We start from the raw sequence: 115,343 nt of genomic DNA on the forward strand, positions 1-115,343 counted from the left end.
AAAAAAGTATAGAAAAGGAGAAGGAAAATGAAAATTTTAATTGTAGGTGCTGGTGCAATCGGTGGATACTTCGGTGGTCGTTTGTTGGAAAAAGGAGAAGACGTTACTTTTCTGGTAAGAGAAAAAAGAAGAGAAAAACTAGAACAAACAGGTTTGAACATTAGCAGTAAAAATGGTGATCTTCAATTGACACCTAAACTCATTACAAAAGAAGACCCCAATCAAGTCTTTGATGTCGTATTGATTTCGACAAAATCATATCAGCTTGAACATGCGATAAAAGACGTAGAACCATTTGTTGGACCAGAGACGATGGTGTTACCGCTATTAAATGGCATCGCTCATATGCAAACTTTAATCGAAGCCTTTGGTGAAGAACGCGTGATTGGTGGTTTATGCTTTATCGAAACCACTTTAGGGGAAGACGGAACTATTGTTCAGACGAGTCCTGTCAACCAACTGATATACGGGGAACGAACGGGTGAGCAAACTGAGCGGATTCAGAAATTGGAGAAAAGCTTTACAGGTACAAAAGCAGACTTTGTCAAAAGCGACAACATCAATCAAGAGATGTGGCATAAGTATTTGTTCATAACCACAATGTCTGGAATTACTTCTATGATGGAAATGCCCATTGGACCTATAAAAGAGCTTGAATCAGGACAACAAACAATAAAGACATTTTTAGTAGAACTTGTAGCAATTATGGAGAAGATAGATGCACCAATTCAAAAAGGAATTGCTGAAGTGCAATTAAAAAGAATCAATAGTATGTCAGCGGAGATGAAATCGTCTATGCAACGAGATATCGAAAAGTTCCAACCTACAGAATTTGAACATTTACAAGGTTACTTGCTTTTAAGAGCTAAAGAAAAAGCTGTGCAAACACCAATTCTTGAACTGATTTATACGAAGTTAAAATTGTATGAACAGAATCTATATGCAGATAAATAAAGACTAAAGAAATATCCTTTAGAACATATAATTTTTTTGCAGTTAGCTACGACGAGCATACAAACGGACTTTGGTGTCTTCAAAAGTAAAGAGAAGGAGTTGGGAAAATGAATGCAATTGCATTAGCCGTTATTGGGATTTTTATATTTATATTGGGTTACCGCTTTTATTCCAAATTTATAGCAGAGAAGATTTTTAAACTTGATCCAAATTATGTTACGCCTGCACATCGTTTTAAAGACGGTGTCGATTTTGTGCCAACTAATAAATTTGTTTTGTGGGGACATCATTTTACTTCAGTAGCCGGTGCTGCACCGATTTTAGGGCCAGCCATTGCAGTGTATTGGGGGTGGTTGCCAGCAGTTCTCTGGGTAGTGCTAGGAACCGTATTTGCCGCTGGGGTTCATGATTTTGGTACATTGGTGCTATCGGTGCGAAACAAAGGTCAGTCAGTTGGAACGCTTGCTCACCGGTTGATCGGTCAGCGAGGAAAAGTTTTGTTCTTGTTCATCATTTTAATCTTAGTGCTAATGGTCAATGCAGTGTTCGCTTGGGTTATTGCCAAACTGTTCATTTCTTATCCAGCAAGTGTTATTCCGGTATTTATTCAAATTCCTTTAGCGATTTGGATTGGTCATGCTGTTTATAAGAAAAACAAGAAAATGTTGATTCCTTCTGTATTTGCTTTGGTGGTCATGTATATAACAGCTATTATTGCTAGCCAAGTTAGTTTTCTTCAAATTGATCTTGTTCAATATATGGGAGGAGAAAATGGAACTGGCATATTCGGACTTGATCCAATTTCAACAGCGTTCTTTATTTGGATTATTGTTTTGATGGTCTATGTCTATATTGCTTCTACATTACCAGTTTGGAAATTACTTCAGCCGCGTGACTTTATCAACTCTCATCAATTGATTGTTGGTCTGGGTATTCTTTATTTAGGGTTGTTGTTTACTAATCCTGAAATCACAGCCCCCATGACTAATCCAGACGCTGATATTTCCTGGTTCCCGTTATTGTTCATTACCATTGCTTGTGGTGCGATTTCTGGATTCCACGGACTTGTTTCATCGGGGACGTCTTCAAAGCAATTAGATAAAGAAACAGATGCTCGTTTTGTCGGTTATTTAGGAGCGATTGGAGAAGGGATTTTAGCATTGATTTCGATAATTGCTGTTATCACCTTGTTCCCTGATCGCGAGTCGTTTTTCGCGACATATAGTAGTTTTCAAGCTTCGAATGGAGCGGGTTTAGGCGCATTTATTGAAGGGGCTACTAACTTAGCGCAAGGCTTACTAATTCCAGCGGAAGTTGCTTCAACGATTGTTTCGATTATTGTTGTATCATTTGCTGCGACAACTTTGGATACGTCAGTTCGATTGATGCGTTACATCATTTCTGAGTTAGGTGTCGAATACAAAATTCCGTCTCTTGAGAAAAAGCATGTAGCGACCACACTTGCGGTTGGTGCAAGTGCTGCATTAGTTTTGCTGCCTGAAGGACCAAACGGATTTGGGTCAGGTGGCTACTTGTTATGGCCGCTTTTTGGAACAGCCAATCAACTGCTTGCTGGCATCAGCTTATTGCTCATATCCATATGGCTTAAGAAGCTTGGGCGAAACTACATGATTACCATTATCCCAATGGTTTTCCTCATGTTTATGACGCTTTGGGCAATGTTCCAACAAGTGTTCTTGCAATGGGCATGGTATGCAGAACAACCAAGTATGTTATTGTTCATATTTGGAGCCATCATCTTTGTCTTTACGCTATGGATTATTTTGACGGCGGTTCAGGCATTGTTAAATAAAACAGATCCAGGTTTCTCAGAAGACGAGTAAAACAAAAAAACAGCAAAGGCTCATGGGTTATGTGGTCCTTTCCATTTATAGTAGAAAGAGGTGCTGATATGCTGGTGTTCGATAAATTAAAACAATTGATTGCTTTTTATGAAGCTGTCCTTGAATTGCCACATCGCACTGAAATTGCACGTGAACTACGAGATGAAGACGATTTATTCTTGTTAATGCTGTATTCAGAGATGTTAGGAATCCCTAATCCTGTGTATTATTACACGTTAGAATTGTATCCATATATGATTGAAGAGTTTCATGATTGGCATCTACGTATGGGGATGGATAAATCTCCATTAACTGGTATTCGTTGCTGTTAGTTGTTTCAGAAATGAGGTAAAAAAATGGATGTGTTATCTAAAAAGATCATTTTTGTAGGCGGAAAAGGGGGTGTTGGCAAATCAACATCAGCAGCAGCAATTGCTTGGAAGTCAGCTGAAGCAGGCAATAAAACCTTGTTGATTTCAACAGATCCAGCTCACAATGTAGGAGACATTTTTAACCAAGAAATTGGAGGTAAAATAAAAGCGATTGCCGATAATTTGTATGCTCTTGAAATTGATCCTGAAATTGAAACAGATGCCTATATTAAAACGGTAAAAGCCAACATTAAAGGAACGGTTCATTCTAGTATGATGGAAGAAGTGAACCGACAATTAGATACCGCAAAAGCTTCTCCAGGTGCTGATGAAGCGGCACTGTTCGATAAACTGATTCATATCATTTTAGAAGAACGAAAAAATTTCGATAAGTTAATATTTGATACGGCTCCTACAGGTCATACGATTCGATTGTTAACATTACCCGAACTAATGGGAGTTTGGATTGAAGGGTTGCTTGAAAAACGTCGTAAAACCAATGAAAACTACTCACAGTTATTGAATGATGGTGAACCGAGAGAAGATCCCATTTATGATGTGTTGAGAGAACGGCAAAAACGTTTTTCAAAAGCGCGTGATTTATTGTTGGATGAAAAAGAAACAGGATTTATTTTTGTCTTAAATCCAGAACGACTACCTATTTTGGAAACCCAAAAAGCAATAGAGTTACTTCACAATTACGATCTCCACGTTAAGACACTTATTATTAACAAAGTGTTACCAGAAGAAGCAGATGGTGAATTTTTAATGGAAAGAAAAAAACATGAAAAGAAATATATGCACCAAATTGAAGAAACGTTCTCAAAACAGAAACTTGTCTATGTTCCCTTTTTTTCACAAGACATTATTAGCAAAAAACAACTAGAATTGTTCAGTAGTTTTTTCAAGGAAGGATGAATTAAATGAAAGCATTTGTAATGGCATCAAGTCAGTGGAAACTAACAGATATGGCAGAACCAAAGGCAAAGTCAGATGAAGTGGTTGTAGCGTTAAAAGCATCAGGAATCAATCGCAGAGATTTAGGTCTGATCAAACGTTACGGAGATAATTCAGCTCCTTTAATTGTTGGTTCTGATGGAGCTGGAATAGTAGAATCGGTTGGCGAAGACGTGACTGATTTTGCTTATGGAGATGAAGTCATTATTAATCCAGCACTGCGCTGGTATACCAATAGTGAAGCACCTCCTGCTGAATTTGATATTCTGGGCATGCCAGATCACGGAACTTTTGCTGAGAAAATTGCTATATCTGCTGAACAATTAGAGAAAAAGCCTGCTCATTTAAGTTGGGAAGAAGCCGGAAGTTTAGCATTGCCAGCATTGACTGGGTACCGTGCATTGTTTACAAAAGGACAATTAAAAAAAGGCGATACGTTATTTATCCCAGGAGCAGGGAGCGGCGTTGCAACTTTCTTAATTCAATTTGCTAAAAACAGTGGAGCTCGAGTAATTGTAACTTCGCGCAGTGAAGAAAAAAGACAGTATGCAAAAGAAATTGGAGCAGATTTAGCTATTGCGACAGACAGTGATTGGGAAAAAGAACTAGAAGGTGAAACCATTGACCTTGTAATTGACAGTGTCGGAGCAGCAACTTTTAATCGCTCGCTTGATGTGTTGAAAAAAGGTGGTCGTATTGTTGTTTTTGGAGCTACAACAGAAGATACAGTTGAGTTGAATTTGCGTACATTCTTTTATGGGCAATATCAATTAATTGGTTCAACGATGGGGAGTCGGGAAGAGTTGCGCGAAATGTTAGCTCATATGGAATCTCACAACATGAACCCAATTATTGATAAAATCTATCCGCTCGGTCAAGCACAAGAAGCATTTGATTATTTAGCATCTGGCAATCAGTTTGGTAAAGTCGTTTTAAGTATTAATCAATAAAAAAAGCCCCTCGGGGCTTTTTTTATTGATACCAACTTCCGACGATGGGATAGTCGAAAGTTTCGTTTTTGAGTGCTCTAAGAATTCCCATGATGGGAACGATTATGCCCATCAATCCGAAAACAATTAGCATTGGAATGCCAATCAAGAAAATGACTAACCAACTAGAAAGAAACAGCAATGCGCCTATCGCTAATTGGAAGAGTAAAGCTTGAATTGATAATCTTTTTACTTCTTTGTCATCAGAAATTAAGAACACGATCACTGGAACAAGAAATGGTGCAAAAAATGCACTGGCATGGACAAGTACTTTTAATCCGGTATTTTCCATTTTTTAACCTCCAGTCAAATAGTTACTATTCTTTATATACGGATAAGTAGCTCAAAAGTTTCATTTACTTATTATTATTCGAGAATATACGTTAAAGCTTTGATAGCTTGGTCACACGTTTCGACAGTAGCACTTGCTTTTCTCGACAATTCTTTTAATGGATGATGCAATTTCTCTGGACGAATGAGTATGACAGGTTTACCCGAAGCAAGTGCTGCACTAGCGTCCATTGCAGTGTTCCATTGTTTGTACTGTTCGCCAAAGAGCGCAATAACTAAATCAGCTTTGTGCATCAACACACTTGTACGCAAATTATTAAAGCTAGAAGCCGCATGATCTTTTGCGATGGCGGTAGATTGCTCACCGAGAATATCGTCGCCGATATTATCTGAACGTTCGTGAATTTCCATTGGACCTACAAAATCGATTGGCAAATCTAACGCAGCAGATTTCTTTTTAATTTCTTCGCGCCAATCGCTATGAATTTCTCCAGCAAGATAAACAGTCAATTTCATCATATCACCCTCCAAAAGGTATTTCTTCAAGTGTATCATAATGGACATAGCAGCTTATATGATTTGACGTTCTTTAACTATAACGGGCATCAGTGAAAGGACATTATCTATTTTAAAGGTTCTTTTCTTGTGGCGAAGAAAGCAATAAGCTTGGAATGAATCTCCACGAATCGATAAAATTTTAACGCGTCGTTTGCTGATCGTGCCATCGTTTGCAATATACATCATATCAACTAATTGTTGATACGAAAAAGCTTTTTGAATTTGTGTTTTCATGAATAACCCTCCTCTATAAATAGAACGTTTGTTCTTATTATAAAACAAGAGCTAGATTAAAACAAGCAAGTAATATCGTGTATAATGGAACGAACGTATATTCTTTTGCAACAAACGAAAGGGGTAATTTGATGAAGTTTTTTCATACTGCCGACTGGCATTTAGGAAAATTAGTACAAGGCGTTTATATGACAGAAGATCAACAATTCGTACTTAAACAATTTATAGATGCAATCGAAGAAGAAAAGCCGGATGCTATTATTATTGCTGGAGATTTGTATGACCGAGCTGTACCGCCAACAGATGCAGTTAATTTACTTGACGAGGTGCTCGCACAAATCGTATTAAAGTTGGAAATACCAGTCTTAGCAGTAGCAGGCAATCACGACAGCCCAGGAAGATTAAATTTTGGTAGTCGATTAATGAAAGGAAACGAAATTTATATAGCAGGACATGTACATAAAAATCATCAAGCGGTAGTGTTAGAAGATCGCTTTGGAAAAGTCTATTTTCATTTGATTCCTTATGCAGATCCTTCGGTGATTCGCTATGAGTTTAAAGATGAATCTATTCGTACACATGATGATGCCATGAAGGCAATTACAGACAATATTAAATCGGTGTATGATTCACAAGCTCGCCATGTTTTTGTTGGTCACGCTTTTGTAACAAGTCATGGTGAACAAGAAGAGAATACGAGCGACTCGGAACGCCCTCTTGCTATTGGCGGTGCAGAGCATGTAGATGTGCGTCATTTTGATGGGTTTCACTATACAGCGCTAGGACATTTACATAAAGCACATTATGTGCTGAATGAAACCATCCGCTATTCAGGATCGCCTTTAAAATATTCAATCTCAGAAGAACATCATAAAAAAGGATTTCATATCGTGGAACTAGATGCACAAGGTGGAGTAACTGTAGAAAAGCGCTTGTTTGCGCCAACACGTGACATGCGAACGGTAGAAGGTACGATGGACGATATTTTAAGTCACGAAATAAGTGAAGACTTTGTCTTCGTCACATTACTAGATGATGCTCCGGTGCTTTTTCCAATGGAAAAAGTGCGTTCTGTTTATCCAAATGCGATGCATATAGAACGGAAAAATTTTTCTGGAACTATGGTTGAAAGTCATACAGGTTCGCGCCGAAAAATGGATTCCTTGTCGTTATTCCATGCTTTTTATGAAGAAGTAAAAAGTGAAAAAGCGACAGATGCGACAGTTGAAATTTTTAAAGAAGTTTTACAAGAATTCCTTTACGAAGAACCTGTCAAAAAAGAAGAGGTGAAGTCATGAGACCCTTAAAACTAAAAATGACTGCATTTGGTCCTTATAAAAATACGGAAGAAATTGATTTTGCCGATTTACAAGGAAACCAGTTGTTCGTTATTTCTGGAAGTACGGGCTCTGGAAAGACGACCATTTTTGATGGTATTTGTTTTGCTTTGTATGGTGCTGCTAGTGGTTCTGATCGCAGCGAGTCACGAATTTTGAGAAGTGATTTTGCAGATGACAAAACCCATACTGCTGTTGAAATGGAGTTTGAAATTCACGGAAAAAAATACCGTGTACTACGCCAAATGAGTCATGTGAAAAAAGGCAATAAAAGTCCGACTGGAGAGCGTTATGAATTTTTCGAGTTAACAGCAGAAGGTGAAAAGCCGGCTGTTGAACGTCAAATTGTTTCGGAAATCAATCGACGTATCGAAGAAATTGTCGGATTGACGCAAAATCAATTTAGTCAGATTGTCATGCTACCACAAGGTGAATTTCGAAAACTGCTGACATCGGAAACAGACAATAAAGAAGAAATTCTTCGGAAAATATTCAAAACAGAGCCTTACAAATTGATTAGCGAACGACTTAAACAAAAAAAAGATGAAGCTGAAAAAAGTGTAGTGCGAGAGCAGCAAAATCTCTCTATTTACATTCAGCGCATAAGTGATTCCTTGCCAAGTCGAGACTCCGAACTTTTTGAAGTGCTAAGTCGAGAGCACAGGAACATCAACCAAGTTCTGAAAGGATTAGAAACAGAAATTTTCTATTATAAAGAAAAAATTAATGAAGATGATGAAAAATATGAAAAAGCATATCAACTTCATAAAGATAAGTTGAATGCTTATCACGAAGCGAAAAAATGGAATGATCGGTTTAGCGAACTTCATACAAAACAAAAGCAATTGCAACAGTTAGAACAACGTCAGTCTGAATACGCAGAAAAAGAAAAGGCTTTGCAAGCAGCAGAACGCGCTAGCTATATTGCTAGTATCGAAACCACGTTTGACGAATTGCGCAAAGATGAAATTGAGAAAAGTAACGAGCTAGAACGAGCAATACTTCAGCAAGAAAAAGCAGAACAAGCGAAAATTTCTGCTGAAAAAATGTTTCAAGCGCAAGAACAACTTCAAGATGATCGCGAGCAACTGAGTGAGAAGCTCGTTTATTTAAAAAAATTATTGCCGGTTATTCAAGAACTCAGTGACAAAGAAAACAATGTCATAAACTTGAAAAAAACTGTAAATTATTCAGAAACGCAATTTAAAAAAACAGAAAAAGCACTTGGCATACAGAAAAACGAAAAACAGCAATTAGATGAAAACATAGCCGTATTACAAGATGTTTTAGACTCGTCTGAAGAAACGCAACAAAAACTGTCAATTGCTACTGAAAAACATCGAGTACTTTGTGACTATGTTTTAGTAGAACAGCAAGTACAACAGCAACGAGCAATAGAAAAAGAAAACAAAGTAAAATTTGAAGAAATGGCCACATCCTATCATCAACTAGAAGCGCAATGGTTTGCTAACCAAGCGTATGTTCTTGCCGGGCAATTGCATGACGGAAAAGCATGTCCTGTTTGTGGAAGTATTGAACATCCTGGAGCAGATTTGACGAATATAGAAAATGTAGTAACGAAAGAACAAGTAGAATCGACGAAATTTAGTTTTGATCGAGTGGATGGAGAATTTCGCAATGCATCAGCTAAATTACGTACGTTGCAAGAACAATTGGAAAACAAAACCAGTGAATTAGCAAAGCATGAACTACAAGTCAATCGAGCAGAAGAAGATGTGACTTTGTTTGAGCAAACAAAAAAACAATTAATTGAAAAAGTAAGACAACAGCAAGCACATAAACTCGAATTGCGGAAATGGCAAGAGCAATTGACTAGCTGTGTAAAAAAAGTGGAGGAAGTAGAAAAAAGTAAAGAAGAGGCTTCAAAACAACTACAACAGCATAGTTCCGCTTTCCAAACTGCAAAGGCAGTTTTTGAAAACGAATTAGCTGCTGTTCCAGAAGAGCTTCGAGAGTTAGCCGTTTTACAAGAGCAGTTGCAACAAGCATCTGCTCAAAAGAAAAAACTTGAGCAAAACTGGAAAAATGCGCAAGAACAATTCCAACAGTCCAAAGAACAATCAATCCGTGCAGGAGTTTCTGTTCAACATGCTCAAGATACTGCCAAAGAAATAGAGCAAAAGAGAAAAAAAGCGCAACTGCAATTTACTGCAGCTTTAGCTCAATCATCATTTGACTCAGAACAAGCGTATCAACAAGCGAAAATGACAGAAGCGGTATTTGTGTCGTTGAAAAAAGAAATGATAGAATTCAACCAAATGCGTCATACCTTAACGCAACAAGTCTATGAATTAGAAGAGATACTTAGAGAGCAATCCGTAAAAGATTTAAGCCAATCAGAAGAAGAACTTGCTAAATTGAAAGCAATTTACGAAACAGCTTTTTCAGAACGAACTCGTTCACATGATTACGAAAAAATAGGGAATAAATTGAGTCAAAGTATTCAAGGAGTAGTTGAAAGCGCACTGGAAGCTGAAGAAAAATTCAACCAAATTGCTGATTTGCATAATATGATTCGAGGACAAAATGAGTTAAAAATTTCATTTGAACGCTATTTACAAATCGAGTATCTTGAACAAATCATTTTATCTGCCAATGAACGACTGAAAAATTTATCGAACGGACAATTTTATTTGATTCGCAGTGATCGACAAGAATCACGAGGCAAACAAAGTGGATTGGGTCTAGACGTTTACGATGCTTACACGGGACAGACGCGTGATGTGAAAACCATGTCGGGTGGGGAAAAATTCAACGCCTCATTATGTTTAGCACTTGGAATGGCGGACGTCATTCAAAGTTTCCAAGGCAATGTCTCAATTGATACAATGTTTATTGACGAAGGATTTGGTTCGCTCGATGAAGAGTCGCTCAATAAATCAATTGAAACTTTGATTGATCTGCAAAAATCAGGGCGAATGATTGGCGTCATCTCACATGTACAAGAACTAAAAGCTGCGATTCCTGCCATATTACAAGTTGAAAAATCCAAAGAAGGATATAGCCGTACAAAGTTTTTGATCAAATAAAGAATAAAATCAAGGTTGGTCGTGTTTAACGTATTCGTGAAAAGTGAATGGTAAAGTAACAAAGTGACTTTCAGCAGGTTCGAGACAATCGCCTCATTCTCGTGGATATTAACGAAAAGCAAAGGAGTTTAGCGCATGAAAAATTTTAGTTTTAAAGGACGAATTATCTATTTTAGTGCCATTGCGCTAGTCAGCCTGGCTTTCTTTGTGTTGCAACTGACAGCTGTGATGCAAGGATCTGACGGCCTAGGCTCAATCATTCTCGTGATTTTATGGGCGCTAATGGCATTGTTTGGTATAACGGGTATTTTATTTGCTGTGAAAAACCGAAACCGTCTTCCAAAATGACGGTTTCGGTTTTATATTTTAGAAGTAAAAGAGCTTACAAGAGATATGATAAAATCAGAAGATAATACAAAGAAGCAGGAGGGCGCAAAATGAGTAAGAAATTAACGCCACAAGAAGTTATTGATTTAATCGATATAAAAGCAGATATTATTATTCCAATTGCCAATGGCGAACCTATCAAACTACTGGATATATTAGAAGAGCATGCAGCGCAATTAGATGGAGTGAGAATTCATCAAATGCTTGCATTGCACTCACGTTCATATATTCAAGGCGAAATTGCTCAATTAAAACACGTCTCGTATTTTTTAAGTGGTGCGACACGCAAAGTATATCAACAAGCAAAGATGGAGCTCATTCCGAACAATTTCCACGAAGTGCCACGCTTGCTTCAAAAAACGACGAAGATGTCGATGATTTTGACAGTGGCATCATCGATGGATGAACATGGGTATTTCACTTTAGGAACACAAGCTGACTATATTGCTGAATTTATAGGGAAAGTTCCGTTTATTCTAGAAGTAAATGAAAACATGCCACGGACATTTGGCCAGAATCAAATTCATGTTAGCCAAATTTCAGGGTACGTAGAACATCATGCTGCTCTTACAGAAGAAAAAGTCCCAGGAGTTAACGATAAAGATTTATTGATCGCCTCTAACATTATTCAAGATATTCAAGATGGTGATACATTGCAAATTGGAATTGGCTCAGTACCAAATGCCGTAATAAGCATGCTAAAAGATCACCGTCATTTAGGGATTCACACAGAAATGTTGCCAGATGGAGTAGCGGATCTAGTAGCTGCAGGTGCCGTAGATGGCACGCGAAAATTCACAAACCCAGGAAAAATCGTTGCAACTTTCGCTTTTGGCTCTAAAAATCTATACAATTTTATTAACAACAATCCAGCAGTTGAATTTTTACCGGTTAGCGTTGTGAACGATCCGCGAGAAATTGCAAAAGAAAAAAACATTGTATCCATCAACTCCACGACAGAAGTAGATGTATTTGGTCAATGTGCATCGGAAACTGTAGGAGGCAAATATTATTCATCTAGCGGTGGACAAGTTGATTTTGCACGAGGTGTACGATTTGCCGAAAATGGCAAAGGCTATATTTGCATGCCGTCTACTGCCAAAGACGACACATTATCACGTATCAAACTACAGCTTGCTCCAGGTTCGATTGTAACAACTGGTAAAAATGACGTAGACAATATTGTTACAGAATACGGAGTAGCTCGTTTACACGGCGTTTCTATTTCAGAAAGAGCAAAGCGCTTAGCTGCAATTGCACATCCAAAATTCCGTGACGAATTATTGTTTGATGCTAAAAAACAAGGCTTGTTAATTTAATAAAACCAAAAGTTGTTTTCTTTTGAAAACGACTTTTTTTATTTTGAATACGAAACACTTGTCTTTACAAGTCTATCGTTCAAGAATATACTTACTTAGGTAAATACTTTAGAGGGTGAAGCGCATGAAAAAATTATTGTTCCACGAAGTCCATCAAAAATCTCGTTTATCTATTAAAGAAGTAAACGAAGCGTTAAAAGCCTTTGGGTTATATAGTTCGCAATGGTCGATACTTTTTTGTTTAAAGCAGTTTGGTTCAATGACACAAAAAGAGATTTGGCAATATTTGAGTGTTGAAGCACCAACTATTACAAGAACAATTGCTCGTCTAGAAGACAGTGGATGGATTTGTCGGCAAGAAGGCAAAGACAAACGACAACGAATAGTGTATCTGTCGCATTTTGCAGAACAAAAGATGCCTGAAATCGAATACAAAATTCAACAAGTAGAAAGAGCCTTAGTTTCAGGTCTGACAGATACAGAACAAGAGCAGTTGCTCGTTTTGTTGAAAAAAATAACAGCAACAAAATTTACAGTAGAGGATGGAATGAATGGCTGAAAAAAGACCCATTTGGACAAGAAGCTTTATTACTATATCAATAAGTACATTTTTTATATTTGTTGTTTTTTATGCGTTGCTCACGTATACACCGCTGTATGTAATAAACGATTTAGGTGGCACAGCAACAGATGGAGGACTAGCGGTAACTGTATTCTTGCTGTCTGCGATCGTTATGCGTTTTTTTGCAGGAATGATTTTAGAGAAATTCGGAAAGAAAAGAATTTTAATGATTTCTCTTTTCTGGTTTGCGGTTAGTACCATACTGTATATATTTGTTGGCAGTTTTGCTGTGCTGCTAATGCTGCGTTTTTTCCACGGCATTTGGTTTAGCTTGTTGACCACAGTAGCAGGAGCCATTGCTGCAGATATTATTCCGCCAGAACGGCGTGGTGAAGGCTTAGGGTATTATGGCATCGCGATGAATCTTGCCGTTGTGGTCGGCCCTTTTATTGCGTTGAGTTTGCAGCAGTATGTATCAGCGCAAACAATTTTTATCATTTTAGCAATAATTATGGTGATCGGATTCTTTTGTGCGTTAGTCGTTAAAGTGGATGAAACGCAATTTACGAAACAAGAAAAGCATAAATTGTCGATAAGTGATTTTTTAGAGAAAAAAACGGTACCTATTGCAACAGTTGGGTTTTTAATTTCGTTTGCATATGCAAGCATCATCACGTTCATTTCAATTTATGCCGAATCACTGGGATTGATCAAAGCTGCTAGTTTCTTCTTTGTCGTGTACGCTATTGCGATGTTAGTCGTTCGTCCAATATCTGGCAGGTTGTTTGATACCATTGGTCCAAAAGTTGTCATTATTCCTTCGATCATTATCTTTGGAATAGGACTGATTTCATTAAGCTTTACAGAATCTTCTTGGATGTTGTTACTGTCAGGAGCGCTCGTTGGTCTTGGATATGGGACGTTGCTTCCAAGTTTCCAAAGTTTAGCTATACAAGCTGCAGATAAACACCGTAGCGGATACGCCACAGGAACTTTTTTCGCTTTTTATGATAGCGGAATCGCAGTTGGATCTGTATTGCTCGGGTTAATCGCAGGGATCGCGGGGTATTCAAATCTCTACCTAATGCTTGGTATATTCGTTATCCTCACGGTTTTTTATTATATGTGGATTGCATCCAAACAACAAAAGCAGGCAAATTAAAAAGGAATGCACAGTAAATTTGTGCATTCCTTTTTAATGGACTGTTAAAGTAACAGAGCCGATCTCGCCATAGCTCGCTTCATAAATGCCTTTTTCTAAAGTTTTCGGCAAAATAAATGTACCTGAAGAAATGGCCATGCCTTTTTCGATCGATAGTCCGTGGCTAGCTAGCTCTTCGACTATCCATTTAACGGCGTTGACCGGATGATCTAACACTTCGGAAGAATCGTTGGCAGCAATTTCTGTACCGTCTAATGTTAATTTCCCAGGCAACTTTTCCAATTGTTCGTAACGAATATGATCTTTCGGTACGCCTATCACAATTTTTCCAGCGACAGCACTATCAGCAATCACTTGCTCTAAAGTGATTTTCGGGAACCAATCTTCAAAACGCGAATCTGGTACTTCGATGCCTGGAGCTACCAGCGTTTTTTCCAGAAGTTGATGAACATCATCGTTAATGGACAACTCTTCTTTCGCAATAAAAATCAATTCCATTTCAATTAATGGAGAAGACATAGAGTCTAATTGAATCTGCCCATCTGATAAAGCTGGAGTAGTAAGAGCGCCATATAAAGGAGTTTTTGATTTGAAAAGATCTTGTGTTTCTTTACTCGTTAAGCTAATTTTATAGCCTTCCAATTGTTCTCCATCCTGTATTTTCTTTGCAGTAACAGCGTGTTGAATTGAGTAAGCTTGAGATTTTTCTAAAGAAACAGGTATTTCTTCTTTCGAAATAGGCTGTCTTTTTTTATAAGCCTCGTATAAAATCGTCATCATTTTTATTTGAGATGTATCTAATTGTTTCATTGGTAAGCTCCTTTCCTGCACTGTCATCTCTAGCATATCATTTTAACGATATATTTTGAATGTTTTGTGGATTTACAATACATAAAAATAAACAGATAAGAAGTGACAAAGACTTCCGAAAAGAATGAAAAGGTGAAAAATTTCATGAAAGCCTAAGTATTTAGACGACAGAAAATTGGGTTTTATTCCGTAAATGACACCACCAACGGTATAAGAAACGCCACCTGCAACAAGTAAAAGCAGACCTGTTAAAGAAAGGCTATCTGCTAAAGGCACGACTGCGAAAATGATAATCCAGCCCATTGTGATGTAAATGGCTGTAGATAACCATCTCGGAGAATGAAACCAGACCATTTTAAAGAAGATGCCACTTAGTCCGAGAACTGCTACGAGAGAAAACAAGGTCCAACCAAGCGTTCCACCGAGTGCAATCAAACAAAATGGTGCGTAAGAGCCTGCGATTAACCCGAAAATCATCGAGTGATCGAGTTTTCGCAAAAAGGCAATAATAGGCGGCTGAGAAATAGCTGAATGGTAAATGGTAGAGGCGGTATACAACAAGATCAAGCTAATACCAAAAATAGAAACGGCGGCTACATGCAAAGCAGGTTCATTAGCGTATGCTGTTTTAATGACCATAGCTAACAAGGCTAGTAGAGATAAAATAGCACCTGCTAAATGGGATAAAGCATTAAATGGTTCACGAATGTATGTTGTCATATAAAAAAGCTCCTCGCTTTATGTAGTTATTGAAACTACCTATAAAGATACTTGTATTATTAAACAGAGTCAAGTTTGGAGAAAAACGAATGATGATGTAAAATAACTAGTATGAAATACCACAAGGAGCGTTGTGAATACATGGAAAAAGCAAATGAGCTTATTGGAGAAATGGCTTTTCATAATCAAGTTTTACCAGAAGACATTCCGAAAATCGACTTATATATCGACCAAGTAATTCAATTGTTTGAAACTAGTTTCGCTGATTCAAAACGACATCCAGATGAAAAAATTCTGACTAAAACCATGATCAATAATTATGCGAAAGGAAAATTGTTTTATCCAATTCAAAACAAGAAGTACAGTCGTAATCACATTATGTTGATCAGTTTGATTTATCAGATGAAAAGCGCGTTATCGATTAATGATGTAAAGCGAGTATTAGACGGCATTAACGAAAAAGCAGAGCAAAAAGAAATCGACTTAGAGCAGTTTTACGAAAGTTACTTAGTTCTTCAACAAACCAATGCCGGAAGCTTTACAACCGAACTAAAACGTCAAACACAACAAGCAGCAGACCAAGTAGAACAAGTTGAAGATTCCACGGAATTAGCACGTGTACTGCTAATTGCCTCACTCGTTCATACGAGCAATTTATACCGAAGAGTTGCTGAAAAATTAGTAGATGAGATGATGAAGAAAGGCGAGGAGGCATAATGGTCACAATTTTAATTGATGCAGATGGCTGTCCAGTTGTAGCGCAAACGATTGAATTAGCGAAAGCCTATCAACTGCAAGTCGTTTTGATTTGTGATACGTCTCATGAAATGCACAGAGAAGGCGCAGAAACCATCACTGTTTCTAAAGGCGCGGATGCTGTCGATTTTGTGCTAGTTAATCGAGTGAAAAAAGACGATATTGTTGTTACGCAAGATTATGGACTTGCCGCCATGGTCCTTGCCAAAAGAGGAATTCCTCTTGATCAAAACGGGCGCGTTTATTCAGATGAAAACATAGAGCAATTGCTTCATGGTCGTCATGTAGCCAAAAAAATAAGACAAAGTGGAGGACGCATGAAAGGTCCTAAAAAACGACGAGCTGAAGACAATGAAAGTTTCCAAGCCGCTTTAACTGAATTGTTAAAACAGGTGAGTGAAAAAAAAGAAATGCCTGATACATAAAGCATCAGGCATTTCCTTCGTATTTGAGGTGTTAAATGGTCCAACGATCATTAATAATCGCGATTAACACCCAGTTCCCGCTACTGTTTTTCTCGAATACCATGTTAAGACTTTGCCAATCCATCTGGCTGTATTGTTCGGTGCCTGGATAATAGTATTCGACGATCATAGCATCCGGATATAGCTGATGAATAAACTCTTGTGTCATCGGCTGACTTGTCCGTCCGTAGCGTTCTTTTTTAGTGTACGTTGCATTCATCAAGTAGTCATCATAATACTCGGCTGGTGTCAAATTGATTTCAAAGCCACTACCGTCTTGATAGCCCCACATATAACTATCTGGGCTGCTCATAAAGCTGGTAAGTTGTGCTTTGCTGAATGTGACACCTTCACACCCCCCGCTGTATGGACAGAAAGTCAATCCATCTGACGAGCCAACATAAGTTGCGACGTCAGCAAAATCTTCGGCTTGTAGTTCTGCCAAAATTTTATTAGCGGTTGAAAGTAATTTCTGCTTTTCAGGAATAAAAGCAGGCTCGAGAGCGCGTGCTAAAAATGCAGCAAATTGAGCACGTGTTACCGGAATATCAGGACGGAATGTATTTCCTGGATAACCGCGTACAACGCCAAATTCCGCAAGTCTAGATACGGCATCAAAAGCAAAGTGTTTTTTTCTCATATCTTTAAATGTATTGTCTTTTGCTTCAGGAAAATAGAAAGCTCTATCAAGCATGGTAACCGTTTGAGCGCGAGTGACAGTCCATTCTGGACGGAAATAATTGTTGGGGAAACCGATAATGATTTCCTTTTCGACAGCTGAAGCAATATAACCTGAAAACGGATACTTCGCGGGAACATCTCTAAAGCCTGTAGAGCGAGCGGTATCGTCTAAATTCAACGCTCTTCCAATCATGGCTACAGCATGGGCACGCGTAACAGGATTATCTGGTCGGAAGGTGCCATCGGGATAGCCGTTGATGATTCCTTCTTCATACAAGTAAGCAATTTCAAAAGCAAACGGGTGATCTGCATACACGTCGTCAAACAAAACAATCGCTTTGGCGGGAGTTAAAAACGCACTGAACATCAGGATGGCAGCTGCAATTAAAGACACAATAGTCTTCATATCAATCCCTCCCTTTTGATCTTATTCTACCATAAAATTTATAAAAAGTTAACAAAAATCTTTGCATAAAGTAATAAAATGAGTTTGCTTTATATTAAATGCTAAAAATCAAGAGAATGGGTAGTTGTTGCTGAAAATTTCAGTGTTTTTAGTTTAATTAGAGTTAATCGGGTATATAAAAAAGATGAAAGAATAATTATTTTTTGGAGGAATGGTTATGAAAAAATCAATAATGAATACAGTGATTGGTAGTGCACTTGCAGCAGCTTCGGGTGTGTTTGTTTATCGAGCATACCAAGAAAGAAATACTGTGCGTGTAGAACCAGATATGGATATGCGCAATAGCAGAGAAATAGATGAGCGTGAAAGTGTAGATGCACTAGATGATTCTGCTGAGAAAGGCTTATCTCAATTAGATTCTATTTACCGAGATGATTGGCAGGCTAATGGATTTCCGCAAACGCATAAAGAAATGCGAGAGCTTGAAGAAGACAAATAAAAAGCAACTAAAAGCGAAAGCAACGTAAAGTTGTTTTCGCTTTTTTATGTCGAAATTAAAACAAAAGAAAAGTAGAAGTGAAAAAGTTGTGGATTAAAAAGATTTTTTTTAAATACATATCAGCTATGTTACTTCCTGTAATTATTATATTTTTCTTTAAAAATGGATTGCGTTTTTTAACCTTTGTAGATGGTGTTAACCAATTGATAACGTAAAAAAAGAGAAGTGGCTAGTGCGAAAGACCTTTTAAAGAAATTTTTTTACTTGGTTTTCTAGTTATTTTTATTCAAAGGTTCTGAAAAAGAGAGAAATATGGTATATTAATATTCAGAATGATCTGTAAAATAAAAGAGGAGGAATTAGGATGAAGAAGTGGAGTCTTTTAGCATTACTTATAGCACTACTACTTGTAATTGCTGCTTGCGGATCTGATGAAAGTGAAGAAGATCCGACAAATGAAGATGGCGGGAGTGATACAAAAACATACAAAGTAGGAATTGATACGACATATCCACCTTTTGAGTTTGAAGTAGATGGCGAATACACCGGAATCGACATTGACTTGATTAAAGCAATTGCAAAAAGCCAAGACTTTGAAATCGAATTCAGTCCAATGGATTTTGGTGGGATTATTCCGGCATTACAAGCAGATCAACTGGATATTGCCATTGCTGGTATGAGTATTACAGATGACCGTAAAAAAGTAGTGGATTTTTCTGATCCATATTTTGAAGCAGGATTGTCACTCGTTGTTGCAGCAGATAACAGTGAAATCACTTCTTTAGAAGATCTTGAAGGAAAAACGGTAGCTGTGAAGAGTGGAACGACAGGTGCACAGTTTGCGCGTGATAACGAAGCAGAATATGGTTACACGGTGGCGCAATTTGAAGATAGCCCATCCATGTTCCAAGAAGTATCGAACGGAAATGCAGCGGTGTTGCTAGAAGATTATCCGGTTATTGCGTATGCAATTGCTGAAAGTGGACTGGATTTGAAAACTGCAGGAGAACGTTTAACTGGAGATGAATATGGAATTGCTGTACTAAAAGGTGAAAACGACGAAGTGTTAAAGCAAATCAATGCGGGTTTACAAGAATTACGTGATAGTGGAGAATACGATGAAATTTTAGCGAAGTATATCGCAGAATAACAAAAAATGTAGCGCGCATATGCGCGCTGCATTTTTTTATGCGAAGGAGATGTACACATGGATACAATTATCAATGCCTTTCCTTACTTAATGGAAGGCCTGAAAGTAACCTTATATATTTTCGCGATTGCCATTGTGATCGGCTTTCTAATTGGGTTAGTTATTGCTTTGTTCAGACTGGCACCTTTGAAAATTTTAAACTGGATTGCGAAAATTTTTGTTGATGCGATTCGTGGAACTCCGTTTATCGTTCAATTATTCTTTATCTATTTTGGCTTAAATTCTTTAGCTTTTATCTCTCTGGATAATACAACAGCGGGAATTGTGACAGTAGCAATTAACGCAGGTGCTTATTTTTCAGAAATCATTCGCGCCGGTATTCAATCAATTGATAAAGGACAGACCGAAGCGGCTCGGTCACTAGGGTTGACTTCAACGCAAAATATGCGTTATATTGTTTTGCCTCAAGCTTTTAGACGCATGTTGCCGACAATTACGAACCAAGCAATCATTTCACTGAAAGATACTTCCTTGCTGTCAGTCATTGGTGTTGCAGATTTAACGCAAGAAGGTCGGATTCAAGCCAGTGCTACATTTGATGCGTTTAATGTTTACTTAATCCTGGGAATTATTTACTTTGTCATCATTTACTTGCTCTCCATGCTGGCGAGCTATGTAGAAAGGAAGTTTGTTTTACGATGACTATGATCAGAGTGGAAAACTTGAAAAAATCATTCGGTAAGTTGGAAGTCATAAAAGATATGAGTACAGTTGTAGAAGAAAAAGAAGTTATTTGTGTTATCGGTCCTTCCGGTTCAGGGAAAAGCACATTTCTTCGCTGCTTAAACCGACTAGAGGAAATTACAGGCGGTCATGTTTATATTGAAGATACGGATATTACAGATCCAAAAGTAGACATCAATAAAATTCGTCAAGATGTTGGAATGGTGTTTCAGCAATTTAATTTGTTTCCGCACAAATCAGTTTTGGAAAACGTCATTCTAGCTCCGATGAAAGTAAAAAAAGGGGATAGAAAATCCGCTGAGAAAAAAGCCTATGAATTGTTAGAGAAAGTTGGACTTAGTGAAAAAGCGAAAGCTTATCCGGGAGAACTTTCAGGTGGTCAGAAACAACGTGTAGCGATTGCCCGGGCACTGGCAATGGATCCAAAAATTATGCTTTTTGATGAACCAACTTCTGCGCTTGACCCGGAGATGGTAGGAGACGTGCTAGATGTTATGAAGCAATTAGCGCGCGAAGGGATGACGATGGTCGTTGTGACACACGAAATGGGATTTGCTGCTGAAATGGGTGACCGCGTGTTGTTTATTGATGGAGGTTATATTGTAGAAGAAAATGTGCCGAAAGAATTGTTCGGTAATCCACAGCATGAACGAACAAAAGCATTTTTGAGTAAAATATTGTAGAGAAATGCGCCTCAGGGCGTATTTTTTTATGGATTTTAGCGTTTGGACAGTATTTGATGTGATTTGGACAGTATTTGCTCAAATCGGACAGTATTCTAGTCGAATCAGACAGTATTCAAGCTAGACTCGACAGTATTTGAAAAAAGTGGAACAAGACAACGCGAAATACACAAATAAAAACCGGTCTAGATGGGAATCCAGACCGGTAAAGCTCAATTGTTTTTATTCTTCGTCAAAAACGTGAACTTTTGTCATTTTATCGCCATTGCTCATTGCTTTAGCGATTTCTATTCCTGAAGTTACTTGTCCGAAAACCGTATGAACGCCATCAAGATGTGGTTGTGGTGCGTGAACGATAAAAAATTGGCTTGAGCCAGTATCTTTACCGGCATGCGCCATTGAAAGACTTCCTTCTTGATGCTTACGAGGGTTGCCTTCAGTTTCGCATTTGATCGTTTTGCCGCTACCGCCAGCGCCAGTGCCTGTTGGGTCGCCGCCTTGGCTTACGAAGCCTGGAATTACGCGGTGGAATGTTACATCATTGTAGAAACCTGAATTTGCAAGATCCTCAAAGTTTTTAACTGTGTTGGGTGCTTCGTTCGGGAAAAGTTCGAATTCGATGATTTCGCCGTTTTCCATGTGGATGTGTCCTTTTTTCGCCATGTTAAACATCTCCTTTATAATTGGTTCATTTTTCATTATATCGATTTTTGGTGTGGCTGTATAATCATTTGCCACATTACAAAGCTTTTAATGAACCACCTTCTACAACTAGCGATTGTCCTGTCAAGAATGAGTTGGCCGATGATGCAAGAAAAACGATAATTTTTGCGAATTCTTCAGGTTCACCGTAACGTCCAGCTGGAATGGCTGCCTTGCTTTTTTCAATAATTTTCTCTATCGAGATGCCTTGTTTATCTGCTGCTAATTGGTCGAGTTCAGTAACGCGGTCAGTCGCAAAACGTCCAGGTCCTACTGTGTTGACCAAAATATTATCTCCTGCGACTTCGCGTGCTAAAGTCTTCGCAAAACCTACCATCCCTGCCCGGAAAGTATTCGACAAAATCAATCCATCAATCACTTCTTTCACGGAAGAAGAAGAAACGTTAATGATGCGCCCGAATTGTTGTTTTTTCATATAAGGAAGCACGGCTCGAGATGTGCGAATGTAACTCAATAAATTTTGTTCAAACGCTTGGTACCAGTCACCATCTTCTATGGCATCAAATCCGCCGGCTTTTGGACCACCTGTGTTGTTGACTAAAACATCAATCCGTCCGAAGTGATCTCCAACATATTGAAAAAATTGGTGGATGTCTTGTTCTTTTGTGCTGTCGCAAACCCGTGCAAATACTTGTTGATTTTTTGACATATTTTTAATTTCCGTAAGCGTGACGTTAAGCTTTTCTTGATTGCGACTAGAGATAATGACTGTGGCGCCTTCTTTAGCAAATTCGAGTGCGGTCGCTTTGCCTAACCCTTGACTAGAAGCCATTACGACAACAACTTTTTCCTTGATTCCTAAATTCACTACACTCATCCTTTCTTAACTTCCTTTCTTTAGTTTAAAGATAAAAGAAAGAGTATTCAAACTTTTATTTTTTAAATTTCCGTCATAAGTCCAATGGCGTGAAACTAGGGTAAATATGATAGAATATAGTTACTGATTAGATTAGGAGTGTTATAAATGGAAGAACGCGAAGTTTTTGATATTACGATTATCGGCGGCGGGCCAACGGGCTTGTTTGCTTCCTTTTACGGTGGTATGCGCAAAATGAAAGTAAAAATTATAGACAGTTTGCCACAGCTTGGCGGCCAATTGACTGAGCTATATCCAGATAAGTTTATTTACGATGTAGGTGGATTTCCCAAAATATTAGCAAAAGATTTAGTAGACAGTTTAGTACAACAAGCAAAATACGGGGACCCTGAAATTTGCTTAGAAGAAACCGTAACAGCTGCTGAACGTCACGGAGACCATTTTGTCATTCAAACAGATAAAGGTCTCCATTACACAAAGGCAATTTTGCTAACGGCTGGCGTCGGCGCATTCCAACCCCGTAAATTAACGGTAGAAGAATGTGAAGCTTTTGAAGGGAAAACTCTTCATTATGGTGTTCGAGATTTGACTGTTTTTAGTGATAAAAAAGTAGTTGTTCTAGGTGGAGGCGACTCAGCAGTTGATTGGTCGATGATGCTTGAAAATGTGGCATCGCATGTAACGTTGAGCCATCGCAGAGAAAAGATGACTGCACATGAAGCAAACATTGACATATTGATGGATTCAAAAGTAGCAGTGAAAAAACCATTTGGTGTTAAGGAACTAGTCGGCGAAAATGGCCAAGTCAACGAGCTTGTACTGATCGACAAGGAAGGCAACGAAGAACGTCTTGAAGTAGACCATGTCATTGTCAACTACGGCAATATCACATCTTTAGGCGCGATTAAAGAATGGGGACTTGAGATGGATAAGAACTCAGTAGTCGTCAATTCCAAAATGGAAACGAATATTCCAGGTATTTACGCAGCAGGCGATATCGCTACGTATGAAGGAAAAGTAAAATTGATAGCAGTAGGCTTTGGCGAAGCACCAACAGCTATCAACAATGCGAAATCTTATTTGGATCCAAAATCAAAAGTTCAACCGTTGCACAGTACGAGTGTATTCAAATAAAAGTTAAAAAATCCCGTTGCCTCATAAAGGCAACGGGATTTTTTATGGGTTTCGCGAACCTTTAACGAGCGGATCATGAGAAGCGGCCTTGAGGAAAGATAGACCCATTAACAGAATGACCACAGAAAAAGGCAAAGCTGCAATAATCAACGCATTTTGAAGTCCTTGTGTCCCACCCGTGTAAATTACAATGGCAGCAACAGCAGATTGAATCAATCCCCATGTAATTTTAACAAGGTTGGGGGGATTCAACATTCCACCTGTTGTTTGCATGCCGAGTACAAAAGTAGCCGAATCGGCAGAAGTGATGAAAAAAATTGCGATGACAATCAAGGTGATAAATGACAATAAGGTGCCAAGCGGGTAGTACTGCAACACGCCAAACGTGGCTGTCTCGAGACTATACTCTGAGATTCTCGCAATCCCATTTTGCTCAAGGTGTAAAGCAGACACGCCAAACACAGCAAAAAAGATAAAGCATACTAACGAAGGAACCAATAAAACCCCTAGCATAAACTCTTTAATGGTACGTCCGCGCGAAATGCGTGCAATAAAGATGCCGACAAAAGGTGCCCACGAAATCCACCAAGCCCAGTAAAAGACAGTCCAGCCATCTACCCACGCACGACGTTCTTCGTTGTTTGGTTCTACATTAAAGCTCATCGAAAAGAAGTTGGACAAGTATCCACCGATCGATTCGGCAAATGAATTAAAAATATAAAGTGTAGGTCCAACAATTAATAAAAGCAAAAGCAATACAAAGGCGAGAATCATATTAATATTGCTCAAATACTTAATGCCTCGACCGATGCCCGACCAAGCTGACCCAATAAATAACACAGTGGTGACAGCAAGAATTACTACTTGAAATGAAAATGTGTTAGGCGTACCGAAAAGAAAAGACATGCCTTCGTTTATTTGTGCTGACCCAAACCCAAGAGTAGACGCAACACCGATAACTGTGGCGAAAACGGCTAGTGTATCAATCAGCTTTCCTAAGAGCCCAGCCATCAGCTTCTCCCCAAACAACGGAATGAGTGTCGCACTGATCAGTCCTGGGGCATCATTATGAAATTTAAAATAAGCCAAGACGAGTGCGACAATGCCGTAAATGGCCCATGCGTGTAATCCCCAATGGAAAAATGAAAATTGCAACGCTTCTTGTATAGCTTGATTAGAGCCAAGTTCAGATTTAGGCGATTGAATAAAGGCATGTGAAATGGGTTCGGCGGTTGTCCAAAAAACCAAACCCATTCCCATACCTGCACTAAAGAGCATGGAAAACCATGAAATGAGTGAAAACTCAGGTTTTTCATCCGCTTTTCCTAGTTTTAAATTTGAAAACCTGGAAAAAATCAAATAAATACAAAAAACCAAAATCAGAAACACGCTTAACAGATAATACCAACCAAAGGCGCTCGAAATAGTAGAAGTCCATTCGCTTGTTTGTGTCTTAAAGCCCTTAGGTGCGATTAATCCCCAAGCAACCAGTCCTATACAAATTGATAATGAAGTCCAAAAAACCATCGTAATATTTTTCAAATGTCCTGCTCCTTTCTGTTTTGTTAAATAACTTTTTAGCGTTCCCTGATTTCCAATACCTAAACAACAATAATCAATTTTCAATTGAGCAAATTGAAATAGATCCTCTTTCTAGTTTTATTACAGATTGTAATAAAGCTAGAATTCTTGTCATTAAATTGTGATGTTCTATCTGTCGTTTTGTCATGCTCTTGACATGTGAAGGTGTTATGCTCAGTTTTGTTAGTGAAAAGGAGGAAATTAAATTTATGAAAAAGCACATCATTACATTAACTGCAATTGCGGCATTAAGTGTAGGAGCAGCTACTTCAGCTAGCGCTTCGTCATCATATACAGTTCAATCAGGGGATACTCTTTGGGAAATTTCACAAGATAAGAACGTATCAGTAGAAAATTTAAAAGGATGGAACGATTTATCGTCAGATTTAATCTTGCCAAGTCAAGAACTTACAGTGGACGGTAAAACAACATCAAAAGCAAAAACAGACAGCTCGACGTATACAGTTCAATCAGGTGATACATTATTTGAAATCGCAAGTGCACATGGAATCTCATTGGATAGCTTGATGAGCTGGAACGGTATTTCGAGTTCTATGATTTATCCTGGCCAAACATTTACGGTTAAAGGTGGAACAGCAGTAGCAGAAAAAGCTACAACGCCAGCACCTGCAAAATCAGCAGCACCAGCTTCAGCGCCCGTAACATCAGCACCTGTTGAGAAAGCACCAACACCAGCTTCAACACAATCTGGTAAAACCATGACTGTTTCTGCGACAGCTTACACAGCTTATTGCGCAGGGTGCTCAGGTACAACCGCAACAGGAATCGATCTTCGTGCAAATCCAAACCAAAAAGTAATCGCAGTAGATCCTTCAGTTATTCCACTAGGCTCTAAAGTATGGGTTGAAGGATACGGGGAAGCAATCGCAGGCGATACAGGCGGTGCAATTAAAGGCAATAAAATTGATGTCTTTATTCCAACGCAAGGAGAAGCTTTAAACTGGGGACGCAAAAACATTACAATCAAAGTACTAAACTAAAATTACATGCTACAAGGCCGAGGTGTTCATTCCTTCGGCTTTTTTTGCGTTTGAAATTAAAAAATAGCGATTTTATTACCACTGAAGTCATTTGTTTGTCAGACAATTTGCATAATCTCAATAAATGGGGGTATAGTAATAAATATTCTAACTATTTTATAAACATTGAAGGGGGTTTGCGAAATGGCGGAGAAAGACAAAAACTTTTCTCGAAGAGACTTTTTGAAGACTTCGGGTATTGCTACTGGTGCTTTAATTGGTGGAGGTATTATTGGAGGCTTAATAGGAGCTAATACAAACAAACAAGATACTGCAAAAGATACTTCAGATAGTTCTGGAGGATCGAAAGAAGTTTCATCCACTAGTTTAAGAGGGTTAACATTTTTTAAAACGATGGCCGATTTTGAAATCCTATCACAAGCTACTGAGCGGATTTTTCCCGAAGATGATTTAGGACCAGGTGCAATTGGATTAGGGGTGCCTTACTTTATTGATGGTCAGCTTGCAGGTAGTTACGGCGAAAACTCGAAAGAATACATGCAAGCACCATTTGCAGAAGGAGAACCTACTCAAGGTTATCAAAGTCGATTAAAACGAAATGAAATTTTCATGCAAGGAATTCGAGCCATGCAAAAAGAAGCTGATAGTCGATTTAAAGCTAGCTTTGTTGACTTAGAAGGCGAACAAATGGATGAAATTTTAACTGCTTTTCAAGAAAATGAAATTAAATTGAGAGGCGTTGAATCTCAGTTGTTTTTCAGATTATTGAGACTAGCGACATTAGAAGGTGCATATGCTGATCCAATATACGGTGGGAACGAAAACATGGATGCTTGGCGCATGAAAGGCTTCCCTGGGCACCAAATGGCTTATATTAAAGACATCGAAAGCGAAGACTTTGTAGAAATTGAACCAAAGTCTCTAGGCATGAAGCATTAAAAGATGAGGGGGAATCAATATGGCGACAACTTTAGAAAGCGTTGATGTAGTAACAGTAGGTGTTGGATGGACAGGTGGAATCATCGCTGCTGAATGTGCAAAAGAGGGTCTTAAAGTAGTGGGACTAGAACGCGGTCGTGAACGTGGAACAGAAGACTTTAGCATGGTACACGATGAATACCGTTATGCGGTTCGCTATGAGCTAATGCAGGATTTATCTAAAGAAACACTTACGTTCCGAAATAACCGTAAGCAGCGAGCATTACCAATGCGTCAATTAGGTTCCTTTTTACTCGGCGAAGGACTAGGTGGGTCAGGAACACATTGGAATGGTCAAACATGGCGTTTTCTTCCTTATGATTTTGAAATAAAGACCATGACGGATAAAAAATACGGTGCCAATAAACTATCAGCAGATTACCTTATTCAAGACTGGGGAATCACATACGATGAATTAGAACCTTATTTTGATCGTTTTGAAAAAACAGTTGGTATTTCAGGAGAAGATAAAAATCCGTTTTGGGGCAAGCGATCAAGTGATTTTCCAACGCCACCAATGAAAAAAACGCCTATTCTTCAGCGTTTTGAAAAAGCGGCAACTGATTTAGGGTATTCACCATTTATGATGCCTTCTGCTAACTTATCTGAAGCTTATGAAAATCCGGATGGTCAAAAAATCAATGCATGTCAATATTGCGGTTTTTGTGAGCGTTTTGGCTGTGAATACGGAGCTAAAACTTCCCCGGAAATTACGGTAGTGCCGACAGCTAAAGAAACGGGTAATTATGAAGTTAGATTTAATTCAAACGTGGTTGAAGTCATGAAAGAAGGCGACAAAGTAACCGGTGTTAAGTATTTTGACACAGTTACTTTTGAAGAATTTATTCAACCGGCAAATGTTGTTGTACTAACAAGTTATGTAATGAACAATGCTAAATTACTGATGATTTCGGGCATCGGTCAGCAATACGACCCCGAAACAGGAAAAGGAACATTGGGCAAAAACTATGCATACCAAATTCTTCCTGGTGCTACAGGGTTTTTTGACGAACAAATGAATACCTTTATGGGAGCTGGCGCACTTGGTATGACGATAGATGATTTTAATGGCGATACGTTTGACCATGGAGATTTAGATTTTATTCATGGTGCAAGCTTGTCTTCAACTCAAACAGGATCCCGTCCAATTTTATCTAATCCGACACCACCAGGTACTCCGTCATGGGGCGCAGAATTTAAAAAAGCTTCAATTGAGAACTTTACGAGAACATTAAGTGTAGGTGGTCAAGGAGCTTCCATGCCTCACAAAGAAAACTACTTATCGCTTGATGGTACGTATAAAGACGTTTACGGTGTTCCATTACTGCAATTAACGTATAACTTTACTGACCAAGATCGCGCGCTTCAAAGCTATATCACGGAAAAAGCAGCTGGCATTGTGAAAGAAATGGGTGCCAAAACAGTTGCCGCAAGTGGTGGAATTACAGATTACGATATTGTCCCTTACCAGACGACACACAATACAGGCGGAACAATAATGGGTGCAGATCCTGCTAATAGTGTAGTGAATAACTTCTTGCAGCATTGGGATGCAGAAAACCTATTTGTTATTGGAGCAGGTAACTTTGCTCATAACGGAGGCTACAACCCGACAGGCACTGTTGGTGCATTAGCTTATCGTTGTGCAGAAGGTATTATTCGCTATAGTCGTGAAGGCGGCTCACTTGTTTAACTAAGGAGGAGAAAATATGGGTGGATTAGCTTCAATTGGCGTACCAGGCCTCATCATCATTTTGGTGATTGTGTTAATTATATTCGGACCTAAAAAACTGCCGGAAATTGGTGGAGCGGTCGGAAAAACATTTTCTGAATTCAAGCGTTCAACAAAAGGGTTGATGGACGATGATGACGAAGAAGAAACTGTAAAAAAACAAAAGGTCGAGGATAAAGACTTAAAAAAATCTGAGAAGCTATGAAGGTGGTTAAATGGATCCGTATGGAGACAGCAAGTTAACAAGTCCGTTGCATAAAAAAGCGGTACAACCAGAAGAGCCTGCGGAAAAGGCTTCGGGAAAAAAACCGGAACCTCCTATCATTGAACCCGAACCACCAAAAGAAGAAGCGACGATTCATGTAGAAACCTTGGTTGATCATTTAGGAGATTTACGAAAACAATTGATTAAAAGTGCATTAGTTTTCGTGTTTTTCTTGATTGTTGTTTTCTCAACGTTGAATTTTTGGTTTCCTTATATCGTTAAAGGAAATGATTTGGTTATTTTAGGGCCTTTGGAAGTTATTAAATTCTATACTTCCATTTCTGCAACATTGGCTTTGGGATTGTCTTTGCCGTTTCTCATTCATTTTATTTGGAAGTTCGTAAAACCGGGGCTTGAAGAAAAAGAAGCTCGTTTTCTTGGTCTCTATTCCCCTGTTATGTTTATACTGTTTGTTCTCGGACTTGCTTTTGGATACTTTATCGTCAATCCACTAAGCTATCAATTTTTGATTGGTTTAGGAATGGCCAATTTTGATGTCATGATCTCTGCAAATGAATACATTCATTTTCTAATCATGACAACCGTTCCATTAGGCTTGCTTTTTGAAATGCCAATTATTGCTTTGTTTTTAGCATCTATTGGTGTATTAACTTCTGTTTCGATGAAAAAAGTTAGAAAATGGTCTTATCTGGTGCTGGCTATTGTCTCTGCGTTAATTACGCCGCCTGATTTCTTAAGTCAGTTGTTGGTATTAATTCCAATGGCTGGTCTTTACGAAATTAGCATTTTTATCATCAAGAAAACAGAACAAAGAAAATCAACAGTTGAAGATGCGATATAACAGACAAGGAAGGTTGCAGTAAACTGTAGCCTTTCTTTTTTTGTTGAAAGAAGATTCTGATATTTAATAGCGTTTCTCTCAAAACTGATATACACTAAAAGAGCAGGCAACGTTCTACAATCCTAAGTATAAGATGGTATTTATAATGAGGAGGATGAGACATGACGGTTGAAATTAAAGAAATTCAAGACTTAAAGAACATGAACGTGTCTAAGCTTGTAGAAGAAAGTGAAGCAGAAGGCTATCGTTTTTTAAGAAGACTTGTCGATCAGTATGAAGATGGCAGCAATACATTTGATCAAGTAGATGAGGTGCTATATGGTGTCTGGGATCATCAAGATCATTTGTTGGCAATCGGTGGATTAAATCGTGATCCATATTCTACAAAAGATGGCGTTGGCAGGCTTCGCCGATTTTACATTTCTGCTAATGCTCGTAGACAAGGCGTAGGAACAAAGTTATTGCAAAAAATTCTTGAAGACGCCAAAGGTCATTTCAATGAACTTGTAGTGAGAACAGACTCTTCGGCAGCCGATGCTTTTTATAGAGCAAATGGGTTTTCAGGAGACCTAGGTTTACCCGAAGCTACTCATATCTTAGTGTTAGCACAGGAACATCGAAAAAAGGCATAGAACCACCCACAAGAAACGGCTTGCTGAGGCAAGCCGTTTTGTCTTGTGTGGAATTATTTGTGGAAGCTTACCCAGCGCATAGAAATATGTGGTAACGTAAAATGAGTGAATGAAATTGAAATGAGTAGGGGCGGTTAAATGGAAATGTCGAATTGGAAAGGCGCTGCAGGCGTCTGCATTAATGAAAAAAACGAAGTCTTGTTAGTATTGCAAGGCGTTCCAGGTGAAGAAAAAAAATGGACGGTTCCAGCAGGCGGGCAAGAGCAAGGAGAAACGCTTGAACAAAGTTGCATCCGTGAATTTTATGAAGAAACCGGGTTAACTATTCAAATCGAGAAACAACTGAGCATGCGTACTGGCGAATACGAAGATTCAAAAGTATCTTTTGAAGTTGTATATTTTCAAGTAACCGTAATCGGCGGCAATATCGTGGTGCAAGAAGACGATGACTGGATCCAAGATGTGGCCTGGAAGCCTATTTCAGAACTGGATCAACTAGCGTTAGTATATCCAGACGATGTGGCATTAATCGAATCCTTAACTATTCAATAAACGAAAATAGAGGGATTATAAAAGAATGGAACGGGTATTTACGGTAATAATAGAAATCCAAGGAGGTGTGTTGGATGAAAAAAGACAGTGAACATAAAGAAGGCGAACAATTGATTCCAGAAGTTGAACCCCGTCGCGATATGCCAACTAAAAAAGACATGGATCCCATGCCAGATCGGGATTTAGAATACGAAGAAAATTCAAATGAAAAATACAAAGACAATACACAAGAATAGAAAAAGCAAGCCATGTATTGGCTTGCTTTTTCTATCTGATTGCTTAGCGAAAGGAGATCGTGCAATGCCACAATATGATTTTAAATATGCCGTTTGGCATGAAGAAGACAGTGTGGACAATGAAAAGTTTCGGGAATTTTTGCCGAAAACAGATAAAATGTATAGATGGATTGATCAGTCAAAAGATCCAGCAGTTAATATTTTGCATACACATACGATTGATCGTGGAAAAGAATCTTTGTGGGGTCACTCATTTACAGGCAAAGTGCAAAGTCGAAATCTGCGCGTGAAGTGTTTCATTTTTATTTATCCAAAGATCTATTTATTACGAGCAAAATTGATTTTGAAAAAGATGCAGACTTGGATAAAGATGAGATTTTGCACCAAATGGACAGTGCTGCTTCTTCTATAGAAGTTATGATGGTGATCCTTGGAGAAATCATCGCATCTACTTTACATAAAATTGATCGTTTTGAAGAACGTTTGCATGATTTGTTATGGGCCATTAAAGAAAAAAATAACAAAAAAACCTTGGGGGAAATTGAAACCATCCGCCATGAAATTTTATTATGGAAGCATTTGATCATGGGCTTTCAAGAAATTAAAATGGCCATTGAAGAAACCTTTGGTGAAAGTGTTACAAAAGAAGTCGAATACCGACGCACGGCTACCCGTATTGCACGTTGTGTCATGCTTGTGAATTCATATGAAGACGAAGTCAACAATATGGTGGATATTGAAAATGTCGTGGCAAACTATCGAGGCAACGAAATTATGAAAACTTTAACCGTGTTGACGACGTTGTTTACGCCAGTAATGGCGTGGGGAGCTCTTTGGGGAATGAATTTCAAAAATATGCCTGAGTTAAAATGGCAATTTGGCTATGTCGGATCGATTGTTGTGATTTTGGGATCTACGTTTGCGTTGTATTTGTATTTAAGACGCAAAGGATGGATGGGCGATATTCTACAATCAATTGGAAGAAATTCTTCTAAGTAATCAAAAAGCACAACGAGAAAGTTGTTTCTCCTTGTGCTTTCTTTTCATTTATTTTGCTTTGTCATTTTCAAGTTCCTGTACTAATTCAATGTAGGACAGAGAAGCTTGATCGCCATGCTTTTTTAAGTAATCGGTGACCTGTTCCAATAGATCTTTTCGCAGACGTTCGACCGTTACGAGTTTTTCTTTCATCGATTGTCGTTTCCGCAGTTCGGCATCTTCCACGTCTTCTATTTTTTCAAGCATATCTATTTCCGCCAACAATACTAACGCCTCATTCTTCTTTTCTTCGTATTTTTTTAACGCTTTTTCCACTTTGCGGGTATCGGTATCAAAAGTCATTTTTGAGTACAACGACATGTTCTGATCTCCCTTTCTATTAAAGTGCTGTTATTTAACAATACCCCGAATTCAACTAAATTATCCGCAAATCTTTGAAAGACGTTCCGTAATAAGAATGTTCTGATAATAAATTGACGGAATTTAAATAGAAATGTATGATAGAAGGAAGATGAAAAGGAGGTGGGTAAGATGAATCAAACTGGTAAGCGCATGACAGAATGTCAAGAATATCTCTACATTCTTCATGGCGTTACTTTCACTGGAGTAGCTAGACGGGAGAAGTCTGTCTTTTTTCAGCTAACAAAATCGGGTGAATACTACCAGTAAGAGACATCTGCCTACGATCGGATTTTGACAAAGGCATGCCTCTTGGCGTGTCTTTTTTTGTATGCATGTTTCTTCATTAGGAAGGAAGAGAACAATGATTATTAGTCAGTTTCAACAAGTAATGTGTCATTTTGCAACGAAAAAAATATTTAATCATATAAAAGGTGAAATTATGGAAGGCCAACGCATCGGGTTAGTCGGGAGAAATGGAGAAGGGAAAACGACTCTTTTGAATGTTTTAGCCGGAACTTTACAACCGACCGAAGGAATTGTGACGTGGAAAAAAGAGTGTAGCATCGGTTTGTTAGAGCAGTTGCCTGATGAACAGGAACAACAAACTGTTGAGCAACTGATGATTGCGGTGTTTTCAGAATTAACGATTCTTCAGCAGCAGTTGACACTGATGGAACAAAAAATGGAAACTACTTCTCCACAAGAAATGGATCGCCTGTTGTTACAGTATGGAGTGCTACAAGATCGTTTTATTCAGCGCGGTGGCTACGATATTGAAATGAAGATTGATCAAGTGCTTAATGGATTGAAAATTAAACACTTGAAATTAAAGCAATGGAAACAGTTAAGTGGAGGGGAAAAAACAAAGGTAGGACTGGCAAAACTACTTTTGCAAAAACCAGATTTGTTATTGTTAGATGAACCGACAAATCATCTAGATCTGGAAGCTATTGAGTGGTTAGGTTCATTTATCAGCCATTATAAAGGAACAATCGTATTGGTTTCACACGATCGTTATTTTCTGGATGAAACGGTTACTCATATTTGGGAACTGGATCAAGGAGACTTGATTCAGTACGCGGGTAATTATTCAAGGTATGTGAAAGAACGAGAAGCGCGTTTGTTGGTTGAATTTCAGCAATATCAAGACCAACAAAAGAAAATCCAAAAGATGAAAGAAACCATTAAGCGATTGAAAGAATGGGCCAATCGCGCTAATCCACCAAATGCAGGAATGCATCGACAGGCGAAAAGTATAGAAAAAGCGTTACATCGTATCGAAGTAATCGATCGTCCAACGTTCACCAAAAAGCAGATGGCACTGGATTTTAAAATAGACGGACGCAGCGGAAAAGATGTTGTCTTCCTAGATGGAGTTTGGAAGGAGTTTGGTGATCGGATTTTGTTCCATGATGTCTCGATGCATATTCGTTACGGGGAACGCGCCGCGATTGTAGGGTCTAATGGAACAGGGAAAACAACGCTGCTTAATATGATAATGGGAAAAAGACAAGCCGATGCAGGTGAAGTAAAATTAGGTAGTGGGTTATCGATCGGCTATCTGTCCCAGCACATGCTAGAAATGCACAGTAACAGAACTATTATTGAAGAATTCCGAGATGTTGTTGCCGTCTCCGAATATGATGCACGTCCGATGCTAGCCAAATTCCTTTTTTGGGGCAACATGGTTTTTCAACCGGTTCAGCAGCTTAGTGGAGGAGAGCGGATGAGACTTCGTCTAGCCCAATTGATGCATCAAAATCATAATTTACTGATTTTGGATGAGCCAACCAACCATCTTGACCTAGAAGCGAAAGAAGTGATGGAAGAAGCTTTAAGCGAATTTCCAGGTACTATCATTGTCGTTTCCCATGACCGTTATTTTCTGGATAAACTGTTTCCAGTAACGTATTGGTTAAGAAGTGAAACAATCGAGCGGTTTAATGGAAACTATTCAGCTGCGCGAGAAAAGATCATAGTGCCTGCAACTTAAAATTTTCGGAAGTACAGTTAATTTTAGCTTGCTATGGCATAATGGATAAACATGAGTAAGTAGAAATTAGAAGACAAGGTGGTCGCACATGTCAGCCATAGGAAAAATACCAGAAAATATACTGTTACTGAATGCATTAGATGTTATTGGAGAAACCATCATTATTGCGGATAGTTCGTATATCATCAGATGGATGAATTCTGAAGCCTGTCGATTACTAAATGAAGTTGCTCCTTTATACGGGATGACGGACTGCGAAGCCATGATTGGAAAAAGTATGGACGCATTCCATGAAAACCCTCAGTATCAAAACCAGCTTATGAAAAAATTGACCGACACTCACCGGACGCGAATAACCATTCGCAACAAAGTAATGGCAGATATCGTAATTACGCCAATTATGAGCAATAGCAGTGAACCAGAAGGTTACATTGTCATGCTTATGGATGTCACGATGCAAGCGGAAGAACAGGAACGAAGCGCAAAATTGATCGAAAAATTATCAATCCCTATTTTGAACATATGGGATAAGACAATTGCTTTGCCTTTAATTGGAAATTTCGACAGAAATCGAACAAATCAATTGATTGCGACGGTTTTAATGGAATGCTCTGAGAAGCAAATCGAGTATGTCCTAATCGACTTAAGTGGTATCACAGAGTTTGAAAACCAGGTTCGGTACCAGATTCAAATGATGAATGATACATTGAATTTAATAGGAACTAGCTGCATTCTTGTAGGTATCAGTCCCAAGCTGGCGCTGTCAATTGTCCAGATAGATAGTAAGACTCCGATATTCAGTACAGCCCATGAAGGGTTGAAGCACATCATACAATTACAAAAAAAATAAAACAAGCGCTTATCCAGTAAGTTGGGTAAGCGCTTGTTGATTTAATAGGAGAGAAAAAGCTGATATGAATCAGTAGATTTTTATTCTTCTGATGAAACGCTGAAACAGCTACTTTCTATCGCTTGGTAGGCTGTTGTAGTAAAGGCAGCTTGTTCAGGAATTTTTGTAGTTACTTGATTTTTTTCGGGAATTTCTAAAGTATTATTCTCTCGTGTTTCAATGTATGCGTACATGCTTTCTCGATTGATTGCTTTTTCTAAGGGATTTCCGTAAAAAGTGAGGAGGATTAATCCGCAAGCGCTAGCAATTAAAATAATGCTCAAAAGTGAAAGAAACCCTTTCATAAGTAAATCCCGCCTTTTTGTCTATTCATAATAGAAGGAACGATGTTTCTTGCAGTAAAGTTCCCTGTTGCTGTCTGCTGCGGTTTACGGGATACTGGAAATAATAATATGAAAGAGGGGGTAACGAATCATGATGTCATTGGAAACGGAGATTTGTCATTTGTTTAAAATTGCTACTCCACTTATTCAAGCTGGTATGGCAGGAGGGACAACTACGGTTGAACTTGTGTCTGAGGTAAGCAATGCAGGGGGTCTAGGAACTTTGGGAGCTGCATACATGACGCCAGATGCAGTAAGGCAAGCGATACGAGAAATTCAGTCGAAAACTGATAAGCCTTTTGCTGTGAATATTTTTGCAAACGGCACAGAAGATGATTTTAATCGTTTAGCAGAAGTGCAAAAAGTAGTTGAGCCCTTTAGAACAGAGCTGGGGATCGGCAACATCTCATCTTCTTATGCGTCTTCTAATTGGAGTGAAGAACAATTTGCGATTTGCATTGAAGAAGGTGTTCGGATTATTAGTACTGCTTTTGGCTGTTTGTCTGAAGAACAAATGATAGTAGCAAAAAAGCATCAAGTGAATATTGTGACGATGGTTACGACAGTAGAAGAAGCAAAACAGGCAGAAAACTCTGGAGCTGCTGCCGTAGTTGCTCAAGGCAGTGAAGCAGGTGGACATCGCAGCAGCTTTTCATTGGATCGCCACCCGTCAGGTGCGCAGATTGGTGTGCTTTCTTTGGTGCCTCAAGTAGTCGACGCCATCAATATTCCTGTTATTGCAGCAGGTGGCATTGTCGATGGACGAGGGTTGGTTGCTTCATTAGCACTTGGCGCACAAGCAGTGCAAATCGGTACTCGCTTTGTTAGCGCTAAAGAATCTGGTGCGCATGCAGCTTATAAGCAAGCAATATTTGAAAGTGATGAAGAAAGCACAGTCGTCACAAAAAGCTTTTCTGGAAGACCGGCACGAGGCATTAAAAATCGCTTTATTCGTGAATTTGAACAAAGTGGCATTGATCCTTTGCCTTTTCCTTCTCAAAATACAATTACGAAAGAAATACGTACAGCTGCTACGAAATTAGGGAATCCTGAATTCATGTCACTGTGGGCAGGGCAGTCCACACGAAGCTTAACAAAAGAAATGGCTGCCGGTGATATCGTTCGAGAGATTATAAAACAAGCGAAATCTATACTAGTTTAAGCTGATTTAGAGCAGGAAATGCTTGAAGAGATGCTCGAATTGCCGATTCGTACATGCTATACTAACAAGTGATTTTTAAAACGAGGAGATTAGACGAATGGAATGGAAGAATGTATACCGCGGAATTTTAATGGGCATTAGTGATTTAATCCCAGGTGTGAGCGGTGGAACAATTGCGTTTATTTTAGGGATTTACGATCGGTTGCTTGAGTCTATTAGTGGTTTTTTTAGTCGTGACTGGAAAAAGTATTTAGGCTTTCTAGTGCCATTGGGTATTGGAATCGTCATTACCTTACTACTGTTCAGTCGCGTGATTGAATATTTGTTAGAGCATCACTATGAAGCCACTCAGTTTTTCTTCATGGGACTGATCATTGGAGTCATTCCGTATATCATGAAACAAGCAGAAGTGAAAAAGCATTTTACTGCACGACATATGGTCATTTTACTAGTGATTGGAGCAGCGTTGGCGGCTACTGCCTTTGTTCCAACAGAAGAAGATTTAGCGCCAATTACGTCACTGACAGTTCCCGTGTTTTTCCTGCTATTTTTCTCGGGTTGGCTTGCCAGTATGGCGATGCTATTACCAGGAATTAGCGGTTCGTTTATTTTATTATTGCTAGGCGTGTACTCGACGGCCATCAATGCTTTGTCCACGTTAAACATCCCTGTGGCTATGGCTATTGGTTCAGGCGTGATTGTAGGGTTTATCGTCAGCAGCAAAGCAATTCAGTATTTGCTGGAGCATTTTACGTATGTTACGTATGCAGCAATTATTGGACTAATTATTGGGTCTTTATTTGTTGTGTTTCCTGGATTTTCGACCGATACGGCTACATTGATCACGAGTGTGATTACATTTGCGTTAGGTCTTGGATTCACCTTGCTTTTTAGTTCACCGAAAAAAACAGCTATAACAGAAGAAGTCTAATTTTACAAAAGAGGCATCGTCACTTGTGACGGCGCTTTTTTTCGCGACAACGAACGTCGCTTCGTCAGTGCATCTTATGCCCGTCGAATCTACACGGGCGCTTATGCTTTTCTGATTGTCTAGCGCAAGCGCCCAGATTCTAGGGTCATAATTCACCCCGACTGTGCGACAACGAACGTCGCTTCGTCAGTGCGTCTTATGCCCGTCGAATCTATACGGGCACTTACGCTTTTCTGATTGTCTAGCGCAAGCGCCCAGATTCTAGGGTCATAATTCACCCCGACTGTGCGACAACGAACGTCGCTTCGTCAGTGCGTCTTATGCCCGTCGAATCTATACAGGCGCTTACGCTTTTCTGAATCAAAGGCTTTTTGCTTTGTGGATGTTCTGTTTGGCATTAAACTGTAGGAAAAGAGGTGATGTGTGTGCGAAAACTTTTTTGGTTGATGGTTCTGCTGCTCGTCGCTTTTTTTGCGCGGCCGATTTGGGAAGAGCCAGTTGGAGAATATGTCGATTTAAGTTTTCTAGATTCTGTTGATCGCACAATTGAAAACATTGCTGAAAATGAAGAGATTGCTTTAGTTCTTGATGAGGCTCAAGACTTTACTGCACGTGTTAGTGGGCAATTGCAGGCATTGGTGTTTTCGAGTGCGGTAGAATTGCCAGAAGCCGTCGCAAAACCAGAACTCGCTGAAACAGATTCCTTGATCGCTGTTCACAATGTGACACTCGGCATGAGCAAAGAAAAAGCTCAAGAAAAAACAGGGTTGCCTCTGCGGTTGATGCGTAATGAGTATGGTACTGATTGGCACAGCTATCACCAGGATTATCAAAATTATGTTTTACTGTCTTTCGATACAGAGGGCAAAGTAAATGGAATGTTTACGAATCAAGATTTGATTTCTTCAAATGAAGGCATTACCATGAAGTCTACGAAAATAGAAGTTCGTTCTTTGCTGGGTGCTCCATTAAAAAGTCTCCAAAAAGGGAATGTTCAATATATACTAGATACAAGGGAAGAGTACGACGTTTTTAAAACGAATGACGCTTATACAACGGTTTTCTACGATATTCACGAAGGAGATACCGTAACTGCCGTACAAGTAATCGATGAAACATTAGAGAAAGCGCGTCCAGAAATATACGCGGAATCGGATGAAGCATTAAAAGAAGGCTATGAATTTCTTCTTTTTGAACTAACCAATTCAGCACGAATCCAGCGTGATTTACCTCTCTTAAAATGGGATGAACAGTCAAAACTAACTGCTCGAAAACACAGTGAAGATATGGCTGAAAATGAGTATTTTAGTCATACAAATCTCGCAGGACAATCACCTTTTGATCGAATGAAAGAAGACGGTATTGGGTTTTATGTAGCGGGTGAAAATTTAGCTTATGGTCAATACAGCAGCATTTATGCTCACGAAGGATTGATGAATTCCTTAGGACATCGTGAAAATATTGTCAAACCTGAGTTTGGATTTTTAGGAATAGGGACTGCATTTAATACGCAAAACCAGCCGTATTATACAGAGACTTTTTTTAATCGATAATCAAAAAACAGACTGTCAGTAAAACGACAGTCTGTTTTTTTGAAGTTAATTTAATACGAGCCATGCTAATACAACAATTGGGCCCACGATAAAACAGTAAATAGCAAAATACTTTAATTGGCCTTTTGCCATAATATTCATAAACCATTTTAATGAGAAATAAGAAGCGACAAGAGATCCGATAAACGCCATCAAATAAGGAATCGCCATGGAAGCTAAGTTGTCATCGTTAAGAATGTCCGTAATGCTGAGAATCGCACCACCTAGACTGACAGGGATAAATAATAGAAAAGAAAAGCGCAAAGCTGTTTCTTGGTTGATGCCTCGAGCTATTGCAGCGACAATCGTGGCGCCACTTCGACTAATGCCTGGCACAAGTGCTATAGCTTGAGCTCCTCCGATAATCACTGCGTCTGTCATTGTTAGACTGCCATCTTTTCGCTGTCCGTGCATATTGCGAATCCACCAAAGGCCAAAGCCTGTAACAATTAAGGTTAAGCCGACTGTCACGATCGTTGAGAGGTTGTTATCAATCGCATCTTGGAACAGCAGTCCGATAATTGCGGCGGGAATTGTTGCAACTACAAGATAGACAATAAACATAAAGTCTCGTTTGGTTTCTGCATTTTTAACTGTAACGTATTTCAAGCCGTTAACAACTAGACGCTTTATGTCTTCGCGGTAAATAATGAGTACGGCAATGAGTGATGCGCTATTAACTAGTAAAGCAAAAGTCGAAACGCTTCCTTCAATGTGCACATCTAAGAAGTACTGCGCAATTAGCAAGTGTCCACTTGAAGAGATAGGAATAGGTTCGGTTAGGCCTTGAAATAGGCCAAGAAGTAGAAACTTAAGTGTTAACCACAATTGTTCCATTGAAAAAATCCTCCAATGCTCATTCAGTCGTTATAAAAATGACTGTTATTAATCAATCGTTTTAAAACTGCATAAAAAATATAATACCATATTTTCATGGTAAACTGGGTATACTAGTAAAAAGAAAGGAAGTGACACGTTTGACGAACAAGCTCTGGTTTCAAGTAGGGATAGGGACTATTCTGGCTTTAGTCATTATTCGATTATTTATTGAAGTACAAGGGATTTTTGATCCTTTATTTATTATTGCGGGTACAATTTTTGTTCCGTTATTATTGGGAGGTGTCTTGTTTTACTTAACAAGACCAGTCTTACACTTTTTAATAAAGAGGAAATTTCCGAAATGGGCTGCGGTTCTTACCGTTCTTTTCTCGCTTATTTTAGTGCTCTACTTGTTTTACATTATGATTGGACCAATTGTAACTGATCAAATCAATGCATTAGTAGATAATGCACCCGAGATCATAGAAAGTATTGAAGAATCTGCTCAATACATATTTGATCAGCGAGATCGTCTTCCGGATTCAATTGAAGAGCAATTGAGTGGGATGGCGAGCCAAATTGGAGACAGAATCGGTGATATTGGAGGATGGGTTATTTCCTTTATCGGTAGCTTTGTTTCAGGTGTTGTAACATTGGTGCTCGTACCATTTTTCTTGATTTATTTACTAATTGACCATAAAAAATTTGTTCCGTTTGTTACGGGTTTCTTTTCAGGAGAACGCAAAGGATGGCTTCGCAAAACTTTGCACGACATCGATGATACCTTACAGTCATACATCCAAGGTCAGCTACTTGTCAGTTTCCTTGTTGGTGTTATGTTGCTAATTGGGTATTTGATCATCGACTTAGACTATGCTTTATTATTAGCATTGATTGGTATGGCTACAAACGTTATCCCGTTTTTAGGACCTTACATTGCGGTCTTCCCAGCAATTATCATTGCTCTCGTGCAAGATCCAATTATGGCAGTTTATGTAGCTATCATCATGCTTGTTGCACAACAAATCGAAAGTAATTTTATCACGCCGAATGTTATGGGCAAATCGCTTGATGTTCACCCATTGACAGTAATTACGTTAATTTTGGCAGCCGGAAATATTGCGGGATTATGGGGAATCATTTTAGCGATTCCAGTATATGCTGTTATTAAAACCATTGCCAAAAACGTTTATGCACGACGCCTTGAAATTCGCAAAACAGCTACACGCGATATCGAATAAACCAACCTGTGAACTTTGTTCACAGGTTTTTTTTGTAGATTAGTTTGTTTGGCTTGACCTTGAAAGGTTTACACCCTAAACTATTACTATTGGTAGAGGGGGTAAACTATTTTGGACACACGAATAAATGAGGCGGTGGATCTTTTTCAAGAGGTGCTGATTTATGGAACTGAGCGGGTTATTAAATCAGTTGATCATCCTTTATGGAGAGAATATTCACCTGAGCAAATTCAGATGCTAAAGCTCATTGACAAGGAAACACAAGTTACTTCAACAAGGTTGGCAGTGCTACAAGCTGTACATAAAAGTGCGATTTCCAGTCGCATTAAAAAATTGCTGCAAAAAGAAGTGATTCAAGTTGTCCAGACTACAGATAGACGTGAGAAATTGTTGGAACTGACGACTAAAGGACAAGCGCTTATTTTAGAGCTAGATCAAGTATTAACCGATTATATCGGAAAGCTAATGTCCGAAAATATTGCCGATGAAGAGATAGACCAATTTTTAACGATTTTTAGGAAACTGAAAAAAATTATAAAAATGGACGGGGTGTAATACGTGCACAATGTATTAAAATTTAAATGGCCGATTGCGATTGGTTTAATTGTATTAACGGTTGTCTTATTCTTATTGGCGCCGAACTTAACAAAACAAGCAGAAGATGCAGGTTCGTTTCAGTTATCTGATGAAGCCTCTTCTCAAATTGCTTCACGAATTTTAGTGGATGCAGATGCAGCAGAACAAACGATTTCTTTAGTTATTCCGTTAGAAAGTAAAATAGCGGATTCAACGCGACAAACACTCGAACAAATGGTAACCGATATCGAAGCACTCGGTGATCCAATTACGAGTGTATTAAATCCAGTGGAAAGTAAAGAATTAGAAGAACAACTTATTTCAGAAGACCAGCAAACAATTTTGATGCCCATTACAGTGGATGGCACAGATGAAGAAGTAAATGCTGTTGCGGATGAAATTAGAGAGAAAATTATTCCTAAAGACTTGACGGCTTATGTAACAGGAGAAGCCATCATTAATAATGATGTGAATATTAGTGCGCAAGAAGGCTTGCAACGCACAGAAATCATTACCGTGATTTTGATCTTTGGTTTATTGCTGGCAGTGTTCCGGTCAATTGTGACTCCTTTTGTTCCACTTGTGGCAGTCGGAATTTCGTATTTATTAAGCCAGTCGATTGTGGCCTTTTTCATTGATTGGTTTGGATTTCCAGTTTCAAACTACACACAAATATTCTTAGTAGCTATTTTATTTGGGATTGGAACAGATTATTGTATCTTGTTACTAAGTCGTTACAAAGAAGAATTAGCAGCTGGGCATGATGTAGAAAAATCAATTATCAATACCTATAAAACAGCTGGAAGAACATTGCTGATTAGCGGTATTGCTGTGTTTATTGGGTTCTTTGCTATCGGCTTTGCTGAATTCCCAATTTTTAAATCAGCAGTAGCAGTAGCAGTTGGTATATTTGTGTTGCTATTGGTATTGTATACTATCGTGCCATTCTTCATGTCTTTACTAAAGGAAAAACTATTCTGGCCAGCAAAAAAATCAGCATCGCATAAAGATAGTAAATTATGGGTTACGATGAGTAAGCTATCAATCAACCGACCTTTACTGTCGATGTTAGTAGTGGCTGTAATTACAGTACCTTTACTGTTTACGTACGATAATTCTTTATCGTTTAACACAGTAGATGAGATCGGTTCAGAATATGAATCGGTAAAAGGATTACGTGCTATTGAAGAAGGCTTTGGAAAAGGTGATTCGTTGCCTGTTCAAGTAATTGTGAAATCAGATGATTCCTTGATAGAGCGTTCGACTGTTCCGTATTTCGAATCTTTAAGTGAAGAAATTGAAAAAATTGATGGTGTCGAAACTGTTCGGTCAATCACACGTCCAACAGGAGATATAATTGAAGAGCTTTATGTAGACGAACAACTTGGCTTGTTAGCTGATGGATTAGGTGAAGCACGTGATGGGATGGGTGAGGTACAAAAAGGCCTTACAGAAGTTCAATCCAACTTAACGGCTATTAGTGAACAAGCGGGTAATTCAGCTGGCTTGACTGAAGCAGCTGAAGGATTGGGTCAAATCAATACACAATTAGGTCAGGTTTCTCAAGGACTTCAGCAAACGGGGAACATTCCACAAACTGTGGGAGCTTTGACGCAAATTAGTGGAGGTTTGTCAGAAATTCAACAAGGGTTAGCTGGAGCAGCTGGACAGACAGCAGAACTTAGTGCTGGCTTGACTCAATTAGCAGAAGGTATCGGTGCTTCAAATGACGGTCTTGCCGAAATTCAGACCGGGTTGACTGAAGCAGTTGATATGATGCAAGAAATGAGCGATGACAGCGCAGTACGTGATACAGGATTATTTATTCCAGAAGGAACATTGGAAAGTACAGATTTTGAGCAAGTACTAGATCGTTATTCTTTTGCAGATGGCACAGGAGTCATGATGGAAGTCGTCTTATCAGAAGATCCGTACTCTCATGAAGCGATCAATGTTACTGCCGAAATCAAAGAAACAGTAGAACGTACTGTAATAGGAACGCCACTTGAGGAAGCAGAAATCGCGTTTAGCGGAATTTCTAGCATCAACAGCGATTTAGAAGAAGTATCTTCTAGTGACTTTACGAATACAGTAATCATCATGTTGGTTAGTTTATTCGTTGTTCTGGCAATTTTATTCCGTTCGTTGATCATGCCTTTATATATGATCGGTTCACTTTTACTGACGTATTACACATCGATTTCCATTGCAGAGCTGATCTTTGTGAATGGTCTTGGGTTTGATGGGATTAGTTGGGCAGTGCCGTTCTTTGGATTTGTCATGCTAGTGGCGCTGGGAGTCGATTATTCGATCTTCTTGCTCGACCGTTTCCGTGAAGAATCTTCTAACGGTATTACGGTTCGTGATGCAATGCGAACATCGATGGCGAAGATGGGGACAGTTATCATTACAGCTGCAATCATTTTAGCAGGTACATTTGGTGCTATGATGCCTTCAGGTGTCTTGAGTCTCGTACAAATTGCGACAATCGTTATTACTGGATTACTTTTGTACGGACTGATTGTCTTACCGTTATTAATTCCAGCAATATCAGTATCTTTTGATCGCGGTGTTTGGTGGCCGTTTGGTAAGAAAAAGTAATTAGGTAAGTCGTGGATTGCTAAACTGCATCATTTTCTCGGATCACTTTGCCTAACGCGTGGAAGCACTGATGTTGTTGTAGAACTTACCACTTTTAGGTTGAAGTAATAGAAAGAAAAAAAGCTGCGTTCGCGCAGCTTTTTTCTATGGATGTTGGATTGGGCTAAGCGTGGTATACTAAATGGTAATTAAAAATGTGAACTGGGTATACTTATATATTTCTGTGAGTGGCAGTTAGGCTAAGCAGGATTATGTCTTGGAATTTCCTTAAATTTTTGATGAAATAAATAAAACTGAGAAACGAGGGAATGAAATTGTTAACATTTGAACAAAAATTAGAAATTATTGAGTCTTTTCCAGGATTAACGAGAAAAGACGTGTCGATGAAACGTGTGAACTTTCATTTTGAAGAAAGTTTATATGACAAAAAAATTGCGGTCTATCATTTACACCCGACAGGTAACGGATTTGTGTACGTAGGCAACTTACCGCATTATGAAGTAGACAAAAAAGGATTTGTGAACATTCGAGATTTTTCTGAAAAAGAGTTGCGTAGTGTACTTGCAGATTCGTTGGATTATTTGTCTTTAGAACCAGAGCCACCGTACGATAAAACATGGACAAATCGCGATAATGAGAAATTGGACTTGGTTTACGAAGAGCCGTTTTGGAATGTCTACACAGGCAAAAACTTGGAAGAAAGTTTTGGTACTTTTGATAATGCTGAAGACTATTTAATTGAGCAAGGGTTTAAAGAAAAGAACTAAAAACTGTTTATATGTTAAAAGACAAGAAGCCGCGAGCTTCTTTTTTTGTTGCTAAAAGAGGTAAACACGTCAGTTTTTAGGTATGCTTAAGGCAAGGAGTGAGGACATGTTTAAAAAGGTGACCTTATACACAAATCAATTAGAAGACATGAAAGGGTTTTATGAATACCAGTTAGGTTTTCGGATTATTGAAGAAGATGAAACCAGCTTTACTTTAGCAATTGGCAAATCTCAATTAGTTTTTAAGGAGTCACAGAGTTCTGCTGTGTATCATTTTGCATTTAATATACCTGGCAATCAGTTTACGCTTGCCAAGTTTTGGGCTAGTGAACGTGTGACGTTAAATCGTCAAGAAGGCATGGATGAAATCTACTATGCTAATTTTGATGCAGATGCGTTTTATTTTCAAGATCCGTCTGGCAACGTCGTTGAATTTATCGCAAGACGCAATGTGGACCGTATGGGTAATTTCACTGTAGACTCATTACTCGATATAAGTGAAGTAAGCATTACTACGCTCTATGTCGAAAAAGTAGGTGAACTAATCGAGAAAATGGACATTCCAGTGCGCGGCAGCAAAGGTGTTGATTCAAAGACATTAAACTTTCTAGGGAGTGGAGATGCTTATATAATTTTAGTGGCACCAAAGCGTACTTGGTATTTTTCTAAGCAGAAAAGCGAAACGCATCCATTATCAATCGAATTACATGACGGGCGTCAAATCAACATAACTGAAGAAGGACAATTTCAACAGCAAAAGCCAGCCAATCCCATAATGGATAAAATGGAAACAGACGATTTTTCGGGAGTGGCGTACTTACTAAACAATAAAACGTGGACAGTAGCAAGAGGGCTAGCGGATCGTGCGAATGGTCGTCCAAATGCGATCGATACAAAATTCAACATGGGTTCTGCTAGTATGCTGTTTACTGCAGTTGTTGTTTGCCAATTAGTGGAAAGTGGCAAACTTGATTTTACTGATACCTTATCTGAATTGCTTCCACAACATTTTCCGAACTTCCCTGTTACGATCCATCAATTGCTCACGCATACTTCTGGTATACCAGACTATAGCGATAAACAACAAAACAAGGGTGTAGAAAATGTATGGAAAGATACACCAATGTATTTGATGCAAACGGCTTCAGATTTTATCACCTTGTTTAACGAACGACCGATGATGTTTGAGCCAGGTAAAAAATTCGATTATAATCATGCTGGATTTATTGCACTTGGTTTGATTGTTGAAAAAGTAACAGAACAAGCATTCACCACTGTGATAGAAAAACAAATTTTTGAGTCAGCAAGTATGAAAAATTCAGGTTACTTCGATTTAAATCGTCTACCGAGTCAAACTGCTTTTGGTTATATAGAGGATGTGGAATGGCATACAAATCAATATGCCATTCCGATTCGTGGAGGTGCTGACGGAGGGGCTTACGTTACGGCAAGCGACATGGCGAATTTCTGGGAGTGTTTAATGAATGGCACGTTGATGTCTAAAGACATGTTAAAGACTTTGCTTCACATCCATGTCTCTGCAGCGGATCGTCATTACGGATACGGAATAGACATAAACGATGGAGCTAATGGCGCTTTAAACTATTCTATTTTAGGTAATGGACCAGGGATCAGTTTTTATTCAGCATTTTATCCAAAAGAATCTATTATTTTGACAGTTTTATCGAATAAAACAGATGGTGCAAGTGAAATTAGTGAAACAATTAAAACATTAAAAATTAAAAAGGAGTGAAGGTATGAGTGGCAAAAAACTAGCGATGGCAATTGTTATTGGTACAATTGGCTTTAGCGCACTGATTTTTGCAGTTTTTCAGTTGTATTTTTCAATGAATTAATCAAAATACCCCAATTAGGACATGTCCTAATTGGGGTATTTAAAAACAAAAAAATAAGCTCTTCCGAAGAAGAGCTCATTGATAAGTTAGCTTTAGATTAAGCTTTTTGTACGTTAGTAGCTTGAAGACCGCGTTGGCCTTGTTCGATATCAAACGTTACTTCTTGACCTTCGTCAAGTGATTTAAAGCCTTCGCTTTGGATTGCAGAGAAATGTACGAATACATCGTCGCCGCCTTCGCGTTCGATGAAGCCAAATCCTTTTTCTGAGTTAAACCATTTTACTTTACCTTGTTCCATGTGTATTTCCTCCTCGTATGCGTGAGCATACATTGTATTACTATCCTTGCTCAAATCTTGCAGATGAACATCTGACACTTCGTAAAAAGTTATCCGAACAAAAATAATTCTTCCTTAGAATAACACGGGGTTACATATATTGCAAGTGATATTCCAATATTCTTTTTGATATGACGTTAACTCATCGTAGTTAGCGATGAAAAAATAAATAAAGTAATCCTTTAATAAGATGATTTTAAAAATTTAAAGACGTGTAGAAGTGGAAGTGTTATTCTAGAGCTACATAAAACAATGGAGGAGAATGGCCGATGAAGTTGCTGTATGAAGGCACAATTACGAACCAAGTGCTTCACAAAAAACTTCCTTTTTATATGAAGCGCTTGTACTTAGAAGATTTACCTGTAATAGAACAAGTTCAAGCAAAAGTGATCGATTCAATCTCTGAGAAAAATTCGCTTCAAGCTTTAACAACGGAAGAATTTTTATTTATTTTAAATGAACGTGGACTACTAATAGGTGCTTTTGTCGAGGCTGAATTGATTGGGTTTAGAGCCTTATTAATTCCTGAAATTGACGATGAGCATTTGGGGTGGGATATCGGACTTTCACCAGAAGAGTTGCAAAAAGTAATTTATCAGGAAATTTCGGTAGTTCTTCCTGAATATCGCGGAAATCGTCTTCAACAAAAGTTGGCTGAAGTTATTATGAAAGAGCTATCAACTCTTAAAGAAGAATTTCGCTATATTTGTTGTACAGTTGCTCCAATGAATATCCCCAGTCTTAAAGACAAATTTACGCAGTCTATGTACATTGCTTCTTTAAAAGAAAAGTATGCCGGCTTAAATCGATACATTTTAGTAAAAGACATAGAAAAGCCAGAAGTTCATTATACGAGCCACATTACAGTAAAGTTGGATGATTTAGAAAAGCAACGTCAATTGTTAGATGACGGATATGTTGGCATTGGCTTTCAACTAGTGCATGGTTTTCATGAACTTCAGTTTGCAAAACCCTTTCTGTAAAAAGAAAGGGTTTTTTTATTTCCATTATTCCGAAACTTATTCTTGTGTTATTCGTATTAGTTAAGTAAGGAGTAACTATTTAACTAGAATGGGAAGTGTTGGGATGGGTGTTTTTGGGTTTTCAATGGAACAGCTCTATATGTACACCCTTCTCTTAGCTGGAGCACTCACGGTTCTATGTGTCTTTTTTGGAGAAGATCCAGACTCTGAAAAAGTCGTACGCGTTTTTCAACCCGTACTTATTTTTTCCTTTTTTACATGTAGTTCAGCAATCGGCTTTTTGCTAGAAACTGCGACAGAATTTAATGAATGGTCTGTATTAGGCATTTCAGTATTAGCAGCTCTTTTATTGAATTTCTTATTGAGTTTTTTTGTTTTATTTCCTTGTTCTTACGAACGGAACTCCCAAATAGAAGAATCGCTTTCTGGACAAGTGGGAAATGTTACTACGCACATACCAGTTGATGGCTATGGAGAAGTCGTTTTTGAAACGTATGCAGGAAAATTTTCAAAACGTGCGACTGGTTATAGCAACGAATCATTTGATCAGAATGAGAAAGTAGTAGTACTTGAAGTAAGTGAAGATACGCTATACGTCCGAGCTTATCAAACGATAGACCTTGAGAGACAAACCAAACGAAGTATAAGGTAACTTAAAAAAATATAAATTATTAGTTAGTACAAAACGATCAAACAGTTCTAAAAGTCTTTACTCAAGTTTCAAGAGTAAAGACTTTTTTTGTTCTACAATAAAAAATGCAATACTTTTTGGAAGTTTCAATCATAACTGTTTCAGCAAGGATGCGAAAATGATAGAATAGTGATACATGTTCCTGTGAAACCATAGGTATTTAACATATTATTCCATGAGGAGTCTGTAAATGGAGACACAATTTAGTACCATTCCTTTTCTTTCTATCAATATGCAGTATGGACCAGAAAAGTCGAAATTCAATTCAATCGAATACAACTCAACACATGCTACACAAAACTGTGCTTTTTTTTGTGTGCCTGGTGAAACTACCGATGGACATTTGTATATTGGTGAAGCAATAGAAAAAGGTGCAACGACCATTGTTGGATCGATCGAACCTTTAATTAAAAAGTATGCTGAAAAACATCCTGAACTTTCTTTTATAGTAGTAGAAAATGTTCGGACAGCTCTTGCTTATGTCGCAGACTTTTTTCATGGGTTTTCTCAACAGAACTTGCGTAAAATTGCTGTTACAGGAACTAATGGAAAAACGACTACAGCTACATATGTTTACGATCTATTTAATCTTCTTGGTATTAGTTGTGGGTTTATCGGTACAACAGGGATTTCAAGAGTAGGTGGCAAGCTTCCTTTTTACAAGAGTACCCCCACGACTCCTGTTTCATCTGACATTCATAAGATCTTTGAAGAGTTTTTAAATGAAGGCGATCAAGCGGTAGCGATGGAAGTTTCTTCGATTGCATTAGATCAAAAACGAGTAGAAGGTATACACTTTGATGTGGCGATTCATACAAATATTTCAGAAGAGCATCTGGAGTATCATAAAACGTTCGAACATTATCTTCAGTCAAAATTAATGCTGTTTAAACAGTCTAAGGCAGCAGTCGTGAATATTGATGATGAAGGTATGGCTAAAGAAATTATAGCTGTTCTTTCTTATCCTTATTTGACTTACAGCAATAAGTCAAAATCGGGTGCAGATTTGATTTGGACAGCATGTGAATCGTCTGATACCGGTTTGAAATTTGATTTGTACTATGAAAAGCGATGTTGGCCAATTCATGTATCTCTTTATGGTGAATACAATGCAGCTAATTTGACCGCAGCAATCGGTTCTGCTTTGCTGTCAGGTATCTCTATAGAAGATATTTTGACCGTATTGCCAAATATGTCTCAAGTCGAAGGACGTTTTCAAGTAATTAAAGGTCCCGAAAACCGAAAAATTATTTTAGACTATGCGCATACGCCAGTTGCCTTGTCGGCTGTGTTGCGAGAAGTGAAAAAATTATCACACAATCGATTGATCGCGCTCATTGCCGGAATCGGCATACGAGATTTTTCGAAGATGCCAAAAATGGCTAAAGCAGCAGAAGGAAAAGCAGATATACTCGTTGTAACCGTAGATCATCCTGGTGACAATGACCCGAATGTTGTTATTGATGCGGTGTTAGAGGGCTTTACAGTGCCTTATATGCAACCGGTACTGACAGCTGCATCTCGTCGTGAGGCCGTTCTCACAGCATTACGAGAAAGTGGTCCAAATGATCTTGTGCTCTTATCGAGTGGATCGATTAACAATGCGCAAATTGTTCGCGGAGAGTACATTCCACATTCTGACGAAGCGATTATTGAAGAATTTTTCAGTGGCAAAGTAAGCGACTTTTAACTATAAAAGTCGCTTTTTGAGTGATGAATATGGTTATAATAGAAGAGAGAGTTTCATACATATCAGAATTGGAGTGAATGGAATGCAGTATCGTACAGAAAAGGATACCATCGGTGAAATTCAAGTGGAAGCGGATAAAATGTGGGGTGCTCAAACACAGCGCAGCTTGCAGAACTTTGAAATCGGCACAGAACGTATGCCGCATGAAGTCGTTATGGCTTTTGCCCAATTGAAAAAAGCGACAGCTAAAGCAAATCATAAGCTTGGAAAACTAGCTGAAGCGAAAATGAAAGCTATTGAACTTGCTGCAAACGAAGTAATCGAAGGCAAATGGAACGATCATTTCCCATTGGTCGTTTGGCAAACGGGAAGTGGTACGCAATCGAATATGAACATGAACGAAGTCCTCGCACGCCGAGGCAATGAGATTTTAACAGAACAAAATTCGGATGAAAAACTTCACCCGAATGATGACGTAAACATGTCTCAAAGCTCTAACGATACGTACCCAACAGCCATGCATGTTGCAGGCGTTTTAGCGGTAACTGAAAATTTGATACCAGCTGTTCAAAAGTTAAAAGCAACTTTAAATGAAAAAGCACAAAAATTTGACGAAGTCATCAAAATTGGACGTACTCATTTGCAGGATGCAACTCCACTAACATTGGGCCAAGAAATTAGCGGCTGGAGACATATGTTGGAGAAAAGTGAGCGCATGATCTGTGAAAGCGTTGAGTACATGCGCGAATTGGCAATCGGGGGAACTGCAGTAGGAACTGGCATTAACGCTGATCCAACTTTTGGACCTTCAGTTGCAGAATTTATTGGTGAAGCTGTTGGTAGTTCATTTACTTCTGCAGAAAACAAATTCCATGCACTAACCAGCCACGATGAAATGGTCTATACACATGGTGCGATCAAAGCATTGGCTGCAGACGCAATGAAAATTGCAAACGACGTTCGCTGGTTAGCGAGTGGTCCACGCAGTGGCATTGGTGAAATCACCATTCCTGCAAATGAGCCTGGGAGTTCAATCATGCCAGGTAAAGTAAACCCAACACAAAGTGAAGCGTTGACGATGGTTGCAGCTCAAGTAATGGGTAACGATGCAACAATTGGCTTTTCTGCAAGCCAAGGAAACTTTGAATTAAACGTATTCAAACCAGTTATTGCGTACAACTTCCTTCAGTCTGTTCGTTTGTTGGCAGACAGCTTGAACAGTTTTAATGATCATTGTGCAATTGGCATTGAAGCCAATCTTGATGTGATTCAAAACCACGTTAGCAATTCATTGATGTTGGTAACAGCGTTGAATACGCATATTGGTTATGAAAAAGCAGCAGCGATTGCAAAACAAGCTCACAAAGATGGATTGACGTTAAAAGAATCGGCTGTAAACAGCGGACATTTAACGGCAGACCAGTTTGACGAGTGGGTTAAACCAGAGAATATGGTAGGAAAATAAAAAAAGACCGGAATTTTCCGGTCTTTTTTTTCTGTTCGTTTACTTTCCGCTCTTGTATTGCATATAAACTACTTGTGTAACTAAAAAATCTTCCATGCCGTGTTTGCCATCTGCGCCTCCGAGTCCGGATTTGCGCATGCCGGCGTGGTAGCCTTGAACCGCTTCAAAGTTTTCACGGTTTACATAAGTTTCACCAAACTTCATTTCGTTAACAACTTGCATGGCTTCATTCAAATCGTCTGTATAAACCGATGAAGAAAGACCGAATTCGGTATCATTGGCCTTTTCAATTGCTTCTGCTTATTATACGTTGCAATTGGTAGGACAGGTCCGAAAATTTCATCGCGGATAATCATCGAGTCATGTTCACATTTGTTAATAGCGTTGGCTTGTAGAAAAAGCCAGGCAGGTTCGTATCGCGTTCGCCACCAATTGCGACAGTTGAACCTTCTTTTACCGCTTGTTTAACCATTTCATGTACCTTATCAAGGCGGTCTTGACTGACTAGAGGACCGACATCTGCATCTTTATTTTGACGTGGATTGTCTAGAACTTTCGATTCGAATATGGCAGTCAGTTTTTTGACGAATTCATCAGCAACATGTCCATGTACATAAACGCGTTCAGCATTCTTAGTGGGTACAAAAGGGTTTTAATCCAGCTGTGGCGAATTAATAAAACAAAGACGAATTTTAAAAAAGAGGTGCATTATGCAAAAGTCATTTGTTATGTCATGGAGTGGTGGGAAAGATTCGGCTCTTGCTTATTACAGAGCAGTATTAGAAGGACATGTGCCGCTGGCATTGCTTACAATGTTTGAAGAAGACGGCACAAAGTCAAGATCACATGGGTTGCCGATTGATGTGATGGAAGCACAAGCTGAACGTATGGGTCTTCCTTTACTCATTGGTAAAGCAAGTTGGTCTGGGTATGAACAAGAATTTATTGAACAGCTCAAAAAATGCAAAGCACAAGGCATCGATATGGGTGTTTATGGCGATATTGATTTAGAGGATCATGTAGCATGGGTTAAGAAAGTTAGTGCTGAAGCTGAAATGGATGTTCACCATCCGCTTTGGCAAGAGCCGCGTAAAGATTTATTAAAAGAATTAATCAAAGAAGGCTTTAAGGCTGTCATTACTGTAGTTGATACAAAGAGACTAGATGAGCGCTTTTTAGGGCGAGAATTTACACTTGAGCTAATTGACGAGTTGGAGGCTGCTGGTGTCGATGCTTGTGGAGAAGAAGGAGAATTTCACACCATTATCGTGGATGGACCAATTTTTGTCGAGCCGATACCTGTTGAATTTGGTGAAAAAATCAACTTTGACCATTACGGTATATTAGAAGTGAAACTTCAGTCAGGGGAGTGATTGTTGATGATTCAAATTATAGGGATGGAAGAAAAACATATTCGACAAATGTCTGCGTTGTTAGCAAAGCGGCAACAACGAGAACGAAAAGTCTTTAACTTTCTACCTGAACGGTTTGAAGAAATTGATGATACAGAAGAAGTTTTAAGAAAGTTACTTGTACGTCCTTTTATTAATGGCATTGTAGCAGTAAGAGGCATTGATGTCATTGGCTATTTACTGTATGAATTCAAAGAAGACGCTAAGAATGGACGTTATGTTTGGATGGATTACGAATCGATTGCGATTAGTGAGCGTGAGCATCCTCGGCTATTGAGGTTATTGTATGCGAATGCTGGAGCCGAGTGGATCAAGCATGGTTACTTTAACCATATACTTCTAGCGCCTCTCAGCGACGAAACTGTCATTGATCAATGGCTGGACCAGTCGTTTAGTTTTGACCAAAAATATGGAATTCTATCATTATATGACTACGAGCCTAAAGAAGAACCAATTCCAAAGCTAAAGTTTCGCGAAGGAAGTAAAGAAGATTCACCGCTATTGAAGAAAGTAGCCATGTGGAACAGTATTTATCAAGCAACAGCTCCTTCTTGGCAACCGATTACAAAAGAAACCTTAGAAGATGTTAAAGAAAGCTATGAAGCTCTTAGTGAAAATCAAGATGCTTATTTATGGATGGCAGAACAAGGAGATCGAGTTGCCGGATTCCATGTTTACTTTCGTAAAGAAAATCCGGTAAGTTTGGTCATTCCTGAAAACTGCGTAGAATTACCTGCTGCTTCAACAAATCCTGCCCTTCGTGGGAGAGGCATTGGACGCGCATTAGCCAATCACTGCTTTAGCGAGATGAAAAAGCAAGGTTTTGACTATATTATTGCAGACTGGCGTACATCAAACCAGTTAGCTTCATACTTCTGGCCAAAAATGGGTTTTCAGCCTGTAATGGTTCGGATGACAAGGCAAATCGATCCCCGCATCGCTTGGGCGCGTGGAGAATAGTTAACGTGTTACTAGCTTAGTTCAACACTCCAAGAAGCTGTAAAAAAGGAGGCCGTTTGGTTATGCATACCAAACGACTTTCTTTTTTTAATCTATCTTATCTTCAGGACGCCATCCACGCTGTAAGTCACGAATTGACAAACCAAAAGTCATCTCTAGATGAGGATAATCTTTAAATCGTTGCCAGTCTCCTCCCCAGTCAAAGCCTAAGTTTTTGCCAATCATGGCCACTTCAAACCAATCGCTTTCTCCGTTGCCATTGTCGTCTCGTTCAATATCCCAAACGACTGAGTCGTCATCTAAACGCAACGCAAAATCAATGGCTAAACCGTAATTGTGATAGGATTCACCAGCTTCTGCATAAGTAACAATAGATCCGGACATCGTGCGTCCTTGACCATGCAAGCTATCTTGTTCTTCTGGAGAACGATAACCGTCTGTAATCAAAATTTCAATGCCGATTTCAGAAGCTTGATCGATTAATAAATCTTGTTTTTCTTCTACTATTGAATAAAGTCCGGAAGGCAAAGAACGAGTGAGTAATTCTTCACGAAACGTTACTTCGTTGCCGACCCATACAAACAAAAAACCGCCAAGAATTAGTAAGAAAAAAACAGAAAAAGCGGTTCTTATATTTTTCAACATGGTTCACCTCTATTCTTTTTATTGTAGCAAAAATCATTAAAAGAGTATCGTTGCAAAGAATTTGGTAGGATAGAAGAAAGAGTAGAAAGGGGATACAATTAATGGTAATTGAATTAATGAAAGCACATGCTTCTGTCCGAGATTATACAGAAAAGCAATTATCACGTGAGGAAGTTAGCGAACTAATTAGTGCTGCGCAACACGCAGCTACGTCTCACTTTGTTCAAGCATATTCGATTGTTTGGGTAACAGATCCAGAAAAGCGCAAATTATTAGGGGAATTATCTAAAAATGCTAAACAAATGGAAGGCGCAGGAGCGGTGTTTTTGCTATGTGCCGACTATAACCGATTGCAACATGCTGGAAAATTACAAGGACAAGAAATTGTTTTTGACCGTGCAGAAAATATGATAGTAGCAGTAACAGATGTTGGTTTATTAGCACAAAACTTGGTGCTTGCAGCCGAATCAAAAGGCTATGGCATTTGTTATATTGGAGGCGTTCGTAACGACATGGAATCAATTAGTGAGCTAGTAGGATTGCCAGAAGGCGTCTTTCCAGTTTACGGCTTGACTATAGGTCTACCAAATGAAGCGAATGGTGTGAAACCTCGGTTACCAGTAGAAGCTATTTTACATGAAAATAAATACGACGAAGCGAAATATGAAAAAATTCTACCAGAATACGATCAGACAATCCAAGCCTATTATGAGAGTCGCGGTTCAAATCAAAAAAACGCAACATGGACACAGCAAATGGCTCATTTTCTTAGCAAACCGCACCGTGAAGACATAAAAGACGTTTTAGCGAAAAAGGGTTACCACTTTAAATGATTTCAACTCAACAAAAAAATAGATGAAGAACGTGGAGGCGAAAGTAATGAAACTCGCATTATTTGGAGCAACGGGCCGTGTAGGCGGAGAGCTTCTTAAGTGGGCACTAGCAGATGGTCATCACGTAAAAGCATTGGTTCGATCAGAAAAATTAGCAACGCATCCAAATTTAGAAATAATTGTTGGAGATGTACGAAATCCAGAAGATATTGAAAAAACAATCGCTGGAACAGCTGCCGTGTTTAGCGCAATCGGAACCGATCGAACAACCACTTTGTCAGATGCAACACCCTCTATGATTAAGGCGATGGACAATCACCAAATTAAACGCATTATCACGATTGGAACAGCTGGAATTTTAAACAGCCGATTGAGTCCTGGACTGCTTCGCTATGAAGGTGGAGATTCTAGACGCAAGATGACGTTCGCAGCCGAAGAGCACGAAGCGGTTTATCATTTGCTCGAAAAGACAGATCTTCACTGGACAATTGTTTGTCCTACTTATCTGCCAGATGGTGAAGTCCGTGGTAATTATCGGACTGAGAAAGACTTGTTGCCAGAAGAAGGAAAAGAAATTACAGTGGGCGACACAGCAGAATTTGCCTATCATCAATTAGACTCTGAAGAGTTTAGCCAAAGTCGTGTCGGATTGGCTTATTAATAGACTCAAACAAGGAGTGGCCTGATGAAAAAATGGCTCTTTCGTATAATCTTAAGTATCCTTGCCGTCGTCTTAATTGCATTCTTTGGTTTTTTTACTTATGCTCAATTTGATTATGAACCAAGTGTTTTACTAATGGAGAATGTGGATGTCCAAAAGATTGAAAGCGATGGGGAGGGATTAATATTTCAACCCGAAGCGCCAAATGGTAAAGGAATCATTTTATATCAAGGAGCTAAAGTTGAAGAAGAAGCCTATGCTTATTTAGGACAAACTCTAAGTGAGCAAGGTTTTTTGGTGTCGATTCCTCGTATGCCTTTAAACTTTGGGATTCTGGGTTCTAGGACGGCCGAGGCCGTGATTACGGAACACGCTGAAGTAGAAGAATGGTTTCTTGGAGGGCATTCTTTAGGTGGCGTTGCTGCTTCTTTTTATGCAGAAGACCCATCACCAAAGCTTAAGGGATTGTATTTTCTAGGATCTTATCCTGCAAGCGATTTTTCGGAAAGCGACTTAGCAATGCTCTCCATATATGGAGAATTCGATGGCTTATCAACAGTTGAAAAGATTAAAGAAAGCCGACAACTATTTGTAGAAGAAGCTACTTTTATGGAAATAAAAGGAGGCAATCATGCGCAGTTTGGTTTATACGGTGAGCAAAAAGGTGACAACCTAGCTGAAATCACGCCTATCGATCAGCAAGATCAAACAATCGCTACTTTAATAAAATGGATAAACGAAAACTGACACGGATTTACCGAGTCAGTTTTCGTTTTTTATAATTTGAATACAAAAAATGCTAAAAAGATGGCAATAATAACGAACGTGTTTACCACAAAAGAAGCGCGCTTACTGACAGGCTCATCAAGTGAAGGGAAACGATCGACCACTCGCATAGCACTATAAATAAGAGCGACTAGAATAAGTAATGTCACAATCAAGTTCATATCATAAATACGTACATCGATAAAGCGGATCAGTACGACTGAAAAAGCTAAGATGATGCCATTTACTAAGTTTTTTCGTTTCATAAATACTCCTCTAATTCATGTTCAAGAAACGGTTTAGCTGACAATAATGATGTAAATTGCTGATAGCGTTGGAATTGGCCAACGGCTGGTTTTTTACCTGTTTTATAAGCACGGATTAAAATATTTTTAGGCGTATGTTCCATATCGATAAACTCCATCAACTGTGTTTCATAACCGACAAGCGACAAGAGTTCGGCACGGATTGAATCGGTTGCAAGTGCACTAAAACGCTCTTTGATTAGGCCGTGCTGAAGCATGATGCCGAGTTCCGGTGCGTCAATTTGACTGTTTAGTTCATGCTGGCAGCAAGGAACACTTAAAATCACTTGGGCATTCCATTTGACAGCACGTGATAACGCCATATCTGTTGCAACGTCACAAGCATGTAAGGTAACAACCATATCGACAGCTGACTCATTATTGTAGTCATTAATGTCACCGACCAAAAATTCAAGTTGCTCATACTCAAGGTCTTCAGCAATTTGCTGGCATTCTTCGATGACTTCTTTTTTCAAATCGAGACCAGTAACGCGAAGATCTAATCCTTTTTCAATACGCAAATAATGGTACAATGCGAAAGTTAAATATGATTTTCCAGAACCAAAATCGAGTATGCGGACGGTACGATCTTGTGGTAAATAAGCGAGCGTATCATCAATATATTCGATAAAACGATTGATCTGACGGAATTTATCGTATTTTTGCTTTTTCACTTTGCCATCAGTACTTTGGACACCAAGACGTATAAGAAAAGGGTAAGGCACACCATCTTCCAATAAATAGTGCTTTTTGCGATTATGCGATAATTCGACTTGTTGAGTTCCAGTTGGTTCTGCTTTCCAATTAACTTTCAACTTTTTAGAAAGCTGAATTTGAACTTTTTCGTCTATGAATTGAAAAAGGCCTTGTCGGAAATCAGCAAATAACGAAACTAGTTTTTCTGCAGCTTCATCAAGTAAAAGATTTTCGTGTTTCAAAATGCGTTCATATTGGTATTCGAATTGAATCCAGTATTCTTTTTTTATTTCAACAGGCTTTAACTTAATCCGTTTTATGTCATTTGATTTTAATCGAGGTTGGCTAATAGTTGCAGAAACAAGTTGCTGTTGAAAAAGTCGATCTGCTAGTTGGTCATGCATTGTTTGTAAGTCCATGGTCGATTCCTTCCGTTTTGTGTAATGATTTTAGTGTAGCATGTAGTGTCTATAAAGAGCGAGTTGTCTTGTTTTTAAATCGGATAGGTTCTGTTGATTCGGAATTTTGTGCTAATATAAAAGAAAATAAAAACGTTTTCAACTAGGAGGATGTACAATGGATATTCTACATAAGACGGTTGGACAAATCGTAAAAGAACAAGCGGAACAAAATCCGGAAACAGAAGCATATGTTTATCCAGAGCATGGAATTCGGAAAACATATAAACAATTTGATGAAGAAACGGATCGTCTAGCTAAAGCATTTATTGGTAGTGGCGTTGAAAAAGGCGAACATATCGCTATTTGGTCCGACAATAAACGTGAATGGCTATTGAGTCAGTTTGCCACAGGAAAAATGGGTGGGGTATTGGTAACTGTGAATACGAGTTATCAATCAACCGAACTAGAGTATTTGTTGAACCAGTCAGACGCAACGACGTTGATTTTAGGAGAAGAATTTAAAGGGACGAATTATATAGATATTTTGAACACAGTTTGCCCAGAATTGAGGACAGCTGAAAAAGGACACGTTAAAAGTGCCAAATTGCCACATTTTAAACGAGTAATTGTTATGAGTGGAAATAGTTATCCAGGAATTTATACGTGGCAAGAGTTTGAGGCTTTTGCTGAAAATGTCAGCGACGCTGAATTTCAAAAACGCTTTGATTTAATGGATCCTGATGATGTTATCAATATTCAATACACATCAGGAACAACGGGATTTCCAAAAGGAGTCATGCTGACTCATTTGAATGTCGTCAATAATGGGAAATTAGTTGGCGACACAATGAGTTTAACGGAAAAAGATCGGTTGTGTATCCCTGTACCATTTTTTCATTGTTTTGGCTGTGTTCTTGGAACAATGGCGGCAGTGACACACTCGACAACGATGGTGATCGCAGAGCAGTTTGATCCAAAACGTGTACTGCGAATGATAGAAGATGAGAGATGTACCGGACTTCATGGAGTGCCAACAATGTTCATTGCAGAATTAAATGATCCAGCGTTTTCATCATTCGATACATCGACTTTGCGGACTGGGATTATGGCCGGATCGTCTTGCCCAATTGAAGTAATGAAAAAAGTCATCACTGATATGGGAGTGTCGGAAATCACGATCGCCTATGGGCAAACAGAATCGTCACCAGTAATTACACAAACACGTGCAGATGACGATATTGAAAAACGTGTCTCAACAGTTGGAAAGCCACACACTGGAGTAGAAGTGAAGATTATCGATTCGGCAACAGGCGATAAAGTAGAAGTAGGAATGCCTGGCGAACTTTGTACGAGAGGCTACCACGTTATGAAAGGTTATTATAAAAACGAAGAAGCAACAAGAGCTGCTATAGATTCGGAAGGATGGCTTCATACAGGAGATATAGCGGTTGAAGATGAAGCGGGATATATTGCGATTACAGGACGTATTAAAGATATGGTGATTCGTGGAGGAGAAAATATTTACCCGCGTGAAATTGAGGAATTTCTTTACCAGCATCCATCTGTTCAAGATGTTCAAGTTGTTGGAGTACCAGATCCGAAATACGGCGAAGAATTGATGGCGTGGATCATTTTAAAAGAGCATGAGCAACTAAGTGTCGAAGAGTTAAAAGCTTATTGTAAAGGCAAGATTTCTCATCATAAAATCCCACGTTACATCGAATTTACGAAAGAATACCCAATGACTGCTTCCGGTAAAATTCAAAAATTTAAGTTGCGTGAATTGTCCATTGCGAATAGTCAAAAAGAAGAAGTCTAAACGTACAGAGTAGTTTGAGAAAAAAGCGTCTTTCGAGGCGCTTTTTTTAGTTAGGTATAGAAGAAGTGCTTCTTAATGAGCCTGTTAGTTTACACTTTTATAACAAAGGGGACATAAGTAAAAGAATAGCTTTGTTTATTGTTATATTCGTAAAAAATATTTTAATGGTAAATTAATAATTTTCTCGATATAATATACATACTATTATAGGTAATAAAGCATGGTATTTAAAAATTGTGGCTTGAGAGGATGTTAGTAATGATTGAAGATGGAGAGCTAGCTATTTTCGAGTCCGAACTCATTAAACTAATGAACGAATACCGGAAATGCGTAGATCATTCATTAAAAGTGAAAATTCACGAAGATATTGCTTGGTTAAAGACAGTTATTATTTCAGCAGGCACTTATGAACACCAATTGAAAATGAACGATTTGGAATCTGTATAGCATTTTGCTTACAGATTTTTTTATGTGTTCAACTAATAATGATTTGTGAACAATACTGTAACAAAGCTTGTCAAAAATTCGCTTTGCGTGGGCAATCGACGAGGGTTTCAGTAAGGGGTGTTCTATAATGAAAGGAGATAAAGCGAGGGAGCGAATGGTATGAACGATTTAAAGCAATTGGCATTTCAACGAAAAAGCACAATGACATTTCTAGCTATGATGTCGATTTTAAAAGGACTTGCCACAATCGGACAAGCCTTGTTTTTCGTGATAATTGCAGATCGTGTTTTTCTTCAACATGCGACTTTTGAGAGCTTAATGCCGTTTTTTGGTGGACTGATGATGTCGATTTTACTACGGGCAGGATCAGGATATGCTATAGGAAAAGCAGGAGTCGATTTGGCTGCTGATGTAAAAAGTGAATTTCAAAACAACTTAATTCAAACATTCGCTAGCAATCCATTGCTTACTGCAGCGCAAGGTCAGTCGGGTCAGAAGGTAAGTTTGTTACTGGACTCCGTAGATGAAGTAGATGGTTTTTTTAGTAAATACATTCCCCAAATGATTCAAACGTATATCATCCCTGTCATTTTACTAGGCGTTATTTTTTCGCAAAATTGGACAAGTGGCGTCATCATTGTAATTACAGCACCATTTATTCCGCTTTTTATGGCGTTGGTTGGAAAAGGAACAAAAAAGAAAGCCGATGAAAAAATGGAACAACTCAGTCGCTTTTCAGGAACATTTTTGGATGTTTTACAAGGACTATCAACGCTCAAATTATTTGGACAAGCTGAAAAACAACAGCAAGCCATTCAAAAAAGTAGCTTAAATTTTCGTGACTCTACAATGGATGTATTAAAATCAGCTTTTCTTTCTTCTCTAATGTTGGAGTATATTTCCATGCTGAGTATTGGGATCGTCGCATTAGAAATAGGGCTGCGACTTGTCGTGTTTGATAGTATCAGCTTTTTTACAGCGTTTTTCATTTTAATTTTAGTACCTGATTTTTTTAACTTGCTAAAAGATTTTGGCAGTGCTTTTCACACAGCGAGAGGTAGTTTATCAGCAGCAAAGCAATTGTCTACCGAACTGGAAAAACCTAAAGTCGATTTACTGTGGGGCAACGAATCGATGGCACAAGAGCCACCACATTTGTCACTAGAACAATTATCTTTTCAATACGCAGAAGGATTCACTCTGGCTTCGCTCAATGTGGAGATTCCACCTTATAGTCAAGTGGCGATTGTTGGAAAAAGCGGTTCAGGCAAAACGACATTGATGCATCTGCTAGCAGGTCTTCTTCCTCAAACAGAAGGACGCTTTGTTGTGAATGGGATTGCTCGAGAAGACATCAATGAAAAATCTTGGTTTGCTCAATTAAGTTACATTTCTCAACATCCTTATCTTTTTGCAGGTACCATCCGGGAAAATATAAAAATGGGAGTAACGGATAAAGTAAGCGATGAGGAAGTTTTAGCTGCAGCTAAAAAAGCGGGCATTGCAGAAATGGTATCGACGCTTGAAAAAGGGTTTGAAACACCAATTGGTGAAGCCGGTCGCGGATTGTCTGGTGGAGAAAAGCAGCGAATCGCACTTGCGCGGGCTTTTCTAAAAAAACCAGCGCTTATTTTATTTGATGAGCCAACAACAGGCTTGGATTTACAAACAGAGAAAATTTTGCAAGATTCACTTCGTGAATTGCAACGGACATCGACGGTTATTACAGTTGCGCATCGACTTCACACCATCAAAGATGCTGATTTAATCCTATTTTTAGATGATGGCAAACTAGATGCTAGCGGAAGTCACGAGGAGCTCTTAAAAACTTATATTCCGTACGAAGAAATGCTTGCAGCACAGCAAGGAGGTGGTTTGCAATGAGCGAATTAAAGCATATTTTAAAATTGACATTGCTCGAAAAAAAGGATGTGCTAATTGCTATCTTTTTTGGGTTTTTAGCAGGCATTGCTAGCGTAGCGTTAATGGGGTCAAGTGGTTATTTGATTTCAAAAGCTGCTTTAACTTCTCAGATGACTACACTTGTTGTCATGGCTGCATGTCTAAAGCTATTTGGGTTCGCATCAGCACTTAGCCGTTATGGAGAGCGTTTGTATTCTCATCGCGCAACATTTACCATGTTAAGTCATTTAAGAGTGTCATTTTTTGAACGTCTGTCACCACTCGCTCCAGGAATATTCAGCAAGTACAGAAGTGGCGATTTACTATCACGAATTGTTGGTGACGTTGAAAGCTTGCAGAATTTTTTGCTGCGTGTTTTTTATCCACCTGTAGTGCTCGGTATCGTCTTTTTAAGTGTAGTTTTCTTCACTTCGTTTTTTTCACTAGGTATTGCGATTGTGATCTTTATTGGAATGTTGCTGACAGTTGTGGTTGTACCAGCTCTTTTTTCCAGTAGAAAACGTCATGCGAATGGACAAGTTAGAGCGCAAAGAGGGAATTTTGCGATTGAAGCAACTGAATTTCTTTATGGGTTTCGCGATTTGCAAATACATCAGCAACTTGGAGGAAAAAAGCAACAATTGAAAGATGACGCAGCTCAATATAACGAAGGCCAACGAAAAGAAGGATTAGAGGAAAATTTGGCTCAATCCATCAATGCCTTTGTTGCTTTACTTGTTTCCTTTTTTGTTTTGGCTGTGGGCGCATACTTTGTTGCAGCAGGCGAGTTGAACGGTTTGTATTTAGCCCTGCTTGTGATGATTTCAATTGCAGCTTTTGAAAATGTGGCCCCAATGGCAGCTTTCCCGACTTATTTTGAAGAAAGTCGAAAAGCGGCTGTTCGTTTAGAAGAAATTGTAGATGAACCTATTTTACAGCGAGGAACAGAAGCTGTACCGAACGGACCGCTTGATATCAAGCTAACAAACGCGTCATTTCGTTATCCAGGTGAGCAGGATTTGGCAGTCGATCGAGTTTCACTTCACTTGAAACCGGGAACGAAAACAGCGATTGTAGGACCAAGTGGCTCGGGTAAATCAACTTTAATGCAAGTATTGCTAACTGTTTTCCCGCTTAGTCAAGGGCAATTATCAATTGGGGGAAAATCTGCTGAGACGCTCATGCAAGAAGGCGTTTGGCAAGAAATGAATATCGTTTTGCAGGAAAATCATTTTTTTTATGGAACGATTCGTAGCAATTTATTGATTGCTAATTCTGCCGCAACAGATGAGCAGCTAAATCTCGCATTGATGAAAGTTCAATTAGATAATTTTTCATTAGACATAAAAGTAGAAGAAAAAGGTCAAAATTTGTCTGGAGGACAAAAACAAAGACTGGCCATTGCGCGCGCACTCGTAAAAGGGAAATCACTTTGGCTTCTTGATGAGCCAGTTTCATCGGTAGATAGTGTGACAGCTCTAGCCATCTATCAGCAACTGTTTCAGCAACACAAAGATGATTTATTTGTCATCATCAGTCACGATTTGGCAGGTCTTGAAAAAATGGATCAAATTGTTGTGATGGAAAAAGGCCGTATCGTAGAAAGCGGATCTTACGACATGCTAATGGCTAAAAAAGGGTATTTCTACCAGTTAAAACAAATAGAAAACAGCGTATTCGTATAGAAAAGCGTAAGCGCCCGTGTAGATTCGACGGGCATAAGACGAGCCAACAGTGTGGCGCACTTTGCCACGCAGTTGGAATGGCTTATGACCCTAGAATCTGGGTGCTGAAGCCTGGACATAGAAAAGCGTGAGCGCCCGTGTAGATTCGACGGGCATAAGACGAGCACTAAAATTTAAAAGAAACTACTCCATAAGTCACTAAAAAACCCCATCGAAGAAACGATTGATGTCTTCGATGGGGTTTAATTTGTATATCCGTCTCCTAGCGATGAGATCGATTGTAATGAGAATTAGACAATTGTTCCATGCATAAAAAGCCCTATCAACAAAAGCTCATAAAAATGACTTTCTGGACAGTGCTTTTACTATTCACCGAACATCTCCTTAACTTTATTTCAATAGTCGGTTATTATCTTTTTTTGCATCTTCTAATTTAAGTTGTTCAAGCTCTAAGCGCATTTTCTGTGTTTCAATCACAAAATTATCATGTTTTAATTTTTCAAGCTCCAGTTCACTTTCAATCATTTTACTTTTTAGCTTGGATTGACTTTGAAGATGGCTAGTAATAATGCCAGCTAGTGGAATTGAAAAGACCATAATGACAGCAATCATGCCAGTCATACACGTCACTCCATTCTGATTTTTCTGTCTATTCTTATTATACACGTATTACTTGTAATTTTAAAAGAAGAGATTTTTAAAAATACATGACAACTGTCATATAGAAATATAGACGTTTGTGTCTTATGTTCAGGTGCCCTTCCCTTTATGATTAAGTTAATAAGTTATCCGGACCGAAAAGTCCGCTGAAGGAGGAATTTGAAAGCATGAGCAGAGAAAAAACAGCACAGTTACGCAAATTTGTTGCCCCTTTCGAAAAAGCAGACGTAAAATCGAGTGTTAGACAAATATTAAATACAATTCCACCTTTTATCTTGGCATGGTTCTTGGCTTACCAAGCACTTGATGTCTCAATTTGGCTAACAATTGCATTATCAGCAGTAGCCGCAGCATTCGTCATCCGTACGTTTATCATCTTCCATGATTGCACACACGGATCGTTCTTTAAAAACAAAAAAGCAAATGCTGTTGTAGGCACAATCACAGGCATTATGACACTTTTCGCTTATGAAAAGTGGAAACGCGAACATTCGATTCACCATGCTTCAAGTGGTAATCTTGATAAACGCGGAGTTGGCGATATTTGGGTTATGACGATTGAAGAATATGTAGAAGCTTCAAAATGGGAACGTTTCAAATACCGTATGTATCGTAATCCTTTAGTTATGTTCGGATTCGGACCTCTATTCTTAGTCTTGATTTCAAGTCGTTTCAATCGTAAAGACGCACGTAAAAAAGAACGCAACAATACGTATTTAATCAATATTTCACTAGTGGTCATTTACACGCTGTTAATCTTAGCAATTGGTTGGCAGGCATTTCTAATCGTGCAAGGAACAACAATGTTCATCGCAGGAGCACTTGGGATTTGGTTATTCTATGTTCAACACACATTTGAAGATTCATACTTTGAAGACGAAAATGAGTGGGATTATGTAAAAGCAGCAATCGAAGGAAGTTCGTATTACCAACTTCCAAAAGTATTGCAGTGGGTGACTGGCAACATCGGCTTCCATCATGTGCATCACTTGAGCCCGCGTGTACCCAATTATAACTTGGAAAAAGCACATGAATCGACACCTCCACTTCAACGAGCAACAACAATTGATATTAAATCTAGCCTTAAATCATTGAGCTATAAATTATACGATGCACCAAATAAAACTTTTGTTACATTTGGTGAAGTCAAACACTTATTAGTCAATGCGAAGACGGCTGAACAATAAGAAAACATAGAGAAAAAATCATTCTTCAAGGAATGGTTTTTTCTTTTGCTCATTATTTGCTATGATGAGATTACATAGAAATGAACAGGAGGATCTTATGCAAAGTTGGTATCAAATATTTCCTAAAAATCCTTGGCTGAGTCTCTATGCGTGGGTGATCTTTTGTATTTTGCCATTCTTTTTTATCTTTCGTTCTTCTTCGCTACCTGAAATTATTTTCGGTATTTTGCTCTTGTTGCTGTTTTTCATAGCTTATCGACTGTCTTATAACTCCAGAACTGGCTTTGTGTATGTCTGGGTAAGTTTTGAAATAGCCATTAATATTGGCATGATTTTCTTATTTGGTTATGTGTATCTATCTATTTTTGTCGCTTTTTTCATCGGCAATTTACGCAATAAAGTTGGGTTTTTTATTATTTATGGCCTTCATATCGGCATGACGATTGCAGCTGTTGTATTTGGCTTTTTTGATCATAGTGAATTGTACCTTTCTCAGTTGCCATTTATTGTGCTTAGCATATTAGGTGTTATTTTATTGCCGTTTAACACGTACAATCGAAACAAGCGTGAAAAATTGGAAGGGCAACTTGAAGATGCTAACAAACGAATTTCACAGCTTGTTATTATTGAAGAGCGTGAACGAATTGCTCGTGATCTACATGATACACTGGGACAAAAATTATCTTTAATTGGTCTGAAAAGTGATTTAGCGGGTAAATTAATTTATCGGAATCCTGAGTCGGCTTTAAATGAAATAAATGATGTTCGGCAAACAGCACGCACTGCACTAAAAGAAGTGCGTGAATTAGTGTCTAATATGCGCGGAACCAAATTGGATGAAGAGCTTTTGCGCGTCCAGCAAATTTTAAAAGCTGCGGAAATCGATTTTGTGTTTTATGGCTCTACACAGTTAACGAATACACCGTTATTGGTCGAAAATGTTTTAAGTATGTGTTTAAAAGAAGCGGTAACAAACGTTGTCAAGCACAGTGGTGCATCGCGTTGCAGTGTGCTGATTAAGCAAAATCCGGAAGAGCTTCTTGTGCAAGTACAAGATGACGGCAATGGATTTCCAGAAGGCAATACGTCTTTGCAAGGCAATGGACTAGCGGGTATGCGAGAACGCCTGGAGTTCGTAAACGGTTCAGTGGATATCAAAATAATGGATGGAACTACTTTAAATATTAGAGTCCCAAATGTAATTCTCTATAGTTCAAAGGAGGTTATAAAATGATTCAAATCGTATTAGCAGAAGATCAACGTATGATGTTAGGAGCTTTAGGCTCGCTGTTGGATTTGGAAGAAGACATGGAAGTAGTAGGAAAGGCTGCAAATGGAGAAGAAGTTATTGAACTTGTCGAAAAAATGCAGCCTGATATTTGCATTATGGATATTGAAATGCCGTTAAAAAGTGGATTGGATGCTGCAGAAATTTTAAAAGATCAGCCGTGTAAAATTATTATTTTGACCACATTTGCGCGTTCAGGTTATTTTGAACGTGCGAGAAAAGCAGGGGTTAGTGGCTATTTGTTAAAAGACAGCCCGAGTGAAGATTTAGCTACGTCAATTCGAACAATTATGTCGGGACGTCGCATTTATGCGCCGGAATTGGTGGACTTAGCTTATGCAGACGAAAATCCATTAACGGAACGTGAAAAACAAGTTATGGAACTAATCGCCGAAGGCCGCAGTACGAAAGAAATTGCTAAGGAATTATTCATTACAACTGGAACAGTTAGAAACTATATTTCAACCATCCTAGACAAATTAGAAGTTGGAAATCGAATCGAAGCCATTTCTCGTTTTAAAGAAAAAGGATGGTTCAAGTAAAACGCCGCTGTCAAATGACGGCGGCGTTTTAACGTTATTCGTAAAGTGTGTCTGATAAAGAGCCGTTTTCAGTGTAAATATGAAGCTCTCCGTGATTTTTATTCGCATAGCGTTTAGCTTCTGACAGTAAGCTTTCTTTTGTTTTTTCGATCAAAATAGCTTTTTTACTGTCTTTTTTCTTTAATTGCCAGCCATCATTATGTTTTTTTATCTCGTAAATAAGTCGATCTTCATCGCCGTTTTCAGTTTTCTTTGCCTGGTTTAAAGCGATAGGGATAGCGCGGTCTTCTTTATAGCCATCGCGAAGCAATGCGTTCGCGATTTCAATGGCTTTGTTCCGGACAGGAGTGTCCAGGTTTTTAAATGAATCTGGATAATTATCCTTGCTCCATGGCATTAAAAATCGCCTCCTTTTTGTGTTGATTCCCGTTTTGTTTTAAGAAAAAACCATAAATGAAGGCTTTTAATGTGTTTCAATAATGTTACACTGTTAAACAAGGAGGGGATAAAATGACAGATACAACCTATCAAATCATTGCTTTAGCTGTTTATCTGGGCGCCATGCTTTACATTGGCTGGTACGCTTATCGAAAAACTGCCAACTTATCCGATTACATGCTTGGCGGAAGAGGACTTGGACCGGCAGTTGCAGCACTTAGTGCAGGCGCTTCGGATATGTCTGGATGGCTATTACTTGGCTTACCGGGTGCAATTTACCTTGGAGGATTAGTTGAGGTATGGATTGCTATCGGGTTAACAATTGGTGCTTTTTTAAACTGGTACTTTGTAGCACCACGTCTCAGAATTTACTCGTTTGTTACTAGTGATTCGATTACGATCCCAAGTTTTTTGGAAAATCGTTTAAAAGACAAATCACGGTTATTAAGAATTGTTGCAGGCATTATTATTTTGATCTTTTTCACATTTTACGTTTCATCCGGTATGGTAGCCGCTGGTTTGTTCTTCCAGAGCTCTTTCGGAATGGACTATCATTTAGGACTAGTGTTAGGCTCAATTGTAGTTGTAGCTTATACGTTGTTCGGCGGTTTCTTAGCTGTCAGCTATACGGATTTCGTACAAGGTATTATGATGGTGCTGGCGTTAATTGCAGTACCAGTGGTCGGGATCTTCGCGACCGGTGGATTTAGTGATACAGCAGCAAGCATTCGTGAAGTAGACCCGAATATGCTGAGCTTGGTTTCTGGAGCTTCGACAATTGGGATTATTTCTGCAGTCGCTTGGGGTCTTGGTTACTTCGGACAACCTCACATCATTGTTCGCTTTATGGCGATTAAAACTTTAAAAGAAGTTCGTGTAGCTCGTCGTATTGGTATGAGCTGGATGATTTTTAGTCTTCTTGGAGCAACTGCAACAGCGCTCATTGGAATTGCTTACTTCCAGCAAAATCCTTCAGCGACGTTAGTAGATCCTGAGTCGGTGTTTCTTGATTTGAGTCAAATTTTGTTCCACCCATTAGTTGCAGGGTTTGTATTGGCAGCTGTTTTAGCAGCTGTTATGAGCACGATTTCTTCTCAACTTATCGTAAGTTCGTCAGCACTTATTGAAGATTTGTACAAAATTGCTTTCAAAAAAGAAGCGTCAGCAAAAGGGTATGTAACGCTTGGACGAATCGCTGTAGCATTGATTGCTGTTATTGCGGCTTTCCTAGCTTGGGAACAAAACAATACCATCTTAGGCTTAGTTGCTTATGCATGGGCTGGGTTTGGTGCTGCTTTCGGACCGATTATCTTGTTATCTCTGTTCTGGCGCAAGTTGACTTCAAAAGGCGCGCTAGCTGGAATGATTATCGGTGCAGTTACGGTGATTGTTTGGGATTCAATTGGTACAGTCGCAGACGATCCTGGAGCAACTGAAATGACAAATTTCATAGGCAGTGTTTATGAAATCATTCCTGGTTTCTTCTTGTGTCTACTTATAACTTGGGTTGTGAGTCTGATAACATACAAACCAGATGCGCAGATTGAGAAAGAATTCGATGAAACAGTTCGTTTAATCAACGAAGATAAGTAATATGAACACCAAAAAGGCGTACAGCACTTCTGCGAGGAAGTGCTGTACGCCTTTTGTTCTTTTATTTAATGATTTGGGAAGGCTATAATTTTTGACATGCAGTTTAGGTTTTATATTAATGCATTTGTATTCTCCTGGTGTTTTCTTTAAACGCATAAAGGGAACCTGATAAGTGATGGCGAACGGTAATAGATAGACAAAAATAAGTGAGGTGCACTATGAATTTGGATCACATTGTTCATTTTGTTCGCAATGACACACGGGAAACCGCAAGCTATTGGCAAGAAAAAGGTTTGCCAGCCTCTCTAGGTGGGCAACATATCGGTTGGGGAACACAAAATGTGTTGCTGTATTTACAAGATTGCTATATCGAATGGCTATCAGTCGAAAAACTAGAAATCGCAAACGATGCCGATCATCCATTAACACGTCTTTTGATGCATGATCAAATAGGTTTTGGAACTATTTGCTTACGGACTAAAAACATTTCAGATGTGAATAAGATTTTACAAGAGCGTGGAATTGAAACAACTGGAGTGCTTGACGCACAACGTCAAACTACAGATGGTGAACTGATTAAATGGAAAATGCTATTTATTGTTGAGCAAGTATCTAGCAGCTTGCCTTCTCCATTTTTTATTGAATGGCAAGAAACAGATGATCAGCGATATAACAAGTTAAGAAACAAAGGAGCTATTCGAGCAGTCAATGAAAAGCTAACTATGGATCGCTGTGTGTTTGGTGTCTGGAATCCAGAAGAAACCGAGAAATTATGGAAGAAAATTATAGGTGATAACTTAAAATTAGAGAATTGTCGCATTGAATTTAGAAAAACAGATCAGCCAAAAGAACGGTTAGAAGAAGTTTATTTTAGCGAAGGTACAGAAGAGCTAAAATTCGAACAAGGGCGTTATTGGTTACCACGCCTAGAGCTAGATAAAAAAGAAACTATGATAAAATAAATAAACTGAATAGGAATTTCCCTTTCCTGAAATTGGAGGATAATATCAATGGATGAATTAAAAGAAAAAGCAGTTTTAGTCGGTGTTCAGCTTCAAAAAGATCTTCATTTCGTTTATGGAATGGAAGAGTTGCATAATTTAGCAGAAGCTTGCAACGTAGAAGTGGTAGGAGAAGTTACACAAAATTTAGATCGAATCAATCCTTCACGCTATGTTGGTAGTGGGAAATTAGAAGAAATTAAAGCATTCTATGAAGAAGCGGATGCCAATGTAGTTATATTCAATGACGAATTATCGCCTTCACAAATTCGAAATCTGGAAGAAGACTTAGAATGTAAAGTGATTGATCGGACTATGTTAATTTTAGATATATTTTCACGACGTGCAAAAACACGTGAAGCACAAGTACAGGTAGAATTGGCACAACTTCAATACATGTTGCCTCGTCTAGTTGGACTGAGGGCTTCGCTCGGACGACAAGGTGGCGGCAGTAGTGGCGGAGTTGCTAACCGTGGAGCCGGTGAGACGAAGTTGGAACTGGATCGTCGAAAAATTGAAGACCAAATATCAAAGCTGCATAAAGAGTTAGAGCATATTAAAGAACAACGCGTTACGCAACGCAAACAACGTACGAAAAAAGGAACACCGGTTGTCTCACTAGTGGGTTATACCAATGCTGGAAAATCAACAGTAATGAATGAGTTGTTAGCAAAAACAGGTCAAAATGAAGAAAAACAAGTATTCGAAAAAGACATGCTTTTTGCTACATTGGAAACATCGGTTCGACAAATTCGTTTAGAAGACAATAAAAGCTTCTTGCTGACAGATACAGTTGGTTTTGTCAGCAAGTTGCCTCACCATCTTGTTAAGGCTTTCCGTTCAACGCTAGAAGAAGCACGAAACGCGGATCTTCTGTTGCATGTCGTCGATGTTTCTAATGAAGAACATCGCTATATGATGGAAGTAACAAATGAGACTTTGCATGCTGTTGGTGTGGAAAATGTACCTACGCTTTATGTGTACAATAAATCAGATTTAGCGGGAGTGCCTTATCCGGTACTCAATGGAGACGGTATATGGATTTCGGCAAAAGAAGACAAAGGACTTGATGAATTGCTGGAAATTATCAAAAAGCAAATTTTTGAAGACTATGTTATATGTCGAATGATGGTGCCATTTGATCGCGGAGACATTGTTGCATACTTAAACGACAATGCCAATATTCAAAAAACAGAATACGAAGAAGAAGGTACTTTGTTAAAAGTGGAACTGAGTCGTGCTGATTATGACCGCTATCAAGAATTTATTATTGGAAGTTAAAAAAAGGCAGATCTCAAATTTGAGATCTGCCTTTTTTGCATAATATTTAGGTTTATTGTTGAAACTGAATGCGATGGAGATTTGCGAAAATACCGTCAGCTTTAAGTAGTTCGCTGTATCCGCCTTGTTCAGCGATTCCATCTTCTGTTACAACAATTACGCGATCTGCATCTCGAATAGTTGCGAGACGGTGAGCGATAATCAGTGTTGTTCGGTTTTCTGCTAGTTCATTTAAAGCTTCTTGAATAACGCGCTCTGTTTGTGTATCGAGTGCAGAAGTAGCTTCATCCAAAATGAGAATAGGTGGATTTTTCAGGAACATCCGAGCAATGGCTAGACGTTGCTTTTGCCCTCCTGATAATTTCAATCCGCGTTCTCCAATTTGTGTCTCGTAGCCTTGCGGTAATTTTTGAACAAAGTCTTCTAAATGCGCTTTTTTTGCAGCGATTAAAATTTCTTCTTCACTGGCATGACGTTTGCCGTAAGCAATGTTTTCGCGAATAGTTCCTGTGAATAAGAAAACGTCTTGCTGGACAATGCCGATTTGTGAACGCAACGAATGTTTAGTCATATCGCGAATGTCAATGCCGTCAATTGAAATAACTCCTTGTTGAATATCATAAAATCGTGGGATTAATGAACAAATCGTTGTTTTTCCCGCTCCAGAAGGACCAACAAACGCAATGGTTTCTCCCGCATGCAAGTTTAAGTCAATGCCTGATAAGACCGATTTATGATCGTCATAGCCAAAATAGACATCGTCGAATCGAATATTTCCAGTTAAGTTTTCGACAGCTACAGCGTCTTTCCGGTCATTGATGTCGGGTGCTTGTTCAATTAAATCGCGGAAACGGCTAAAGCCAGCCATGCCTTTCGGATAAAGTTCTAACAATGCGCTAATTTTATCAATGGGTTTAATCAAAACGTTCAAGAACAAGACAAAACTGACAAGTTCTCCGTATGATAATTCGCCTTGGAAATTGAGCCATGCCCCGTAAACCAGTACGACTAGAGTTAATAGACGAGTCATCATATAAATACTGGAATGTGTTGCTGCCATAACTTTGTAAGCAACCATTTTGGCTAGACGAAAGCGGTCGTTATCAGTTTTAAAGCGCTCGATTTCAAACTCTTCATTTGTAAAAGACTGAACGACACGCGCTCCTGAAACACTATCTTCTACACGTCCATTAACATCTGCAATTTTCCCGTACATGCTGCCCCAAGCTTGGTTCATTTTGATATTGCAAAACGTGATAAGCCAGACTAGGAAAGGAATCACGATAAGTGTAACTAGTGCTAGTTTTGGGTTGATCCAAAACATAATACCGAATGCTCCGAAAAAGGTCATGATGGCAATAAAAAAATCTTCAGGTCCATGATGGGCAAGTTCACCAATATCAAACAAATCATTGGTGACACGGCTCATAATATGACCGGTTTTGGTATTGTCAAAAAAGCGAAAAGATTGTCGCTGAACATGAGTGAATAGCTCTTCTCTCATATCTGTTTCGATATTGATTCCTAATTTGTGACCGAGATAGCTGACGACATACTGCAAGAATGTGCTCAACAAAAAAATCGCAAGCAGCAAGAAGCTAACTGTGGTGATGGTTCCCCAATTACCACTCGGCAGCAAGTCATCGATAAACCACTGAACAGCAACTGGAAATGCGAGTTCTAAAATAGCAACAAAAACAGCGCTGGAAAAATCAATGATAAATAGCCGCTTATGTGGTTTATAATATGTGAAAAATTGTTTTAATCTCAAAAAATCCCGCCTCTTTTTTTCTCATAATGAAAAGTATAGTCGAAGTCGAAGAAATAAACGACTGGAAATTGAATAAACAAGAAATATGAAACTATTTTTAGGTTAATTCGTAAGTAAAGAGAGATGCAATTTAACTGAGTTTCTCAGTAAATCGAAAAGAAGCTTATAACAAGTTGAAGGAGGAAGATTATTTTGAAAAAATGGATTTTATTTATGAGTACTGCTACGTTAGCTATCGGCCTTTCTGCTTGCAGTGAAACGGCAGAGCCGGCATCTGGAGATAAAGAGACAAAAGGAGAAGATAGTAAGCTAACTGTTCAAGAAGTATATACGAAGTCAGTAAAAGCATCTGAAGACATTACGAGTGTGCATGCAGACATTGTAACGGATCAAACAATGGCAATGGAAGGCGATGGCATGGAAATGGAGATGACAGTAGATTCCTCTATGGATATGACCATTGATCCGATAGCATTCCATCAAAAAGCAGAAACCTCCATTGTGTCAGAAGATATCGATAACGCAAGTCCGATGAATATGGAAATGTATTTTACAGATCAAGGCATGTATATGTACGAAGAAACGATGGCGACTTGGCTGAAAATGCCCGATGAAAGCATTGGCGATTTAAAAGCGCTTGCTGATCAGCAAACAGCCGATCCTTCTCAACAGCTTGAAGAACTAGCGGAGTTTAAAGATGATTTTACATTTAAACAAACAGAAGAAGCTTACATTTTGACGTTGGAGGCATCGGGTGAAAAATTCAAAAAATTGATGGATCAGCAACTTGATAAAACATTAGGGCAAATGGAGCTTGAAGCAGAAATGATACTCGAGGACATGACAATACATTCTGTAAACTACGTGATTACTATTGATAAAGAAACTTTCTTAACGACAAGTATGGATATGAAGATGGACATGGATATGAATATTGAAGATGAAATGATGAACATCAAATCCGATATGCAAGCTGACTATAGCAACTTCAATGAAATTGAAGCCATTACTATACCAGCTGAAGTATTAGAGCAAGCGCAGGAAATTACGGGTTAATCTAGTAAATTAATAGTTATTGATCTACTAAGTAAAAGTACGGTCTGACAACTAGATTTTTTTATAAGAGCAAAAGAGCATGCGTAAATGGCATGCTCTTTTTATGTTTATCCCAATGACAACTTTTTGACAATCCAATATCATTATCATGTAAATGAAAATTGTTCTCAATTAACTATTGACTCGTTTTCCCAACATGCTATACTGAAACACGTAAGCCAGTGATAATGATTATCACTAACGAATAATCAATAATCAATAATCATTTATTGAAGACAGATGAGGGACAGTCGTGAAGAAGCGTTACTTAATACCAACATTAATCATACTGTCAATCATTTCCTTGTTTGTCGGAGTAAGCAGTATCAGTATAGCTGATTTGCTTGATTTTCAATCGGAAGAGACACAGATATTCTTGATCAGCCGGCTGCCAAGGCTGGTCGCGATTTTGCTAGCAGGTGCAGGGATGAGCATGGCAGGGCTCATCATGCAGCAGCTGAGCCGCAATAAGTTTGTGTCTCCGACAACGGCAGGTACATTAGACGCCACTCGGCTTGGGATTTTAGTATCGATGTTATTATTCGCAAACGCTTCGATGCTAGAAAAAATGACAGTGGCTTTTGCTTTTGCGCTTGCCGGTACCTTTCTTTTCATGCAAATACTAAACCGCATCAAATTTAAAGATGCGATATTCATTCCTTTAGTCGGTTTGATGTTCGGAAACATCTTGTCATCTATTACAACGTTTTTCGCTTATCGAGCAGATGTAATACAGAATATGTCTGCTTGGTTACAAGGTGACTTTTCGATGGTGATGAAAGGAAGTTATGAACTTCTCTACATCAGCGTTCCGGTTTTTATCATCGCTTATTTGTACGCTAACCGCTTTACAGTGGCAGGTATGGGTGAGGACTTCTCCAAAAATTTGGGGATGAAATACCGGAGTGTTGTCAACATCGGATTGACACTCGTAGCTTTGATTACAGCGACAGTTGTTTTAACGGTAGGGGTTATCCCATTCCTTGGGTTGATCATTCCAAACATCGTATCCATTTTCAAAGGAGATCATCTTCAAAAAACATTGCCACATACGGCAATGCTTGGCGCTATTTTCTTGCTAGTGTGCGATATCTTGGGAAGGGTCTTGATTTACCCGTACGAGATTTCCATTAGCTTGATGGTCGGCGTGATTGGAAGTTTTGTTTTCCTCTTCTTGTTGTTTAGGAGGAAAGCTTATGCGTGATTTACATAAAATGCTCATAGTAATCGGTCTAGCTTTCGTAGTTTGCGGCGTGTACTTGTTTCAAGACTTGAACGGTAGTTTTGACTATGCATTGCCGCGGCGTGGTATAAAAGTGTTTGCCATGGTATTGACTGGAGTCGCCATTGCGTATGCAACGGTCGTTTTTCAAACCATTACCCATAACCGGATATTGACGCCGAGTATTATGGGGTTAGATTCACTATACATGCTGCTTCAAACAGTATTGGTCTTTTTTCTTGGCTCGAGTCACTTCACCATTATCAACAAGCAAGTAAATTTTATGTTGTCGATTGCTGTAATGGTTATCTTCGCTTTGTTATTCTACCGCTTGCTCTTTAAAAAAAATGATCGGCCAATTTACTTTCTTTTGCTGGTCGGTATCATTTGTGGAACGTTTTTTGGAAGTATTACCACGTTTCTGCAAGTATTGATCGATCCTAATGAATTTTCGATTATTCAAGACCGTATGTTTGCGAGTTTCAATAATGTCAATTCAGATTTGGTATGGATGTCTTTAGTCATTATTACAGTCTTAATCGCTTTTGCTTGGAAACAAAATGCAGCTCTCGATGTATTGACATTAGGACGTGATACCGCGATTAACTTAGGTGTTAATTACGATGCATTAGTTAAACAAATGTTAGTTTTATCGGCTGTTTTAATCGCGATTGCTACGGCACTTGTCGGACCGATTACTTTTTTTGGATTGATTGTCGCGAATTTGTCTTATCAATTTTTTACTTCCTACAAACACTCTGTGTTGTTAACGGGGTCTATTGTTACCAGTGTAGTCGCCTTAGTGGGTGGTCAATGGGTAGTGGAGCGAATTTTTACTTTTAATACGACCTTAAGTGTAATTATTAATTTCATCGGTGGAATTTACTTTATCCATCTACTATTAAAGGAGAGTCGGTCTAAATGATCCAAGTTCGCGAATTGACAAAGTTGTACGGAAAAAAAGCAGTGGTGGAGAATGTTACTGTTGATATTCAACGGGGTCAAATCACGTCCTTTATCGGACCAAACGGCGCTGGGAAATCTACCTTGCTGTCGATGGTCAGTCGTCTTTTGGATGCCGACACCGGAGAAGTGTTGATTGATTCAACGAGTACAAAAAAGTTGAAATCCAATGAATTCTCAAAACGTGTATCAATCTTAAAACAGTCTAACTTTATGAATGTCCGTTTGACGATTCGTGAGCTTGTTTCTTTTGGTCGCTTTCCTTATTCAAAAGGTCGTCTCAATGATGAAGATGAGAAAATGGTTGATCAAGCGATTGATTACATGAATTTAAAAGAAATGGAAAATTCCTACCTCGATGAACTATCCGGAGGACAACGTCAGCGTGCATTTATTGCTATGGTTATTGCACAAGACACCGATTATATTTTACTAGATGAACCATTAAATAACCTAGACATGAAACATTCTGTTCAAATCATGAAGATTTTGCGTCGCTTAGTTGATGATCTTGGCAAAACAGTGGTCATTGTTCTTCATGATATTAACTTTGCTTCGGTTTATTCTGATCGAATTGTAGCCTTGAAAAACGGCCGCGTTGTGAAAGACGGAACAACAGAAGAAATTATTCAAAGTGCCGCATTAAAAGAAATATACGATATGGATATTCCCATTCAGCAGATGAACGATTGCCGAATTTGTGTGTATTTCAATTCTTAAAAAAAGAGGAGCTCGAAACGATATGAAAAAATGGTTATTGGTAGCATTCACATTAATGATAATCGCAGTACTTGCGGCTTGTGGATCAACAGAAGAAAAGACAGAATCCGGTACAGCAAATACAGATGCAGAAAAAACAGAAGAAATGACAGTGACGCATGAACTCGGTGAAACAACATTCAATAAAAATCCTGAAAAAGTAGTCGTATTTGACTTTGGTGTTCTTGATTCACTAGACAAATTGGGTGTCGAAGCGGTTAAAGGTGTACCACAAGGCAATGTTCCCGCGTACCTTGAAAAATACGCAGACGCTGAAAAATATGAAAACGTAGGAACTTTAAAAGAAGCAGATTTTGAAGCAATCAACGCCATGGAGCCAGACTTAATCATTATTTCTGGACGTCAAGCGGACATGTACGATGAGTTTTCTGAAATTGCACCAACAATTCATATGGCTGTAGATACAGAAGATTATATGGGGTCATTTAAAGAAAACATGACAACTCTTGGAGAAATTTTTGGCAAAGAAGATCAAATCACTGAAGAACTTGCAGCGATTGATACACAAATTGAAAAAGCGAAAGAAACAGTAAGTGGTTCAGAAGAAACAGCGTTAATCGTTCTTGCTAATGAAGGCAAAGTAAGTGCATATGGTGCAGCTTCACGCTTTGGACTTATTCATGATGTTTTCGGAGTAAATCAAGCAGATGAAGGCATCGAAGCGTCAACTCACGGACAAAGTATTTCATACGAATATGTGTTAGAAACAAATCCAGATATAATGTTCGTGGTCGATCGCAATGCAGTTGTTGGAAATGGTACGAATGCAGCAGATTCTCTTGAAAATGAATTGGTTCAAAAAACGAATGCTTATAAAAACGATAAAATTATCTACTTAGATCCAGATTACTGGTACCTATCAGGTGGCGGATTGCAGTCTGTCACTCAAATGGTAACAGATGTACAGTCTGCATTTGAATAAAGAGTTGATAAAAAGGTATTCCTGAATAGTCGGGAATACCTTTTTTAGTTTGTTTGGATGTTAATCTTCTTGCTTTTCGATTTTGACAATTTCCGTTACACTTAAATCAATGATTGTCTAAATCTCTAAATAGAAAGAAATCAGCAATTTTTAAGATTTTTTAATAGGCACTTACTTCAGTAAAGAACGTTTGGTGATGATCCTAATCGTTTTTATATCGACGAAAATGTATAGAGGTGAACTTGCATGTATAAAATTTCTGAAGAACTAGCAGAGCTAGGAAAGCGAAGAATCGAGGGATACCCCGTTGAGGGCTTTGTATGGGGAAGTGGTCCTAAAAACCCAGCCATTATGTTAGTGGGAGAAGCACCTGGAGAAAATGAGTTAGAAACAGGCATTCCTTTTACAGGCCGAGCAGGAAAGGAATTGATGGCTTCCTTAGAAAGTGTAGGATTGGCGCGTGAAGATGTTTATATAACGAGCGCTGTTCGCAGTAGACCTTACAAATGGGGAACCAAAAAAAAGCGCAATGGTGAAATAATTGAGCGAAAGTATAACCGAGCGCCAACTAAAAAGGAAATTATCGCGCATGCGCTAATTTTAGATACAGAAATTCGAGACATTCATCCGCCGTTAATTGTTACTTTAGGAAATATCGGTTTACAAAGATTGATTGGTCCAAAAGCAAAAGTTACTGAACTTCATGGTGTGTTAATAGAGTCGCCAATTCAGTATTGGGATGATGAAGAAAGTTGCTTTAAAGAAACAGCTGATGTGTATCATATTTTCCCTACTTTTCATCCAGCCAGTGTTTTTTATAATCCAGCGGTTCGTGAGCTGAAAGACGAAGACTGGCGAAGATTAAAAGAGCTTTTGGGAAAAGTGAAATAATGGTTGTTATGTTATTTACAAAGACAAGGCATATTTATAAATGACGCTTTTTTAGTTGTATTTGGTTTTCTTTTTTTGCTGGGCTAGCAAATATAGCTATTGGCTCGGCGTTAATTGCTTCATCATGAAACCAAACGCCTCCCTTTCTCGTAGTAAAGAGAAAGGGAGGCGTTTTTAATGGATAGCAAACGCATTGAACAAACTTTCTCAGAAGTTTCAAAAGCAGCAGGATGGGCAGTAGATAAGCGGATTTCATTAGCTGTCACTAATATATATGTAGCAAGCGGACAAAGTTTTAATGCTACAACGCATAAAGAAGCGGTCGAAACTATTCAAAAAAAAGAGGGATGGACGTCACCGTTGCGCTCTCACTTACTTCATGTTGCGGCTGCTTTTATGGTGGTAAAAAAAGAAGATGTAGAAAGTTCGTTGAAATTGGTTAATCAGAACCAACAAGCACTCAACGATTCAGGATTTTGGAAAACATCGTATACGTATTTAGCTGCATTACTGATGAAAAATCCTGAAGAAGCCGAGCAGGCGAGAACATTATATGAAGAAATGAAAAAATACCATAAGTTCTTAACCTCAAATGAAGATATTCCATACGCCGCATTGTTAGGAAGTAGAGAAGGATTACTTGAAAAACGTGCAGCTACAATGAATATGTATTACCGTGACTTGCACGAGCAAGGATTCACAATGGGCAATAACCTTCAATGGTTATCTCAAATTATGACTTTTGAATCTGCTGACTATAATCCAGAAATGGTTGGAAAAGTTTTGGCAATTCAGCAGTTTTTCAAAGATGAAAACATTAAGATTGCCTATACGCAGTACCCAACTGTCGGTTTTTTAGCTGTAACGGGGGTAGGCGGTAACGTGCTGAGTGAAATTGTGTCAAATACACGTGAACTCGAAAATCATAAAATATTTCGTTGGTATAAAGATATGGCATTTTCAACGGCAGTTCAACTGACGATGGCTGATCATATAGAAGATCAAGATGTTGCTAATGTGACTTTCTCAACATCGCTAGAAACATTAATGCAAGCCCAACAAGCAGCAATGATGGTTAGCATCAATGCCGCGATTATATCAACAACCAGTACTTAATCCAGCTAATTGAAGACTTATAAACACGTTAATGAAACTTAGTTGTTTGAAAAAACTGACTTTTATTTACAGCTTGTCATCAATCTTTTGTCGGCGTATAGTTGTGTAAAGACAATACCATACATGTGTAAAGACAAGGGGAATGATGATGTCAACTTTAGCTGAAAAAAACCCGAAATCGATATCAAGAAATAAATTACTAGGAGTGGCCGGTCTTGGTTGGCTTTTTGATGCAATGGACGTTGGTATTTTAGCGTTCGTTATTGCGGCATTGCATGAAGATTGGGGTTTAACATCTAGTCAAATGGGATGGATCGGTAGCGTCAACTCAATTGGAATGGCAGTTGGTGCATTCGTGTTTGGGATCTATGCGGACCGTGTGGGACGAAAGAAAATATTTATTATTACGCTATTGTTGTTTTCAATTGCTAGCGGCATTTCTGCTTTTACAACAACACTCGCAGCATTTATGATTTTACGGTTTTTTGTAGGAATGGGATTAGGTGGTGAGCTACCGGTAGCTTCTACTCTAGTATCAGAAAGTGTACCAGCAAAAGAGCGTGGTCGTGTTATTGTTTTACTCGAAAGTTTTTGGGCAGCAGGCTGGCTAGTGGCAGCAGTTATCTCTTATTTTATTATTCCATCTTTCGGATGGCGCGTAGCGCTTTTGCTAACTGCGTTGCCAGCATTTTATGCCTTGTATTTACGTATCAATCTACCGGATTCACCACAGTTTTCTGCAAAAAAAGATGTGTTGCGATCAATTTCAACAAACATTAAAGACGTTTGGTCAAAGAAATACAGACGTTCGACTTTAATGCTATGGATTGTCTGGTTTACAGTAGTATTTTCATATTATGGCATGTTCTTGTGGCTTCCAAGTGTGATGGTATTAAAAGGGTTCACGTTGATCAAAAGCTTCCAATACGTATTGGTTATGACCTTGGCTCAATTGCCAGGCTACTTTTCAGCTGCATGGCTTATCGAACGGGCAGGGCGGAAATTTGTGTTGGTCACTTACTTAATTGGAACAGCAATTAGTGCGTTGGCTTTTGGTAATGCAGATACCATCACTTTATTAATTGTTTCGGGTGCTTTCTTGTCGTTCTTTAACTTGGGTGCTTGGGGAGCTTTGTATGCTTATTCCCCAGAGCAATACCCGACAGTTATTCGTGGTACAGGTACAGGAATGGCGGCTGCATTTGGCCGTATCGGTGGAGTTCTTGGGCCGCTTCTAGTCGGCACACTGCTAACAGCTGGTACAGGTCTCAATGTAATCTTCGGGATTTTCTGTGCTTCCATTCTTATTGGAGCGATGGCTGTAGCATTTCTCGGCAAAGAAACAAAACAATTAGAGTTAGAATAATGCTATAAACTAAAAACGTAATCGATATCATGTCGGTTACGTTTTTAATAAGGAAATAACAGCTGTTAGAAGGAGATTTTCTACAATATAGCCAATACTACATAGATGAACAGTAAATTAATGCGGAAATGGACGTGGAGAAATGGAATTGATTATCTACTCAGACTCAGCTGTCTTTTCAGCTGAAGTATCACCGTTTCTATATCAAAATGAAGATGTTAATAGTTTATTTTTAGGCATTCTTAAACAAATCCAAACCGGACATTATAAAAATTACTTATTGGCTCTAGTAAAAGAAGGAGAAGAAATAATTGCAGCTTGTTTACTGACGCCTCCGCATGCTTTACAGTTAGTGGTTTTTCAGGATGTTCCTGGTAGTGAAAAAGAGATTGCCCGACATTTGCAAAATCTCGGTATTCAAGTGAGTGGCATAGTTGGAGAGCGAAAAGTGTGTCGTCTTTTTGCAAAAGCCTGGATCGATAAGTCAGGAGAAAAGATAGACGTATTGATGGATCAAGGCTTATATCGAATTGATGCAGTCAATAAAATGTGACAAAAAGTATAGGAACTTGGAGAGTTGCTAGTAAAAAAGATGCCGACACTTTAGTGGAATGGTACCGGGATTTTGAAGTGGAAACAGGAATCGATCGATGTTCTACGCAAGCACAGGCTACACAACAGATTATGAAGTTTTTAGACAACAAAGAAGTGTATGTATGGGAAGTTGACGGAGCAGTCGTTTCCTGTATGAAGAAATCTCGTCCGTCGAAAAACGGCATCACAGTGTCTTTCGTTTTTACGCCAAAAGCACAGCGTGGAAAAGGGTATGCGCGGACTTTAGTTGCTGAAATTACAAATGAACTATTAGTAGAATACGATTTCGTTATGCTATATACAGATCTTGATAACAAGACATCTAATAAAATTTACAGAACAATTGGCTACGAGCAAATTGCAAATCCGGTTCATCTTGTTTTCAAAAAGCAATAGTATTCTGCAGTAGCTTTTTAGGAGTGAAAAAAGAGAGTTAAGGGTATACAAAAAATAGACTCTAAAGAGCAAGGGAGCGAATACGATGATCCGATTTGAACATGTCACAAAGCGCTTTCAAGATGGAACAGAAGCATTAAAGGACGTTTCACTCGTTTTGCCCACAAGTGAGTTAACGGCTATTATCGGTCCGAGTGGTTGCGGTAAAACGACGCTAATGAAGATGATCAATAAATTAGAAAAGCCTACTACAGGAAGCATTTATATTGATGAGAAGCCTATAAATGATTTGGATGAAGTTCAGTTGAGGCGCTCGATTGGCTATGTCATTCAACGAATTGGCTTATTTCCTCATATGACCATTTCAGACAACGTAGCATTAGTACCAAAATTGTTAGAATGGTCAAAACCCAAAAAAGAAGAACGCGTACGTGAATTACTCGAATTAGTCGGTTTAGATCCGGCAGTCTACATGGAGCGCTATCCTCTTGAGCTAAGTGGTGGTCAGCAACAACGCGTTGGGGTAGTCCGAGCACTTGCTGGAGATCCTAATATTGTTTTGATGGATGAGCCGTTTTCAGCACTCGATCCTATTAGTCGAGAACAACTTCAAGATGAACTCCGAAACCTTCAACAAACTATCAACAAAACCATTGTTTTTGTAACACACGACATGGATGAAGCGTTAAAAATTGCTGATACCATTATTGTCATGCGTGCTGGGCAAGTTGAACAAATTGGAACACCGCAGCAACTGATCGATAATCCTGCTAACGAATTTGTTCGCAGTTTTATTGGTGTAGAGCGTATCAATCAAAAACGGACATTTGGAGAAAGAAGATTAGTGGAGTTTTTGGACCTTTTTACAGACAACTGGACAGGTGACTTCGAAGAAATTTCTGCTGATACTACGATTGAACATGCTTTTTTGCAGTTAGATAAAAGCGACCAAGACTATTTAGCAATTGTTAAAGAAGACCGGATTGTAGCATATGCGAATGATCGAGACTTATTGAAAGCGGCTCTAGCTAAAGTAACGGAGGTAACGGTATGAGAAATTTCTTAAATACCCTTGTGAGCCGTCAAGACATGATTATTAGTGCTCTTCTAGAACATATGTATTTATCGTTCGTAGCGGTCGCAATCGGGATTGCCATTGCTTTGCCGTTAGGGATTCTCATTACACGCTATCGGCGCTATGCCGAATCGATTATTGGGGTAACAGCTGTATTTCAAACGATACCTAGTCTGGCTTTATTTGGATTTTTGGTTCCTATTCTTGGCATTGGTTCACCTACTGCATTAATTGCACTCATCATCTATGCATTGCTTCCAATTTTGCGGAATACGTATACAGGAATCGCAGGTGTAGACGATTCTACTATCGAAGCAGGTCGAGGTATGGGGATGACACGAACGCAAATTCTTCGCCAAATTGAATTGCCTTTGGCATTGCCGTTTATTATGGCTGGAATACGTACTGCTACAGTTTTGACTGTCGGTATTGCAACGCTTGCGACATTCGTTGGAGCGGGTGGTTTAGGTGATATTATTTATAGAGGGTTGCAATCGTATAACAACTCACTCGTATTGGCAGGAGCACTGCCAGTTGCTTTACTGGCAATTGGTTTTGATCAGATTTTAAAATGGATTGAAAAGAGAGCGACACCAAAAGGCTTGAAAACATAAGGGGGAAGTTTCGTGAAAAAAGCAACAGTAGGAATTTTTTTGGCAACCACAACACTTATTGCAGGATGTGGAGCAGGCGGTGATACTTTAGACCCACTTGTTATTAGTGGTAAACCATGGACAGAACAATACATCTTGCCTTATATTCTTGGCGAATACATTGAAGCAAATTCGGACTACACAGTCGAATATAAAGATGGACTAGGAGAGGTATCGATTTTAACACCTGCTTTAGAAAAAGGAGATATCGATATGTACGTTGAGTACACCGGTACTGGGATGAAGGATGTACTGAAAAAAGAATCAGTTCCTGGTCAAACTTCAGAAGAAGTATTGGAGATTGTTAGAAAAGGGTATGAAAAAGAATTGGGTGCAACTTGGTTAGAGCCACTTGGTTTTGAAAATGGCTATACGCTAGCCTATTCGAAAGACAGCGGTTTCGATGCAGAAACTTACTCGGATTTAGCGGAAATTTCAAAATCAGAAAATATGAGTTTTGGAGCACCACATCCGTTTTATGAACGAAAAGGTGATGGTTTTGATGATTTAGTTGCGACATATCCGTTTGAATTTGCGGCAACTGAAAGTTTTGATCCAGCCATTATGTACGAAGCTGTAAAAAGTGGAGAAGTGGATGTTATTCCAGCATTTACAACGGACAGCCGCATTGGCTTGTTTGACCTCGAAACAACAAAAGATGACCTGTCATTTTTCCCGAAATACGATGCTGCTCCGGTTGTAAGATTAGAGACACTTGAAGAGTATCCAGAACTCAAGGACGTATTAAATGAACTAGCAGGCAAAATTAGTGAAGAAGAAATGCTTGCTATGAATTCTCGTGTAGATATTGATCAAGATGTAGCAAAAGATGTCGCACATGATTTCTTGGTAGAAAAAGGATTCATTGAAGAATAGAATAGACCTTAAAATCCATAGCCTTGAAGCTGTGGATTTTTTTCGACAAAAATTTCACACGGATTGTCTATTACCTACTGTACTGCCATTTTGAAGTAATTTTAAACGCATCAATGCTACCAAAGTGCGTGAATTTGTTTATAGCATTTAAGAAATAATTCTTGTACAATAGATTTAATGAGTGAATAGTCATTCAATTCAGTGAAGTGAAAGCGTTCTCAATAAAATAATACATGATGGGGTGGAGAAAATGAGAGAAGTTGTCATTATAGAAGGAGTACGTTCGCCAGTAGCAAGAAGAAAAGGCAAGTTTGCTAATGAGCGTCCAGACGAATTAGCAGCTACCGTACTAGAAGAACTGATGTCACGTGCAGGTATTGAGAAAAGTAAAGTAGAAGATATTATTTTAGGATGTGTGTCGCAAGCTGGCGAACAAGGAGGCAATATTGCACGTACCGCTGGGTTGATTGCAGGATTTCCCGATTATGTGCCAGGAGTCACCATTGACCGTCAATGTGGATCGAGTCAACAAGCTGTGCATTTCGGAGCGCAAGCGATTTTGGCAGGAGATATGGACATCGTTATTGCGGGCGGTGTCGAAAGCATGACGCGTGTTCCAATGTTTTCAAATGTTCAAGGAGTCCAACCAAGCAAAAAACTGACAGAGCAATACGAAATTATCAACCAAGGATTGTCGGCAGAACGAATTGCTGAAAAATGGGGCTTTACGCGACAACAGCTGGATGCTTTTTCTGTGCAGAGCCATGATCGAGCACAACATGCCATTAAAGAAGGCTATTATAAACGTGAAATTGTCCCGATTCAAACCCAAGGACCAGACGGTGAAACTATACTGGTTTCTGAAGACGAGGGACCGCGCCCTGGAACGACATTAGAAGTGTTAGGTGGTCTGAAGACAGTATTTGCTGAAAATGGAGTCATTACTGCAGGAAATGCCAGTCAAATGAGTGATGGTGCTTCTGCAGTGTTGTTAATGTCAGCTGAAAAAGCGAGCGAACTTGGCTTAAAGCCAAAAGCGCGAATTATCGCCCGTTCTGTAATTGGTTCTGATCCGACATTAATGCTGACCGGTCCAATTGCTGCAACAAAAAAAGTTCTTGAAAAAGCAAATCTTAAAATTGAAGACATGAATCGCTATGAAGTTAACGAAGCATTTGCGCCGGTTCCGCTTGCATGGCTACACGATATTGGTGGAAATCCAGAAAAACTAAATGTAAACGGAGGAGCTATTGCGTTAGGTCATCCACTTGGTGCAACTGGCACTAAATTGTTAGTATCGCTCTTACATGAACTAGAGCGAACAGGTGGTCGTTATGGATTGCTGGCTATTTGTGAAGGAATGGGAATGGCCAATGCCACTATAATTGAAAAGTTATAACAGTATTGAAAACTAAGGAGGATTCAGAATGGGATTTTCAAAAGTGAGAGCAGTGGTGACAGGTGGAGCATCGGGACTCGGAGAAGCAACAGTGCGTCGAATTGTAAAAAGTGGTGGGCAAGCAGCTATTTTTGATTTAAATGCGGATCGCGCAAAAAAAATAATTGAAGAGTTAGGTGAAAAATCGGTTATTTACAAAGAAACTGATGTAACGAATGCTGAGCAAGTGGAACGAAATATTAGCGAAACTTTAGAATGTTTTGGTGGTATTAATTTAGTGGTTAATTGTGCAGGAATTGGTACTCCTGGAAAAGTGCTATCTAAAGGAAATCCAATTGCATTGGAACAATTTGAAAAAGTAATCAAAGTGAATTTGATTGGTAGCTTTAATGTGATTCGCGTTGCAGCAGCAGCTATGCAGAAAAATGAGCCTAATGAAGATGGCGAACGTGGAGTAATTATCTCAACAGCCTCTGTAGCCGCTTATGAAGGGCAAATTGGACAAGCAGCTTATAGCGCTTCAAAAGGCGGAGTTGTATCGATGACGTTGCCGATTGCTAGAGAACTAGCAAGAGATGGAATTCGCGTGATGGCTATCGCTCCTGGGCTAATGGAAACGCCAATGGTAGAAGGATTACCGGAAGCGGCCATTGCCTCGTTATCAGCAGCAGTGCCATTTCCAGCAAGACTCGGAAAGCCTGATGAATATGCTCAATTGGTAGAAAGCATTGTAGCAAATCCAATGTTAAATGGAGAAACAATTCGGCTCGACGGAGCAATCCGCATGCAACCGAAATAAGAGGGGAATAAACAAGATGGCAAACTACCGTTTTGAAGAAGAAGAACACGTGATGTTCCGAAAGTCATTACGTAAATTTCTGGAAAAAGAGGCAGTTCCAAATTATAATCAATGGGAAAAAGATCGCTTAATTCCAAAATCGTTTTGGAAAAAACTTGGAGACATGGGTTTCTTGAGTCCTCAAGTCGAAGAAAAATACGGGGGTCTTGAACTGGATTTCCGGTATGCCGTTGTTATTGGTGAAGAAATGGAACGGGTAGGTGCTAGTTTAACAGGTATTGGTCTTCATAATGACATAACGGTTCCATATATCGAAGCATACGGAAACGAAGAACAAAAACAGCGTTGGTTACCAGGGTGTATTTCAGGTGATCATATTACAGCGATTGCGATGACAGAGCCGGGTGCGGGATCTGATTTAGCAAATATATCAACTACAGCCATTCGAGACGGTGACAATTATATTGTCAATGGTCAAAAAACGTTTATTACCAATGGCATTAATTCGACTTTGATATTGGTTGTGGTGAAAACCGATCCGAAAGCAGAGTCTAAGCATCGCGGGATTTCGTTGTTAATGGTTGAAGAAGGAATGCCTGGTTTTCAAAAAGGGCGCAAGCTCGATAAAGTTGGACTTCATGCACAAGATACATCCGAGTTGTATTTCGAGGATTGCGTTGTTCCGGCAGCAAATTTAATCGGAGAAGAAAACAAAGGCTTTACGTATTTAATGGAAAAATTACAGCAAGAACGTTTAATGGTTGCAATGGCAGCTCAAATTGCTTCGGAAGACATGCTAGACATGACATTGGAATATGTAAAGTCGAGAAAAGCATTTGGTAAGCCAATCGGATCATTCCAAAATTCTCAGTTTAAATTGGTGGAAATCGCGACTGAAATTGAATTAGGCCACTCATTTTTAGAATCGTTAATTGAAGAACATATGGCCGGAAAAGACATTGTTTCGAAAGTATCGATGGCCAAATACTGGCTAACTGACACGGCAAAGCGAATTTCCGGAGACTGCATGCAATTACATGGGGGATACGGATATATGGAAGAATACAAAATTGCACGGCGTTACCGTGACATTCCAGTAGCTGCGATTTATGCAGGATCTAATGAAATCATGAAAACCATAATTGCTAAACGAATGGGTCTTTAAATGAAAAATGCATTAGAAGGTGTGCGCATACTGGACATTACATACTATGTTCCGGGGCCATATGCAGGAATGCGATTGGCTGATTTAGGGGCGGACGTCATCAAAGTAGAACCACTTGAAGGTGATCCTTCCCGGTATATGGGAGGGGGGTATGTTCATCAAGCAAATAATCGAGGTAAAAGAGTCGTTCATATTGATTTGAAATCAGCTGAAGGTCGTATGGAAATGATGGAACTAGTGAAAAATACAGATGCGCTCATTGAAACGTTCCGACCAGGGGTAATGAAAAAATTAGGTTTGGATTATGATAGGTTGAAAATGGTGAAACCAGATTTAGTTTATTGTTCTTTGTCAGGATACGGACAAACTGGCGAAATGGCCAGTTTAGGTAGTCACGACTTGAATTACATGGCGCTGTCAGGAGCTTTAGATCAATTAAAAGATAGTTCTGGTAGACCGATTCATCCAACGAATACCTTCGCTGATTTTACTGGCGGATTGATGGCAGCAGAACAAGTGATTGCAGCTTTACTAAAAAAATTCAGAACTGGAAAAGGGCAATACCTCGATATTGCTTTAGTGGAAGTGATGGCGGAGTTTTTGGGGAATCATGACATTTACTACACAGAAGGAATTTCAGAAAATGGAGTTCCAGAAATAGGCGGGACCCGCGTTAGTTATGCCATTTACGAAACAAAAGATGGACGTTATGTAACGTTAGGTGCATTAGAAGCGAAATTCTGGCGAGTGTTTTGTGAGTTTGCTGAACGACCGGAATGGCTAGAATGGGGAGACAAACCATTAGGAAGTCCCGAACATCAACAAGTCGCTGATTTTTTTAAGTCGAAAAATTGGCAGGAATGGTATCAAGTATCTCTTCAAGTAGATGCGTGCTTAACACCTGTTTTAAAAGCACATGAGCGACACGAGCACCCGTTTTTTATTGAGAAAAGCAAAGTGAAAAGGAGCTGGATGTGACATGATGGATGCACCATTGTTACTATCATCTTTCGTAAAAAGAGCGGAACGCTATTTCCCTGAAAAGATGATCATTTCACGAACTGGAGAAGATATGATTCACCGAATTCCTTATAAAGAGTTTGCAGTGAGAACGCGTCAATTGGCTGCTGCTTTGACAGGTCTTGGCATGAAACATGGCACGAAAGTTGGCAGTTTCGCATGGAATCATCATCGTCACCTCGAATTGTATTTTGGTGTTCCAAGTACGGGTGCGATTTTACACATGATCAATATTCGTTTGTCGCACGAACATATTGCTTATGTTATTAATCATGCGGAAGATGAGATTTTGGTAGTGGACCATGATTTGTTCCCGTTGATTGAGAAGTTAGCGCCTATGCTAAAAACAGTAAAGCATTTTGTCATCATGAAAGACGGACTGGAATTACCAAGAACTTCGCTTGAAAATGTTCATTCCTATGAAAAGCTTATGGCAGCAGAAGATGGTAGCTTTGAGTTCCCTGAAGATTTAGATGAAAATACACCAGCGGGCATGTGCTATACATCTGCGACGACCGGCAACCCAAAAGGAGTTGTTTATACGCATCGTGGACTTGTGCTTCATAGTTACGCATTAGGAATGTCTGATTCGATGGGCTTGTCCGAACGTGACATTGCTTTGTCTATTGTTCCAATGTTTCACGCAAATGCTTGGGGGTTGCCGTTTGCTGGGGTCTTGTTTGGAACTACACAAGTGCTACCAGGACCAGGCTTTGCACCTGGCATGCTCTTAGACTTGATTGAGTCGGAAAAAGTTACATTAACGGCAGGTGTCCCAACTATCTGGATGAGTGTCTTAAAAGAGCTAGAAGCGAATCCGCGAAATATCAAAACGCTACGAATGATTATTTGTGGTGGCTCGGCTTCGCCAAAAGGCTTGATTCGCGCATTTGAAGAAAAGTACAATGTGCCATTTGTAACAGGCTATGGCATGACAGAAACGTCTCCACTTGTTAGTTTAGCAATTACTACGTCTGGGATGACTAATATGACGATGGACGAGCGCGTGGAACGCCGCTCTATGGCAGGGTTACCCATGCCTGGGCTTGAAGTGCGCATCGTCAACGAAAACGGTGAAGCGCCGTGGGACGGCAAAACGATGGGTGAACTGAACGTTAAAGGTGCCTGGATTGCTGACGAATACTATAAAGACGAACGAACTGAAGATGCATTTAAAGATGGTTGGCTTTATACAGGTGACATTGCGGTAATTGAACCGGACGGCTATATCAAGTTGACGGATCGCACAAAAGATTTAATCAAGAGTGGCGGAGAATGGATTTCGTCAGTTGATTTGGAAAATGCGTTGATGACGCACGAAGCCGTTTTTGAAGCAGCTGTTGTTGCTATTCCTCATGAGAAGTGGATGGAACGTCCGCTTGCTTGTGTTGTATTAAAAGAAGGGCACGCTGAAGACGATGCGATGAAAGCAGAGTTGCTGACCTATTTGGAGAGCCAATTTGCCAAGTGGTGGGTTCCGGACGATGTGGTATTTTTGAAAGAAGTGCCAAAAACATCGGTTGGTAAGTTTTTGAAAGCGGCTTTGCGAAAAGAGTTGGATGGTTATTATCAGTAAGGGTTAGAGTGAAAGCGTAAAGGTCCAAAATACGTCGGATACTTGCGCTTTTCCTAGTGTCCAGACTCCGGCAGCCAGATTCTAGGGTCATAAGTCACTCCGGCTGTGCGGCTAAAAACACGCCGCTTCGCCAGAGCATCTTATGCCCGTCGAATCTACATGGCTGCCTACGCTTTTCCTTTTACTTGACAGAATAAACAAAACCTTTTAGTATAGGGAACAACTTGTTGTACGGAAGCAAGTCTGTTTGAGAGAAGAGCCTAGAGAAGACGAGAATAGAAGAGTGTATAAATCGAGGATTGAGACGAGTAGGCAGGGAAATCTATTTAGAGAGTCAGCGGCTGGTGAGAGCTGATTAGGTAATCTGCGCGAATGGACTTAGGAGAGCTTGCCTGAAAGCGGAAGCGAGTAAGGGAGACGTAAGCCCTGCGTTAAAGGGAAAGGCGAAGAGCCTGTTTAAGTGAGTGCAGAAATTGAATGCGCTAATGCGTGGTGGTACCGCGGTTTTTAACCCGTCCCCGCAATCAGATAACGATCTGATTGCGGGGACTTTTGTATTTAAAAACGAGACGAGGAGAGATTAGTATGAGCAGAGTAGAGAATTTGAGTGAACAAGGAATGTACGAAAAATCATTAGCAATGTTGAATGGCGATATAAATGAACAACAAATAAAGAGTTTTCTATCCGGTTTACATGAAAAAGGAGAAACGGCAGACGAGTTGGTCGGGCTAGTCAAAGCAATGCGTGAAAAGGCAGTGGCGCTTCCAGAGGTCGGAGGACAGCTCGTTGATGTTTGTGGAACCGGTGGTGACCGCTCTTACAGTTTTAACATCAGTACATTGACAGCCTTTGTATTAGCAGGATGCGGTATGACGGTTGCCAAGCATGGCAATCGGAGCGTTTCTAGTAAAACGGGCAGTTCCGATGTGCTAGAAGCACTTGGCATTTCAACGGAAACAGATATTGCATCAATTCCTACAATGCTTGATCAGACGGGGATTGCGCTATTATTTGCACCAGCTATCCATCCGGCACTCGGCGGCTTACGCCAAATTCGTAAAGATATCGGAACCCCGACTATCTTTAACTTAGTAGGACCTTTAGCAAATCCATTGCCGATTACGATTCAAATGACTGGTGTTTACCGCCGTGACATGCTGGAACCAATGGCGGATGCGTTGATTCGCTTAGGTCGAAAAAAAGGTGCACTTGTTCATGGAGCAGGTGGATTGGATGAATTGTCGCTTGCGGGCACTAATGAATTGATCATCTTCAATAAACAAGGTAAACGAAAAATGACCCTTCACCCGAACGAAGTTGGTTTAGAAGTGGCATCAATCGAAGCAATCCGCGGAGGCGATCCAAAACGTAACGCCGAAATTTTTATGGATGTCTTATCTGGAACAGATAGCCCTTATTTAGATACAGTCGCATTAAATGCAGGAGTAGTACTGTACGTCAGTGGTAAAGCTGAAAGCGTGACAGAAGGCGTAAAGCAGGCGAAAGCTTCAATCAAATCAGGCGAAACCGCGCGTGTCTTTGACTTGCACCGGTTAGCTGCGGGGGTATTTGTATGACGATATTAGATGACATCATTGCGACTAAATACGAAGAGATAAAAATGTATAAACCAGTTGGGGTAAATGCAATCGATTTCCCCCAAAAAACAACGCTACTGGAGCATCTACAAAAAAGAAATGGCGTCATCTCAGAGATTAAACGCGCTTCTCCATCCAAAGGCGACATCAAAGTGGAAATAGATATTGTTGCGCAAGCCAAAAAATACGAAAAAGCTGGAGCAGCCGCAATTTCGGTACTTACGGATGAATTGTATTTTAAAGGGTCAATTGATGACTTGTGCGAAGTGGCAAAAGTCGTATCGATTCCCGTCTTGTGCAAAGATTTTATGGTGAGTGAAATTCAAGTTGATCGTGCTCAACATGCAGGGGCTACCATCATTCTGTTGATCGTAGCCGCACTGGAAAAGCAACAGCTAAAACGTCTTAACGACTATGCGCTCTCAAAAGGACTTGAAGTTTTAGTAGAAGTACATGACGAACAAGAACTGCAAGTAGCACTAGAGCTAGATGCAAAACTAGTAGGCATCAATAATCGTGATTTGAAAACCTTTGATGTATCGATTGAACGCACAGCACAATTGGCTAAGAGCTTTCCATTTGACGGAGGACGGGTGTTAATTAGCGAAAGCGGAATGCACACAAAAGAAGATGCGCAATTCGCTTATGCAAATGGAGCTTCCGGAATTTTAGTCGGAGAAGCGTTAATGCGTTCTGAAAATCCAGGTAATTGGATTCGCCAGGCGACTAGTGAGGAGGCAGTGAGATGACAAAAGTGAAAATTTGTGGCTTACAAGAACAACAACATGTTAACGCAGCAAGTCGTGCGGATGCTATCGGCTTCGTATTTGCTCCGAGCAGACGTCAAGTGACGATTGCGCAAGCTGCTGAACTGGCTAAACACATTCCTGTAGATACCGATAAAATTGGAGTTTTTGTTAATGCGTCATTACAGGAAATTGAAGATACTGTTGCAGGTGTTCCGCTAACGATGGTTCAGCTTCACGGCGATGAACCCGATGAGTTGGTAAAAGCTATTCGTGTCCCTGTTATCCAAGCCTTCTCGATTCGCACAAAAGAAGATGTAGAGCAGTTGAAAAATTCTCTAGCTGATTATATTTTAGTAGACGCTCCGGGTACGGAATACCGCGGAGGTAGCGGTAATGTGTTTGATTGGTCGTTACTAGACGGAGTGGGTATCGATCCATCTCGCCTAATTGTGGCGGGTGGGTTAACACCGGAAAATGTCCGTGCGGCAATCGAGCAAACAACACCTTATATGGTAGACGTCTCTAGTGGAGTTGAAACAGAACGTCGCAAAGATACAGCAAAAATACTAGAATTCATTAAACAGGTAAAGGATGATTCGGTGGAACAGACAATAGAAAAAACAGGCTTTTTCGGTAAATACGGTGGGCAATTTGTGCCAGAAACGTTGATGAAAGCCGTTAAGGAATTAGAAGATGCTTATAATGAAGTCAAAGAAGATCCGGAATTTCATAAAGAATACCATCATTATTTATCGGAGTATGTGGGTCGTGAACAGCCATTGACTTTCGCAAAACGCATGACTGAAGCATACGGTGGACCAAAAATCTATTTGAAACGAGAAGATTTGAATCATACCGGTGCGCATAAAGTAAACAACGCCATTGGTCAGGCTTTGCTAGCGATGAGGATGGGCAAACGTAAAATTGTAGCAGAAACAGGAGCGGGTCAGCACGGTGTGGCGACTGCGACAATTTGTGCGCTATTCGATTTAGATTGTGTTATTTTCATGGGTGAAGAAGACATTAAGCGTCAGCAATTGAACGTTTTCCGTATGAAGCTCTTGGGAGCACGTGTAGAAAGTGTCACAAAAGGCAGTGCGACCTTAAAAGATGCAGTCAATGAAGCTTTGCGTTACTGGGTTGCCAATGTCGAAGATACGCATTACTTAATCGGTTCGGCTCTCGGGCCGCATCCGTTTCCAACGATGGTTCGTGATTTTCAAAGTGTTATCGGCGAAGAAACCAGACGTCAGATTCTTGAGAAAGAAGGACGTTTGCCTGATGCTATTTTGGCGTGTGTCGGTGGTGGCAGCAATGCGATTGGGATGTTCTATCCGTTTATTCAAGATAAAGAAGTCGAGTTGATTGGCGTTGAAGCGGCGGGTCAAGGTGTGGATACAGATAAACACGCTGCAACCTTAACGAAAGGAACAGAAGGTGTACTCCACGGAGCCTTAATGAAGTTATTGCAGGACGATGCAGGCCAAGTGCAGGAAGCACATTCGATTTCTGCAGGTCTCGATTATCCAGGAATTGGACCAGAACATGCTTATTTAGCAGATATTGGTCGTGTCGAATACCGTTCGATTACTGATGATGAAGCACTGGCTGCAGTTATTAGCATGTCTCGTCTTGAAGGAATTATTCCAGCACTTGAAACGGCGCATGCTATTGCAGAAGCAGAAAAACAAGCAAAGTCTATGACGAAAGAGCAGATACTGATTATTTGTGTATCCGGTCGTGGAGATAAAGATATGGCGACCTATGCAGAGAATCTGGAGGGGCTATCATGAATCGACTAGAGCAACTGAAAAAATCAGGAAACAAAGCCTTTGTCGCCTATATTATGGCTGGAGATGGCGGTCTTGATCGTCTGAAAGATCAAGTACAGTATTTACAAAGAGTAGGTGTGACTGCTATCGAAATCGGCATTCCTTTTTCAGATCCGGTCGCAGATGGTCCGACGATTGAAGCGGCCGGAAACCGTGCGTTGAAAAAAGGTGTAACTTTACAAAAGGTATTAGCAGAACTACAAAGCTGGACATTCGAAGTTAACATTCCTTTACTGGTGATGACTTATTTAAATCCAGTACTAAGTTTTGGTGTAGAGCGTTTCGCCACGGAATGCAGTAAAGCCGGGGTGTCGGGAGTGATCATTCCAGATCTTCCATATGAACATAAGCAATTGGTTCAACCATATGTCGATAAAGAAGGCATCAAGCTGATTCAGTTGGTAACGTTAACAACAACTGATGCACGATTAGATGCAATTCTACACGAAGCAGAAGGTTTTGTGTATGCCGTAACAGTTAAAGGAATTACTGGATCTCGCGATGAAATGTCACAAGATGTGAAAGCTTTTATGCAAAAAGTTCGTGAGAAAAGTCCGGTTCCAGTTTATGCTGGATTCGGAATTTCAAAAAGCAGTCACGTTGACTTGCTGCGTGATGATGTGGATGGGTTTATCGTTGGAAGTGCAATTGTTGAAGCTTTTAACGCAGGTGAAATTGAAGTACTCGAACCTCTTATACATGCAGTGACAGCCTCTCATTCGGTATAATATTGTTAGGAGGGGATGTTATGTTTACACCAGTTCATGCTGATTTTTTTAATGCGCCAACGCTGGAATTGTCCCGCAATTTACTTGGTCAAATTCTAGTTCACGAATTACCTGAAGGCGTTGTTGCCGGGCGCATCGTTGAAACTGAGGCTTATATGGGCGCAGAAGATCGAGCTGCTCATAGCTTTGGAAACCGTCGGACAAAACGCACCGAAATTATGTTTGGTAAACCTGGACTTGTCTACACGTATCAAATGCATACACATACATTGGTCAATGTTGTCGCGGGACCTGAAGAAACGCCGCGGGCGATATTAATTCGAGCGGTCGAACCCGTTGAAGGTATTGAACTGATGAGAGAACGGCGTGGCAAGCATATGCCAATGAAACAATGGACCAGTGGACCCGGTAAACTGACAAAGGCTATGGCGATCAACATGGATTATTACGGTCATTATTTTACGGAGAAACCACTTTATATTGCGCAAGGAAATCCGGTCGAGTCGGTGTCAGTAGGCCCACGTATAGGGATCGGAAATTCACTCGATGCCGTTCATTATCCTTACCGTTTTTGGGAATCTGAAAATCCTTTTGTTTCGAAATTTCGTTAACTTTGTGTTTAACTCTACTCCCTTGTGGAATACTAAAAGAGAATGAACAAACAAAAGGAGTGGAAGATAGTGGCGAAAATTGCAACTTTAATTACTGATATGTTCGAAGATGTGGAATATACGGACCCGTTGAAAGCGTTTAATGATGCAGGTCACGAAGTTTTCACTATCGAAGAAGAAGCTGGCAAAAAAGTGACAGGTAAACAAGGTGAAGCGGTTGTCACAATCGATAAAGGGATTGATGATGTCAGCCCAGATGATTTTGATGCTTTGTTCTTACCAGGTGGATTTTCACCGGATCAATTGCGTGCGGATGATCGGTTTGTGAAGTTTTCAAAAGCTTTCATGGATGCGAAAAAACCAGTCTTTGCAATTTGTCATGGCCCTCAATTATTAATTACAGCCAAAGCATTAGAAGGGCGTAAAGCTACAGGTTATCAATCGATTCAAGTCGATATGGAATATGCAGGTGCAACGGTTCTTGATGAAGAAGTAGTGGTGTGTCAAGACCAATTGGTTACTAGTCGTCAACCCGATGACATTCCAGCGTTTAATCGAGAATCATTACGTGTACTTGAACAATTAAACAAGTAAAATTTTAACTCAACCCCGAATCAGCTTTGCTGATTCGGGGTTTTTTATAGAGATGATGAGTTGAAGCTTTAAATTGGTTCTTGAATATATAAGTTTTTGCTTATATAATAAACAAGTGTTTGAGTGAAGAAGAGATCACAATAGAATTCTACACTTCTATAGTAAGTTACGAAAAAAATGAAATTAGAAATAGAAAGTTGGATAAGTGTGGATATTTGGTTAGCGAGTTTTATTTTTGTCGTCACATTAATCTTTGTTATTTGGCAGCCAAAAGGCTTGTCTATTGGTTGGTCTGCTAGTACAGGGGCTGTAATTGCTTTATTGTTTGGCGTTGTTGACTTTGGTGACGTTTGGGATGTTACAGGAATTGTGTGGAATGCGACATTGACGTTTGTTGCATTGATTATCATTTCACTGATTCTTGATGAAATTGGCTTTTTTGAATGGGCAGCTTTGCACATGGCACGTTTCGCTAAAGGTAGCGGGTTGCGTATGTTCTTTTTAGTCACTTTGTTAGGGGCAGTTGTTGCAGCGTTATTTGCAAATGATGGAGCAGCGTTAATTTTGACGCCAATTGTCTTGGCAATGGTTCGCGCATTGAAATTTAAAGATACGATGATTTTACCGTTTATTATGGCCAGTGGTTTTATTGCAGATACTGCGTCACTTCCTTTTGTCGTCAGTAATTTAGTCAATATCGTCTCAGCAGATTTTTTTGATATTGGTTTTACGGAATACGCTATTCATATGATTGTTCCGAATCTATTTAGTATTGCGGCAAGTATGCTTGTATTGTATTTATATTTCCGAAAAGATATTCCGAAAAATTTTAATGATAGCATATTAAAAATGCCGGCTTCGGCTATAAAAGATATTCGGCTATTTCGTTTGTCTTGGGCAGTACTTGCTATTTTACTGGTTGGTTATTTCAGCAGTGAAGCGCTAGGAATCCCAGTATCCTTTATCGCTGGAGGCGTTGCTATTATTTTCTTAGCAATTGCTCGTGCAAGTAACTCAGTAGAAACAATGACTGTATTAAAAGGTGCGCCTTGGGCCATTGTTTTCTTCTCAATTGGTATGTATGTAGTCGTATACGGATTAAGAAATGTAGGCCTCACATCAGTTTTGGCGACAGCAATTGAGTGGACAGCGAGTCACGGTTTGTATGCAGCAACAATAGGCATGGGCTTTATTGCGGCCATTCTTTCTTCTGTTATGAATAATATGCCGACCGTCATGATTGATGCACTAGCAATTGCGGAAACCAATACAACAGGGGTCGTTAGAGAGGCGTTAATGTATGCTAACGTCATTGGTTCAGATTTAGGACCTAAAATTACGCCAATCGGTTCTCTTGCGACGTTATTATGGCTACACGTATTGAAAACAAAAGGTGTAGAAATTTCTTGGGGTTATTATTTTAAAATTGGTATAATCTTAACCTTGCCCACTTTGTTCATCACGTTAACAGCTCTTTACTTGTGGTTGAACATTTTAAATTAACTCCATAACAAAAGGAGCGTGCTCTTGGCATGCTCCTTTTGTTTAGTTTAAAAACTTAGTTAAATATAATTCATTATGCGGTTTGTCATCAATCATCATCGATTTTTCACGAATCCCTTCCGAATGGAATCCAGTTTTTTCATATAGTTTCCGAGCAGCTTCATTTTCTTCAACGACCGTTACTTCAAGTCGAGTAATTTCTTTTGCTCTTGCCCATTCCTCTGCTTTTTTTAGGAGAGACTGAGCTATTCCTTTTCCTTGAGCATCTTTCTGAAGTCCAAGGTCGATGGTTGCTCGATGTGCTGCGCGTTTTGCGTCATTTCCCATAATTGTTAAGAAACCGACGTGTTGACCATTTAAAATTGCGACAATGATGACAGAGTGGCCACTTTGTTTCCATTCAATGATTTGCTTGCGAACTTTTTGAGTAGACTGTGTACGTTCATCTTTTGCGTAGAGCATGAAATCAGACTCTGACTCAACCAATTTTTGCAAAGCAGCAAGAGTCCGAGCATCGCCGTGCTCTGCTGTTCGAATCAATAAAATATCTTGATCATCATCGTCATCGTCTATTCCATTGCCAGTTGAGGCATCAATTCTTTCAAAAACGACAAAGCGATCTGGTTCTACATTGCTAACATAATAACCCGCGTCTAGCCATGCATGAAAATGTTTAGCTGGAGCTTTTACCTTTTTCCACCAACTTTTATTCAAGTAAGCAGCATTGGGCAGATTTTGTCCCATAATTTGTTCGATTTCAGAAAATGTTAACTTTATTGAAGAATTCGTTGCTCCAGCAAAATAATTAGCTAGAGGAATGTATTTCTTTTCCAATAAAACGGTCACGGGCACCTCTTCCTTCCGTATAACTTATAATTAGTTAGTCATATTATACCATTGGCATATGCTAAAGTACACAATAAATTTTTAATTTACTGATAATTCTATAAACTTAAATTTTTCTGGAACTTTTTCAGTAAAAAAACTATGAATTTTTCAACGGCTGTTTTTATGATAGAATAAGTACAGAAATTTAGATTTTCAGGAGGCTATTATTTATGTCAAACGTTTTAGTATTAGGTCATAAAAACCCGGACACGGATTCAATTTGCTCGGCTATTTCATATGCATATTTAAAAAATGAAATGGGCATGGTTGCAGAACCTATTCGCTTAGGTGAAGTAAATAACGAAACATTATTTGCTTTGGAAACTTTTAAGTTTGAACAACCAAGACTTGTGACGCACGTGGCTAAAGAAGTTACACAAGTCATTTTAGTAGATCATAACGAACGTCAACAAAGCGCGGAAGACTTAGATGAAGTTCAAGTTATTGAAGTGGTAGATCATCATCGCATTGCTAATTTCGAGACGACAGATCCATTGTATTTTCGTGCAGAACCGGTTGGCTGCACAACAACTATTATTCTTAAGTTGTTTAAAGAAAATGGCGTAGAAGTTCCTTCTAACATCGCGGGATTGATGTTGTCTGCTATTATTTCGGATTCTCTTTTATTCAAATCACCCACATGCACACAGCAAGATATAGATGCAGCTACTGAACTCGCTAAAATTGCCAATGTGGATGCACAAAATTATGGCCTCGATCTATTAAAAGCAGGTGCCGATTTAAGCAATAAAACATTGGAAGACTTGATTTCCATAGATTCTAAAGAATTCGAAGCCGGCGATCACCGATTTGAAATTGCTCAAGTTAATGCCATTGATGTTGAAGAAGTAATGGCTCGCCAAAAAGAACTTGAAGTATTGATGGAAAATACTATTGTAACTAAAGGATTAGGGCTCTTCCTGTTCGTAGTTACGGATATTCTTAACAACAATTCAGTAGCCATTGTTCTTGGTGAAAGAGCTGGGATTATCGAAAGAGCATTTCAATCAAGTGTCGTGGATCACCGCGTCTTGTTGCCGGGTGTTGTGTCACGTAAAAAGCAAATCGTTCCTGTTATTACAGAAGCATTAAGCTGATTCTCTTTTGGGAGTCAGTTTTTTTGATGGAGACGCAATCATAAGTCACGCCGGCTGTGGCTGAAGACATGCCACTCCGCCACCGTGTCTTATGCCTGTCAGGTCTAGCACGATTGCCTACGCTTTTCTATTTGTCCAGCTGCGGCAATCAGACCTTCGGGTCATAAGTCACGCCTGCTGTGTAGCTGAAGACATGCCACTCTGCCGCCGCGTCTTATGCCTGTCAGGTCTAGCACGATTGCCTACGCTTTTCTATTTGTCCAGCTGCGGCAATCAGACCTTCGGGTCATAAGTCACGCCTGCTGTGTAGCTGAAGACATGCCACTCTGCCGCCGCGTCTTATGCCTGTCAGGTCTAGCACGATTGCCTACGCTTTTCTTTCCACAGGCAAAAAAATTGAGGGCTATAGTGTTCGTTGCTATAGTTAATGGCGAGGTGGATAATATGAGAATTGAAGTTTGGTCAGATTATGTGTGCCCATTCTGTTATATTGGTAAACGCACATTAGAAAAAGCACTGGTTCAATCAGGATTTGAAAGTCAAGCAGATGTTTCGTACAAAGCTTATCAATTAAATCCCGACACGCCAGTTGATTCGGTTGTATCAACTTATGACAGCTTAGTTAATAAATTCGGCAAGACGATAGAACAAGCAAAAGAAATGACTGAAGGAATCGCACAACATGCTCGATCAGTTGGGTTGGAATATGATTTCGATAATATGGTCGAAGCAAATACTTTAGCAGCTCATCGTCTCGTGAAATGGGCTAAAACGTATGAAAAAGATGGAGAACTTACAGAAAAGCTGATGGATGAATATTTTATTCAAGCGAAAAATGTAGGCAACTACGAAGTGTTAGTTGCCAGTGCTGAATCGATTGGCTTACCAGGAGACGAAGCGAAAAAAGTGCTGGAATCAGATCGGTTTATGGCACAAGTTCAAGTAGACATCGCTGAAGCCGGTCAAATTGGTGTACAAGGTGTACCGTTTTTTGTTGTGAACCGTAAATATGCACTATCGGGTGCTCAACCTGTAGAAGCTTTTGTGGAAGCATTAGAGCAAATTGCTGAAGAAGAAGGACTACGTCCAGAGCTAAAATCGCTTGGCAAAAAAACAAGTTATTGCACAGGCGATTCATGTGATGGAATTTAATGACTCAAGCAGAGTAATTGACTTTTACTCTGCTTTTTTACTAAAATAGAAACGTATTTTCCAATTGAGGTAAATAATTTTATGCAATTATTAAGAGGAGATTTAAGCTAATGACAAACGTTTTAGTAGTAAAAGCAAATAACCGCCCAGCATCTGAAGGAGTTACAAGCAAAATGTACGAAGTATTTATGGATGCAATCGGTATGGATACGGAGTTAGATATTAATACTTTTGATGTATTCAAAGAAGATATGCCTTATTTTGGTCAAGATTTCTTTGATGCTATGAAAAAGTCTGCACAGGCTGAGCCAATGACTGAGTTAGAGCAACGTATTTTGACTGCGGCAAACAAAGCGATGGATGCATTCATGGAAGCCGATGTTGTTGTTTTTGCATTCCCATTATGGAACAAAACAATTCCCGCGCCATTGCAGACGTTTATCGACTACGTTTACCGTGCGGGTGTAACATTCAAATACACACCTGAAGGCCCAGTGGGTCTAGTACCAGAGAAAAAAGTCATCATTTTGAATGCTCGTGGCGGAGTTTATTCAACACCTGAAATGGCTCCTGCTGAAATGAGTGTCAACTACATTCGGTTGATTATGGATTTCTTCGGCATCACTGACATTGAAGAAGTCATCATCGAGGGGCATAATATGTATCCTGATCGCGCTGAAGAAATCAAAGCCGAGGGAATGCAACGTGTAGAACAAGCTGCAAACTCGTTAGTTAAAGTACATGCATAATTTTTTGTGAAAAGACAACCTTAATGGGGTGTCCTTTTTTTGTTTAGACAGTAAATCAGTTGAAACAGACAGTATTTCCGAAAATTGGACAGTATTAAAATCAAATTAGATGGTATATCCAAAAAAAGGGGATTTTCAACTTTCGCTTTTTAAAATGGATTAGAAATTCCTGATAGGGGTAGATATGGATTAAAAGCTTATTAAAAGCTGTTGAGGAGGAATGACAAAGTGAAGCATGCTCACAATAGTCAAGTTCCGCAAGAACAGAAATCATTTTGGAGAGAATATAAAGACATTCCAAGCTATCCCGCGTTGCAAGAAAACGAGTCAACCGATATCGCAGTTGTTGGTGGAGGAATGGCAGGGATTATTAGTGCCTATTTATTAGCAAAAGCTGGACGACAAGTCACTTTGATCGAAGCTGGAAAATTAGTTGATGGTGTAACAGGAAAGACCACTGCTAAAATTTCAGCACAACACGGTTTGTATTATGATTCTATGATTCAAGTAGCAGGAGAAGCACAAGCTAAGTTGTATTATCAAGCCAATATGGATGCTTTGACGTTTATTGAAGAAACTGCTAAAGAGTTATCGATTGATTGTGATTTTTCTCATCACAATGCCTTTGTTTATGCTCAAACGGCAGCAGGAGCTAAACTTGTTGAAAAAGAAGCTGAAGCTTATAGACGTTTAGGCATTGACGGTGAATTAGCAAAAGAGGAAGTAGAATTACCGTTTTCCGTAGAAGAGGCATTGGTAATGCGCAATCAAGCTCAATTTCATCCTGTTAAATTTCTAGCAGGATTGGTGAAAGAAATTGAACGGCTCGGCGGGAAAATATATGAACAAACGCGAGCAATGAAAATTCTAAGCAAACACGATCCGGTCATTCAAACTGAAAATTTGTCTCATTTGTCATGCAATAAGGTCATTGTTGCTAGCCACTATCCATTTAACGACTTTGATGGACTGTATTTTTCACGGTTGTCGGTTAATCGCTCCTATGCGATTGCGGCTAAAGTGAGCGGCGAGATTCCAAATGACATGTATATTAGTGGAGACATGCCTTCTCGTTCTTTACGCTATGCATTAGGAGAAGATGGTGAAAAGCTCTTGTTAATAGGTGGCGAAGGTCATACAACTGGCAAAAGCTCAAGTGATACCATGGAACATTATTACAACCTTGAAAAATTTGGTGACGAGTATTTTGGTATTAAAGAAATTCCCTATCGCTGGTCGTCTCAAGACATGACAACACTCGACAAAATTCCCTATATTGGAACAATTACAGCCGGATATGAAAATATACTAGTAGCTACTGGTTTCAACAAGTGGGGAATGTCAAACGGTGCATTGGCGGGTATGCTGTTATCTGATCAAGTGCTAGGCAAAGAAAATCAATACGCACCAGTTTTTGATCCAACACGTACAAAGTTAAAACCCAAAGATGCTGCAAGTTTTGCGAAAGACAATGCCTCGGTTGCAAAGGCGCTAGTCACTGGCAAGCTCAAAAGAGCTTCTAAAACAGTTGATGACTTGGGCAAAGATGAAGGTTCGTTGGTCAAAGTTGGTAAGAAAAAAGCAGGTGGGTACCGTGATGAGTACGGTCAAGTCCATCTAGTGGATACCGCATGTACGCATATGGGCTGTGATGTTAAGTGGAACGATGCAGAACGTTCATGGGATTGCCCATGTCATGGATCACGTTTTTCCTATACAGGAGACGTTTTAAACGGACCAGCTGTAAAGCCATTGAAGAAAATAGAACAAGAATAAAATCATCTAAAAAGAACAGTGAGGAAATGTTCCTCACTGTTCTTTATTGTATATTATTCAGCAGGTTTAGCTTCAATTGCTAAAGTGATTTTGATGTCTTCGCCAACCATTACGCCACCAGTTTCAAGCGCTTGGTTCCATGTAAGACCGAAATCTTTACGGTTTACTTTGCCTTCAACGTCAAATGCCACAACTTCGGAACCCCATGGATCTGTTGCTTTTCCATTGTACTCTACTTCAAAAGTTGCTGGACGTGTAACGCCTTTCATTGTAAGATCGCCAGTCATTTCGTACTTGTCGGCTTTTTTTATGATCTCGTTTGCTTTGAACGTAATGTGTGGGAACTGTTCAGCGTCAAAGAAATCTGCTGAACGCAAGTGAGCGTCGCGGTCTTTGTTTTTTGTGTTGATGCTATCTACATCAATCTTAAAGTCGATCAATGCGCCTTGCAAGTCTTCTTCGTTCGCTTCAATTGTTGCCTCGTACGATGTAAAAGAACCTTTTACTTTTGAAATCATCATGTGTTTTACTGAAAACCCAATTTCTGAATGTGCTGTGTCTACTGTCCATTTTTTCATGTTAAATTCCTCCTAAAGTTGTTATCTTAATTTAATATAACAAATCACTATCTTGAAGTCAATAGTTTTTAATTAAAGATTCTCGAATTAAAGGTATTTTAAAATCTTGGACTTTTTACTCAAAATTTGCTATATTGCTTGTCAAAACAAGGTGAAAATTAGATACTAGTAGAAGCTATAAGTTTAGAAGGGATTTGCTTTAGATGACGAAAGAACAATGGTTGGCGGATTTGCGCGGTTTTTTAAAAGAAGATCATGTCAAAATGGATGAACCGCTACACCTTCATACATTGACTAAAATGGGTGGACCAGCTGATATTTTTGTAGAACCAACGACAGAAGAAGAAACGGCTTTTACAGTGAGATATGCATATAAAAATAAGATTCCATTATTACTGCTTGGAAACGGCTCGAATATGGTCGTTCGAGATGGAGGGTTTCGTGGAATTGTTTTAACGTTAAAAGGATTGCAGACAATTCGCATAGAAGGCTCAACCATCTATGCTCAAGGTGGCGCAGATATTAAAAAAGTATCGAAAGTAGTAGCTGCAAAACAATTAACAGGATTTGAATTTGCTTGTGGAATTCCTGGTTCAATTGGTGGTGCTATGGCTATGAATGCAGGTGCTTACGGCGGAGAAATTAAAGACATTATCAAACAAGCGACTGTTCTTTCAAGAGAAGGCGACATGTTGGTTTTATCCAAAGAAGATTTGGGTCTTGGTTACCGCAAAAGCATCATTACAAAAAAAGGTTATTTTGTTTTATCGGCGGAATTTGAATTAGAAGTTGGAAAGCAAATGATCATTGATGCGAAAATGAGCGAATTAACATATCAGCGTGAAACAAAGCAACCATTGGAGTTTCCATCGGCAGGAAGCGTTTTTAAACGCCCACCTGGTAATTTTGCAGGAAAACTAATTCAAGAATGTGATTTACAAGGAAGAGGATTTGGAGGAGCGGAAGTTTCGACAAAGCATGCTGGTTTTATTGTTAATAAAGACAATGCTTCAGCGAACGATTATATTCAAACAATCGAAATGGTTAAGAAAACTGTATTCGAGAAATTTGGTATAGATTTAGAACTTGAAGTGAAAATTGTTGGAGAAGATGTCCTTTAATGAGGACATCTTTTTTTTAGTGAAAGAGAATGTGAGACTCTATGAATGTTCAAAAAGGGGTTTTTCCTTCTTTAGTCGAATAAAACAGCATAGGAAAAAGGGGGAGCAACAATGGATAAAAAAGTGAAAAAAAGAAAATGGCTAAAAAGACTTTTAGTTGTTTTGGGTATAGTTGTAACAATTGCAATTGCTGCGCTAATTTTTGTGAACGTTTACATAGCAAAATCTAAACCGCTTATTGAAGGAGAGGCAACAGTAGAAATTTTAGACAATAATGCGACTGTCATCCGTGATGAAATAGGGGTACCACATATAAAAACCGAGACCGATGCAGATCTGTATCGCGCACAAGGATATGTACAAGCGCAAGATCGCTTGTTCCAAATGGATTTATCCCGCAGACAAGCAAGTGGTCAGCTAGCTGAAGTGATTGGGGCAGATGCGGTTGATACGGATAAGTTTTTTAGAACGTTTAGTTTGCGCGATGCAGCAGAGAAATCATGGAGTGGCTATGACGAAGAAGCGCAACAAGTTTTAGAATGGTTTGCAGAAGGTGTAAATGCTTATATAGATGAAGCAAAAAAGAACAACGATTTAAGTTATGAATTTGCACTGCTCGGTTATGAACCGACAGAGTGGACACCCGTGGACTCGTTAACAATTGGCAAGTTTATGGCTTATGACCTAGGTGGCCATTGGAATACCTTGGCTGTTCGTCACTGGGCGTTAAATGAATTTCCAGAAGATAAAGCAGCAGAACTTTTTATCAACTATCCTGAAAATGCGCCAGCCATCTTAGCTGCAAACAAACAACAACCAGTTCAAGTAGCAGGAGAATTTGATGCGTCTGTCATTCCACCAGAATTTAATGGCAGCAACAACTGGGTGGTATCTGGTGACAAAACCGCAAGTGGCAAGCCGTTACTTGCGGACGATCCGCATCTTGGCTTAAGCACGCCATCTATTTGGTACCAAATGCATTTAGAGTCTCCTAAACAAAACGTCAGCGGCGTTATTTTTGCCGGAGTGCCAGGAATTATTTTAGGGCACAATGAAAAAATTGCTTGGGGTGTAACGAACGTCGGACCAGACGTTCAAGATCTGTATATCGAAACACCAAAGCCTGAAGACCCAACACAGTTCGAATACGAAGGAAAGTGGGAAAAAGCGGAGGTTAGAAAAGAACCGATTAAAATCAAAGATAAAAAAACAGAGGATTTTGAAGTGCTGGTGACAAGGCATGGTCCTGTTGTGTCGAATATTCTTTATGACGATGAAGATCCAGGAGCTGTCTTTTCAATGCAATGGACGGCTCTAGAACCCACACTGGAGCTGCAGGCCGTTTTAAATTTTAATAAAGCATCTAATTGGGAAGAGTTTGAACTAGCGCTCGAAGATTTTCAAGCGCCCGCTCAAAACTTTGTCTTTGCTTCTACAGATGGCACCATTGCCTATAAAGCTAACGGCCGAATTCCGATTCGGAAAACAGGAGATGGACAATTGCCAGTTCCAGGAAACTCAGCAGAATACGGGTGGGAGGGCTACGTACCGTTTGATGAATTGCCTCGTTCAGTAAATCCAAAAAATGGATTTATTGCGACAGCGAATAATGAAGTAATCGATGATTCTTATCCTTATCATATTACTGATTTTTGGGCGCAACCTTATCGTTACGAACGAATTGCTGAAGTGTTAGAAGCATCGGACAAACTAACAGCAGAAGACATGATGAACTTACAAATGGATCAAAAGAATTTATACGCAGCAGAATTTTTAAAAGATATGATTTCGACAGTGCGTAACAATACAGACGATTATGATGAAGTTCTCGCGCTGTTAGAAAAATGGGATCAAGTTGATGATAAAGATCAAGGTGCTCCGCTAGTTTTCCATACGTGGATAAAGCAATTACCAGAAACTTTGCTCGCGGATGAATTTCCAAAAGACGTCTTTAAAATGCTCGATGGCAAAAATCACATTACAGACGAAATGATGCGTGATGCTTTTAAAGGAACTGAAGGCATTTGGGTAAGGGAATATGGCGGTATAGAAAAATGGCTCGTGGATTCATTGGAAACAGCCGTTGCTGAAATTGAAGAAGAACAAGGAAATGACCCAGCTGACTGGAAATGGGGAGAACATCATCAATTGACATTCCCGCATCCACTAGCAGGAGCTTCTCCAATTTTTGAAAAGCTTTTGAACCCGAAACCCGTTCCAATTGGCGGATCAAATGTAACAGTACAAGCAGCAGCCTCTACCGCAGATGGTAATGTTAATCACGGGGCATCTTGGCGTTTTGTCGCAGATCTTGCTGATTTATCAAGTGCCTATCATATTGTTGGACCCGGATTGAGTGGACACATGAAATCGGATTACTACCATAACCAAGTAGACGATTGGGCACAAGGAGATTACCATGAAACAGAAATCGGCGAAAGCGTAGAAGGATCGACGTTAATATTAACTGCCGAATAAGTTATACTAAAGAAAAAGATATGAGGCATGCGTAATGAAACAATTAGTAGCGGTAGGACTGGGTGGTATGATTGGTGCGTTGTTGCGTGTAGCAATATACACGACGGTTGTAGATGGTATTGGGCTATGGATTGTCAATATTATTGGCAGCTTTTTAATCGGGCTGGCGGCTATTCGCTTATCTCATAAGTCAGCAGAGTTAAGACTATTCATTTCGACAGGGTTACTCGGATCTTTTACAACCTTTTCAGCATTTTCTGCTGACTGGTTCTATTATCTCCAATCTTCTATTTGGCTAGGCTTAATATTTGCCGGCAGCATGACAATTGCATGCGTTTCAGCTGCAGCTGCTGGATTGTGGCTTGGTAGAAAAGGGGTGTCTTCGTTATGATAGGCATCGCAATGGGTGGGTTTTTAGGTGCGATTACACGTTATTTATTTTATAGGTTAGTTGAAAGTCGAGTATGGCAACCAAAAATTGCCACGTGGCTAGTTAACAGCACCGGTTCATTAGTTCTCGGTTTATTTATTGGCAGTGGTAGTTTGTCTATTTTCTGGATTACAGGGTTTTTAGGTGCCTTCACAACATTTTCAACGATGGCCTTAGATGTAGTAAAAGAAATTGAAGACGGAAAATGGTTACAAGGCGGTAGTTATGTTTTTGCTACTTTAGTTAGTGGCATTTTATTATTTAGTTTTGGGTATATCTTGATGCAATAAGTGCTGGCTCTTCTTGCGATTATTGCAAGAGGAGTTTTTTTATGAGCGCTTATAAAACCACCTAAATGACTGCAAATCAAAAAACCAACCGTTTTTCGATAGTTTCGAAAAACGGTTGGTTTTATTTTACGATAATAACAGGAGCTTCCACACGTTTTGCTACTTTATGGCTAACACTGCCGAGTACCATTTCTTGTAATGCATTTAATCCGCGACTGCCGATCAAGACGACATCGTACCCGGTCTCATTCGCATGCTTGACAATGGTGGGTCCAGGAACGCCATGTAGTGTTTTTGTTTCAAAATTTACACCTGATGAACGGAAAATTTCTTCAAGCGGAACTAAATGCTTGCGCCGTTCCAAGTGTACTTCGTCGCTACTTTGACCGTGAAGAATTTCTGTGCGTGCTTTTTCGTAATCGATTACATACAATAATGTAATAAATGCTTGTGGATTAACTTTGGCCATTTTTACAGCTTCATGAGCAGCCCGTTTTGAATGATCAGAACCGTCAGCTGCAACTAAAATTTTCTCATACATAGAGCATCCTCCTTATGATGTGCCTTTACCCGCATTACTGAAGGTTGCTAGTTTATCAACAAGCTTTTGACTAGACGCATTTAATCCGACAATTTCAACTGTCTGACCTTGCGCTTGTAGTTTGTTCATGACTCGATCGATTGCACCAACGCCAGAGTCGTCCCAAACAGATGCATCTGAAAAATCTAAAACAACATGTTGAGAAGCTTCCACTTTATCAAACTCAGAGACAAAGTCTTGTGAAGAAGCGAAAAACAATTGTCCGTGTATGGTATATCTATTCGACGCATCGGTTTCCAATCCTTCTTTCCGTACTTCTACTTTGGAGATTTTAGCAGCAAACAGCAAGGCGCTCAAAATAACACCGGCAAATACTCCTTTAGATAAATCGTGTGTGTAAACAACAACTACGACTGTTAGCAACATGACGATGGCATCTGCTTTTGGAGCCGTTGCTAAATACTTGAACGAACCCCAATCAAATGTGCCAATACAAACCATGACCATAATCCCCGCTAAAACAGGCATTGGAATTTGGATAACCCAATTCCCCAGAACAATAATCAAGAACATAAGAAAGACGCCCGCAACAAAGCTAGACAAGCGTCCACGTCCACCAGAGCGAACATTAATGCCTGATTGTCCAATCATTGCACAACCAGCCATTCCACCGAAAAATCCAGTAATGATATTAGCAATGCCTTGTCCGCGAGCTTCTTGGTTTTTATCTGATCCCGTTTCTGTCGCATCATCAATTATAGATGCAGTTAATAAAGACTCCAGTAAGCCGATTACAGATAAAGCCAATGCAGTTGGAAAAATAATTTGCAAGGTTTCAAAATTGAACGGTACGCTTGGAATAAAGAAGCTTGGCAAGGTTTGCGAAATGGTCCCAAGACTGCCAACGTTTTGCATATCAATGCCGGTGTAAATGACAACACCCGTCAAGACCAAAATAGCGATTAATGGTGCTGGAATTGCTGTGAAGAATCGAGGCAAAACATATACAATTGCCAGTGTAACACCAACAAATACGTATGTAAGTGCATTGATGCCGAAAATGAATGGCACTTGTGCCATAAAGATTAAGATTGCTAGTGAGTTAACAAAACCAATCATGACAGCTCGAGGAATAAATTTCATAAACCGTGCAACTTTTAAAAGACCAAAAGTCAATTGCAACAAACCTGTTAAAACAGTTGCTGCTAGTAAATAATCCAAACCGTGATCGCGAACGAGCAGCACCATGGCAAGTGCCATAGCCCCTGTAGCTGCAGAAATCATTCCAGGTCGTCCACCCACAAAAGCAATAATAACGGAGATGGAAAATGAAGCGTATAACCCAACCATCGGATCGACACCCGCAATGATTGAGAAAGCGATCGCTTCCGGAATAAGTGCAAGTGCTACAACAATTCCGGCCAAAATATCTCCACGAATATTCCCAAACCATTGCTCTTTATAAGATATGGTATTCAAAAATTCTCACTTCCTTCTTTTATTAGTTAGGTAAATATCGGATTCTGCTAATTAGTCAACAGTTTTGAAGGGCTCTAAAGAAAGAACAGAACGCAGATCAAAGCAATTATTTCGCTCTTTTATTGCTAGCAAGCTGAAAAAGTTGTTAATTATAGGCTACAAGACTGTATCATCTTTTTTAAAAGATGTAAATGTAATTCATTCAAACGGAGGTTTGACTATAGAGGGAATGGATATTATACTGAAGAAAACAATCAAACTATCGTTTGAATGAAAGAGGTGCTATATGAAAGAGCTATGTGAAGTAACAAAAATTAATTCTGCAATTGTCGACCGGGTACAAAAAAACATGACTGAGCTTGGCGACGTTGCGAATTTATTTAAAGCCCTTGCAGATGAAACAAGACTGAGCATCGCCTATGCCTTAACAATAGAAGAAGAAATGTGTGTTTGTGATATTGCGGCAGTTATTGGATCGTCTACTGCAACAGCTTCTCATCATTTACGTTATTTACGAGATAGAGCTTTAGCGAAATCAGAGCGCAAAGGAAAACAAGTTTTTTATTCTTTATCTGACAATCATGTGCGACAATTGGTGACCATCGCTAACGAACACGCGAAAGAAGGGATGGAAATTGGTTAAAATCTATAGGTTAGAAAATTTGTCTTGTACAAGTTGTGCAGCTAAATTCGAAAAAAACATACGTGGATTACCTAATATTAAAAGCGTAGATTTAAACTTTGGTGCTTCTAAACTCACAATTGATGGAGAGGTGTCAATTAAAGCTCTTGAAAAAGCAGGAGCGTTTGATCATATACGCGTCTATTCTGAAAAACAAAAAATAAAAGTCGTACCGTTTTATCAACGTCGCCAAACAATAGAAACCACTTTTTCATTGTTACTGCTTTTAGTAGGAATTATCATTTCGTTTCAAACAAGTGAAACAGACTCTTGGGCCATCGCTTTATTTGTAGGTTCTATGGCAATAGGTGGCTATCACATGTTTTGGACAGGATTAAAAAATCTCGGTGCATTTCAATTTGATATGAAAACATTGATGACTATTGCCATTATCGGTGCGGTTATCATTGGCGAGTGGCGCGAAGGGGCTGTTGTCGTTTTCTTGTTTGCTATTAGCGAAGCCTTAGAGTCATTTTCAATGAATAAAGCGCGTCAATCTATTCGCAGTTTAATGGATTTAGCTCCGGCGCGAGCAATAATTCAACGTGCTGGAGAACTTATGGAACTCGATACAGAAGATATTCACATCGGCGACATATTAATCGTCAAGCCAGGCCAAAAAATTGCGATGGATGGTACGGTTCTTCGCGGACAATCTGCGGTTAACCAAGCTGCGATTACAGGAGAATCACTTCCAGCTGTCAAATCTGTTGGCGACGAAGTTTTTGCTGGAACGCTGAACGAAGAGGGTGCATTAGAAGTAACTGTTACAAAACGAGTCGAAGATACGACAATTGCTAAAATTATTCACTTAGTAGAAGAAGCACAAGCTGAAAAAGCACCTACACAAAAATTTGTTGATCAGTTTGCTAAATATTACACACCAGCAATTATTGTCATTGCCTTTTTAGTCGCTCTTGTTCCGGGCTTTGTAACGGGTAACTGGGAACTATGGGTGTATCAAGGATTGGCTGTTCTTGTTGTGGGATGTCCATGTGCGTTAGTCGTGTCCACGCCTGTTGCGATTGTTACGGCCATCGGCAACGCTGCGCGACAAGGAGTACTTATTAAAGGTGGTATTTATTTAGAAGAAACGGGTCAAATTAAAGCGATTGCTTTTGATAAAACGGGAACATTAACGAAAGGTTATCCAGAAGTGACAGATGTTTTAGCGCAAGGCGCTATTACAGAAGAAGAATTATTAAAGCTAGCAGCATCAGTAGAGACGATGTCACAACATCCTTTAGCAAGAGCGATTATAAAAAAAGCAGCCTATACGTATCCTTCTGAAAATTTTAATTCTGTTACAGGAAAAGGTGCATATGCTACTGTAAATGAAGAAATTATTTACGTTGGAAGTTTGGCTTGGGCAGAAAACAAAGGATTACGTATTCCTGAAAAAGCGCGTAAACTGCAAGAAAGTGGAAAATCTGTCACGGCTGTATTTTCAGAAACAATCTTACTAGGCATTATTGCGGTAGCAGATGCGATTCGCACAGAAAGTCCTTCAATCATTAACCAGTTAAAAAAAATGGGGATATCTCAAA

The 115,343-nt window shown here is 39.3% G+C and carries 118 protein-coding genes and 1 other annotated feature (2 of these 119 cut by a window edge); of the genes, 93 read left to right on the forward strand and 25 right to left on the reverse strand.

What is annotated here, in order from left to right; genetic code table 11:
- From I858_RS01850 to I858_RS01875, 6 genes are all read left to right on the forward strand, one after another.
- On the forward strand, nucleotides 1–12 hold the 3' portion of the coding sequence (locus I858_RS01850; protein WP_049694092.1) for an MBL fold metallo-hydrolase. 930 nt of this gene lie to the left of the window's left edge; 12 of the gene's 942 nt are visible here — the last part of the coding sequence; its start codon lies beyond the left edge, outside the window; its stop codon occupies nucleotides 10–12.
- A gap of 15 nt (nucleotides 13–27) precedes the next feature.
- Complete coding sequence (locus I858_RS01855; protein ID WP_049694026.1) at nucleotides 28–954, forward strand: ketopantoate reductase family protein; 927 nt, start codon at nucleotides 28–30, stop codon at nucleotides 952–954.
- A 107-nt stretch (nucleotides 955–1,061) separates the two neighbouring features.
- Nucleotides 1,062–2,798 (forward strand): carbon starvation CstA family protein, encoded by a 1,737-nt coding sequence (locus I858_RS01860; RefSeq protein WP_049694025.1) that lies wholly within the window; start codon nucleotides 1,062–1,064, stop codon nucleotides 2,796–2,798.
- Between the two features lie 68 nt (nucleotides 2,799–2,866).
- The gene (locus I858_RS01865) at nucleotides 2,867–3,130 is read left to right on the forward strand and encodes a cory-CC-star protein (protein ID WP_006829350.1); all 264 of its coding nucleotides are present in this window, start codon (nucleotides 2,867–2,869) and stop codon (nucleotides 3,128–3,130) included.
- A gap of 24 nt (nucleotides 3,131–3,154) precedes the next feature.
- Entirely contained in the window at nucleotides 3,155–4,087 is a 933-nt protein-coding gene (locus tag I858_RS01870) for an ArsA family ATPase (protein WP_049694024.1), read from the forward strand.
- Nucleotides 4,088–4,092: 5 nt separating this feature from the next.
- A complete protein-coding gene (locus tag I858_RS01875; RefSeq protein ID WP_049694023.1) occupies nucleotides 4,093–5,076 on the forward strand; it encodes a zinc-binding dehydrogenase in 984 nt (327 codons plus the stop codon).
- 22 nt (nucleotides 5,077–5,098) lie between these two features.
- Here I858_RS01875 and I858_RS01880 read toward each other — a convergent pair whose 3' ends face one another.
- From I858_RS01880 to I858_RS01890, 3 genes are all read right to left on the reverse strand, one after another.
- On the reverse strand, nucleotides 5,099–5,407 hold the full coding sequence (locus I858_RS01880; RefSeq protein WP_049694022.1) for a DUF4870 domain-containing protein: 309 nt from the start codon (nucleotides 5,405–5,407) through the stop codon (nucleotides 5,099–5,101).
- Between the two features lie 74 nt (nucleotides 5,408–5,481).
- Nucleotides 5,482–5,922, reverse strand: coding sequence for a YtoQ family protein (locus I858_RS01885; protein WP_049694021.1), 441 nt, complete (start codon nucleotides 5,920–5,922; stop codon nucleotides 5,482–5,484).
- A 54-nt stretch (nucleotides 5,923–5,976) separates the two neighbouring features.
- Complete coding sequence (locus I858_RS01890; protein WP_049694020.1) at nucleotides 5,977–6,198, reverse strand: transcriptional regulator; 222 nt, start codon at nucleotides 6,196–6,198, stop codon at nucleotides 5,977–5,979.
- 131 nt (nucleotides 6,199–6,329) lie between these two features.
- Here I858_RS01890 and I858_RS01895 point away from each other — a divergent pair, with 131 nt between their 5' ends.
- From I858_RS01895 to I858_RS01920, 6 genes are all read left to right on the forward strand, one after another.
- Nucleotides 6,330–7,496, forward strand: a complete 1,167-nt coding sequence (locus I858_RS01895) for an exonuclease SbcCD subunit D (protein WP_049694019.1) — start codon at nucleotides 6,330–6,332, stop codon at nucleotides 7,494–7,496.
- Nucleotides 7,493–10,585: an AAA family ATPase gene (locus tag I858_RS01900; RefSeq protein WP_049694018.1), complete on the forward strand. Its 3,093-nt coding sequence runs from the start codon at nucleotides 7,493–7,495 to the stop codon at nucleotides 10,583–10,585. Before I858_RS01895 ends, I858_RS01900 begins: the two co-directional genes overlap by 4 nt.
- A 135-nt stretch (nucleotides 10,586–10,720) precedes the next feature.
- Entirely contained in the window at nucleotides 10,721–10,933 is a 213-nt protein-coding gene (locus I858_RS01905) for a hypothetical protein (protein ID WP_049694017.1), read from the forward strand.
- An 89-nt stretch (nucleotides 10,934–11,022) separates the two neighbouring features.
- Nucleotides 11,023–12,291 (forward strand): acetyl-CoA hydrolase/transferase family protein, encoded by a 1,269-nt coding sequence (locus tag I858_RS01910; protein WP_049694016.1) that lies wholly within the window; start codon nucleotides 11,023–11,025, stop codon nucleotides 12,289–12,291.
- Between the two features lie 124 nt (nucleotides 12,292–12,415).
- Nucleotides 12,416–12,850 (forward strand): MarR family winged helix-turn-helix transcriptional regulator, encoded by a 435-nt coding sequence (locus tag I858_RS01915; RefSeq protein ID WP_049694015.1) that lies wholly within the window; start codon nucleotides 12,416–12,418, stop codon nucleotides 12,848–12,850.
- Nucleotides 12,843–14,015 carry an MFS transporter gene (locus tag I858_RS01920; RefSeq protein WP_049694014.1) on the forward strand — a complete coding sequence of 391 codons (1,173 nt, stop codon included), beginning with the start codon at nucleotides 12,843–12,845 and terminating at the stop codon, nucleotides 14,013–14,015. Before I858_RS01915 ends, I858_RS01920 begins: the two co-directional genes overlap by 8 nt.
- A gap of 33 nt (nucleotides 14,016–14,048) precedes the next feature.
- Here I858_RS01920 and I858_RS01925 read toward each other — a convergent pair whose 3' ends face one another.
- Both I858_RS01925 and trhA read right to left on the reverse strand, forming a co-directional pair.
- Nucleotides 14,049–14,825: a 2-keto-4-pentenoate hydratase gene (locus I858_RS01925; RefSeq protein WP_049694013.1), complete on the reverse strand. Its 777-nt coding sequence runs from the start codon at nucleotides 14,823–14,825 to the stop codon at nucleotides 14,049–14,051.
- Nucleotides 14,826–14,897: 72 nt separating this feature from the next.
- The gene (gene trhA / locus I858_RS01930; protein ID WP_049694012.1) at nucleotides 14,898–15,545 is read right to left on the reverse strand and encodes a PAQR family membrane homeostasis protein TrhA; all 648 of its coding nucleotides are present in this window, start codon (nucleotides 15,543–15,545) and stop codon (nucleotides 14,898–14,900) included.
- 141 nt (nucleotides 15,546–15,686) lie between these two features.
- Here trhA and I858_RS01935 point away from each other — a divergent pair, with 141 nt between their 5' ends.
- Together I858_RS01935 and I858_RS01940 are read left to right on the forward strand one after the other, a co-directional pair.
- Nucleotides 15,687–16,262, forward strand: coding sequence for a DUF1836 domain-containing protein (locus tag I858_RS01935; RefSeq protein WP_049694011.1), 576 nt, complete (start codon nucleotides 15,687–15,689; stop codon nucleotides 16,260–16,262).
- Nucleotides 16,262–16,726 (forward strand): YaiI/YqxD family protein, encoded by a 465-nt coding sequence (locus tag I858_RS01940; RefSeq protein ID WP_049694010.1) that lies wholly within the window; start codon nucleotides 16,262–16,264, stop codon nucleotides 16,724–16,726. The genes I858_RS01935 and I858_RS01940 overlap by 1 nt, the downstream gene beginning before the upstream one ends.
- Nucleotides 16,727–16,757: 31 nt before the next feature.
- Here the strand turns inward: I858_RS01940 and I858_RS01945 are convergent, their stop codons facing one another.
- Nucleotides 16,758–17,852 carry an S-layer homology domain-containing protein gene (locus I858_RS01945; protein WP_049694009.1) on the reverse strand — a complete coding sequence of 365 codons (1,095 nt, stop codon included), beginning with the start codon at nucleotides 17,850–17,852 and terminating at the stop codon, nucleotides 16,758–16,760.
- Nucleotides 17,853–18,069: 217 nt separating this feature from the next.
- Between I858_RS01945 and I858_RS01950 the strand changes: the two genes are divergently transcribed.
- From I858_RS01950 to I858_RS01965, 4 genes are all read left to right on the forward strand, one after another.
- Complete coding sequence (locus tag I858_RS01950) at nucleotides 18,070–18,351, forward strand: hypothetical protein (protein ID WP_049694008.1); 282 nt, start codon at nucleotides 18,070–18,072, stop codon at nucleotides 18,349–18,351.
- Nucleotides 18,352–18,715: 364 nt separating this feature from the next.
- Nucleotides 18,716–19,501 carry a transporter substrate-binding domain-containing protein gene (locus tag I858_RS01955; protein ID WP_049694007.1) on the forward strand — a complete coding sequence of 262 codons (786 nt, stop codon included), beginning with the start codon at nucleotides 18,716–18,718 and terminating at the stop codon, nucleotides 19,499–19,501.
- 57 nt (nucleotides 19,502–19,558) lie between these two features.
- Nucleotides 19,559–20,203: an amino acid ABC transporter permease gene (locus I858_RS01960; protein WP_049694006.1), complete on the forward strand. Its 645-nt coding sequence runs from the start codon at nucleotides 19,559–19,561 to the stop codon at nucleotides 20,201–20,203.
- On the forward strand, nucleotides 20,200–20,928 hold the full coding sequence (locus I858_RS01965) for an amino acid ABC transporter ATP-binding protein (RefSeq protein WP_049694005.1): 729 nt from the start codon (nucleotides 20,200–20,202) through the stop codon (nucleotides 20,926–20,928). The genes I858_RS01960 and I858_RS01965 overlap by 4 nt, the downstream gene beginning before the upstream one ends.
- A gap of 222 nt (nucleotides 20,929–21,150) precedes the next feature.
- Here the strand turns inward: I858_RS01965 and I858_RS01970 are convergent, their stop codons facing one another.
- Both I858_RS01970 and I858_RS01975 read right to left on the reverse strand, forming a co-directional pair.
- Nucleotides 21,151–21,591 carry a peptidylprolyl isomerase gene (locus I858_RS01970; RefSeq protein WP_049694004.1) on the reverse strand — a complete coding sequence of 147 codons (441 nt, stop codon included), beginning with the start codon at nucleotides 21,589–21,591 and terminating at the stop codon, nucleotides 21,151–21,153.
- Nucleotides 21,592–21,667: 76 nt separating this feature from the next.
- Nucleotides 21,668–22,459 carry an SDR family oxidoreductase gene (locus I858_RS01975; RefSeq protein ID WP_049694091.1) on the reverse strand — a complete coding sequence of 264 codons (792 nt, stop codon included), beginning with the start codon at nucleotides 22,457–22,459 and terminating at the stop codon, nucleotides 21,668–21,670.
- Nucleotides 22,460–22,615: 156 nt separating this feature from the next.
- On the opposite strand from I858_RS01975, the gene I858_RS01980 reads away from it, so the two are divergent.
- Complete coding sequence (locus tag I858_RS01980) at nucleotides 22,616–23,602, forward strand: NAD(P)/FAD-dependent oxidoreductase (protein ID WP_049694003.1); 987 nt, start codon at nucleotides 22,616–22,618, stop codon at nucleotides 23,600–23,602.
- A gap of 42 nt (nucleotides 23,603–23,644) precedes the next feature.
- Here the strand turns inward: I858_RS01980 and I858_RS01985 are convergent, their stop codons facing one another.
- Complete coding sequence (locus tag I858_RS01985; protein ID WP_049694090.1) at nucleotides 23,645–25,144, reverse strand: BCCT family transporter; 1,500 nt, start codon at nucleotides 25,142–25,144, stop codon at nucleotides 23,645–23,647.
- A 248-nt stretch (nucleotides 25,145–25,392) separates the two neighbouring features.
- Between I858_RS01985 and I858_RS01990 the strand changes: the two genes are divergently transcribed.
- From I858_RS01990 to I858_RS02025, 9 genes are all read left to right on the forward strand, one after another.
- Entirely contained in the window at nucleotides 25,393–26,184 is a 792-nt protein-coding gene (locus tag I858_RS01990; protein ID WP_049694002.1) for a LysM peptidoglycan-binding domain-containing protein, read from the forward strand.
- A 183-nt stretch (nucleotides 26,185–26,367) separates the two neighbouring features.
- On the forward strand, nucleotides 26,368–27,123 hold the full coding sequence (locus I858_RS01995; RefSeq protein WP_049694001.1) for a gluconate 2-dehydrogenase subunit 3 family protein: 756 nt from the start codon (nucleotides 26,368–26,370) through the stop codon (nucleotides 27,121–27,123).
- A gap of 19 nt (nucleotides 27,124–27,142) precedes the next feature.
- Complete coding sequence (locus tag I858_RS02000) at nucleotides 27,143–28,855, forward strand: GMC family oxidoreductase (RefSeq protein WP_049694000.1); 1,713 nt, start codon at nucleotides 27,143–27,145, stop codon at nucleotides 28,853–28,855.
- Nucleotides 28,856–28,871: 16 nt separating this feature from the next.
- Nucleotides 28,872–29,099, forward strand: a complete 228-nt coding sequence (tatA, locus tag I858_RS02005) for a twin-arginine translocase TatA/TatE family subunit (RefSeq protein ID WP_049693999.1) — start codon at nucleotides 28,872–28,874, stop codon at nucleotides 29,097–29,099.
- Nucleotides 29,100–29,109: 10 nt separating this feature from the next.
- The gene (gene tatC / locus I858_RS02010; RefSeq protein ID WP_049693998.1) at nucleotides 29,110–29,961 is read left to right on the forward strand and encodes a twin-arginine translocase subunit TatC; all 852 of its coding nucleotides are present in this window, start codon (nucleotides 29,110–29,112) and stop codon (nucleotides 29,959–29,961) included.
- 161 nt (nucleotides 29,962–30,122) lie between these two features.
- The gene (locus I858_RS02015; RefSeq protein WP_049693997.1) at nucleotides 30,123–30,593 is read left to right on the forward strand and encodes a GNAT family N-acetyltransferase; all 471 of its coding nucleotides are present in this window, start codon (nucleotides 30,123–30,125) and stop codon (nucleotides 30,591–30,593) included.
- A gap of 138 nt (nucleotides 30,594–30,731) precedes the next feature.
- Nucleotides 30,732–31,145: an NUDIX hydrolase gene (locus I858_RS02020; protein WP_083553644.1), complete on the forward strand. Its 414-nt coding sequence runs from the start codon at nucleotides 30,732–30,734 to the stop codon at nucleotides 31,143–31,145.
- A gap of 74 nt (nucleotides 31,146–31,219) precedes the next feature.
- Nucleotides 31,220–31,381, forward strand: coding sequence for a hypothetical protein (locus I858_RS17150; RefSeq protein WP_204249434.1), 162 nt, complete (start codon nucleotides 31,220–31,222; stop codon nucleotides 31,379–31,381).
- Nucleotides 31,382–31,672: 291 nt separating this feature from the next.
- Nucleotides 31,673–32,380, forward strand: coding sequence for a magnesium transporter CorA family protein (locus I858_RS02025; protein ID WP_239457204.1), 708 nt, complete (start codon nucleotides 31,673–31,675; stop codon nucleotides 32,378–32,380).
- 48 nt (nucleotides 32,381–32,428) lie between these two features.
- Here the strand turns inward: I858_RS02025 and I858_RS02030 are convergent, their stop codons facing one another.
- A complete protein-coding gene (locus I858_RS02030) occupies nucleotides 32,429–32,740 on the reverse strand; it encodes a hypothetical protein (protein WP_049693995.1) in 312 nt (103 codons plus the stop codon).
- 171 nt (nucleotides 32,741–32,911) lie between these two features.
- Here I858_RS02030 and I858_RS16875 point away from each other — a divergent pair, with 171 nt between their 5' ends.
- The 3 genes from I858_RS16875 (at nucleotide 32,912) to I858_RS02040 (ending at nucleotide 35,625) form a co-directional block, all read left to right on the forward strand.
- A complete protein-coding gene (locus I858_RS16875; RefSeq protein ID WP_157886463.1) occupies nucleotides 32,912–33,049 on the forward strand; it encodes a hypothetical protein in 138 nt (45 codons plus the stop codon).
- A gap of 94 nt (nucleotides 33,050–33,143) precedes the next feature.
- Nucleotides 33,144–34,775, forward strand: a complete 1,632-nt coding sequence (abc-f, locus tag I858_RS02035; RefSeq protein ID WP_049693994.1) for a ribosomal protection-like ABC-F family protein — start codon at nucleotides 33,144–33,146, stop codon at nucleotides 34,773–34,775.
- Between the two features lie 88 nt (nucleotides 34,776–34,863).
- Entirely contained in the window at nucleotides 34,864–35,625 is a 762-nt protein-coding gene (locus I858_RS02040) for an STAS domain-containing protein (RefSeq protein ID WP_049693993.1), read from the forward strand.
- Between the two features lie 80 nt (nucleotides 35,626–35,705).
- Here I858_RS02040 and I858_RS02045 read toward each other — a convergent pair whose 3' ends face one another.
- Entirely contained in the window at nucleotides 35,706–35,948 is a 243-nt protein-coding gene (locus I858_RS02045) for a hypothetical protein (protein ID WP_239457205.1), read from the reverse strand.
- Nucleotides 35,949–36,099: 151 nt separating this feature from the next.
- On the opposite strand from I858_RS02045, the gene I858_RS02050 reads away from it, so the two are divergent.
- The 3 genes from I858_RS02050 to I858_RS02060 all read left to right on the forward strand — a co-directional run bounded on the left by I858_RS02050 (nucleotide 36,100) and on the right by I858_RS02060 (nucleotide 39,654).
- Nucleotides 36,100–37,170 (forward strand): NAD(P)H-dependent flavin oxidoreductase, encoded by a 1,071-nt coding sequence (locus tag I858_RS02050; RefSeq protein ID WP_049693991.1) that lies wholly within the window; start codon nucleotides 36,100–36,102, stop codon nucleotides 37,168–37,170.
- Nucleotides 37,171–37,267: 97 nt separating this feature from the next.
- Nucleotides 37,268–38,101 carry a DUF368 domain-containing protein gene (locus tag I858_RS02055; RefSeq protein ID WP_049693990.1) on the forward strand — a complete coding sequence of 278 codons (834 nt, stop codon included), beginning with the start codon at nucleotides 37,268–37,270 and terminating at the stop codon, nucleotides 38,099–38,101.
- 419 nt (nucleotides 38,102–38,520) lie between these two features.
- Nucleotides 38,521–39,654: a CAP domain-containing protein gene (locus I858_RS02060; protein ID WP_239457206.1), complete on the forward strand. Its 1,134-nt coding sequence runs from the start codon at nucleotides 38,521–38,523 to the stop codon at nucleotides 39,652–39,654.
- Nucleotides 39,655–39,699: 45 nt separating this feature from the next.
- Here I858_RS02060 and I858_RS02065 read toward each other — a convergent pair whose 3' ends face one another.
- A complete protein-coding gene (locus tag I858_RS02065) occupies nucleotides 39,700–40,530 on the reverse strand; it encodes an undecaprenyl-diphosphate phosphatase (RefSeq protein WP_049693988.1) in 831 nt (276 codons plus the stop codon).
- A gap of 140 nt (nucleotides 40,531–40,670) precedes the next feature.
- On the opposite strand from I858_RS02065, the gene I858_RS02070 reads away from it, so the two are divergent.
- The 5 genes from I858_RS02070 (at nucleotide 40,671) to I858_RS16780 (ending at nucleotide 47,450) form a co-directional block, all read left to right on the forward strand.
- Nucleotides 40,671–41,753 (forward strand): AI-2E family transporter, encoded by a 1,083-nt coding sequence (locus I858_RS02070; protein ID WP_049693987.1) that lies wholly within the window; start codon nucleotides 40,671–40,673, stop codon nucleotides 41,751–41,753.
- 111 nt (nucleotides 41,754–41,864) lie between these two features.
- Nucleotides 41,865–42,308: a MarR family winged helix-turn-helix transcriptional regulator gene (locus I858_RS02075; RefSeq protein WP_049693986.1), complete on the forward strand. Its 444-nt coding sequence runs from the start codon at nucleotides 41,865–41,867 to the stop codon at nucleotides 42,306–42,308.
- A 3-nt stretch (nucleotides 42,309–42,311) separates the two neighbouring features.
- Nucleotides 42,312–44,930: an MMPL family transporter gene (locus I858_RS02080; RefSeq protein ID WP_049693985.1), complete on the forward strand. Its 2,619-nt coding sequence runs from the start codon at nucleotides 42,312–42,314 to the stop codon at nucleotides 44,928–44,930.
- Nucleotides 44,931–45,244: 314 nt separating this feature from the next.
- Nucleotides 45,245–45,697: a hypothetical protein gene (locus I858_RS02085; protein ID WP_049693984.1), complete on the forward strand. Its 453-nt coding sequence runs from the start codon at nucleotides 45,245–45,247 to the stop codon at nucleotides 45,695–45,697.
- A 106-nt stretch (nucleotides 45,698–45,803) separates the two neighbouring features.
- Nucleotides 45,804–47,450, forward strand: coding sequence for a serine hydrolase (locus tag I858_RS16780; protein WP_049693983.1), 1,647 nt, complete (start codon nucleotides 45,804–45,806; stop codon nucleotides 47,448–47,450).
- Between the two features lie 200 nt (nucleotides 47,451–47,650).
- Here the strand turns inward: I858_RS16780 and I858_RS02095 are convergent, their stop codons facing one another.
- A complete protein-coding gene (locus tag I858_RS02095; RefSeq protein ID WP_006830093.1) occupies nucleotides 47,651–47,851 on the reverse strand; it encodes a cold-shock protein in 201 nt (66 codons plus the stop codon).
- A gap of 308 nt (nucleotides 47,852–48,159) precedes the next feature.
- Here I858_RS02095 and I858_RS02100 point away from each other — a divergent pair, with 308 nt between their 5' ends.
- From I858_RS02100 to fumC, 4 genes are all read left to right on the forward strand, one after another.
- Nucleotides 48,160–48,873, forward strand: coding sequence for a hypothetical protein (locus tag I858_RS02100; RefSeq protein WP_049693982.1), 714 nt, complete (start codon nucleotides 48,160–48,162; stop codon nucleotides 48,871–48,873).
- Between the two features lie 88 nt (nucleotides 48,874–48,961).
- Complete coding sequence (locus I858_RS02105; protein ID WP_239457207.1) at nucleotides 48,962–49,525, forward strand: NfeD family membrane protein; 564 nt, start codon at nucleotides 48,962–48,964, stop codon at nucleotides 49,523–49,525.
- A 229-nt stretch (nucleotides 49,526–49,754) separates the two neighbouring features.
- Entirely contained in the window at nucleotides 49,755–51,254 is a 1,500-nt protein-coding gene (locus I858_RS02110) for a UDP-N-acetylmuramoyl-L-alanyl-D-glutamate--2,6-diaminopimelate ligase (RefSeq protein ID WP_049693981.1), read from the forward strand.
- An 82-nt stretch (nucleotides 51,255–51,336) separates the two neighbouring features.
- Nucleotides 51,337–52,719, forward strand: a complete 1,383-nt coding sequence (fumC, locus tag I858_RS02115; RefSeq protein ID WP_049693980.1) for a class II fumarate hydratase — start codon at nucleotides 51,337–51,339, stop codon at nucleotides 52,717–52,719.
- Nucleotides 52,720–52,758: 39 nt separating this feature from the next.
- Here fumC and I858_RS17570 read toward each other — a convergent pair whose 3' ends face one another.
- Both I858_RS17570 and I858_RS17575 read right to left on the reverse strand, forming a co-directional pair.
- Nucleotides 52,759–53,010, reverse strand: a complete 252-nt coding sequence (locus tag I858_RS17570; protein ID WP_338046085.1) for an aldehyde dehydrogenase family protein — start codon at nucleotides 53,008–53,010, stop codon at nucleotides 52,759–52,761.
- 61 nt (nucleotides 53,011–53,071) lie between these two features.
- Nucleotides 53,072–53,296, reverse strand: a complete 225-nt coding sequence (locus I858_RS17575; protein WP_338046086.1) for an aldehyde dehydrogenase family protein — start codon at nucleotides 53,294–53,296, stop codon at nucleotides 53,072–53,074.
- A gap of 133 nt (nucleotides 53,297–53,429) precedes the next feature.
- On the opposite strand from I858_RS17575, the gene I858_RS02125 reads away from it, so the two are divergent.
- The gene (locus I858_RS02125) at nucleotides 53,430–54,092 is read left to right on the forward strand and encodes a Dph6-related ATP pyrophosphatase (RefSeq protein ID WP_049693979.1); all 663 of its coding nucleotides are present in this window, start codon (nucleotides 53,430–53,432) and stop codon (nucleotides 54,090–54,092) included.
- A gap of 6 nt (nucleotides 54,093–54,098) precedes the next feature.
- Nucleotides 54,099–55,091, forward strand: a complete 993-nt coding sequence (locus I858_RS02130; protein ID WP_049693978.1) for a GNAT family N-acetyltransferase — start codon at nucleotides 54,099–54,101, stop codon at nucleotides 55,089–55,091.
- Between the two features lie 87 nt (nucleotides 55,092–55,178).
- On the opposite strand, the gene I858_RS02135 is transcribed toward I858_RS02130, so the two are convergent.
- Nucleotides 55,179–55,733 carry a M15 family metallopeptidase gene (locus I858_RS02135; protein WP_049694087.1) on the reverse strand — a complete coding sequence of 185 codons (555 nt, stop codon included), beginning with the start codon at nucleotides 55,731–55,733 and terminating at the stop codon, nucleotides 55,179–55,181.
- A gap of 104 nt (nucleotides 55,734–55,837) precedes the next feature.
- On the opposite strand from I858_RS02135, the gene nfsA reads away from it, so the two are divergent.
- Genes nfsA through I858_RS02150 form a run of 3 tightly spaced genes read left to right on the forward strand, consistent with a single transcriptional unit; the run spans nucleotide 55,838 to nucleotide 57,977 of the window.
- On the forward strand, nucleotides 55,838–56,569 hold the full coding sequence (gene nfsA, locus I858_RS02140) for an oxygen-insensitive NADPH nitroreductase (protein WP_049693977.1): 732 nt from the start codon (nucleotides 55,838–55,840) through the stop codon (nucleotides 56,567–56,569).
- Between the two features lie 46 nt (nucleotides 56,570–56,615).
- A complete protein-coding gene (locus I858_RS02145) occupies nucleotides 56,616–57,230 on the forward strand; it encodes an NAD(P)-dependent oxidoreductase (RefSeq protein ID WP_049693976.1) in 615 nt (204 codons plus the stop codon).
- A gap of 24 nt (nucleotides 57,231–57,254) precedes the next feature.
- Nucleotides 57,255–57,977: an alpha/beta hydrolase gene (locus I858_RS02150; protein WP_049693975.1), complete on the forward strand. Its 723-nt coding sequence runs from the start codon at nucleotides 57,255–57,257 to the stop codon at nucleotides 57,975–57,977.
- 29 nt (nucleotides 57,978–58,006) lie between these two features.
- On the opposite strand, the gene I858_RS02155 is transcribed toward I858_RS02150, so the two are convergent.
- Together I858_RS02155 and I858_RS02160 are read right to left on the reverse strand one after the other, a co-directional pair.
- On the reverse strand, nucleotides 58,007–58,261 hold the full coding sequence (locus I858_RS02155) for a hypothetical protein (protein ID WP_049693974.1): 255 nt from the start codon (nucleotides 58,259–58,261) through the stop codon (nucleotides 58,007–58,009).
- A complete protein-coding gene (locus I858_RS02160) occupies nucleotides 58,258–59,415 on the reverse strand; it encodes a class I SAM-dependent methyltransferase (protein ID WP_049693973.1) in 1,158 nt (385 codons plus the stop codon). Before I858_RS02160 ends, I858_RS02155 begins: the two co-directional genes overlap by 4 nt.
- Nucleotides 59,416–59,572: 157 nt before the next feature.
- On the opposite strand from I858_RS02160, the gene I858_RS02165 reads away from it, so the two are divergent.
- The 4 genes from I858_RS02165 to cydC all read left to right on the forward strand — a co-directional run bounded on the left by I858_RS02165 (nucleotide 59,573) and on the right by cydC (nucleotide 65,250).
- On the forward strand, nucleotides 59,573–61,216 hold the full coding sequence (locus tag I858_RS02165; RefSeq protein ID WP_049693972.1) for an AMP-binding protein: 1,644 nt from the start codon (nucleotides 59,573–59,575) through the stop codon (nucleotides 61,214–61,216).
- Between the two features lie 258 nt (nucleotides 61,217–61,474).
- Nucleotides 61,475–61,663, forward strand: a complete 189-nt coding sequence (locus tag I858_RS02170; RefSeq protein ID WP_049693971.1) for a hypothetical protein — start codon at nucleotides 61,475–61,477, stop codon at nucleotides 61,661–61,663.
- 159 nt (nucleotides 61,664–61,822) lie between these two features.
- Nucleotides 61,823–63,547 (forward strand): thiol reductant ABC exporter subunit CydD, encoded by a 1,725-nt coding sequence (gene cydD / locus I858_RS02175; RefSeq protein WP_049693970.1) that lies wholly within the window; start codon nucleotides 61,823–61,825, stop codon nucleotides 63,545–63,547.
- Nucleotides 63,544–65,250, forward strand: coding sequence for a thiol reductant ABC exporter subunit CydC (gene cydC / locus I858_RS02180; RefSeq protein WP_049693969.1), 1,707 nt, complete (start codon nucleotides 63,544–63,546; stop codon nucleotides 65,248–65,250). The genes cydD and cydC overlap by 4 nt, the downstream gene beginning before the upstream one ends.
- Before the next feature lie 390 nt (nucleotides 65,251–65,640).
- Here the strand turns inward: cydC and I858_RS02185 are convergent, their stop codons facing one another.
- Nucleotides 65,641–65,871, reverse strand: a complete 231-nt coding sequence (locus I858_RS02185; protein WP_049693968.1) for a hypothetical protein — start codon at nucleotides 65,869–65,871, stop codon at nucleotides 65,641–65,643.
- A gap of 206 nt (nucleotides 65,872–66,077) precedes the next feature.
- On the opposite strand from I858_RS02185, the gene desA reads away from it, so the two are divergent.
- The 3 genes from desA (at nucleotide 66,078) to I858_RS02200 (ending at nucleotide 68,927) form a co-directional block, all read left to right on the forward strand.
- Entirely contained in the window at nucleotides 66,078–67,097 is a 1,020-nt protein-coding gene (gene desA, locus I858_RS02190) for a Delta(5) desaturase DesA (protein ID WP_049693967.1), read from the forward strand.
- A 97-nt stretch (nucleotides 67,098–67,194) separates the two neighbouring features.
- The gene (locus I858_RS02195) at nucleotides 67,195–68,331 is read left to right on the forward strand and encodes a sensor histidine kinase (RefSeq protein WP_049693966.1); all 1,137 of its coding nucleotides are present in this window, start codon (nucleotides 67,195–67,197) and stop codon (nucleotides 68,329–68,331) included.
- Entirely contained in the window at nucleotides 68,328–68,927 is a 600-nt protein-coding gene (locus I858_RS02200) for a response regulator transcription factor (RefSeq protein ID WP_049693965.1), read from the forward strand. The genes I858_RS02195 and I858_RS02200 overlap by 4 nt, the downstream gene beginning before the upstream one ends.
- A 34-nt stretch (nucleotides 68,928–68,961) precedes the next feature.
- Here I858_RS02200 and I858_RS02205 read toward each other — a convergent pair whose 3' ends face one another.
- Nucleotides 68,962–69,324: a DUF2188 domain-containing protein gene (locus I858_RS02205; protein ID WP_049693964.1), complete on the reverse strand. Its 363-nt coding sequence runs from the start codon at nucleotides 69,322–69,324 to the stop codon at nucleotides 68,962–68,964.
- 113 nt (nucleotides 69,325–69,437) lie between these two features.
- On the opposite strand from I858_RS02205, the gene putP reads away from it, so the two are divergent.
- From putP to hflX, 3 genes are all read left to right on the forward strand, one after another.
- Complete coding sequence (gene putP / locus I858_RS02210; protein WP_049693963.1) at nucleotides 69,438–70,958, forward strand: sodium/proline symporter PutP; 1,521 nt, start codon at nucleotides 69,438–69,440, stop codon at nucleotides 70,956–70,958.
- A gap of 218 nt (nucleotides 70,959–71,176) precedes the next feature.
- Complete coding sequence (locus tag I858_RS02215) at nucleotides 71,177–71,920, forward strand: VOC family protein (RefSeq protein ID WP_049693962.1); 744 nt, start codon at nucleotides 71,177–71,179, stop codon at nucleotides 71,918–71,920.
- A 48-nt stretch (nucleotides 71,921–71,968) separates the two neighbouring features.
- A complete protein-coding gene (gene hflX / locus I858_RS02220; protein ID WP_049693961.1) occupies nucleotides 71,969–73,240 on the forward strand; it encodes a GTPase HflX in 1,272 nt (423 codons plus the stop codon).
- Between the two features lie 52 nt (nucleotides 73,241–73,292).
- On the opposite strand, the gene I858_RS02225 is transcribed toward hflX, so the two are convergent.
- A complete protein-coding gene (locus I858_RS02225) occupies nucleotides 73,293–75,011 on the reverse strand; it encodes an ABC transporter ATP-binding protein (RefSeq protein WP_049693960.1) in 1,719 nt (572 codons plus the stop codon).
- Between the two features lie 192 nt (nucleotides 75,012–75,203).
- Here I858_RS02225 and I858_RS02230 point away from each other — a divergent pair, with 192 nt between their 5' ends.
- The 25 genes from I858_RS02230 (at nucleotide 75,204) to I858_RS02345 (ending at nucleotide 100,535) form a co-directional block, all read left to right on the forward strand.
- Nucleotides 75,204–76,067: a DUF6612 family protein gene (locus I858_RS02230; RefSeq protein ID WP_049693959.1), complete on the forward strand. Its 864-nt coding sequence runs from the start codon at nucleotides 75,204–75,206 to the stop codon at nucleotides 76,065–76,067.
- Nucleotides 76,068–76,359: 292 nt separating this feature from the next.
- Complete coding sequence (locus I858_RS02235) at nucleotides 76,360–77,310, forward strand: ABC transporter permease (protein WP_049693958.1); 951 nt, start codon at nucleotides 76,360–76,362, stop codon at nucleotides 77,308–77,310.
- Complete coding sequence (locus I858_RS02240) at nucleotides 77,303–78,253, forward strand: iron chelate uptake ABC transporter family permease subunit (RefSeq protein WP_049693957.1); 951 nt, start codon at nucleotides 77,303–77,305, stop codon at nucleotides 78,251–78,253. The genes I858_RS02235 and I858_RS02240 overlap by 8 nt, the downstream gene beginning before the upstream one ends.
- Entirely contained in the window at nucleotides 78,250–79,011 is a 762-nt protein-coding gene (locus tag I858_RS02245; RefSeq protein ID WP_049693956.1) for an iron ABC transporter ATP-binding protein, read from the forward strand. The genes I858_RS02240 and I858_RS02245 overlap by 4 nt, the downstream gene beginning before the upstream one ends.
- Before the next feature lie 22 nt (nucleotides 79,012–79,033).
- Complete coding sequence (locus tag I858_RS02250; protein ID WP_049693955.1) at nucleotides 79,034–79,993, forward strand: siderophore ABC transporter substrate-binding protein; 960 nt, start codon at nucleotides 79,034–79,036, stop codon at nucleotides 79,991–79,993.
- Nucleotides 79,994–80,239: 246 nt separating this feature from the next.
- A complete protein-coding gene (locus I858_RS02255; RefSeq protein WP_049693954.1) occupies nucleotides 80,240–80,884 on the forward strand; it encodes a uracil-DNA glycosylase in 645 nt (214 codons plus the stop codon).
- A 177-nt stretch (nucleotides 80,885–81,061) separates the two neighbouring features.
- Nucleotides 81,062–82,000 carry a DUF4003 family protein gene (locus tag I858_RS02260; RefSeq protein ID WP_071645340.1) on the forward strand — a complete coding sequence of 313 codons (939 nt, stop codon included), beginning with the start codon at nucleotides 81,062–81,064 and terminating at the stop codon, nucleotides 81,998–82,000.
- 148 nt (nucleotides 82,001–82,148) lie between these two features.
- Entirely contained in the window at nucleotides 82,149–83,366 is a 1,218-nt protein-coding gene (locus tag I858_RS02265) for an MFS transporter (RefSeq protein ID WP_049693953.1), read from the forward strand.
- Nucleotides 83,367–83,508: 142 nt separating this feature from the next.
- A complete protein-coding gene (locus tag I858_RS17310) occupies nucleotides 83,509–83,919 on the forward strand; it encodes a hypothetical protein (protein WP_239457208.1) in 411 nt (136 codons plus the stop codon).
- Entirely contained in the window at nucleotides 83,916–84,356 is a 441-nt protein-coding gene (locus tag I858_RS17315) for a GNAT family N-acetyltransferase (protein WP_239457209.1), read from the forward strand. The genes I858_RS17310 and I858_RS17315 overlap by 4 nt, the downstream gene beginning before the upstream one ends.
- A gap of 85 nt (nucleotides 84,357–84,441) precedes the next feature.
- On the forward strand, nucleotides 84,442–85,410 hold the full coding sequence (locus tag I858_RS02275) for an ABC transporter ATP-binding protein (RefSeq protein WP_049693952.1): 969 nt from the start codon (nucleotides 84,442–84,444) through the stop codon (nucleotides 85,408–85,410).
- Entirely contained in the window at nucleotides 85,407–86,045 is a 639-nt protein-coding gene (locus I858_RS02280) for an ABC transporter permease (protein ID WP_049693951.1), read from the forward strand. Before I858_RS02275 ends, I858_RS02280 begins: the two co-directional genes overlap by 4 nt.
- Nucleotides 86,046–86,057: 12 nt before the next feature.
- Nucleotides 86,058–86,960, forward strand: coding sequence for a glycine betaine ABC transporter substrate-binding protein (locus I858_RS02285; RefSeq protein WP_049693950.1), 903 nt, complete (start codon nucleotides 86,058–86,060; stop codon nucleotides 86,958–86,960).
- A gap of 250 nt (nucleotides 86,961–87,210) precedes the next feature.
- Nucleotides 87,211–88,359, forward strand: a complete 1,149-nt coding sequence (locus I858_RS02290; protein WP_049693949.1) for a thiolase family protein — start codon at nucleotides 87,211–87,213, stop codon at nucleotides 88,357–88,359.
- Between the two features lie 28 nt (nucleotides 88,360–88,387).
- Nucleotides 88,388–89,158 carry a 3-hydroxyacyl-CoA dehydrogenase gene (locus tag I858_RS02295; RefSeq protein WP_049693948.1) on the forward strand — a complete coding sequence of 257 codons (771 nt, stop codon included), beginning with the start codon at nucleotides 88,388–88,390 and terminating at the stop codon, nucleotides 89,156–89,158.
- Nucleotides 89,159–89,174: 16 nt separating this feature from the next.
- Nucleotides 89,175–90,323 carry an acyl-CoA dehydrogenase family protein gene (locus I858_RS02300; protein ID WP_049693947.1) on the forward strand — a complete coding sequence of 383 codons (1,149 nt, stop codon included), beginning with the start codon at nucleotides 89,175–89,177 and terminating at the stop codon, nucleotides 90,321–90,323.
- Nucleotides 90,324–91,301: a CaiB/BaiF CoA transferase family protein gene (locus I858_RS02305; RefSeq protein WP_049693946.1), complete on the forward strand. Its 978-nt coding sequence runs from the start codon at nucleotides 90,324–90,326 to the stop codon at nucleotides 91,299–91,301.
- Nucleotide 91,302: 1 nt separating this feature from the next.
- Nucleotides 91,303–92,919, forward strand: coding sequence for a long-chain fatty acid--CoA ligase (locus I858_RS02310; RefSeq protein WP_049693945.1), 1,617 nt, complete (start codon nucleotides 91,303–91,305; stop codon nucleotides 92,917–92,919).
- A gap of 286 nt (nucleotides 92,920–93,205) precedes the next feature.
- Nucleotides 93,206–93,442: a binding site (T-box leader), on the forward strand.
- Nucleotides 93,443–93,504: 62 nt separating this feature from the next.
- On the forward strand, nucleotides 93,505–94,497 hold the full coding sequence (trpD, locus tag I858_RS02315) for an anthranilate phosphoribosyltransferase (RefSeq protein WP_049693944.1): 993 nt from the start codon (nucleotides 93,505–93,507) through the stop codon (nucleotides 94,495–94,497).
- Entirely contained in the window at nucleotides 94,494–95,267 is a 774-nt protein-coding gene (trpC, locus tag I858_RS02320) for an indole-3-glycerol phosphate synthase TrpC (protein WP_053221274.1), read from the forward strand. The genes trpD and trpC overlap by 4 nt, the downstream gene beginning before the upstream one ends.
- Complete coding sequence (gene trpB, locus I858_RS02325) at nucleotides 95,264–97,060, forward strand: tryptophan synthase subunit beta (RefSeq protein WP_071645341.1); 1,797 nt, start codon at nucleotides 95,264–95,266, stop codon at nucleotides 97,058–97,060. The genes trpC and trpB overlap by 4 nt, the downstream gene beginning before the upstream one ends.
- Nucleotides 97,057–97,827, forward strand: a complete 771-nt coding sequence (trpA, locus tag I858_RS02330) for a tryptophan synthase subunit alpha (RefSeq protein ID WP_049693943.1) — start codon at nucleotides 97,057–97,059, stop codon at nucleotides 97,825–97,827. Before trpB ends, trpA begins: the two co-directional genes overlap by 4 nt.
- Before the next feature lie 20 nt (nucleotides 97,828–97,847).
- Complete coding sequence (locus tag I858_RS02335) at nucleotides 97,848–98,438, forward strand: DNA-3-methyladenine glycosylase (RefSeq protein ID WP_049693942.1); 591 nt, start codon at nucleotides 97,848–97,850, stop codon at nucleotides 98,436–98,438.
- Between the two features lie 69 nt (nucleotides 98,439–98,507).
- A complete protein-coding gene (locus I858_RS02340; protein ID WP_049693941.1) occupies nucleotides 98,508–99,032 on the forward strand; it encodes a type 1 glutamine amidotransferase domain-containing protein in 525 nt (174 codons plus the stop codon).
- A 177-nt stretch (nucleotides 99,033–99,209) separates the two neighbouring features.
- Nucleotides 99,210–100,535: an arsenic transporter gene (locus tag I858_RS02345; protein ID WP_049693940.1), complete on the forward strand. Its 1,326-nt coding sequence runs from the start codon at nucleotides 99,210–99,212 to the stop codon at nucleotides 100,533–100,535.
- Between the two features lie 42 nt (nucleotides 100,536–100,577).
- On the opposite strand, the gene I858_RS02350 is transcribed toward I858_RS02345, so the two are convergent.
- Entirely contained in the window at nucleotides 100,578–101,381 is an 804-nt protein-coding gene (locus tag I858_RS02350; RefSeq protein WP_049693939.1) for a GNAT family N-acetyltransferase, read from the reverse strand.
- Nucleotides 101,382–101,593: 212 nt separating this feature from the next.
- Here I858_RS02350 and I858_RS02355 point away from each other — a divergent pair, with 212 nt between their 5' ends.
- The 4 genes from I858_RS02355 to I858_RS02370 all read left to right on the forward strand — a co-directional run bounded on the left by I858_RS02355 (nucleotide 101,594) and on the right by I858_RS02370 (nucleotide 106,197).
- Nucleotides 101,594–102,520, forward strand: a complete 927-nt coding sequence (locus tag I858_RS02355) for a manganese-dependent inorganic pyrophosphatase (RefSeq protein WP_049693938.1) — start codon at nucleotides 101,594–101,596, stop codon at nucleotides 102,518–102,520.
- 444 nt (nucleotides 102,521–102,964) lie between these two features.
- A complete protein-coding gene (locus tag I858_RS02360; protein ID WP_049695206.1) occupies nucleotides 102,965–103,672 on the forward strand; it encodes a DsbA family oxidoreductase in 708 nt (235 codons plus the stop codon).
- A 110-nt stretch (nucleotides 103,673–103,782) separates the two neighbouring features.
- Nucleotides 103,783–104,421 carry an FMN-dependent NADH-azoreductase gene (locus I858_RS02365; RefSeq protein WP_049695207.1) on the forward strand — a complete coding sequence of 213 codons (639 nt, stop codon included), beginning with the start codon at nucleotides 103,783–103,785 and terminating at the stop codon, nucleotides 104,419–104,421.
- 228 nt (nucleotides 104,422–104,649) lie between these two features.
- Entirely contained in the window at nucleotides 104,650–106,197 is a 1,548-nt protein-coding gene (locus tag I858_RS02370) for an FAD-dependent oxidoreductase (RefSeq protein ID WP_049695208.1), read from the forward strand.
- 53 nt (nucleotides 106,198–106,250) lie between these two features.
- Here the strand turns inward: I858_RS02370 and I858_RS02375 are convergent, their stop codons facing one another.
- Entirely contained in the window at nucleotides 106,251–106,775 is a 525-nt protein-coding gene (locus I858_RS02375) for a YceI family protein (RefSeq protein ID WP_049695209.1), read from the reverse strand.
- A 203-nt stretch (nucleotides 106,776–106,978) separates the two neighbouring features.
- On the opposite strand from I858_RS02375, the gene murB reads away from it, so the two are divergent.
- The 4 genes from murB (at nucleotide 106,979) to I858_RS02395 (ending at nucleotide 111,094) form a co-directional block, all read left to right on the forward strand.
- Nucleotides 106,979–107,896, forward strand: a complete 918-nt coding sequence (gene murB, locus I858_RS02380) for a UDP-N-acetylmuramate dehydrogenase (protein ID WP_049695210.1) — start codon at nucleotides 106,979–106,981, stop codon at nucleotides 107,894–107,896.
- Between the two features lie 111 nt (nucleotides 107,897–108,007).
- Nucleotides 108,008–110,374 carry a penicillin acylase family protein gene (locus tag I858_RS02385; protein WP_049695211.1) on the forward strand — a complete coding sequence of 789 codons (2,367 nt, stop codon included), beginning with the start codon at nucleotides 108,008–108,010 and terminating at the stop codon, nucleotides 110,372–110,374.
- 34 nt (nucleotides 110,375–110,408) lie between these two features.
- On the forward strand, nucleotides 110,409–110,765 hold the full coding sequence (locus I858_RS02390; RefSeq protein WP_049695212.1) for a fluoride efflux transporter FluC: 357 nt from the start codon (nucleotides 110,409–110,411) through the stop codon (nucleotides 110,763–110,765).
- The gene (locus I858_RS02395; protein WP_049695213.1) at nucleotides 110,762–111,094 is read left to right on the forward strand and encodes a fluoride efflux transporter FluC; all 333 of its coding nucleotides are present in this window, start codon (nucleotides 110,762–110,764) and stop codon (nucleotides 111,092–111,094) included. Before I858_RS02390 ends, I858_RS02395 begins: the two co-directional genes overlap by 4 nt.
- A 121-nt stretch (nucleotides 111,095–111,215) precedes the next feature.
- Here the strand turns inward: I858_RS02395 and I858_RS02400 are convergent, their stop codons facing one another.
- Entirely contained in the window at nucleotides 111,216–111,635 is a 420-nt protein-coding gene (locus tag I858_RS02400) for a universal stress protein (RefSeq protein ID WP_049695214.1), read from the reverse strand.
- A 12-nt stretch (nucleotides 111,636–111,647) separates the two neighbouring features.
- Nucleotides 111,648–113,114 carry a SulP family inorganic anion transporter gene (locus I858_RS02405; protein ID WP_049695215.1) on the reverse strand — a complete coding sequence of 489 codons (1,467 nt, stop codon included), beginning with the start codon at nucleotides 113,112–113,114 and terminating at the stop codon, nucleotides 111,648–111,650.
- Nucleotides 113,115–113,400: 286 nt separating this feature from the next.
- Here I858_RS02405 and I858_RS02410 point away from each other — a divergent pair, with 286 nt between their 5' ends.
- The gene (locus tag I858_RS02410) at nucleotides 113,401–113,757 is read left to right on the forward strand and encodes an ArsR/SmtB family transcription factor (protein ID WP_049695216.1); all 357 of its coding nucleotides are present in this window, start codon (nucleotides 113,401–113,403) and stop codon (nucleotides 113,755–113,757) included.
- Nucleotides 113,750–115,343 carry the 5' portion of a heavy metal translocating P-type ATPase gene (locus I858_RS02415; protein WP_049695217.1) on the forward strand. 476 nt of this gene lie beyond the right edge of the window, so only the first 1,594 of its 2,070 coding nucleotides appear in the window; it begins with the start codon at nucleotides 113,750–113,752; its stop codon lies beyond the right edge, outside the window. The genes I858_RS02410 and I858_RS02415 overlap by 8 nt, the downstream gene beginning before the upstream one ends.

Source organism: Planococcus versutus (genome assembly GCF_001186155.3).
Taxonomy (GTDB): domain Bacteria; phylum Bacillota; class Bacilli; order Bacillales_A; family Planococcaceae; genus Planococcus; species Planococcus versutus.

Bases quoted from the DNA above. Each gene is read 5' to 3' on its own strand.
- I858_RS02300 (WP_049693947.1), top strand. From the start codon at position 89,175: ATGGCAAACTACCGTTTTGAAGAAGAAGAACACGTGATGTTCCGAAAG.
- I858_RS02245 (WP_049693956.1), top strand. From the start codon at position 78,250: ATGATCCAAGTTCGCGAATTGACAAAGTTGTACGGAAAAAAAGCAGTG.
- I858_RS01915 (WP_049694015.1), top strand. From the start codon at position 12,416: ATGAAAAAATTATTGTTCCACGAAGTCCATCAAAAATCTCGTTTATCT.
- trhA (WP_049694012.1), bottom strand. From the start codon at position 15,545: ATGACAACATACATTCGTGAACCATTTAATGCTTTATCCCATTTAGCA.
- I858_RS02275 (WP_049693952.1), top strand. From the start codon at position 84,442: ATGATCCGATTTGAACATGTCACAAAGCGCTTTCAAGATGGAACAGAA.
- I858_RS02265 (WP_049693953.1), top strand. From the start codon at position 82,149: ATGTCAACTTTAGCTGAAAAAAACCCGAAATCGATATCAAGAAATAAA.
- I858_RS01865 (WP_006829350.1), top strand. From the start codon at position 2,867: ATGCTGGTGTTCGATAAATTAAAACAATTGATTGCTTTTTATGAAGCT.
- I858_RS02250 (WP_049693955.1), top strand. From the start codon at position 79,034: ATGAAAAAATGGTTATTGGTAGCATTCACATTAATGATAATCGCAGTA.
- I858_RS02015 (WP_049693997.1), top strand. From the start codon at position 30,123: ATGACGGTTGAAATTAAAGAAATTCAAGACTTAAAGAACATGAACGTG.
- I858_RS01925 (WP_049694013.1), bottom strand. From the start codon at position 14,825: ATGAAACAATTAGATACATCTCAAATAAAAATGATGACGATTTTATAC.
- desA (WP_049693967.1), top strand. From the start codon at position 66,078: ATGAGCAGAGAAAAAACAGCACAGTTACGCAAATTTGTTGCCCCTTTC.
- murB (WP_049695210.1), top strand. From the start codon at position 106,979: ATGACGAAAGAACAATGGTTGGCGGATTTGCGCGGTTTTTTAAAAGAA.
- I858_RS01950 (WP_049694008.1), top strand. From the start codon at position 18,070: ATGAAAAAATCAATAATGAATACAGTGATTGGTAGTGCACTTGCAGCA.
- trpC (WP_053221274.1), top strand. From the start codon at position 94,494: ATGACGATATTAGATGACATCATTGCGACTAAATACGAAGAGATAAAA.
- I858_RS02290 (WP_049693949.1), top strand. From the start codon at position 87,211: ATGAGAGAAGTTGTCATTATAGAAGGAGTACGTTCGCCAGTAGCAAGA.
- I858_RS01910 (WP_049694016.1), top strand. From the start codon at position 11,023: ATGAGTAAGAAATTAACGCCACAAGAAGTTATTGATTTAATCGATATA.
- I858_RS01890 (WP_049694020.1), bottom strand. From the start codon at position 6,198: ATGAAAACACAAATTCAAAAAGCTTTTTCGTATCAACAATTAGTTGAT.
- trpA (WP_049693943.1), top strand. From the start codon at position 97,057: ATGAATCGACTAGAGCAACTGAAAAAATCAGGAAACAAAGCCTTTGTC.
- I858_RS02255 (WP_049693954.1), top strand. From the start codon at position 80,240: ATGTATAAAATTTCTGAAGAACTAGCAGAGCTAGGAAAGCGAAGAATC.
- I858_RS17310 (WP_239457208.1), top strand. From the start codon at position 83,509: ATGGAATTGATTATCTACTCAGACTCAGCTGTCTTTTCAGCTGAAGTA.
- I858_RS02040 (WP_049693993.1), top strand. From the start codon at position 34,864: ATGTCAGCCATAGGAAAAATACCAGAAAATATACTGTTACTGAATGCA.
- I858_RS01895 (WP_049694019.1), top strand. From the start codon at position 6,330: ATGAAGTTTTTTCATACTGCCGACTGGCATTTAGGAAAATTAGTACAA.
- I858_RS02185 (WP_049693968.1), bottom strand. From the start codon at position 65,871: ATGACTGGCATGATTGCTGTCATTATGGTCTTTTCAATTCCACTAGCT.
- I858_RS02095 (WP_006830093.1), bottom strand. From the start codon at position 47,851: ATGGAACAAGGTAAAGTAAAATGGTTTAACTCAGAAAAAGGATTTGGC.
- I858_RS02150 (WP_049693975.1), top strand. From the start codon at position 57,255: ATGAAAAAATGGCTCTTTCGTATAATCTTAAGTATCCTTGCCGTCGTC.
- I858_RS02125 (WP_049693979.1), top strand. From the start codon at position 53,430: ATGCAAAAGTCATTTGTTATGTCATGGAGTGGTGGGAAAGATTCGGCT.
- I858_RS01960 (WP_049694006.1), top strand. From the start codon at position 19,559: ATGGATACAATTATCAATGCCTTTCCTTACTTAATGGAAGGCCTGAAA.
- I858_RS01995 (WP_049694001.1), top strand. From the start codon at position 26,368: ATGGCGGAGAAAGACAAAAACTTTTCTCGAAGAGACTTTTTGAAGACT.
- I858_RS01855 (WP_049694026.1), top strand. From the start codon at position 28: ATGAAAATTTTAATTGTAGGTGCTGGTGCAATCGGTGGATACTTCGGT.
- I858_RS01920 (WP_049694014.1), top strand. From the start codon at position 12,843: ATGGCTGAAAAAAGACCCATTTGGACAAGAAGCTTTATTACTATATCA.
- I858_RS01955 (WP_049694007.1), top strand. From the start codon at position 18,716: ATGAAGAAGTGGAGTCTTTTAGCATTACTTATAGCACTACTACTTGTA.
- I858_RS01900 (WP_049694018.1), top strand. From the start codon at position 7,493: ATGAGACCCTTAAAACTAAAAATGACTGCATTTGGTCCTTATAAAAAT.
- I858_RS01870 (WP_049694024.1), top strand. From the start codon at position 3,155: ATGGATGTGTTATCTAAAAAGATCATTTTTGTAGGCGGAAAAGGGGGT.
- trpD (WP_049693944.1), top strand. From the start codon at position 93,505: ATGAGCAGAGTAGAGAATTTGAGTGAACAAGGAATGTACGAAAAATCA.
- hflX (WP_049693961.1), top strand. From the start codon at position 71,969: ATGGATGAATTAAAAGAAAAAGCAGTTTTAGTCGGTGTTCAGCTTCAA.
- I858_RS02170 (WP_049693971.1), top strand. From the start codon at position 61,475: ATGATTGAAGATGGAGAGCTAGCTATTTTCGAGTCCGAACTCATTAAA.
- I858_RS01935 (WP_049694011.1), top strand. From the start codon at position 15,687: ATGGAAAAAGCAAATGAGCTTATTGGAGAAATGGCTTTTCATAATCAA.
- I858_RS02105 (WP_239457207.1), top strand. From the start codon at position 48,962: ATGGGAAGTGTTGGGATGGGTGTTTTTGGGTTTTCAATGGAACAGCTC.
- I858_RS01965 (WP_049694005.1), top strand. From the start codon at position 20,200: ATGACTATGATCAGAGTGGAAAACTTGAAAAAATCATTCGGTAAGTTG.
- I858_RS02360 (WP_049695206.1), top strand. From the start codon at position 102,965: ATGAGAATTGAAGTTTGGTCAGATTATGTGTGCCCATTCTGTTATATT.
- I858_RS02000 (WP_049694000.1), top strand. From the start codon at position 27,143: ATGGCGACAACTTTAGAAAGCGTTGATGTAGTAACAGTAGGTGTTGGA.
- I858_RS01945 (WP_049694009.1), bottom strand. From the start codon at position 17,852: ATGAAGACTATTGTGTCTTTAATTGCAGCTGCCATCCTGATGTTCAGT.
- nfsA (WP_049693977.1), top strand. From the start codon at position 55,838: ATGGTAATTGAATTAATGAAAGCACATGCTTCTGTCCGAGATTATACA.
- I858_RS01990 (WP_049694002.1), top strand. From the start codon at position 25,393: ATGAAAAAGCACATCATTACATTAACTGCAATTGCGGCATTAAGTGTA.
- I858_RS02195 (WP_049693966.1), top strand. From the start codon at position 67,195: ATGCAAAGTTGGTATCAAATATTTCCTAAAAATCCTTGGCTGAGTCTC.
- trpB (WP_071645341.1), top strand. From the start codon at position 95,264: ATGACAAAAGTGAAAATTTGTGGCTTACAAGAACAACAACATGTTAAC.
- I858_RS01875 (WP_049694023.1), top strand. From the start codon at position 4,093: ATGAAAGCATTTGTAATGGCATCAAGTCAGTGGAAACTAACAGATATG.
- I858_RS02215 (WP_049693962.1), top strand. From the start codon at position 71,177: ATGAATTTGGATCACATTGTTCATTTTGTTCGCAATGACACACGGGAA.
- I858_RS02165 (WP_049693972.1), top strand. From the start codon at position 59,573: ATGGATATTCTACATAAGACGGTTGGACAAATCGTAAAAGAACAAGCG.
- I858_RS17150 (WP_204249434.1), top strand. From the start codon at position 31,220: ATGAAAAAAGACAGTGAACATAAAGAAGGCGAACAATTGATTCCAGAA.
- putP (WP_049693963.1), top strand. From the start codon at position 69,438: ATGACAGATACAACCTATCAAATCATTGCTTTAGCTGTTTATCTGGGC.
- I858_RS02385 (WP_049695211.1), top strand. From the start codon at position 108,008: ATGGATAAAAAAGTGAAAAAAAGAAAATGGCTAAAAAGACTTTTAGTT.
- tatC (WP_049693998.1), top strand. From the start codon at position 29,110: ATGGATCCGTATGGAGACAGCAAGTTAACAAGTCCGTTGCATAAAAAA.
- I858_RS02030 (WP_049693995.1), bottom strand. From the start codon at position 32,740: ATGTCGTTGTACTCAAAAATGACTTTTGATACCGATACCCGCAAAGTG.
- I858_RS02205 (WP_049693964.1), bottom strand. From the start codon at position 69,324: ATGCCATGGAGCAAGGATAATTATCCAGATTCATTTAAAAACCTGGAC.
- I858_RS02410 (WP_049695216.1), top strand. From the start codon at position 113,401: ATGAAAGAGCTATGTGAAGTAACAAAAATTAATTCTGCAATTGTCGAC.
- I858_RS02160 (WP_049693973.1), bottom strand. From the start codon at position 59,415: ATGGACTTACAAACAATGCATGACCAACTAGCAGATCGACTTTTTCAA.
- I858_RS02295 (WP_049693948.1), top strand. From the start codon at position 88,388: ATGGGATTTTCAAAAGTGAGAGCAGTGGTGACAGGTGGAGCATCGGGA.
- I858_RS01980 (WP_049694003.1), top strand. From the start codon at position 22,616: ATGGAAGAACGCGAAGTTTTTGATATTACGATTATCGGCGGCGGGCCA.
- abc-f (WP_049693994.1), top strand. From the start codon at position 33,144: ATGATTATTAGTCAGTTTCAACAAGTAATGTGTCATTTTGCAACGAAA.
- I858_RS02130 (WP_049693978.1), top strand. From the start codon at position 54,099: ATGATTCAAATTATAGGGATGGAAGAAAAACATATTCGACAAATGTCT.
- tatA (WP_049693999.1), top strand. From the start codon at position 28,872: ATGGGTGGATTAGCTTCAATTGGCGTACCAGGCCTCATCATCATTTTG.
- I858_RS02390 (WP_049695212.1), top strand. From the start codon at position 110,409: ATGAAACAATTAGTAGCGGTAGGACTGGGTGGTATGATTGGTGCGTTG.
- I858_RS02110 (WP_049693981.1), top strand. From the start codon at position 49,755: ATGGAGACACAATTTAGTACCATTCCTTTTCTTTCTATCAATATGCAG.
- I858_RS02395 (WP_049695213.1), top strand. From the start codon at position 110,762: ATGATAGGCATCGCAATGGGTGGGTTTTTAGGTGCGATTACACGTTAT.
- I858_RS01880 (WP_049694022.1), bottom strand. From the start codon at position 5,407: ATGGAAAATACCGGATTAAAAGTACTTGTCCATGCCAGTGCATTTTTT.
- I858_RS02305 (WP_049693946.1), top strand. From the start codon at position 90,324: ATGAAAAATGCATTAGAAGGTGTGCGCATACTGGACATTACATACTAT.
- I858_RS02260 (WP_071645340.1), top strand. From the start codon at position 81,062: ATGGATAGCAAACGCATTGAACAAACTTTCTCAGAAGTTTCAAAAGCA.
- I858_RS01885 (WP_049694021.1), bottom strand. From the start codon at position 5,922: ATGAAATTGACTGTTTATCTTGCTGGAGAAATTCATAGCGATTGGCGC.
- I858_RS02240 (WP_049693957.1), top strand. From the start codon at position 77,303: ATGCGTGATTTACATAAAATGCTCATAGTAATCGGTCTAGCTTTCGTA.
- I858_RS02020 (WP_083553644.1), top strand. From the start codon at position 30,732: ATGGAAATGTCGAATTGGAAAGGCGCTGCAGGCGTCTGCATTAATGAA.
- I858_RS01860 (WP_049694025.1), top strand. From the start codon at position 1,062: ATGAATGCAATTGCATTAGCCGTTATTGGGATTTTTATATTTATATTG.
- I858_RS02375 (WP_049695209.1), bottom strand. From the start codon at position 106,775: ATGAAAAAATGGACAGTAGACACAGCACATTCAGAAATTGGGTTTTCA.
- I858_RS01940 (WP_049694010.1), top strand. From the start codon at position 16,262: ATGGTCACAATTTTAATTGATGCAGATGGCTGTCCAGTTGTAGCGCAA.
- I858_RS16780 (WP_049693983.1), top strand. From the start codon at position 45,804: ATGTTTAAAAAGGTGACCTTATACACAAATCAATTAGAAGACATGAAA.
- I858_RS02335 (WP_049693942.1), top strand. From the start codon at position 97,848: ATGTTTACACCAGTTCATGCTGATTTTTTTAATGCGCCAACGCTGGAA.
- I858_RS02200 (WP_049693965.1), top strand. From the start codon at position 68,328: ATGATTCAAATCGTATTAGCAGAAGATCAACGTATGATGTTAGGAGCT.
- I858_RS01905 (WP_049694017.1), top strand. From the start codon at position 10,721: ATGAAAAATTTTAGTTTTAAAGGACGAATTATCTATTTTAGTGCCATT.
- I858_RS02065 (WP_049693988.1), bottom strand. From the start codon at position 40,530: ATGGAACAATTGTGGTTAACACTTAAGTTTCTACTTCTTGGCCTATTT.
- I858_RS02310 (WP_049693945.1), top strand. From the start codon at position 91,303: ATGATGGATGCACCATTGTTACTATCATCTTTCGTAAAAAGAGCGGAA.
- I858_RS02100 (WP_049693982.1), top strand. From the start codon at position 48,160: ATGAAGTTGCTGTATGAAGGCACAATTACGAACCAAGTGCTTCACAAA.
- I858_RS02145 (WP_049693976.1), top strand. From the start codon at position 56,616: ATGAAACTCGCATTATTTGGAGCAACGGGCCGTGTAGGCGGAGAGCTT.
- cydC (WP_049693969.1), top strand. From the start codon at position 63,544: ATGAGCGAATTAAAGCATATTTTAAAATTGACATTGCTCGAAAAAAAG.
- I858_RS02355 (WP_049693938.1), top strand. From the start codon at position 101,594: ATGTCAAACGTTTTAGTATTAGGTCATAAAAACCCGGACACGGATTCA.
- fumC (WP_049693980.1), top strand. From the start codon at position 51,337: ATGCAGTATCGTACAGAAAAGGATACCATCGGTGAAATTCAAGTGGAA.
- I858_RS16875 (WP_157886463.1), top strand. From the start codon at position 32,912: ATGAATCAAACTGGTAAGCGCATGACAGAATGTCAAGAATATCTCTAC.
- I858_RS02345 (WP_049693940.1), top strand. From the start codon at position 99,210: ATGAAATTAGAAATAGAAAGTTGGATAAGTGTGGATATTTGGTTAGCG.
- I858_RS02400 (WP_049695214.1), bottom strand. From the start codon at position 111,635: ATGTATGAGAAAATTTTAGTTGCAGCTGACGGTTCTGATCATTCAAAA.
- I858_RS01970 (WP_049694004.1), bottom strand. From the start codon at position 21,591: ATGGCGAAAAAAGGACACATCCACATGGAAAACGGCGAAATCATCGAA.
- cydD (WP_049693970.1), top strand. From the start codon at position 61,823: ATGAACGATTTAAAGCAATTGGCATTTCAACGAAAAAGCACAATGACA.
- I858_RS02280 (WP_049693951.1), top strand. From the start codon at position 85,407: ATGAGAAATTTCTTAAATACCCTTGTGAGCCGTCAAGACATGATTATT.
- I858_RS02050 (WP_049693991.1), top strand. From the start codon at position 36,100: ATGATGTCATTGGAAACGGAGATTTGTCATTTGTTTAAAATTGCTACT.
- I858_RS02055 (WP_049693990.1), top strand. From the start codon at position 37,268: ATGGAATGGAAGAATGTATACCGCGGAATTTTAATGGGCATTAGTGAT.
- I858_RS02155 (WP_049693974.1), bottom strand. From the start codon at position 58,261: ATGAAACGAAAAAACTTAGTAAATGGCATCATCTTAGCTTTTTCAGTC.
- I858_RS02365 (WP_049695207.1), top strand. From the start codon at position 103,783: ATGACAAACGTTTTAGTAGTAAAAGCAAATAACCGCCCAGCATCTGAA.
- I858_RS02060 (WP_239457206.1), top strand. From the start codon at position 38,521: ATGTGTGTGCGAAAACTTTTTTGGTTGATGGTTCTGCTGCTCGTCGCT.